Source organism: Pseudomonas sp. TE9122 (assembly GCF_056278925.1).
The window spans coordinates 1,426,490-1,541,832 of record NZ_JBWBQI010000001.1; the positions used below are offsets into that span (position 1 = coordinate 1,426,490).

The window sequence follows — 115,343 nt, forward strand, 5'->3', positions numbered from 1 at the left end:
GCCATCGAGCCCGAAAGTGGCGCAGATGCTGGCGATTGCGCCGTCGATCCTGCGCGCGAAAACCCACGGCACCCTGCCGGCGCCGGAGAAGATTCTATGCGCGGCGGTGGAGGGCGCTCAGGTCGATTTCGACACCGCGCACCTGATCGAAACCCGCTACTTCACCGAGCTGACGACCGGGCAGATTTCGAAAAACCTGATCGGCACGTTCTGGTTCCAGTTGAACGAAATCAACGCCGGCGGTTCCAGACCGCAAGGTTTTGCGCCCTGTAAAACCCGGAAAATCGGCGTGCTCGGCGCCGGAATGATGGGCGCGGGCATCGCGTTTGTCAGCGCCTCGGCCGGTATCGAAGTCGTCCTCAAGGACATCAATCTCGCTGCTGCCGAGAAAGGTAAGGCGCATTCCGCGGCGCTGCTGGATAAAAAAGTTGCCCGTGGCCAGCTGACTGTCGAACAGCGCGAGGCGGTGCTGGCGCGCATCGTTGCGAGCGAAAGCGATGGCGATCTGGCCGGTTGCGATCTGATCATCGAAGCGGTGTTCGAGGATCGCCAGCTCAAAGCCAAGGTATCTGCCGACGCGCAACAGGTGGTGGGTGGCGACGCTGTCATCGCCTCCAACACATCGACCCTGCCGATCACCGGCCTGGCGACGGCCGTGCCCGATCAAAGCAAATTCATCGGCCTGCATTTCTTCAGTCCGGTGGAAAAAATGCCGCTGGTGGAAATCATCAAGGGCGCGCAGACCAGCGACGAAACTCTCGCTCGCGGTTTCGACTTCGTTCTGCAAATCAAAAAGACCCCGATCGTGGTCAATGACAGTCGCGGCTTCTTTACCTCGCGGGTTTTCGGCACGTTCACCAACGAGGGCATCGCCATGCTCGGCGAGGGTGTCAGTGCGCCGATGATCGAGACCGAAGCGCGCAAGGCCGGGATGCCGGTCGGGCCTCTGGCAATCTCCGACGAAGTTTCCCTCAGCCTGATGAGCCATATCCGTCAACAGACGGCCAAGGACCTACAGGCTGAAGGGAAACCGCTGATTGAGCACCCGGCCTTCGCCGTGATTGACTTGATGCTCAATGAATTCAAGCGACCGGGCAAAGCTGCCGGAGGCGGTTTTTATGAGTATCCAGCGGGCTCGCAGAAGCATTTGTGGCCGGAGCTGAAAACGCGCTTCGAGAAGGCCGACGGACAGATCTCTGCGAAGGATGTGCGTGATCGTCTGTTGTTCGTGCAGGCCATCGAAACCGTGCGCTGTGTGGAGGAGGGCGTGCTGACCTCGACGGCGGATGCCAACGTCGGCTCGATCTTCGGCATCGGTTTCGCCGCGTGGACCGGCGGTGCGCTGCAGTTCATCAACCAGTATGGCCTGGAGGACTTCATCGCCCGCGCGCAGTATCTGGCCGAGCAATACGGCGAGCGTTTTACCCCGCCAGCGCTGCTGCTGGACAAAGCGGCGAAAGGTGAAATGTTCTAGGGCCGGCGAGCATTTCGGGGCTTGCCTTGGCCGGGTGTTTCAGGGCAGGCTCTGGGGTGTTCATTATTCCCATCACGTGTCAGGTATTTTTTATGTCGCTGCGCATCTGCATTCTCGAAACCGACATCCTGCGGCCCGAATTGATTGACCAATATCAGGGCTATGGGCACATGTTTCAGCGGCTGTTCTCGCAACAACCGATCGCCGCTGATTTCACTGTCTATAACGTGGTGAAGGGTGAGTATCCTAGCGACGACGAGATTTTCGATGCGTATCTGGTCACCGGCAGCAAAGCCGATTCGTTCGGTACGGATCCGTGGATCCAGACCCTCAAGACGTACCTTTTGGATCGCTACGAACGCGGCGACAAACTGCTCGGCGTGTGCTTCGGCCACCAATTGCTGGCGTTGCTGCTTGGCGGCAAGAGCGAGCGGGCCTCCCAGGGTTGGGGCGTCGGTACTCACAATTACAAGCTGGCAGCCAAGGCACCGTGGATGAGCCCGGTGCGCGAAGAGCTGACACTGCTGATCAGTCATCAGGATCAGGTAACCGAGCTTCCGGAAAACGCCACGGTCATCGCCTCCAGCGATTTCTGCCCGTTCGCGGCGTATCACATCAACGATCAAGTGCTGTGCTTCCAGGGTCACCCGGAATTCATTCACGATTACTCGCGGGCGCTGCTCGATCTGCGCCAGGAAGCGCTGGGTTCGCAGATTTACAGCAAAGGCATGGCCAGCCTTGAGCAGGAACATCATGGCGCTACGGTTGCGGAGTGGATGATGCGCTTCGTGGCGCACAAACCAGAAACGGCTCAACGCTAAAAGGCCCTGCTCCCACAATCCCTGTGGGAGCGAGCCTGCTCGCGAATCTCCGGGGCAACGCGGTCCCGGCTACAGCCACCCGGACCGCTTGAAGCTCGCCCACAAACTCACACACCCCACCGCAATAAACCCCAGCACTGCAAAATAACCGTAGTGCCAGGTCAACTCGGGCATGTTCTGGAAATTCATCCCGTAGATCCCCGCTACCGCAGTCGGGAACGCCAGAATCGCCGCCCACGCTGCAAACTTGCGCTGCACCACGCTCTGCCGTGATGCCTCAAGCAACACGCCAATCTCGATGGTCTGGCTGGCAATGTCCGCCAGCGTGGTCAGGTCTTCCATCTGCCGCGTTACATGAATCTGCACATCGCGAAAGTATGGGCGCATGTTCTTGTCGATGAACGGGAAACTGAGCTTTTGCAGCTCCTCGCCGATCTCCACCATCGGTGCCGCGTACCGACGCAAGCGCACCACATCGCGGCGCAGACCGTGCAGCTTCTGGATGTCGCGCTCGTTGAGCGCGCTGCACAGCACATTGCGCTCCAGCTCATCGATCTCGGCGTGGATCGCTTCGCCCACCGGCTGATAGTTTTCGATGACGAAATCGAGCAGCGCATACAGGACGAAATCTTCCCCGTGCTCGAGCAACAGCGGACGCGCCTCACAGCGTTGACGCACATAGGCGTACGACGCGGAATGGCCGTTGCGTGCGGTAATGATGTAACCCCTGCCGGCGAAGATATGCGTTTCGATGAATTGCAAAACGCCGTTTTCGCGAACTGGTGAGTAGGTGACGATAAACAGTGCGTCACCAAAGGTTTCCAGTTTTGGTCGGCTGTGTTTTTCCAGCGCGTCTTCGATGGCCAGTTCATGCAGGTTGAACTGTCGTTGCAGGTTGGATAATTCCTGTGCGTCCGGTTCTTCCAGACCGATCCAGACGAAGTGGCCGGGTTTGGCGGCCCAGGCAGCACCTTCGTCCAGCGAAATATTGGAGACTTTCTTACCCTCGCTGTACACCGCAGCAGCAACAACTCGACCCATGGTGGTGATTCACTTCTTCTTGGCAGATGGCAGGGAAACTAGGCTTCAGCTTAGCCGTGTCGCTGCTTGAGAGTCAGTGAAACTTCTACAGTTCACCCGGCAAAAGAAAACCCGCACGGGGCGGGTTTGGTTTCACGCGGCTTGCAGTTGCCGATCCATCGATTCGATGCACTCGCGCATCTGCTCGCGGCATCGCTCGATCAGCATGGGCATGTCGTCCATGGTCATTCCGACTGTAGGAATCGCCGGCAAGGAACGTATGAGAACGTTGCCGCTGCGCCAGCGATTCAGGCGCATGTGTTTGATATAGCTGCTCACGCACACCGGAACGATCGGTACGCCGGCAGCAATCGCCATCTGAAACGCGCCTTTCTTGAACGGCAACAGATCTTCACCGAGGTTGCGGGTGCCTTCCGGAAACACCCAGATCGAGGTGTCTTCGTTCTGCAAGGTGTGGGTCGTCGTCAGCATCGACTGCCGCGCCTTGTGCGCATTGCCACGGTCGATCAACACATTGCCGGCCAGCCAGAACAACTGGCCGAACAACGGCACCCACTTCAGGCTTTTCTTGCCGATACACACGGTGCGGCGGGGGACGACATTGCCGAACACGAACAGATCGTAGTTAGACTGATGGTTGGCAATGATCACGCAACTGTCGGGCTTGTTCATCAAGCCGTTGACCTCGGACCTGACCCGCAAACGCAAGATACACATCGCCGGCAAAGCGTAGAGGCGGGCGCACAGTCGACTGTTGTCCGGGTTGAACGGGCGGCACAATCCAAGGATCACGCCGAGCACGCCGGCCAGAATAAAGTGCAGGCCCATCAACAACATACGAAACACAAACAGCATTTTTGCAGGCCCACCGGGACAAAAGGTGGCGCAGTGTACGGATGTGCACTGTTTTCGGCAATTGCCGCTATAGAGTCCGGAGATGGCCGATGTTTAAGCGCATGTTTCAGCGTTGCCTGTCAGGCGTGTCCTAGAGCTTTCAGCGAATCTTCAACGCTGAACGTAAGAAAAAGCCCGACCAAGGTCGGGCTATTCTCTTACCGGCAGATTTTGGACGAGTCAGCCCAGATGTTGCTGATCCTGCAGGATCGCGTCGTCGAGGGTTTCCAGCAGTTGCTTGCGCACTTTGAGCTTGGTGTTCTTGTGCGCCAGCATGTTGATCTTCTTCAACTGACGCGCGGCAGCCAGCGCGGCGCCCTGCAATTCTTCGGCAGTGACGACTTTGTCGAGGAAGCCTGCATCAACGGCACTTTGCGGATCGAACATCTCGCCATTGATTACCGAGCGATGGAAAGCCGAACGCCGCAAGCGGTCGCGTGCCAGCTCGATACCGGCATGGTGCATGGTCATGCCGATCTGCACTTCGTTCAGACCGATGCTGAACGGGCCGTCGACACCGATGCGGTAATCGGCGGACAACAGCAGGAAAGCACCCTTGGCCACGGCGTGCCCCGGGCAAGCAACGATCACCGGGAACGGGTGAGAGAGCAGGCGGCGCGCCAGGGTCGAACCGGCCGTCACCAGCGCAACGGCCTCTTTCGGGCCGGCCGTCATCACCTTCAGGTCATAACCACCCGAAAGAATGCCCGGCTGCCCGGTAATGATCACCACGGCGCGATCCGCCACCGCCTGATCCAGCGCCGCGTTAAACGCCGCAATCACATCCGGAGAAATCGCGTTGACCTTGCCATTGTTCAGGGTCAGGGTCGCGATACCGTCTTCGAGGTGGTAGGCAATCAACTCGCTCATGACGCTATTCCTTATTAGAAAGATGGGCAGACGTTACCCACCGCCGCAGGCCAGGTAAAGCGCCGTGACTGACCTGCCAGTCACCGTTTTGCGCTTCGGCCAGCGCTGCGCGCGTGTTGCCTTCTATAAAGGGAGCGCACGGTTTACCCGAGATTGGCAGGTTTGCCATCGTCCGCTCTGGCTGAACGCAACGGCCTCTCTTAAGCGCATGAAAATTCTGAAAAAAAGTTTGCCATCGGAAAAGCTTTCGACTACATTAGCGCGCCTCGACAGACAGAACATGTCTGCAGGGATACGGTGAAGTGTCCGAGTGGCTTAAGGAGCACGCCTGGAAAGTGTGTATACAGGAAACTGTATCGAGAGTTCGAATCTCTCCTTCACCGCCACATTTAGTAAACACAAAACCCCTGATTTTCCTAGAGAAAGTCGGGGGTTTGTGGTTTTTGGTGTCTGGAAAATGGTCATATGGGACCGTTGGTGCTCGGCATCCATGAAATGTGTTTTGGTGATCATTCTCTCTCCAAAGCTATACAAAACCCTGTCACCCGTCGAAATCTCCTACACGCCTCATTGACCCCCCGAACCGTCCCGAGTTTACTGTATGCGCATACAGTAAACTCACTATCAGGTTCGTATCATGAGCGTCACCATCCTCGGCCCTTTGTCAGGCGCGGGCGAACAGCTTGCGCTGTATTCGTTTCGGATTCCCGCCGGTTTTCCTTCGCCGGCGGCTGATCACATTGAAAAGCACATCTCTCTGGACGAGGTTTTTGATATTCGTGCGCCGCACGTTTATCTGGCGAAGATCGAAGGCGAGAGCATGCAGGACGCCGGGATATTTTGCGGTGATCTGGTGATTGTTGATCGCAGCCTGAATGCCGAGCACGGCGATATCGTCATCGCCGGTCTCAACTCCGAACCTGTCTGTAAGCGCCTGCACATGCGCGATAACACGATCATTCTTCTTTCGGCCAACAGCAAATACCCGCCTCGCTACGTGATGGAAGGGGATGAGCTGGTGATCTGGGGTGTGGTGACTTACAGCGTGCGCGACCATGGCAAATCGTGAGCAGGTTTTCGCGCTGATCGATTGCAACAGTTTCTATGCCAGCTGTGAGCGAGTGTTCCGGCCCGATCTGGCGAAGACGCCGATTGTCGTGCTGAGCAATAACGATGGCTGCGTGATCGCGCGCAGCTACGATGCCAAACCTTTTGTGAAAATGGGCGCGCCGTATTTTCAGATTCGTGATGATCTGCGCCGCCACGGCATTCAGGTGTTCAGCAGTAATTACGCGTTGTACGGCGACATGAGCGAACGGGTGATGACGATCATCGAATCCATGGTGCCGGCGGTCGAGGTTTACAGCATTGATGAGGCGTTCGCCGATCTCAGCGGCATTCCTGGGGACCTGACAGGTTTTGGCCGAACCATTCGCTCTGCCGTTTATAAGCGCACCGGCATCCCGGTCGGCGTCGGCATCGCCCCCACGAAAACGCTGGCCAAGCTCGCCAACCACACCGCGAAACGCCTGCAAGCGCATACCGGCGGCGTGGTCGACATCTGCGATCCGTCCAAACGCGACTGGGTGCTGCGCAATACCGATGTCGGTGAAGTGTGGGGCGTCGGTCGGCGGATGAAAGCTCATCTGGAAAGCATGCAGATCAGAAGTGCGATGGACCTGGCGAAGGCCGATCCGTGGACGCTGCGGCGCAAGTTCAGCGTGGTGATCGAGAAGACCGCGCGCGAACTGGGTGGCACATCCTGTCTGGAACTGTCCGAGACGGAACCGCCGAAGCAGGAAATTTGCAGCAGCCGCATGTTTGGCAACCGTTTGACTACCATCGAGCCGATCAAGGAAGCCGTGGCGACTTATGTGCATCGAGCGGCGGAAAAGCTGCGTGCGCAGAATTCGCTGTGCAAAAAGATCCGCGTGAGTATCCGCACCGGTATGTTCAATCCGGAAGAGGCGAAGTACGCCAATGGCGCGCTGATCGAGTTGCCTTATCCGACCAATGATGTGCGATTGCTGAGCAAGCTGGCGAGCGAGGCGGTTGATCGATTGTTCCGGCCGGGCTTCAAGTACAGCAAGGCTGAAGTGTTATTGATGGATCTTCGGCAGCCCGGAGAGTTTACCGAAGACTTGTTTGCCCAGTCGCAACCGCAGACGGCGGAGAAGGTGATGGGCGTGCTGGACCAGATCAATCTGCGCTGGGGGCATGGAACGTTGCGAGCGGGGAGTGTGCCGGCGGATCCGGCCTGGGGCATGCGGCGGGAGATGATGAGTTCGAGTTTTACGACGAAGCTGGATCAATTGTGGGTCGTTAAATCCAATTGAGGCACGGGCCAGATCTGGTGCCGCGTTACAATCGCTGCCTTCACTTATGCAGTAAAGGGACGACTTTCATGATCATTTCCACCACTCATTCCGTCGAGGGGCGGCAGATCACGGCCTATCTGGACATCGTCAGCGCCGAGTCTGTGCAGGGCGTCAACGTGATCCGCGATATGTTCGCCGGCATGCGCGATTTCTTTGGCGGGCGGTCGCAGACGTTGGAGCGGGCTCTTAAAGAAGCACGCATTCAGGCCACCGACGAACTGAAAGATCGAGCGCGGGCATTGCAGGCTGACGCGGTGGTCGGCGTGGACTTCGAGATCAGCATGCCGGCAGGCAAGGGCGGCATGGTCGTGGTGTTCGTCACCGGAACTGCGGTCAAGCTGCGCTGATCATTGTGTTCAAGGCAAAGTCCACTCGCACAACGAATGGGCTTTTTCGCGTCAATCAGCCTTGTGGCTTGAGCAACACAGCGCCTCTTGAGTCATAGGTCAGCGGTGTATCGATGGCAACGAGGGGCGGCGTCCCGTCAGGCTGCGCCGATGGTGCGGGCTCGCTGGGATGGTAGACGACGCCCGGTTGCAGAAGCGGTTTGTCTGGGTATTTGATGGTGATTTCACCCGAGGCGATCTTTTCCTTGCGTTTTTCCGCACCGGCCTTGCCGGCAGCGATCTGCTCGTCCGTGAGTTTTACGACTGGCATGTTCGGGAATCCATTGATCTGCATGATCTCTCCTTGAGATTCATTTGTAGGAGTAAGGGCAGCGGCCGTTCGATGGAAATCTTTAGCGAATGATCGTTCACGACGCTTTTTTCCATTCGTCGGTGATCAGTCTTTCTGAACGGCAAGTCCAGTAGTGACCAGCTAGTCTCAAAAGCGCTGAGGGGCGATATTTTCCAGGCAAAACTGTTTTGTCGGTGTCGACCCAGTTGCGTAGGGGAGAGTCTATGTCAGGTCCATTTATCGAAGATGATGGCGCAGAGTTTTCATTCAACAATTGTGTGCGCTGCGGTCAGTCGGAGTATCAGTCGGGGTTTGGCGAGGATCCGGTGAGCATCGGCAAAATCAAATCCACGGCCCCCAAAGGGCCGAAAGCGAAATTCCTGCCCAAGGTCACGGCAAGGACCAGAAAGTGATTTCATCCTGCACCCCGTCACTGAACGGGGTTTTTTATGTGCGCAAGAATAGGGGTTTGAAATCTCTGGCAAGCATTGACATTAATGTCGGTTTTTTTTCACAAACTTTTCACGTTGGCCAACGTAGTGTGAAGCCATCCGTTAGAAAGCAAGTCTCCAGCCCGTCTCCCCAGCGGGCTTTTTTTTGCCCGGCATAAAACCTTTTCCCTGATCGCGGTCCAAACGACGCTGTCGCCTGCGTCTGGACTTTCCTGGGCCGAGCGCATTAAATCCCGCTCCTTTTCGTCATCCCGTTTATTTGAGGTTTTCGTCATGCGTTTAACACTGCCTGCTCTGGTTCTTGGCCTTCTGGTTGCTCAAGGTGCGATGGCTGCCGGTGATGGCACCGCTGCGCTGGGCGGTGGCCTGGGTGGCGCGCTGGGTAACGTGGTCGGTCAGAAAATGGGCGGCAGCACCGGTGCCGCCATTGGCGCTGGCGTCGCGGGCGCAGCAGGCAGTGCCGTCGCCGCACGCAAGGGCAGCCGCACCAAAGCGGCGATCGGCGGCGGTGTCGGTGCAGCCGGCGGTTCGGTGATCGGCAACAGCCTGGGCGGCCGCAACGGCGCCACCATCGGTGCAGGTCTGGGCGGCGCGGCCGGCGGCGCAGTCGGCAGCAACCTGGGCAAAGGTCACAGGCGCCACTGAGACTGATGGCCTGTCAGAAAAAGCCCGACTCGATGTCGGGCTTTTTCATGGCTGAACGTTTCATGCGAAATCATCTCCAATCTGCATACGCCCCGCTTGGGCGGACTGTCCCGATTCGGGAACTGCGAGGTTCATATGCGATTGTCATTATCTGCACTGTTTTTTGGCTTGGTCGTGGCGCAGGGCGCGATGGCGGCCGGAGACGGCACCGCTGCCGTAGGCGGTGGTCTCGGCGGTGCGCTGGGTAATGTGGTTGGCGGACAACTTGGCGGCAGCACGGGCGCAGCGGTCGGCGCAGGTGTTGGCGGCGCGGCCGGCAGTGCCGTCGGCGCGAACAAACGCAACCGCACCGAAGCCGCGATTGGCGGCGGTCTTGGCGCAGCAGGGGGCTCGGTCGTCGGCAACAGCCTCGGCGGCTCCACCGGCTCCGCCATTGGCGCGGGCCTGGGCGGCGCAGCAGGCGGCGCGGTAGGTAACAATCTTGGCGACGACGACGGCGGATCTCATTCCGGCGGCCACAAGCACAAGAACAAACACAAAAATAAACATCGCTGATTGATCAACGAAAACCCGGCCTGGCGCCGGGTTTTTTGTGTCTGGCCGTCAGGCAGAGGAACGATTGGCGGCAGGGCTTTTCGAACGTGATACATCCCACACGCTCAAGAGGTGCGCCATGACTCCCGAAACCGAAGGCAAAGAAGAGAAGGGCCCGAGTGGTTTGCCGTTTATCAATGATCCGGGGAATGAAGATCCCGGGTCGCTGATGGATGATGCGACGGTGCCGTTGAATGATGCGGATGAGGCGGATATGGAGTATGAGGAGGATGGGGATGAGCAGTGAGGGGAGGAGGGTGGATTGAAAGTTTGGATTTGGTTTTGAGGGCCTGAGTGAGCAGGCCCTTTTTGTGGTGAGGTCTAATCGATTTCTTTTGAGTCGGCTAATACATATAGGTTACTTATGGCTGACAATTTTTTTATTTTTTTTAGATTTATATATTCTTCTAACTCTTTTTCGATAATTTTTTTGTCGCAATATTTTTTATATTTTGATGGTCTCTCGCGAGCGAAGTTGTATAGCCGCCAAACATCAAATCCATTGATTTCACCATTAGGGCCATAGTTAAAATCTACACTTCCGGTCGATAAGTTGATTCGGCACCCAATGCCATGCAATTCATATTTAACGCCTCGAGTGACCCTCCCGCATCGCTTTATTGCCTTGGAGCGCCAAAGCCTTCGAATATCTCGAGTGCCAAATTTTCTCTCAAATACCAGAGTGCTGGACTCAACCATAGCGATAAAATCATTTATCAGGATTTCCAAAGTTTCACTTTGTTCACTCATCTTCTTCTGCGATGCTCCAATCTGTCTAAACCTACGTTGTTTGCTGACTCTAGTACATCCTCAATGCTGTTTAGAGTTTTGTCGTATTTTATGAGATCGGTTATGAGTCTGATTGTCACATTGGTCGAAGTTTGCCGTGCAGCTGCTGCGCGATGGTGTCCGTCCAGAATGTATAAATTCCCGTCATGTTCTACGACGTCGATAGGTTCCACTGAGTCGTATCCGTTACGCATTTGGCTTTTATAGTCCTCGACTGTCTTGGTTGAGGTCTTTCCCTCGATTGTATGTACTCTTTTCAAAATTTGTGGATCTATATCGTGAGCAATGGCCGGTAGATCAGGCTCCCCCTCATCAACCTTAACCCTATCACTCGCCCCCGGCACCTCACACCTAGGCTTATTCGGCGGAGGGCAGTTGGACGTCAACCCCAACGGATCCACCCACCCCGTCGGATTAGGCACGTACTGGTACTGATTCAACCCACCCGCCAGCTTCACCGGGTCCGGCGTTAAATACCGTCCAAGCCTTGGGTCGTAATACCGATGCCGGTTGTAATGCAGCCCACTTTCAACATCGAAATACTGCCCCTGAAAGCGCAGCGGTTGATCCAGGTAGTCTTCGCCGGCGAGGGTGACGGCGGCGACTTTGCCGTAGGCGTCGTATTGCGCGGACCAGACGATTTCGCCGCTGTAGTCGGTGAGTTCCTGCGGGGTGCCGAGGTGGTCGAGTTGGTAGTAGAACGGGCAGGCTTTTTTCGGGCCTTTGCCGTCGAGCATCGCCAACGGGCGGAAGGTGCCGGGTTCGTAGAGGAAGCTGCGGTATTGGCTGGCGCTGCTTTCGGCGACGAGGTGTTCGCCTTGCCAGAAAAATTCGGTGACGGCGCCGTCGATTGTTTTGCGGATGCGCCGGCCGAAGGCGTCGTAGTGATAAGTGGCGGTCTGGCCGTCGGGGCGGGTCAGGCCGATCAGGCGGTGCTGGCAGTCGTAGCGGTATTCGGTGACCAGGGTCTGGCCGTGGCCTCGGCGTTCGCGGATCAGGTTGCCGAAGGCGTCGTAGTCGTAATGGCGGTCGCCTTGCATCAGCAGGCGGTTGCCCTTGATCTGCGCGGGACCGGGGCGGTCCTGCATCAGCAGGTTGCCCGCCGGGTCGTGGGCGAAGGATTCGGGCAGTTCGTCGCGCGAGTGACGGACGCGGATCAACCGGTCGAGGGCGTCGTAGCCGTAGGTGCGCTGGCCGTGGCGGCTGTCGGCGATGTGCTCGAGATTGCCGTTGGCGCTGTAGGCATAATCGCGGCGGTACAGCGAGGCGTGGCGATGGCCTACAGCGTGGGCGAGCAAGCGGCCCTGATCGTCGTAGGAGTATTCGCTGAACAGCAAACCTTGCTGGCGTTGCTGTTCGCGACCGGACTGGTAGACGTGGCGCGTGAGCGGCGTGCCATTAAGGTCGATGGCCGACAGCGCACCGCCCTTGGCGTAGTGGTAATCGAGCTTGCTGTTGTCCGGCAGGCGCAGGCGCTTGAGCTGACCGCAGGCGTCATAGGCGTAGCGCAAGGTGCCCCAGCCCTGATGCTCGGTGATCAGCCGGTCCTGACGGTCGTACTCGAAGGCCAGCGGATGGTTTTGCCCGTCATCGACGCCGATCAACCGACCGAGGCGATCGTAGTCGTAGCGGATCTTGGCGCCATCGGGCAGGGTTTTGACCCGCAAGCGCCCGGCCTTATCGCGCTGGTAGTGGGTGACCAGCGATAAACCCTGCTCGCCAAACTCGGTCTTCTCCAGCAGGTGCCCGTTGAGGTCGTAGGCATACGCCGTGCGCCGCCCATCAAACCCGGTTTCCTGTCGGATCAATCCGGTCGGCGTGTAATCCAGGCAGTATTTTTCCCCTGACTCGTTTTCAATTTCGGTCAGCAGCAACCGCGCATGGTCGTAGCGGTACTGCACGCGGGTGCCGTCGGGATTGATCCGTCGCGAGACCAGGTGCAAATCATCGTCATATTCGTAGCGGGTAATGCGCCCGAGTTCATCGCGCTCAGCGGTGATCTGGCCGTAGGCGCCGTAGCTGTAGGCGCGCGTGCTTCCCGTAGGAGAAGTCGTCAGGATCAGTCGGCCGGCCGCGTCCCACTGCTGACGACTGACGACACCAAATTCGTCCTGGGTGGTAATCCGCCGTCCCAGCGCATCGTAGGAAAAGCGCCGCACGCCACCATCGGGCAGGGTTTCTTCGATGAGCTGGCCGAGCTCGTTCCACACCCAGCGGTGGCGGCTGCTGTCCGGGTAACGCAGCGACAGCAATTGCCCGCGCAGGTTGTAGTAGTAATGGGTGACCTGGCCGTCGGGATCGACCGCTTCGGTAACGGCGCCTTCAGCGTTGCGCCGATAGATCCACACCGCATCACCACGGCAACGCTTGTAGAGAAAGCCGTTGCGGTACTCGTAGGACGTTGGTGCATCGTCCGGCGGAACCAGCGCGATCAGCCGTCCGATTTCGTCATAGCGGTATTCGGTAACCGCGCCCAAAGCATCCTGCTCGGCGATCAATCGCCCCTGCTGGTCATAAGCCTTGAGCTGCTCGCCGCCATCGGCCGCAACCTGGCGCACCAGTCGCGCGCGCTCGTCGTGGACGTAGACTTCTTCGGTGCCGTCGACGTAATGCACGGTCACGCTGGCGTCGTCATCGTTCCAGACGTAACGGGTGTTCATCTGCGAGAACGAAGCCCAGTGCCTCACGCAGCGCGCCGCTTTGCCCTCGCGCTGCCACTCCCAGAAGAAGCTCGCGCCGCCGGTCAGCTGGCGCTGGAGGATGACGTGATGGTCGTCGTAGTCGTAGCGTTCGCTGTCGCCGACCGCGTTGGTCGCGGTCAGCAGGCGTTGCCGGGCATCGAAGCTGTAGGTGGCGAGGGTTTGCTCGGTGGTCCACTCGCCCTGGACGAACACCTGATAATCGATCGCCACCAGTTGCGCGCGGTCATAACGCAACAGCAGCGCACGGCCGGCGCCATTGTCCAGACGCTGAATGCGGTCGGAGCGATCGCGTTGCAGGGTCAGACGATTGCCGTAGACATCGCTGATTGCGGTCAGCCGGCCGGCGCGAAAGTGGTAGAACCGCGCGGTTTCCCCGGCCAGAGCCAGAATCAGTTCTTCCGGCTCATCGCCAAGAAAGATCGCCGCACGCGACAGGCTGTTGTGAATGGCTGGGCGCGCGACGTTGGGCAGGGGAAAACGGGTGCGGCGGTTTTCGTGGTCGATCCAGATCACGCCATCGCCGTCGAAGGCCAGGCGATGGGCCAGCGTGTGGCTCCAGCCGAAACCCAGGCCGATGTCGATCTCGACCGCGCTGCTGCGGTACAAGCGGGTGAACTCGAAGGGCAGCACGCCATCGAGCACCGCGTCGGTCAGGGTCAGCAGTTCCTCGCCGGTGACCATCGACACCGGACAGCCGTTTTTGCAGGTATTGGGGACGCAATCGGCGGCGTCGCCGTTGGGGTTTTTCGCTTGATCGGGGACGTCGTCGTGGGGCTCGTGGCGCTCAAGGCGCGCCATGCCCTGGGATTTTTCCCGCGCGAGCGGCGCCGGATTCGGCACGCGGAGCACCACCGCGTCGGCCTGACGAATGTTCAGCGGAATCGATGGCGTCGGCTTCAGCTCCACTTCGCGCGCATGAAACATCAGCGGCTTCAGCGTGCTCGCGTGCTGCTTGAGTTCCGGTGTCGAAGTCAGCTCAGCCAGACGCAAGGCTGAGGCGGCCAGCCACTCCCGCGCCCTTGGCGACTTGATCTTCGCCAAGACCTTGCCGCTCAAACGCAGCGATACGCCGGCACCGCCCGCCACGCGCATCAACAGGAAGCTGATCAGCAACTCGGTGCGAACTTCGGCCACCACCTCGGCGAGGTATTGCGGCGGCAGCATCTTCAGCCAACTGGTGAACGCGGCCAGATGAATGAACAACAACGGCTCGTCGCTGAGCATCAACAAGGCGTTGGCAATCGCCTCGCTGGAAGCCGCCAGCAGCGCCTCGAGTTCGACTTCGCTCAGGTATTCGAGGAGCTTTGCGCTGTGCTCCTGCAGATCGGCAAGTAGGGCAAACAGCTGCTGAATGTCATCCCAGACGCCATTCAGGGCTTTTTCCAGGCCGCGCCAATCGGCCCGTTGCAACTGCCCGTAACGATCAAGAAAACCGGCGCTGGAAAACTCCGTCCACTGCGGCTGGAAGCCTGTCCATTCGTTGCGCAGCCAGCCTTCAAGACCGGCAATGACCCCTTCATATGAGGCATACAGGGCGCGGACATGGGCGGAGGAAACGTTGGGAAAGAAGGTGACGCGATAGCGCTGGCCGCGCATGCAATCGGTCACCTCGAGGATCCCGCTCGGGCCAATGGTGTAGCGCTTTGGTTCGCCGAAGGTCAGCACGCCGTCGACGTCGCTGAGCAGCGGTTCGAGGGTCACCGGGGTGGCGCCGATCGGTACGAAGCGCGCTGCTTCAAACAGATGCACCAGGGTCAGCGGCCCGCTGGCCGAACACATGACCACCGATGAGCTGACAGGTGCGCGCGAAGTGATCGGCGCGCTCAGTTGTACGTCATTGCCAACCTTGAACACCTGCTCGATGTCCAGCGCGGTCCCGGTCCAGAACTGCTCGGCCCAGGCGTCGTAGTTGTTCAGGCACAGGCGGAACTCATCGATCAGCGCTTCGAAATCTGGCTGCTTCGGATTCAGGGCGGCCACCACCAGCAGTCCGATGCTGTTGTTCAGGGCCAGGAGCTGATCGGGTTGAAACATTCGCAGTCGCTCGCGCATATGAAGAAACGGGAGCGCGGACTTTGCGGGGGATCAAAAAGGAAAGAAGTCGGGGAAGTAGGCAGTGTCTGTAGGAGTTTTCGCTAAATGCGAAAAGGCGTCGATGGCATTGCCCGTTGCTCAATGTCCATCGGCCTCGCTATGCTGCTGAACCCATTAATCAGATCCGCGTTGCGACACGTTGCCTGTCGCCCGGGATGTCTTTGTTAACGGATCCGATGATGAATGCACCGCTGAAGACGTTCGGCCCGATCAAGGCCGTGATTTTCGATATGGACGGTTTGCTGCTCGACACCGAGGGCATTTACACCGAGGTCACCTCGCTGATTGCCGGGCGCTACGGGAAAACCTTCGACTGGAGCGTCAAGCAGAACATCATTGGTCGCGGTGCCAATGATCTGGCCAACTACGTGGTGCAGGCGTTGGAGTTACCGATCACTCCGGAAGAATTTCTGCAGATCCGCGAGCCGCTGATGCGCGAGCGTTTCCCCAAGGCGCAAGCGATGCCGGGGGCCGAAGCGCTGGTGCGTCACCTCAAGGCGCACAACATCCCGATCGCAGTCGGCACCAGTTCGTCGCGCCAGTCGTTCGGGCAGAAAACCACCTTGCACCGTGAGTGGTTTGCGCTGTTCGATTTCATCGTCACGGCGGACGATCCGGAAGTCGGCGCGGCCAAACCGGCGCCGGATATCTTCCTCACCGCCGCCCGGCGCCTGGGCATCGCGCCCGGGGATTGTCTGGTGTTCGAGGATTCGCCGTTCGGCGTCACCGCCGCGAAAGCGGCAGGCATGACCGCAATCGCCATCCCCGACGCAGCGATGGCCGATGAGAAATATGCCCACGCTGACGGCATTATTCGTTCGCTGAAAGCATTTATGCCCAGCGCCTTTGGCTTACCGATGCTGGAGCTGGCTTGACCGTTCACACGAAAACGCCGCCCTTCCTGTAAAGAAGGGCGGCGTTTTTTCTTGCCGGTCTGTCAGGCGCCGAAACCACCGTCGATGGTCAGGCTGGCACCGGTGATGTAACCGGCTTCAGGCCCGGCCAGGTAGGCGACGAAGCTGGCGATTTCATCGGCGGTGCCGTAACGACCGACGGCCATCAGCGGGATCAGGCTGTCGGCGAATTCGCCATGGGCCGGGTTCATGTCGGTGTCGACCGGGCCAGGTTGCACGTTGTTGATGGTGATGCCGCGAGGGCCGAGGTCGCGGGCTAGGCCTTTGGTCAGGCCGACCAGTGCCGATTTGCTCATCGCGTAGACACCGCCACCGCCGAAGGGCATGCGGTCGGCGTTGGTGCTGCCGATGTTGATGATCCGCGAGCCTTCGCCCATGTGTTTCGCTGCTTCCTGGGACGCAATGAACACGCTGCGCACGTTGATGGCCAGGGTCTGATCGAAGTCTTCGAGTTTGAAGTCTTCCAGCGGCGCGATGGCCAGTACGCCGGCGTTGTTGACCAGAATGTCCAGGCGTCCAAACGCTTCGACGGTGGCGTTGACGGCGTGGCGAATCGCGCTGGCATCGGCGCTGTCTGCCTTGATCGCCAAGGCTTTGCCGCCGTTGCCAGTGATGCTGTTCTGCAGTTCTTCAGCTTTGGCGGCGGAGCTGACGTAGGTGAAAGCGACAGCGGCGCCTTCAGCGGCCAGACGTTTGACGATGGCCGCGCCGATGCCGCGCGAACCGCCTTGAATCAGAGCGACCTTGCCGCTGAGGTGTTGAGTGGTCATGTTCGATCTCCAAGTGTTCAAGGCGGAATGCCTTGGTGTTGGTGCCGAGTATCGGCCTGGCATCGACAACCGGGTAGACCATGATTGCTATAGTCTGTGTAAACCAGAAGTTTATAGTGGCGATCATGGAAACGTTCAGCAGTATCGAATGCTTTGTGCGCAGCGCCGAAGTCGGCAGCTTTGCCGAAGCCGCGCGACGCTTGAGCCTGACCCCGGCGGCGGTCGGCAAGAGCGTGGCGAAACTGGAAGCGCGGCTTGGCGTGCGGCTGTTCCAGCGTAGTACACGCAGCCTGACGTTGACCGAAGCGGGGCAGCTGTTTTTGAGTGAAGTCAGCGCCAGCCTGACCACCATCCAGAATGCCGTAGCCAATCTGGCCAGTGCCGGCGGGCAACCGGCCGGCACGCTGAAAGTCAGCATGGGCACGGTGTTCGGTCGTCTGTATATCGTGCCGCTGCTCGGTGAGTTTCTGCGGCGCTATCCGGCAATCAACCCGGACTGGCATTTCGATAACCGCCAGGTCGACCTGATCGGGCAGGGCTTTGACGCGGCGATTGGCGGCGGCTTTGAACTGCCACAAGGCGTGGTTGCGCGCAGGCTGACACCGGCGCATCGGGTGTTGGTGGCATCGGAGGACTATCTGCAAAAACATGCGCCGATCAGCCATCCCGATGACCTCAAGCAACACGACGGCATTCTGATTCGCTCACCGCAGACCGGGCGCGTGCGCTCCTGGCAACTGACTCACCGCGATCAGCAACACAGTCCGCTGACATTGCGGGCGCGGATGACCATGAGTGATTCCGAGGCTGCCTGTGCAACGGCGATGCAAGGTTTGGGCATTGCACTGGTGAGCATGCCGTTTGCGGTGCCGTATCTTCAGGCAGGGACGTTACAGCGAGTGCTGCCGGAATGGTTTGTCGATGACGGCAACATTTCGATCTATTACGCCGAGCACAAATTGTTGCCGGGCAAGACCCGGGCGTTTGTGGATTTCGTGATTGAACAGTTTGCTGAGCAGGGACTGGGGCGTCGGTTTAGTGCTATCTGAGCCAGGCATCAAACCGAGTTGCGGCTATCGCGGGCAAGCCCGCTCCCACAAGTTTTGAGTTGTTCACACATCTTGCAAACAACACAAAACCCTGTGGGAGCGGGCTTGCCCGCGATGAACGATCACTCGGTCTATCGAGCAAAGCGCTCCGCCCAACCAACAATGTTCTTCGGCCGTGGCGTCGCATAAGTGCGCACCTTGGACGTCGACAACTTCAAACGCACCAGCGACTCGGCAATCGTCACCGCCGCTGTCACGCCATCCACCACCGGCACGCCGGTGCGCCGGCGAATCTGCTCGTCCAGCCCGGCCATGCCGCCGCAGCCCAGGCAAATCACCTCGGCCTTGTCCTGGGTCACCGCCAGTTCGGCCTGCTGCACGATCGCTTCCAGCGCGCGCTGCGGTTCGTGTTCAAGCTCCAAAACCGCCAGACCACTGGCGCGCACCGAGGCACAGCGATCCCACAGACCGGACAATTTCAGCCGATCCTCGATTAGCGGCACGGTGCGATCCAGTGTGGTCACCACCGAGTAGGCATGGCCGAGAAACATCGCGGTGCTGGCCGCCGCGTCAGTGATATCCACCACTGGCACGTTGAGCAGTTCCTGCAAGCCTTCGCGGCCATGTTCGCCGTAGCCGGCCTGGATCACCGCATCGAAGGGTTGATCGTAAGACATCACTCGATCCATCACGGCGATGGCGGCCAGGTAACTTTCGAAATTGCCTTCAATCGATTCGGCGCCGAAGTACGGCGTCAGGCCGACGATTTCGGTACCGGGCGAAGCGACGGCCTGCGCCGAGCGGGCGATGGCGTCGGTGATGGATTCGGTGGTGTTGACGTTGACCACGAGAATACGCATGGAAAATCCTTATTGCGGGCAGTGGTGCGGCCCGAAACCGGGCCGCGAAGGGATCAGTGGCTGACGTTATCCACAGCGATGCACTCGCCGCTGACGTCGGCGTAATGCGTGTGGCGTTTGGCGACGATCAGGTAAAGCATGCCGGCGATACCGGCACCGATCAGCCAGGAGAACGGTGAGACGCTGTGGAAACCGGGCACCAGCGCCAGGATGATGGCGATCAGCGCTGCAGGAATAAACGCCGCCACCGCGCGGAAATTGATGCCGCGGCTGTAGTAATAAGCGCCGTTGGGGTCTTCGCTGTAGAGCTGCGGCACGTTGATCCGGCCTTTGCGGATCAGCCAGTAGTCGACCATGATCACCCCGTACAACGGGCCGAGCAGGGCGCCGAGGCCCGACAGGAAATACACGATCACCAGCGGACTGTTGTAGAGGTTCCACGGCAGGATCAGCACGGCGATGGTCGCGCTGATCAACCCGGCGCGGCGGAAGGTCAGGTACTTCGGCGCCAGGTTGCTGAGGACGAACGCCGGGGCAACGAAGTTGGCCATGATGTTCACCGCAACGGTGACAATCAGAAAAGCCAGGCAGCCGAGCACCAGAAAGAACGTGTTGGGGATCGAAGCGATGATCTCGGTCGGGCTTTCGATGATCCGCCCGTTGATCTGGAACTGCGCGCCACACAGCAGTACGGTAATCGCGGCGAATACCAGAATGTTCACCGGCAAGCCCCAGAAATTTCCTACTTTGATGGTTTTGCGGCACGGCGAAGAACGGGCGAAGTCGCAGAAATTGAGGATCAGCGTGCCGTAGATCGCCAGCCACAACGCGCCACCAGCAAAAATGTTGCGCCACATCTCGCCCCCGGTCAGCGGCTCGCGGATCGACCAGGCAATGGTCGCGTTGGCCTGGAAGTACATCCACCCGGCGAGTGCGGCTACGGTCAGCAGAATCACCGGCCCGGCAAATGCCTCGTAACGGCGCACCATCTCCATGCCGTAGGCGAGGATCGCCAGTTGCACCAGCCAGATTGCTACAAAGCACACCCAGCCCAGACTCGACAGGCCCAGAATTGAGTCGTGATCGTATTCGGCAAAGCCGGGATGCACGGCGGTCAGCAGGACGCGGAATACCACCGAGGCGAGGTACGTCTGAATACCGAACCAGGCGATGGCGATAACCGCCCTGATCAATGCAGGAATTTGCGCACCGTGGATGCCAAAACTGATCCGGCTGATCACCGGAAACGGCACCCCGGTTTTCTGCCCCATGTACCCGGACAGGTTCATGAAGAAATACACCAGCGCCGCGCCGATCCCCAGCGACAACAGAATCTGCCAGCCGCCCAGACCCAGTGCATACAAGCCGATGGCGAACGAGTAGTTGGCGATGTTGTGCACGTCATTCGTCCACAGGGCGAAGATGCTGTACCGGCCCCAACGTCGGCCTTCGGCTTTGGTCGGCGCCAGATCGCTGTTGTGCAGACGCGGGCTCAGTTGCAGCGGCTCGCTCAGTCCGTCATCGGGCAACGGTTGATCAAGCGTGGAGGAGGGCAGATTCAGCACGATGTTATTCGAAAGACTTGTACGCATTCCGGCAGGCTCCTGACGTTCACTCCCGCGATGACTGTGCATGAGCGCTCAGGCTCGACAAATCTTCGTCGCGGCGGTGAAAACATCACTGGTTACGGGGCATCTGCAGCCTGTACGGGATAGGGCGCTTCAGGCTTGCGGATCGAAAGTGTGCATGTTTTGCAGTTTTGTATACAAAACATGTATGCGATAAAGCCAGATTTGTGCCAGTTGCCAATCTATAAGCGGCAGGGCTCATTTCGAATAGTTATCGATGCAACATAAGTCGCTGAAAAACCGACGATATAAATTGATCGATCGGGCAGGAATTTTTTCCAGGGGAGGGATTTTGCAGAGTGGCGAGCAGATGGGGATTCTGCTGGGGAGTGTAACTTTTCAGGGCGTCAGGACTGAAAGTGCACACATAAATGGCACCGATGGTGACAACCTTGTGTACACCTTTTGCGTGCCTGGCACATATCAATGTGGGAGCGAGCCTGCTCGCGAATGCGGTGGATCAGGCAACTGAAACGTTGACTGGAACGGCGCTTTCGCGAGCAGGCTCGCTCCCACAGGTCCTTCTATAAATGGGGGATCAAACCTTGCTCTTGCTGATGATATTCCCCGCATGCAGTCCGCATTCCTTCTGCGTGGCTTCTTCCCACCACCAGCGGCCTTCGCGCTCGTGCTGGTTCGGCAGCACCGGGCGGGTGCAGGGTTCGCAACCGATGCTGATGAAGCCGCGCTCGTGCAGGCTGTTGTACGGCAGCTCAAGCATGCGGATGTAACCCCAGATCTCCTCGCTGGTCATCTGCGCCAACGGGTTGAACTTGTACAGCGTGCGTTCCGGTGTCGAGAACGCCGTGTCGATTTCCAGCACCGCCACAGCGCTGCGGGTGCCCGGGCTCTGATCGCGGCGTTGGCCGGTGGCCCAGGCTTTGACGTCGGACAGCTTGCGCCGCAGCGGCTCGATCTTGCGGATGCCGCAGCATTCGCCGTGGCCATCTTTATAGAAGCTGAACAGGCCTTTTTCCTTCACGAACGGTTCGAGTTTCGTGTAGTCCGGCGAGACGATTTCAATATCGATCTTGTAATGCTCGCGCACCTGCTCGATGAAGCGGTAGGTCTCCGGATGCAGGCGGCCGGTGTCGAGGCTGAAGACTTTGACGTTCTTGTTCAGCTTCCACGCCATGTCCACCAACACCACGTCCTCGGCGCCGCTGAAAGATATCCACAAGTCATCGCCGAATTCGGCGAATGCGAGCTTGAGGATGTCCTGGGCGGATTTGTTGGCATAGGTCGTGGCGAGTTCCACGACGTCGAACGTTGGGCTCATCAGGGCGGCTTCCTACAGGTCAATGGCGCTCGGGCGCTCTATAGGGGGCCGATGGTAACAAAAAGCTGCCGCGCCCGGGGCGTCCTCTGCGTTGCGCGCGGCTGGTGCAGACGCTAGAGTTCGGCCTCGCTCGACTCAATAATCACTACAAACGGGAGTGTCTTGTGGAAATTGCTTGCCTGGATCTTGAAGGGGTACTGGTACCGGAAATCTGGATCGCCTTCGCCGAAAAAACCGGAATCGACTCCCTCAAGGCCACCACCCGGGACATTCCCGATTACGACGTATTGATGAAGCAGCGTTTGCGCATCCTCGATGAGCACGGCCTCAAGCTTGCGGACATTCAGGAAGTGATCGCGACACTGAAACCGCTGGACGGCGCGGTGGAGTTCGTCAACTGGCTGCGCGAGCGTTTCCAGGTGGTGATTCTCTCGGACACCTTTTATGAGTTTTCACAGCCACTGATGCGCCAACTGGGCTTCCCGACTCTGCTTTGCCATCGGTTGATCACTGACGAAAGCGGCCGGGTGACCAGCTATCAGTTGCGTCAGAAAGACCCCAAGCGTCAGTCGGTGTTGGCGTTCAAGAGCCTGTATTACCGGGTGATTGCGGCGGGGGATTCATACAACGACACGACCATGCTCGGCGAGGCGGATGCGGGGATTCTGTTTCATGCGCCGGACAACGTGATTCGCGAGTTTCCGCAGTTTCCGGCGGTGCATACGTTTGAAGAGCTGAAGCAGGAATTTCTCAAGGCCTCTAATAGAGAGTTGAGTTTGTAGTTGTCTGGAAGGACGTCTTCGCGAGCAGGCTCGCTCCCACATTTGGAATACATTTCCCTGTGGGAGCGAGCCTGCTCGCGAAGCTTTTAAGTTTTTAGAGGTTTTGCAGGGTATCGAGCAGGATCCGCACTTTGGTCATCGACTCCTGATACTCCGCCTGCCAGTCCGAATCGGCGACGATCCCGCCGCCGCCCCAGCAGCACACCTGGCCATCCTTGACCAACAGACTGCGAATGGCGATGGAGCTGTCCATCTCGCCGCGCACGTCCAGATACAGCAACGAGCCGCAATACAGACCGCGCCGGGTCGGCTCCAGCTCGTCGATGATCTGCATCGCCCGAATCTTCGGTGCGCCGGTGATTGAGCCGCCGGGGAAGCTGCCGGCGATCAGGTCGAGCGCGTCACGATCCGCCGCCAGTTCACCGGTCACGCTGCTGACCAGATGATGCACATTCGGATAGCTCTCCAGACTGAACAACTCCGGCACGCGCACCGAGCCGATGCGGCAGGTGCGCCCGAGGTCGTTGCGCAGCAGGTCGACGATCATCAGGTTTTCCGCGCGATCCTTGGGGCTGGCCAGCAGTTCGGCGGCATTGGCGGCGTCTTCGGCTGGAGTCAGGCCGCGAGGGCGGGTGCCCTTGATCGGACGGGTTTCGACCTGACGCTGGCTGACTCTGACGAAGCGTTCCGGTGAAAGGCTCAGCACCGCGCCGCCGTCGGGCAGGCTCTGGAAACCGGAGAACGGCGTCGGGCAGGCCTGGCGCAATGCGCAATAGGCCAGCCATGGATCGCCCAGACATTCGGCACGGAAGCGTTGCGCAAAGTTGACCTGATAGCAGTCGCCGGCCTGGATATAGTCCTGAATGCGTTCGAACGCCTGACGGTAATCGTCGGCCGAAATATCAGCGGCCATGGGGGCGTTCAGTTTGAATGGCGCCAGCGCGTCAAATTGAGGCTGAGTGAACAGCGCGACCAATCGCTGCCGTTCACTGTCGACAAGCGAAGGATGAAAGACCAGTTGGCTGGTTTGCGCGTGGTGATCACTGATCAGCGCCCAGTCGTACAGGCCAAAACGCGCATCGGGCAGTTGCAGGTCATCCAGCGCCTGACTCGGCAGGTTTTCCAGATGCCGGCCGAAGTCGTAGCTCAAATAGCCGATCAATCCACCGGCGAATGGTAATTCATACCCGGCAGGCAACTGCGCTTCGCCCAAGCGGCTGAGATGGTCACGCAGGCGCTGGAGGAAATGCGCACCGCTTTCCTCCGGCAACACCGCCAGTTGTTCCAGCGGCCAGGCGCTCAACAAGTCATAACGGCCGCGTTCGGCGCTCGGCCGGCCGCTGTCGAGCAGCACGGCGCCGGGGGCATTGCGAATGGCCGCGAAGTAGTCGGCGGGATTGGCGCGGTAGGGCAGTGGGTGTACGGAGCAGGTCAGCATGGGCGGGGCAGATCGGCCGTTGAGGCGGGGTGGGGATTGTAGTCCTCTGCGCTGCCAGATCAAAGTCAAAAGCCTCCCCCTCACCCCAACCCTCTCCCCCAAGGGGGCGAGGGGGAAAGGGAGCAGATCGGGGGCTTTTCAAAACTTGGGTTCGGCTCGATATCTTGGGGGAGGGAGCCGATCTTCATGCTTTTCAAAGCTTGAGTTCGACTCAAGACGTTCAGGTCGGCGTACCTCCAACATCCACCTCGGTCAGTCCCCTCTCCCTTTGGGAGAGGGTTAGGGTGAGGGGCTCTTGAGCTTTTAGCCTTCGACAGCTGGAATATGCCCAAACATCTCCTGGGTAAACGCCACCCGCTCTTCAACCGACTCCGTCACGCCCCGCGCCTTCAGCTCTTCCAGCCGCGCTTCAACCGCGTGGGTACGCAAGGTCAGGCCGCAATCGTTGGCGATCTGAATGTTCAGCCCCGGCCGCGCATTCAGCTCGAGGATCAGCGGGCCTTTTTCCTGATCAAGCACCATGTCCACGCCGATATAACCCAGCCCGCACAGCTCATAGCAGCCGGCGGCGAGTTTCATGAAACCGTCCCAGTAGGGCAGTTGCACGCCATCCACCGCATTGGTGGTGTCGGGGTGTTTGGTGATGATGTTGTTCAGCCATGTGCCGCGCAGCGTAAGGCCGGTGGCCAGATCGACGCCGACGCCAATGGCGCCCTGGTGCAGGTTGGCCTTGCCGCCGGACTGGCGGGTCGGCAGACGCAACATCGCCATCACCGGGTAACCCATCAGCACGATGATGCGGATGTCCGGCACGCCTTCGTAGCTGATGCTTTTGAAGATCTGGTCCGGGGTCACACGGTATTCGATCAGCGCGCGGTCGCGGTGGCCGCCCAGCGAGTACAGGCCGGTGAGGATGCTGGAGATGTGATGTTCCAGCTCCTCGTGGGCGAGGATCTTGCCCGACACCGTGCGATAACGGCCTTCGAAGCGGTCGGCGATGACGATGATGCCGTCGCCACCCGCGCCCTGCGCCGGTTTGATCACGAAGTCGCTGCGCCCGCCGATGATCTCGTCGAGCTTGTCGATTTCCTTCTCGGTGGAGATCACCCCGTACAGCTCCGGCACATGAATGCCGGCGGCGATGGCGCGTTCCTTGGTCAGGATCTTGTCATCGACGATCGGGTACAGGCTGCGCTTGTTGTACTTGAGCACGTAGTCCGCGTTTCGGCGGTTGATGCCCATGATGCCGCGCGCCTCGAGGGCCTTCCAGGTCTTCCAAAAACCGAACATCAGGCGTCAGCCTTCTTCAGGAAGGCCTTGAAACGTACCAGTTCGGTCAGGCGGTAGCCGCGATAGCGACCCATCGCCAGCATGAAACCGACCAGAATCAGCAGGATCGCCGGGAAGGTAAACACGAAGTACACCAGCTCCGGCACGGTCATGATCAGGTGTGCGAGAGAGGCGGCGAACAGCGTGCCGATGGCGACTTTCAGCGCATGGTTGGCGCCGCGTTCTTCCCAGGTGATCGACAGACGTTCGATGGTCATGGTCAGAATCACCATCGGGAACAGCGCCACCGACAAGCCACGCTCAAGCCCCAGCTTGTGGCTGAACAGACTGATCGCCGCAATCAACACCACCACGAACGTCAGCACCACCGACAGGCGCGGCAGCATTTGCAGCTTCAGATGTTCGAGATACGAGCGCAATGACAGGCCCAGCGCCGTGATCACTGTGAACAGCAGGATGCCGAAGCCCAGCTGCGTTTCGCGGAAGGCGAGGGCGATCAGCACCGGGGTGAATGTGCCGAGGGTCTGCAGGCCGACCAGGTTGCGCAGGATCAGGATCACCAGCACACCGATCGGGATCATCACCATGATCATGAAGGTCTGCTGGGTCTGCAGCGGCAAGCCGTACAGCGAGTAATCGAGGAAGTTGGCGTCAGTGTTTTCGTCGGTCAGCTTGGCCAGACGAATCGCGTTCATCTCGCTGTTGTTCAGGCTGAAGGTCACGTTGGCTTTCTTGCCGCCGTCGACGGTGATCAGGTTTTCGTCGCCGGTCCACCACAGCAGGCGATCGGTCGGCAGGCCTTGCTCACCGGTTTCCGGGTTGAAGTACAGCCAGTCGTTGCCGTTGAAGCTGCGCAGCCACAGTTCGGGAGTCTGAGGCTGATCGGCGACGAGGCGGATGGTGTGGACTTTTTCTACCGGAACGTGGGCAATCGACAGCAGCAGTTCGACGATCTTGGCTTTGTGCGAAGTCGACGGATCGCCGGCCAGCAGCAATTTGACGTTGTCGTCGTTGACATTGTTGACGCGCTTGATCGCCTCGCCAATAAAGGTTTCGACGTCGGCCGAATGTTGGCGGATCGGCGCGAGCAGAGCTTCGGCGGCGATTTTTTCCGGGCCTTCGATGACCATGCTGTCACGGAAGGTCGGGCCTTTGACCTTGGATTTTTCCGCGGTGTAGCGCTTGGTCAGCACCAGACGGTAATACAGCGTCTGGTTGCCCTTGGCGCGACGGGCCGACCAGGTCACCTTGCGGTTGCCGTCGATGCGGTTGACCGCGACGCCGTAGTTATTGGAGATGAAGCTTTCGTTGAGGCTCACGTAATCGCGGCTCAACGGCGGCACGAACATCTGGATCTTCACCGGATCTTTGGTGCTGGCGACGAACTCGACCTTGGCGTCGATGTTCCACAGGTCGTCGGTGGCGTCTTCGGTCACCGGGATGCCGAGCACGAAAATCTGATAGGCCGTAACCGAAACGCCCAGCAGCACCAGCACGGCGATCAGGATTTTCAGGTGGAAGGTTAGAGAACGCATGGAAATTACTCGGCGGTGTGAGCGGCGATGGTGCAGGCAGGTTTGCCGGCAGCGTATTTAAGACTGGGGTCGACCAGCGCGTCGAAGCGTTTCAGCGCCTCGGAGCCGATCAAAAGCGGGTATTGGAACGCACTTCGGTCGGTGAGGTTCACTTCGATGCTGCGCATTGCCGAACCCATGCAGATATCCAGCTCGATCACCGGACGGGCGGTGTACTGCTTGCCTTCTTCCGGATCGTAGTCGCCGGCGCGGCGCTTGATCTTGCTGACCCGCGCCAGCGGCCGTTCGATGGGGTGCGAATGCGCGGTGTCGATCGCCAGGTAGAAACGTACCCAGGATTCACCGTTGCGTTTGAAGCGTTTGATGTCGCGGGCACTCAGCGAGGCGGTTTTCGCCCCGGTGTCGAGTTTGGCCGCAACTTCGAGATTGATGCCGTCAAGCGAAGCGTATTCGTTGAGGCCGTACACGGTTTTTTCCCCCGCGGCGGCGAGGCCGGGCAGGCAAAACAGAGCAAAAAAGGTGGGGAAAGGCTTGAGTCTCATAAATCCTGGTGCGCAGCGTTCCGTTATCGGTTCAGGTGCCCGCACAACCGTGCGCAAGCCCCCGCGTGTGCCTGGCAGCTTTTTATGGCAAGCCGTACAAAAGACCCGCAAATGCGGGCGGCATTCTAGCACGGTGGTTTTATGGCGCCAGCGCTTGCGCCGACCCATGAGCTGCAAGGGATGCCACTCTTGTGGGAGCGAGCCTGCTCGCGAAAGCGCTGTGTCATTCGATGCAGAAGCCGGCTGATGTGCCGCCTTCGCGAGCAGGCACGCTCCCACAGTAATAGATGATCGATTGGCTGCGGTTATTAGACGATTGTCGACAATACCTATTTATCCTTTGACTGATGCGGTCTTATTGGCTAGTTTTTGCCGCATTGGATTTGAAGGTGTCGACAATCATGCTGGATCAACTCGATCCCCCGGTCATCAGTGGTGACGACTCCGAGACGCTGTCGGAAAACGTCTTCCGGCGCATCCAGGCCGCAATCGTCAAAGGCGAAATCGCCCCGGGCAGCAAGATTTCCGAGCCGGAACTGGCGCGCACCTATGGCATCAGCCGAGGCCCGCTGCGTGAGGCGATCCATCGTCTGGAAGGCCAGCGCTTGCTGGTGCGCGTGCCGCACGTCGGTGCGCGGGTGGTCTCGCTCAGTCATGCCGAATTGATCGAGCTCTACGAAATCCGTGAATCTCTTGAAGGCATGGCCTGCCGCCTCGCCGCCGAGCGCATGAGCGTCGAGGAAATCGACGAACTGCGCCGGGTCCTGGAAACCCACGAGCGCGATGCGGCGTTTCAGGCCGGCGTCGGTTACTACCAGCAGGAAGGCGACTTCGACTTTCATTACCGGATCATCCAGGGCAGCGGCAATCGCACGCTGACGCAGATGCTCTGCGGCGAGCTGTATCAACTGGTGCGCATGTACCGCATCCAGTTTTCCACCACGCCGAATCGCCCGCATCAGGCCTTCGCCGAACACCACCGCATTCTCGATGCCATCGCCGACCGTGACGGCGAGCTCGCGGAATTGTTGATGCGCCGCCACATCGGCGCCTCGAAACGCAACATCGCCCGTCACTACGAGGACGGCGCCCACAACAAGACAGCCACTGAACGAGGTGATGCATGACTTCCAACCTGAACACGCCGGGCCAGCGCTTCCGCGATGCGGTCGCCAGCGAGCATCCTTTGCAAGTGGTCGGCGCGATCAACGCCAACCACGCGCTGCTGGCCAAACGCGCCGGTTTCAAGGCGATCTACCTGTCCGGCGGCGGCGTGGCCGCAGGTTCTCTGGGCGTGCCGGACCTGGGCATCACCGGGCTGGACGACGTGCTCACCGACGTGCGCCGCATCACCGATGTCTGCGACCTGCCGCTGCTGGTGGATGTCGACACCGGTTTCGGCTCGTCGGCGTTCAACGTCGCGCGTACGGTCAAGTCGATGATCAAGTTCGGCGCGGCGGCGATTCACATCGAGGACCAGGTTGGCGCCAAGCGCTGCGGCCATCGCCCGAATAAAGAAATTGTCAGCCAGCAGGAAATGGTCGATCGCATCAAAGCCGCCGTCGATGCGCGCACCGACGACAGCTTCGTGATCATGGCGCGCACCGATGCGTTGGCGGTGGAAGGTCTGGAATCGGCACTCGATCGTGCGGCGGCGTGCATCGAGGCCGGCGCTGACATGATTTTCCCTGAGGCGATTACCGAGCTGGACATGTACAAGCTGTTCGCCAATCGCGTGAAAGCGCCGATCCTGGCCAATATCACCGAGTTCGGCGCAACGCCGCTGTACACCACCGAACAACTGGCCGGCGCCGACGTTTCTCTGGTGCTGTATCCGCTGTCGGCATTCCGCGCGATGAACAAGGCGGCGGAAAATGTCTACACGGCGATCCGCCGCGATGGCACGCAACAGAATGTCATCGACACCATGCAGACTCGCATGGAGCTCTACGATCGTATCGATTACCACACGTTCGAGCAGAAGCTCGATGCGTTGTTTGCACAGAAGAAAGGCTGAACAAAACCCTGTGGGAGCGAGCCTGCTCGCGAAGACGGACTGACATCCAACATTGATGTCGACTGATCCAGCGCTTTCGCGAGCAGGCTCGCTCCCACAAGTTTCCCCATACAAATTCAAGAAGATTGGAGAACACAATGGCCGAAGCAAAAGTACTCAGTGGCGCCGGGCTCCGTGGCCAGGTTGCCGGGCAAACCGCACTGTCCACCGTGGGCCAGGCCGGAGCCGGGCTGACCTATCGCGGCTACGACGTGCGTGAACTGGCCGCCGACGCGCAATTTGAAGAAGTCGCGTATCTGCTGCTGTACGGCGAACTGCCGACCAAAGCGCAACTGGCCGACTATCAAAGCAAACTGAGCAAGCTGCGCGACCTGCCGCAAGCGCTCAAGGAAGTGCTTGAGCGCATCCCGGCTGACGCGCATCCGATGGACGTCATGCGTACCGGTTGCTCATTCCTCGGCAACATCGAACCGGAGAAGGACTTCGCCGAACAGCGCGACAAGACCGACCGCCTGCTCGCCGCTTTCCCGGCGATCATGTGCTACTGGTATCGCTTCAGCCACGACGGCAAGCGCATCGACTGCGTCAGCGACGAGCCGACCATTGGCGGCCACTTCCTGCATTTGCTGCACGGCAAGAAACCGAGCGAACTGCACGTCAAAGTCATGAACGTGTCGCTGATCCTCTACGCCGAGCACGAATTCAATGCCTCGACCTTCACCGCACGGGTTTGCGCCTCGACCCTTTCCGATCTGTATTCCTGCGTAACAGCGGCAATCGGTTCGCTGCGCGGTCCATTGCACGGCGGCGCCAACGAAGCGGCGATGGAAATGATCGAGCGCTTCTCGTCGCCGGAAGAGGCGATCAAAGGCACCCTCGGCATGCTCGAGCGCAAGGACAAAATCATGGGCTTCGGCCACGCGATCTATAAGGACAGCGACCCGCGCAACGAGGTGATCAAGGGCTGGGCGAAAAAACTCGCGGACGAGGTCGGCGACAAGGTGCTGTTCCCGGTTTCCGAGGCCATCGACAAGACCATGTGGGAGCAGAAGAAACTGTTCCCGAATGCCGACTTCTATCACGCCTCGGCTTACCACTTCATGGGCATCCCGACCAAGCTGTTCACGCCGATCTTCGTCTGCTCGCGCCTGACCGGCTGGGCCGCGCACGTGTTCGAACAACGCGCCAACAACCGCATCATCCGCCCAAGCGCCGAGTACACCGGCGTCGAACAGCGCAAGTTCGTGCCAATCGAACGTCGCTGAAATGGTGGGCTGACCCGGAACCAGAGAACACCGCTAGACCCTGTGGGAGCGAGCCTGCTCGCGAAGACGGACTGACATTCAACATTGATGTCGACTGATATACCGCTTTCGCGAGCAGGCTCGCTCCCACAGTGGACGGTGTGTAACTCAGGTTTCTGGCCCACCCTTTGAAACCACCGTGACCCGAGTCCTGACCCGATGAACACAGAATTCCGCAAGAACCTGCCCGGCACGCCGCTGGATTACTTCGACACCCGCGCGGCGGTCGAGGCGATTGCGCCTGGCAGCTACGACACCCTGCCGTACACCTCCCGCGTGCTGGCGGAAAACCTCGTGCGTCGCTGCGACCCGGCCACGCTTACCGATTCGCTCAAGCAACTGATCGAACGCAAGCGCGATCTCGATTTCCCGTGGTTCCCGGCGCGGGTGGTCTGCCATGACATCCTCGGCCAGACCGCGCTGGTCGACCTCGCCGGTCTGCGTGACGCCATCGCTTTGCAGGGTGGTGACCCGGCGCAGGTCAACCCGGTGGTGCCGACGCAACTGATCGTCGACCACTCGCTGGCCGTCGAGGCGGGCGGTTTCGATGCCCAGGCCTTCGAGAAGAACCGCGCCATCGAAGATCGCCGCAACGAAGACCGTTTCCACTTCATCAACTGGACCAAAAAGGCCTTCAAGAACGTCGATGTGATCCCGCCGGGCAACGGCATCATGCACCAGATCAACCTGGAGAAAATGTCCCCGGTGATTCAGGTGCGCGAAGGCGTGGCGTTCCCCGACACTTGCGTCGGCACCGACAGCCACACGCCGCACGTCGATGCGCTGGGTGTGATTGCCATCGGCGTCGGCGGCCTCGAAGCCGAGAGCGTGATGCTCGGTCGCGCGTCGTGGATGCGTCTGCCGGAAAGCGTTGGCGTCGAACTGACCGGCAAGTTGCAACCGGGCATCACCGCCACCGACATGGTCCTGGCTTTGACCGAATACCTGCGCAAACAGAAAGTCGTCGGCGCATGGCTGGAATTCTTCGGTGAAGGCGCGGCAGCGCTGACCCTCGGCGACCGCGCGACCATTTCCAACATGGCCCCGGAATACGGCGCCACGGCAGCGATGTTCTACATCGATCAGCAGACCATCGATTACCTGAAGCTGACCGGTCGTGAAGACCAGCAAGTGCAACTGGTCGAGCAATACGCCAAGTTGACCGGCCTGTGGGCTGACAGCCTGAAAGGCGCGCAATACGAGCGCGGCCTGACTTTTGATCTGTCCTCGGTGGTGCGCAACATGGCCGGCCCGAGCAACCCGCACGCCCGCGTCGCGGTGTCCGATCTGGCGGCCAAAGGCATCTCCGGCCAGTGGGATGACGTGCCGGGGCAAATGCCCGACGGCGCGGTGATCATCGCCGCCATCACCAGCTGCACCAACACCAGCAACCCACGCAACGTCATTGCCGCTGGCCTGTTGGCGCGCAATGCCAACAAGCTCGGCCTGACCCGCAAGCCATGGGTCAAATCCTCGCTGGCGCCCGGTTCGAAAACCGTAGCGCTGTACCTCGATGAAGCGGGGCTGACCACTGAGCTGGAACAGCTCGGTTTCGGCGTTGTGGCATTTGCCTGCACCACGTGTAATGGCATGTCCGGCGCCCTCGATCCGCTGATCCAGCAAGAGATCATCGACCGCGATCTGTACGCGACCGCGGTGCTTTCCGGCAACCGCAACTTCGACGGCCGCATTCACCCGTACGCCAAACAGGCATTCCTTGCTTCGCCGCCGCTGGTGGTTGCCTACGCGATCGCCGGGACCATCCGTTTCGACATCGAAAAGGATGTGCTGGGCGTGGTCGATGGTCGGGAAATCCGCCTGAAAGACATCTGGCCGAGCGATGAAGAAATCGATGCGGTGGTGAAGTCGTCGGTCAAGCCTGAGCAGTTCCGTCAGGTCTACATTCCGATGTTCGCCGTGCATGAAGACACCGGGCCGAAAGTCGCGCCGTTGTACGACTGGCGCGAGATGAGCACCTACATCCGCCGTCCGCCGTACTGGGAAGGCGCGCTGGCCGGCGCTCGTCCGCTGAAGGGCATGCGCCCATTGGCGGTGCTGCCGGACAACATCACCACTGATCACCTGTCGCCATCGAACGCGATCATGCTCGACAGCGCCGCCGGCGAATACCTGGCAAAAATGGGCCTGCCGGAAGAGGACTTCAACTCCTACGCCACCCACCGTGGCGACCACCTGACCGCCCAGCGCGCGACATTCGCCAACCCGAAGCTGTTCAACGAAATGGTCGTGGAAAACGGCAAGGTCAAGCAGGGTTCGCTGGCGCGTGTCGAGCCGGAAGGCCAGGTCATGCGCATGTGGGAAGCCATCGAAACCTACATGCAGCGCAAGCAGCCGCTGATCATCATCGCTGGCGCTGACTACGGTCAGGGTTCGTCCCGCGACTGGGCGGCGAAAGGCGTGCGCCTGGCCGGTGTCGAGGCGATTGCCGCTGAAGGTTTCGAGCGCATTCACCGCACCAACCTGGTGGGCATGGGCGTGTTGCCGCTGGAATTCAAACCTGGCACCAACCGCCATACCCTGGCCATCGACGGCAGCGAAACCTACGACGTGATCGGCGAACGCAAACCCCGCGCGGATCTGACGCTGGTGATTCATCGCAAGAATGGCGAGCGCGTCGAAGTGCCGGTGACCTGCCGTCTCGATACCGCTGAAGAAGTGTCGATCTACGAGGCCGGCGGCGTGTTGCAGCGCTTCGCGCAGGACTTCCTCGAAGGCTCGGCGGTCGCCGTTTAAATCAACTTGTGGGCATGGGATTTTCAAGTCCCATGCCTTCGGTAAGGAGCACCATGGCTCACGCACCACAAATAAAAATCCCTGCGACTTACATGCGCGGCGGCACCAGCAAAGGCGTGTTCTTCAGCCTCAAGGATCTGCCCGAAGCAGCGCAGGTTCCAGGCCCGGCGCGCGACGCTTTGTTGCTGCGAGTGATCGGCAGCCCCGATCCCTACGACAAGCAAATCGACGGCATGGGCGGGGCGACGTCGAGCACTAGCAAAACCGTGATCCTGTCGAAAAGCACCCGCGCCGATCACGACGTCGATTACCTGTTCGGCCAAGTGTCGATCGACAAGCCGTTCGTCGACTGGAGCGGCAACTGCGGCAACCTCTCGGCTGCGGTCGGTTCGTTCGCCATCAGCAACGGTCTGGTCGACGTCAGCCGCATTCCGCACAACGGCGTGGCGGTGGTGCGCGTGTGGCAGGCCAACATCGGCAAGACCATCATTGCCCACGTCCCGATCACCAACGGCGAAGTGCAGGAAACCGGTGATTTCGAACTCGACGGCGTGACCTTTCCGGCGGCCGAAGTGCAGGTTGAATTCATGGATCCGGCGGCGGAAGAAGAGGGCGGCGGTGGCTCGATGTTCCCCACCGGCAATCTGGTCGATGAGCTTGAGGTCCCGGGTGTCGGCACGTTCAAGGCGACCATGATCAACGCCGGGATCCCGACGATATTCGTCAACGCCGAAGACATTGGCTACACCGGCACCGAACTCCAGGGCGCGATCAACGGCGATCCAAAAGCGCTGCTGATGTTCGAGACGATTCGTGCTTACGGTGCGTTGCGCATGGGCCTGATCGCCAATCTGGAAGAAGCCGCCAAGCGGCAGCACACGCCGAAAGTCGCATTCGTCGCCAAGCCTGCGGATTACGTGGCGTCGAGTGGTAAAGCGATTGCCGCTGGTGATGTGGACCTGCTGGTGCGCGCGTTGTCGATGGGCAAACTGCACCACGCGATGATGGGCACGGCGGCAGTGGCGATCGGCACGGCGGCGGCGATTTCCGGCACGTTGGTGAATCTTGCTGCCGGCGGCGTCGAGCGCAATGCCGTGCGCTTTGGACATCCGTCCGGGACGTTGCGCGTGGGCGCCGAGGCGACGCTGGAGAATGGCGAATGGGTGGTGAAGAAAGCCATCATGAGTCGCAGTGCGCGGGTGCTCATGGAAGGCTATGTCCGCGTGCCCGGCGATTGCTTTTAAGCAACAGCAATATCCTTGTGGGAGCGAGCCTGCTCGCGAAAGCGATGCATCAGACATGCAAATGTTGACTGACGCTCAGCCTTCGCGAGCAGGCTCGCTCCCACAGTGGATTGCATTTCAATCATAAGAAATCGTTAGCCCTGAACCGAGGTCCCATCAACGAACCACTTCACGAGTGAATCGAACATGAGCGCCAACGTCGACCTGAACAACCGTCCCGATTACGACGCAGTCCTGCAGGACATCGCCGACTACGTCCTCACCTTCAAGCCCGAATCCGCCGAGGCGCTGAACACCGCGCGCAACTGCCTGATCGACACGCTGGGCTGCGGTCTGCTGGCCCTGCGTTTCCCTGAATGCACGAAACACCTCGGCCCGATCGTCGAGGGCACGGTGGTGCCGTTCGGCGCACGAGTGCCGGGCACCAGTTATCGCCTCGATCCGGTCAAGGCCGCGTGGGACATCGGCTGTATCGTCCGTTGGCTCGATTACAACGACACCTGGCTTGCCGCCGAATGGGGGCATCCATCGGACAACCTCGGTGCCATCCTCGCCGTAGCCGATCACCTGTCGCAGAAACGCGTCGCCCACGGTGAGGCGCCGCTGACGGTTCGTGATGTGCTGGAAGCGATGATCATGGCCCACGAGATTCAAGGCGTGATCGCTCTGGAAAACTCCTTCAACCGGGTTGGACTCGACCACGTCATTCTGGTGAAAGTCGCCTCGACCGCCGTCAGCGCCAGACTGATGGGTGCCAATCGCGAGCAGATGCTGTCGGCGCTGTCCCATGCCTTCGCCGACGGTCAGGCGCTGCGCACCTATCGTCACGCGCCGAACGCCGGCTCGCGCAAATCCTGGGCGGCGGGGGATGCGGCGAGTCGCGGCGTGCGTCTGGCCGACATCGCCATGCGCGGTGAGATGGGCATTCCCGGCGTTTTGAGCGCGAAGCAGTGGGGCTTCTATGATGTTTCGTTCAGCCACACCAACAACGATCTGGCGCTGAAACCCGCGGACAAACGCGCTTTCAGCTTTTCCCGGCCGTTCGGCAGTTACGTGATGGAAAACGTGCTGTTCAAGATCAGTTTTCCCGCCGAATTCCATGCGCAGACGGCGTGCGAGGCGGCGGTGACCCTGCATCCGCAGGTGCGCAATCGCCTGCATGAGATCGACCGCATCGTCATCACCACCCATGAATCGGCGATCCGCATCATTTCCAAGGTCGGCCCGCTGGCCAATGCCGCCGATCGCGACCACTGCCTGCAATACATGACCGCCGTGCCGTTGGCATTCGGCAATCTGGTGGCGGAGCACTACGAAGACGACTTCCACAAGGCGCATCCGATCATCGATGTGCTGCGCGAAAAAATGGTCATCGTCGAAGAACCACGTTACAGCCGCGAATACCTCGAAGCCGACAAGCGCTCGATTGCCAATGCCGTGCAGGTGTTTTTCAAGGATGGCAGCAGCACCGATAACGTGCTGGTGGAGTACCCGATCGGCCATCGCCGCCGCCGCTCCGAAGGTATTCCGTTGCTGGAGGACAAGTTCAAGGCCAATCTGGCCACGCGTTTCGCCGGCCAGCGTTGCGCGGAGATTTTTGCGCTGTGCAAGGATCAGGCGCGGCTTGAAGCCACTCCGGTCAATCGATTCATCGATCTGTTTGTGCTCTGACAGACCGCGTTATCGTTCTTCGCGGGCTTGCCCGCGATAGCGTCAGATCAGGCACCGCAAACCTACTTGAACCGCCGCTCAACGCCTTTTTCCACCAGAATCTTCGCCGAAATCTCCTCGACGGAAAAATGCGTGGAATTGATGTGCGGAATGTTCTCGCGGCGGAACAGGTTTTCCACTTCGCGCACTTCGAATTCGCACTGGGCGTAGCTCGAATAACGGCTGTTGGGCTTGCGCTCGTTGCGAATCGCAGTCAGGCGGTCCGGGTCGATGGTCAGGCCGAACAGCTTGTGCTGATGGGCGCGCAGGGCCGTCGGCAGGGTCAGGCGCTCCATGTCGTCTTCGGTCAGCGGATAGTTGGCCGCGCGGATGCCGAACTGCATGGCCATGTACAGACACGTCGGCGTTTTGCCGCATCGCGACACGCCCACTAGTATCAGATCGGCTTTGTCGTAATAGTGGGTGCGCGCGCCGTCATCGTTGTCGAGGGCGAAGTTCACCGCCTCGATGCGCTCCATGTAATTGGAGTTGTGCCCGATGGAATGGGACTTGCCGACGGTGTAGGAAGAGTGCTCGGTAAGCTCCTGTTCGAGCGGCGCGAGGAAGGTCGAGAAAATGTCGATCATGAAACCATTGGACGTTGCGAGAATCTCACGGATGTCCTGATTGACGATGGTGTCGAAGATGATCGGCCGAAAGCCGTCGATTTCAGCGGCTTTGTTGATTTGTTGTACCATGGCCCGCGCTTTTTCCACGCTGTCGATGTAGGGCCGCGTGAATTTGCTGAAGGTAATGTTTTCGAACTGCGCCAGCAGGCTTTGACCCAGGGTTTCGGCGGTAATGCCGGTGCCATCGGAGATGAAGAAAGCAGATCGTTTCATTTGCACCTTGGGCCTTAAGCTAGTAACGAATCTTGGATATGATAGGCGCGATTTGCCGGCCGCCATTGGCCCGCATTCTCACTTATTTTCCAGGTCCAGGCCATACAACCGGCCAAGGCTCCCCCGGGCCGCCGGTTTCTGAGCTTTTCCAACACAGTTAGTGGAGAGATCACCTTGGTAGAGTACGTAGTTTCCCTCGATAAGCTCGGCAAACACGATGTTGAGCATGTGGGGGGCAAGAACGCATCCCTGGGCGAGATGATCAGTAACCTGGCAGGCGCCGGTGTTTCGGTCCCCGGCGGCTTCGCCACGACGGCTCAGGCCTATCGTGACTTCCTCGAACTGAGCGGCCTGAACGAGCAGATCCACAAGGCCCTCGACGCGCTCGACGTCGACGACGTCAATGCCCTGGCCAAGACCGGCGCGCAGATCCGCCAATGGATCATGGACGCCGAATTCCCCGAAAAACTGAATGCCGAGATCCGCACCGCGTTCGCCGCGCTGTCGGCGGGCAACCCTGACGTAGCCGTGGCCGTGCGTTCTTCTGCTACCGCCGAAGACCTGCCGGACGCCTCGTTCGCCGGTCAGCAGGAAACCTTCCTGAACATCCGTGGCGTGGAAAACGTAATCCGCGCCGCCAAAGAGGTGTTCGCTTCGCTGTTCAACGACCGTGCGATTTCCTACCGCGTGCACCAGGGCTTCGACCACAAACTGGTCGCCCTGTCGGCTGGCGTGCAGCGCATGGTGCGTTCGGAAACCGGCACCGCCGGCGTGATGTTCACCCTCGATACCGAATCCGGTTTCCGTGACGTGGTGTTCATCACCGGCGCTTACGGCCTGGGTGAAACCGTCGTACAAGGCGCGGTCAACCCGGATGAGTTCTACGTACACAAAGGCACGCTGGAGGCCGGTCGTCCGGCGATCCTGCGTCGCAATCTGGGCAGCAAAGCCATCAAGATGATCTACGGCGACGAGGCCAAGGCCGGTCGTTCGGTCAAGACTGTCGATGTCGACAAGGCCGAGCGCGCGCGTTTCTGCCTGACCGACGCCGAAGTCAGCGAGCTGGCCAAGCAGGCGATGATCATCGAGAAGCACTACGGCTGCCCGATGGACATCGAGTGGGCCAAGGACGGTGACGACGGCAAGCTGTACATCGTCCAGGCGCGTCCGGAAACCGTGAAAAGCCGCACCCAGGCCAACGTCATGGAACGTTACCTGCTGAAAGAAACCGGCACCGTGCTGGTGGAAGGCCGGGCGATCGGCCAGCGCATCGGCGCCGGCAAAGTACGGATCATCAAAGACGTCTCGGAAATGGACAAGGTCCAGCCGGGCGACGTGCTGGTTTCCGACATGACCGACCCGGACTGGGAACCAGTGATGAAGCGCGCCAGCGCCATCGTCACCAACCGTGGCGGGCGTACCTGCCACGCGGCGATCATCGCCCGTGAGCTGGGCATTCCGGCGGTGGTCGGTTGCGGTAACGCCACCCAGTTGCTGAAGGATGGCCAGGGCGTGACCGTATCCTGCGCCGAAGGCGACACCGGCTACATTTTCGAAGGCGAACTGGGCTTCGACATCAAGAAGAACTCCGTCGATGCCATGCCGGAGCTGCCGTTCAAGATCATGATGAACGTCGGCAATCCGGATCGCGCCTTCGACTTCGCCCAATTGCCGAACGCCGGCGTTGGTCTGGCGCGTCTGGAATTCATTATCAACCGCATGATCGGCGTGCACCCGAAAGCGCTGTTGAACTACGACGGCCTGCCGCAGGAAATCAAGGACAGCGTCGACAAGCGTATTGCCGGTTACAGCGACCCTGTCGACTTCTACGTCGACAAACTGGTGGAAGGCATCAGCACCCTGGCTGCAGCGTTCACGCCGAAAAAAGTCATCGTGCGTCTGTCGGACTTCAAGTCCAACGAATACGCCAACCTGATCGGCGGCAAGCTCTACGAGCCGGAAGAAGAAAACCCGATGCTGGGTTTCCGTGGTGCTTCGCGTTACATCAGCGAATCGTTCCGCGACTGCTTCGAGCTCGAATGCCGCGCGCTGAAACGCGTGCGCAACGAGATGGGCCTGACCAACGTGGAAATCATGGTGCCTTTCGTCCGTACGCTCGGTGAAGCCAGCCAGGTGGTCGATCTGCTCGCCGAGAACGGCTTGAAGCGCGGCGAGAACGGTCTGCGCGTGATCATGATGTGCGAACTGCCATCGAACGCGATTCTGGCCGAGGAATTCCTCGAATTCTTCGACGGTTTCTCGATCGGCTCCAACGACCTGACCCAACTGACTTTGGGTCTGGACCGTGACTCCGGGATCATCGCGCACCTGTTCGACGAGCGGAATCCAGCGGTGAAGAAGCTGTTGGCCAACGCCATTCAGGCGTGCAACAAGGCCGGCAAGTACATCGGCATCTGCGGTCAGGGTCCTTCGGACCACCCGGATCTGGCCAAGTGGCTGATGGAACAGGGCATCGAGAGCGTGTCGCTGAACCCGGACACCGTGCTGGAAACCTGGTTCTTCCTCGCCGAAGGTCAGGCGCAGGCTTGATCAACATGTGAACGGGCCGCGCCCCCTGTAGGAGCGAGCCTGCTCGCGAAGACGGAGCAACATTCACCATGGATGTTGATTGATACACCGCTTTCGCGAGCAGGCCCGCTCCCACATGGGCCGGGCCTTGAGATTGAAGTAGGGCGGGCTCCATCGGATGCCGCCCTTTTTTGTGCAAGAGCATTATGCAAAGCAGCAGCAACCTGTTTCCTGTCGCGCTGATCAGCGCCGAGCGGCGCGGCGATCTGAGCGAAGACGTCTATCGATTGAAACCCGGCAACAGCCCGGACTGGTCCGTGGAGATCGCCGTCACCCGCCTGGGCATGGCCGATGACACGGCGCCACGCGGCGTGCCGGTGATTCTGTTGCACGGCAGCTTTTCCAATCGGCGCTTCTGGTTTTCTCCCAAAGGCCTCGGGCTCGGCGCGTATCTGACGCGGCTGGGCTTCGACGTGTGGATTCCGGAAATGCGCGGTCACGGCCTGTCCCAGCGCAACGAAGACTATCGGCGCAACCGCGTGGCCGATTACGCCCGTTACGATCTGCCGGCGATTGCCGCGTTCGTGCGTGAGCAGAGCGGACAGATCCCGCACTGGATCGGCCATTCGCTGGGCGGCATCACCCTGGCAGCAGCGCTCGGCGGCGAGTATCTCGGCGAACCGGCCGTGGCCTCGGCGGCGTTTTTCGGCACCCAGGTCAGCCGCACCTATTGGCCTTTGAAAATCCCACCGGTGGAGTGGGGCGGGCGCTTTATTCTCAAGCGTTTCGCGCAGTTGTCCGGCTCACGCCTCAAACGCGGCCCGGAAGACGAACCGATCGGCCTGGCCATCGAAAGCATGCGCTGGTACGGCTTGTTCGGTCGCTTCGGCGACAAGGACAAGGACTGGTGGGCCGGACTTGCCGAGGTTCAGGTACCGGTACTTGCGGTGACGGCAGCGGGCGATCATCAGGATCCGGCGTGGGCTTGCCGCAAGCTGTTCGAGCAGATCGGCGCCGAGCACAAGCAGTTCATCAACCTGGGCCGCGAGCAGGGTTTCTCGGACAATTTCGGCCATGTCGAAATGTTGGTGAGCAAAGCAGCGCAGGCTGAAGTGTGGCCGCTGGTGGCGCGCTGGTTGAACGATCAGCAGACGCCGTTGCTGGCGCAGACGACGGATCTGGCCGCTGCGGTGTGAGGGGCGTTCCGTTCAGCCTGGCTTGCGGCTAAGATATGACGCATTGTGCGGTTCTGGTCATATTTCGTGACTGTTTAGCTATTACGTTTCAGGGTTTGTTCAGGTTGCGTCAGCGACCATGGCATGGACTAAGGTAAACAGCGACCGCCGGAACTCGTCTCATCAGAATGCGGCATCCTTGATCGTCTTCCTTGTTACAGGAGTTTTTCGATGGAACATTACCTTACGCCTGATCTGTGCGACGCCTACCCGGAGCTGGTGCAGGTGCTGGAACCGATGTTCAGCAATTTCGGTGGCCGGGATTCCTTCGGCGGCGAAATCGTGACCATCAAATGCTTCGAAGACAATTCGCTGGTCAAGGAGCAGGCCGAACTCAACGGCAAAGGCAAAGTGCTGGTGGTTGATGGCGGCGGTTCGCTGCGCCGCGCCCTGCTGGGCGACATGATCGCCGCCAAGGCCGCGCAGAACGGTTGGGAAGGGTTGGTGATCTACGGTTGCATCCGTGACGTCGACGTCATCGCCCAGACCGATCTCGGCGTGCAGGCGCTGGCCAGTCACCCGATGAAAACCGACAAGCGCGGCATCGGCGACCTCAACGTCCCGGTGACTTTCGCCGGCGTGACGTTCCACCCAGGTCAATACATTTATGCGGACAACAACGGCGTGATCGTATCGCCGAGCCCGCTGAAAATGCCTGAATAAGATTTTCAACAAGGGATGCGGATGTTCGAGGAAGAAAACGCGCAATGGGGGCTGGTGCATGCCCTGGTGCTGGACGGCAAGGGCGGTGCGCGTTCGATAGCCCGGACTGAGCTCGACGATTTGCAGCTGCAGGCCCATGAAAGCCTGTGGCTGCACTGGGATCGCAGCCATCCGCAGACCCAAACCTGGCTGCGCAAGTCCAGCGGGCTCAACGAATTCACCTGCGATCTGCTGCTGGAAGAGAACACCCGCCCGCGTCTGTTGCCATTGCCCGACTCCGAGCTGCTGCTGTTTCTGCGCGGGGTCAATCTCAACCCCGGGGCCGAACCGGAAGACATGGTCTCGGTGCGGATTTTTGCCTCCGCTCAGCGCGTGATTTCCCTGCGTTTGCGCCCGTTGCGGGCTACGGATGAGTTGCTGGCGCTGCTGGGGGAGGGCAAAGGGCCGAAAACGTCTTCTGAATTGATGCTGTATCTGGCGCAGTTCCTCACCAATAAAGTGCAGGATCTGGTCACGTGCCTGTCGGAAGTGGTCGATGAAGAGGAAGAAAAACTCGACGCCGACGAACGGTATACGCCCGAGCACGGGGCGATTTTGCACATCCGCCGTAGAGCGGCCGGGCTGAAGCGTTTTCTTGCGCCACAGCGGGATATTTTCGGACAGCTGACGCGGATAAAATTGCCGTGGTTCGTCGAAGACGACGCCGACTACTGGAACGAATTGAACAACAGCCTGACCCGTTATCTGGAAGAGCTCGAATTGACTCGAGAGCGTGTGGGGCTTGTGCTGGAGGCCGAAGATCGGCGTTTGAGCGTGCACATGAATCGCACCATGTACCGCTTCGGCATCATTACCTGCATCTTTTTGCCGATGAGTTTCATCACCGGTCTGCTGGGCATCAATGTCGGCGGTATTCCGTTTGCCGAAAGCCCGTATGGTTTCCTGATTGCCTGCCTGACGGTACTCGCCCTGGCGTTCGGTCAGTGGTGGTTGTTCCGTCGATTGCGCTGGGTGTGAACATGGCGCATGTGACCCGAGTAAAACTGCCCGCGTCTTTCACAGACATCACGAGAGGTGCGTATGCACGATCCGTTTGAACAGTCTTTGCGCGACATGCTCAACGCTTCGCCGTCCAGCCGCGACGACGATGCCTGCCTGGGCCGCGTACTCAAAACCGCCAACCGCCAGGTTGGCGCCGGTGATCTGTTCAGCCTGCTGGGCCGCTGGCTGCCCGCGCTGATGATCGCCCTGAACAATGGCTCGGCGCATGTCTCGCCGGTTTCCCGTCTTCGTAAAACCACTGCTCGCACTGCTGATAAGGCTGATTGAATATGGAACTTGATCTCTGGACTCAGAGCCTCGTCACTGCAATGACTGCGTTGTGGACCAAAGTCGCTAATTTCATTCCGAACCTGTTCGGCGCACTGGTTGTGCTGCTGTTGGGTTTCGTCGTGGCCAAGCTGCTCGACACCTTACTCTCCAAGTTGCTCGCAAAACTGGGCCTTGATCGCCTGATGGGCGGTACCGGGCTGACCAAGCTGATGTCGCGCGCCGGGCTGCAAGTGCCGATCTCGACGCTGATCGGTAAAATCGTCTACTGGTTCGTTCTGCTGATTTTTCTGGTTTCCGCAGCAGAATCCCTTGGCCTTGAGCGAGTTTCAGCTACGCTGGACATGCTGGCGTTGTATCTGCCGAAAGTATTCGGCGCCGCGCTGGTGTTGCTGGTCGGTGTCCTGCTGGCGCAACTGGCTAACGGGCTGGTGCGCGGCGCAGCAGAAGGCGTAGGCCTGGACTACGCTTCCGGGTTGGGACGGATCGCGCAGGGGCTGGTGATCATCATCAGCATCTCGGTGGCGATCAGCCAGCTCGAGGTCAAGACCGACCTGCTGAACCATGTAATTGTCATCGTTTTGATTACCGTTGGTCTGGCAGTTGCGCTGGCCATGGGTTTGGGAAGCCGGGAAATCGCCGGTCAGATTCTTGCGGGAATCTATGTGCGTGAGCTGTACGAGGTTGGGCAACAAGTGCGTGTTGGCGAGGTCGAAGGCCAGATCGAAGAGATCGGCACGGTTAAAACCACATTGCTGACCGATGAGGGTGAGCTAGTCTCTCTCTCCAATCGGATCCTGCTGGAACAGCATGTGAGTAGCCGCTAAACCGGCAAACCCTGCTAATGTATGCCGCCGCAAAATGCCAGCCGAGGCTGGTTGTGGCGGACATTGACCTGACTGTCGGCACGACTTGTTTTGAATAAAGCCCAACCGCTATCCACGCGCTACGACCCCCGCGAGCTCTCTGATGAGGAGTTGGTCGCGCGCTCGCATACCGAGCTGTTTCACGTAACGCGCGCCTACGAAGAGTTGATGCGGCGTTACCAGCGAACATTATTTAACGTCTGCGCGAGATATCTTGGGAACGATCGCGACGCAGACGATGTCTGTCAGGAAGTGATGCTGAAGGTGCTGTACGGCCTGAAGAACTTCGAGGGGAAATCGAAGTTCAAAACCTGGCTTTACAGCATCACTTACAACGAATGCATCACGCAGTATCGGAAGGAACGGCGTAAGCGTCGCTTGATGGACGCTCTCAGTCTGGACCCTCTTGAAGAAGCGTCTGAAGAAAAGGCGCCGAAGCCGGAGGAGAAGGGTGGGCTTGATCGCTGGCTGGTGTATGTGAATCCGATTGACCGCGAAATTCTGGTGCTACGATTTGTCGCAGAGCTGGAATTTCAGGAGATCGCAGACATCATGCACATGGGTTTGAGTGCGACAAAAATGCGTTACAAACGCGCTCTAGATAAATTGCGTGAGAAATTTGCAGGCATTGCTGAAACTTAGTTCAGCGCAAATATCTCTTACGTGTAGGCAAGTTCTGATAGACTTGCCGCCGAGTTGTCCCCCGGTTTGCGGGACTGCTTCACAATCACCAGATGGGGATTTAACGGATGAAACTGAAAAACACCTTGGGCTTGGCCATTGGTTCTCTGATTGCCGCCACTTCGTTCGGCGCTCTGGCACAAGGCCAAGGCGCAGTTGAAATCGAAGGCTTCGCTAAGAAAGAACAATTCGACAGCGCTCGTAACTTCAAGAACAACGGCAACCTGTTCGGCGGTTCGATCGGTTACTTCCTGACCGACGACGTTGAACTGCGTCTGGGCTACGACGAAGTGCACAACGTACGTGCCGACGATGGCAAGAACGTCAAAGGCGCTAACACCGCTCTGGACGCTCTGTACCACTTCAACAACCCAGGCGACATGATTCGTCCATACGTTTCGGCCGGTTTCTCTGACCAGAGCATCGACCAGAACGGTTCGAACGGTCGTAACCGTTCCACCTTCGCCAACGTTGGCGGCGGTGCCAAGCTGTACTTCACCGAGAACTTCTACGCCCGTGCCGGCGTTGAAGCTCAGTACAACATCGACCAGGGCGACACCGAGTGGGCTCCTAGCGTCGGTATCGGTGTGAACTTCGGTGGCGGCTCCAAGCCAGCTGCTGCTCCAGTTCCAGCACCTGCTGAAGTCTGCTCCGACAGCGACAACGATGGCGTTTGCGACAACGTTGACAAGTGCCCGGACACCCCAGCCAACGTAACCGTTGACGCTGATGGCTGCCCAGCAGTTGCTGAAGTTGTTCGTGTTGAGCTGGACGTGAAATTCGACTTCGACAAGTCGGTAGTCAAGCCTAACAGCTACGGCGACATCAAAAACCTGGCTGACTTCATGAAGCAGTACCCATCCACCACCACTACTGTTGAAGGTCACACTGACTCCGTCGGTCCTGACGCTTACAACCAGAAACTGTCCGAGCGTCGTGCAAACGCCGTTAAGCAAGTTCTGACCAACCAGTACGGTGTTGAATCGTCCCGCGTTCAGTCTGTTGGCTACGGCGAATCCCGCCCAGTTGCTGACAACAAAACTGAAGCTGGCCGCGCTGTAAACCGTCGCGTAGAAGCGCAGGTTGAAGCTCAAGCTAAGTAATTAGCTGCCGCTGATGGAAAAGCCCGGCTCAGGCCGGGCTTTTCTTTGTCTGCGATTTGGCTTTGAGTCTTGAAAGATCGCAGCCTGCGGCAGCTCCTACATTCAGATCATATGTGTCCTGTAGGAGCTGCCGAAGGCTGCGATCTTTTGCTCTTCCACGACACCAGCCACCGCACCAATCACCAGAATCGCCGGACTTTTCAACTCAAACGCCGAGGCATCCTCAGCCATCGCAGTCAGATCACTGCGACATTCACGCTGATGCGCCAAAGAGGCGTTTTCGATCATCGCCACTGGCGTATGCGCCGCCATCCCTCCGGCGAGCAGCTGATCACGAATCTCGCCCAGCTTGGCCACGCCCATGTAAACCACCAGCGTCGTCCCGCCTTGCGCCAACGCCTGCCAGTTCAACTGGCTGTCATCCTGCGTGTGCGCAGTCACCAACGTTACCCCGCGCGCCACGCCACGCAACGTCAGCGGAATATCGCACTGCGTCGCTCCGGCCAGCCCGGCGGTAATGCCATTGACCAGTTCCACTTCAACCCCGCGCTCGCGCAACCACTGCGCTTCTTCGCCACCGCGGCCGAAAATGCACGGATCGCCGCCCTTCAGGCGCACCACGCATTTGCCCTGGCGCGCATAACGCAGCATCAGGCGATGAATGAATGCCTGCGGCGTCGAACGGCAGCCGCCGCGCTTGCCGACGGGAATAACCCGCGCAGCCGGGCAGTGCTCCAGCACCGCGTCGTTGACCAGATCATCGATCATCACCACATCGGCCTCGCGCAACGCGCGCACCGCTTTGAGCGTCAGCAACTCCGGATCGCCAGGGCCTGCGCCCACCAGCCAGACTTTCGCATTCATGGTGTTGTCCTCGTTAAATGACCGCGACCGGCCGCGCTTCGGCAGCCAGCAGACGCTTGATTTCCGGCACGCAGGAACCGCATTGCGTGCCGCATCGGAGATTGTTTTTCAGGCCTTGCAGATCCAGTCCCTGGCGAATGCCGGCGCAGACTGCGTTGAGGCTGACGTTTTCGCAATTGCACAAGGTCTTGTCGGTGGCGATCGCTCCGACAGCGCCCGGCGGCGCGCTCATCGGCGCGAGCAGCCAGCGCCGCAGTTGTTGGTCGGCGCGGCCCTCCAGCCACAGGCTCTGCAACCAGTGTTGCGCAAGGGTTTCGCCGGCCAGACGAATCGCAGTGATACGGCCGTTCTCGATGCGCACCCGCTTGCCAATGGCGCGACGCGGATCGTCGTAGGCCAGAACCGGGCCATCCAGCAAGGACAGGCATTGGTCGATCTCGCCCAGCAGCTGTGGATCCGGCGCCTGGCCGTGTGCAGCGCGTATCAGCAACGCTGGCCGCTCACGCCCGACAAGGCTGAGGCTGACGTAGGAAAACGCCTCGCACAGCGGTCGTAGCGTCTCGAAATGCCGCTGAACATCACCCTCGATCAAAGCGAACAGTTGCCACGGCAGGTTGACTGCCTCCAGACGCACGCCGCTGTGCTTGAGCTCCGGTTGCTTGGACAGCGGATCAAACGCCGGCAAGGTCAGCGTGTTGACGCCGCCCTTGAGATAGCGATCGCCCCAGTGCATCGGCAGGAACGCCTGGCCCGGACGCACGCTGTCGTCGCTGCCGACCGCAACAATCACCGCGCCACGGCGGCTTTTCAGATTGACCAGATCACCGGGCTGCAAGCGGTGCCGACGCATTTCGTCAGGGTGCAGGCTCAGTACGGCTTCGCTGACGTGGCCGAACAATTGCGCGGCGGTGCCGGTGCGGCTCATGCCGTGCCACTGGTCACGCAGGCGACCGGTGATCAAAGTCAGCGGGAAGCGCGCGTCGCGTTGTTCCTTGGCGGCGCGGTACGGATCGGCAATGAATTGCGCGCGGCCGCTAGCCGTAGGAAAGACGCCGTCTTCGTAGAGTCTTGTAGTGCCTTGCCGGGCGCCGGCAGGGAAGGGCCATTGCTGCGGACCGATCTCGTCGATCAAGGCATGACTGATTCCGCACAGATCCAGGTCTCGCCCTTGGGTCAGCAGTTTGAATTCATCAAACAACTGCGCAGGTTGATCGAAAGCGAACAGGCTCGGCTGCCTGGGGCGCAGACGTTTCTCCAGACGCTGTGCGAAATCCACCGTGATTGCCCAGTCCGGCCGCGCTTCGCCCGGTGCGACAACCGCTTTGCGCACGTGGGAAATACGCCGCTCGGAGTTGGTCACCGAACCTTCTTTCTCGCCCCAACTGGCGGCGGGTAACAGCAGGTCCGCAAACGCAGCGGTTTCGGTGGTGCGAAAGGCTTCCTGCAACACTACAAAAGGGCAGGCCTCAAGCGCTGCGCGGACTGCGCTCTGATCAGGCATCGATTGCGCCGGGTTGGTACAGGCGATCCACAGCGCTTTGATCTTGCCGCTGCGCAGGCTTTCGAACAGCTCGATGGCGCTCAGGCCCGGCGCCTCGGGCAAGCTCTCGACGCCCCAGTACGCCGCCACCTCGGCGCGATGTTCCGCATTGCCGGCATCGCGATGGCCCGGTAGCAGATTGGACAGACTGCCGGTTTCCCGCCCGCCCATGGCATTTGGCTGACCCGTCAGGGAGAAAGGTCCAGCACCGGGCCGGCCAATTTGCCCGGTGGCCAGGTGCAGATTGATCAGCGCACTGTTTTTTGCGCTGCCGGCGGTGGACTGATTCAGGCCCATGCACCACAGCGACAGGAAGCTCGGCGCAGTGCCGACCCATTCTGCGCATTGCTGCAGTTGCTCGATGCTGATGCCGCACAGTTGCGAAACCATTTGCGGGGTGTAATCGCGCACAAGGGTTTTGAGTTCGGCGAGGCCTTCGGTGTGCGCCTTGATGAAATCGCGATCAATCCAGTCTTCCCACAACAGCAGATGCAAAATCCCATGGAACAAAGCGACATCGGTGCCCGGAAGAATCGCCAGATGCAGGTCAGCCAAATCGCAGGTATCGGTGCGACGCGGGTCGATCACGATGACTTTCATCTGCGGGCGACGGGATTTGGCTTCCTCCAGTCGACGGAAAAGTACCGGATGGGCGTAGGCCATGTTACTGCCGACGATCATCACGCAGTCGCTGAGCTCCAGGTCTTCGTAACTGCACGGCGGCGCGTCGGCGCCGAGGCTGCGTTTGTAGCCGACCACCGCCGAGGACATGCACAGCCGCGAATTGCTGTCGATGTTGTTGGTGCCGACCAGCGCCCGCGCCAGTTTGTTGAAGGCGTAATAGTCCTCGGTGAGCAACTGTCCGGAGATGTAGAACGCCACGCTGTCCGGGCCGTACTCGGCGATGGTTTCGGCGAACACGTTGGTCGCGTGGTCGAGGGCGGTATCCCAGTCAGTACGGCTGCGCGCCAGGCCTTTGCCCAGGCGCAGTTCCGGGTACAAGGCGCGGGCGGCGAGGTCGCCGGTCAGGTGCAGCGTCGAGCCTTTGCTGCACAGTTTGCCGAAGTTGGCCGGGTGCGCCGGATCGCCGCTGACGCCGAGGATGCGCTCGCCGTCATGCTCGATCAGTACGCCGCAGCCGACCCCGCAGTAACAGCAGGTCGAGGCGGTCGTCTGGCGGTTCATCAGATGGCGTCCCGCAGGGCCAGTTGCACCCGGCCATTCTCGACCCGCGCCGGATGATGGTGCGCACAGCCGATGTCCGGCGCCTGGGCTTCGCCGGTTTCGAGGTCGATCTGCCAGTTATGCAGCGGGCAGGCCACGCGCTTGCCATAGATCAGGCCCTGCGACAGCGGCCCGCCCTTGTGCGGGCAGCGGTCATCGAGTGCGAAAACCTCGTCGTCGCTTGTACGAAAAATCGCGATGTCACCTTTCGGCCCGGCAATGATCCGCGAACCGAGGGCGTTGATCTCTTCCAGCGCACAGATATCGAGCCAGTTCATGCCGGCACCTCCAGGTTTTTCACGGGGATCACGTCGAATTCTTTCTTCAGTTGCGGCTGCGCCAGGCGCTCCTTCCACGGGTCCTGTTCGAACGACAGGGAGAATTGCAGCCGCTCGTTCAGGGCCTTGCGCCGCTCGGCGTCTTCGAGCACGTTCTTCTTGATGTGCTCCATGCCGACCCGTTGCAGGTAATGCACGGTGCGTTCGAGGTAGAAGGCTTCTTCGCGGTAGAGCTGCAGGAACGCGCCGTTGTATTCGCGGACTTCTTCGGCAGTCTTGAGCTTGACGAAGAACTCGGCGACTTCGGTCTTGATCCCGCCGTTGCCACCGATGTACATCTCCCAGCCGGAGTCGACGCCGATAATTCCTACGTCCTTGATGCCGGCTTCCGAGCAGTTGCGTGGGCAACCGGACACTGCCAGCTTCACTTTGTGCGGCGACCACATATTGAACAGGTCGTGTTCGAGCTCGATGCCCAGTTGCGTCGAGTTCTGCGTGCCGAAGCGGCAGAACTCGCTGCCAACGCAGGTTTTCACCGTGCGGATGGATTTGCCGTAGGCGTGGCCGGACGGCATGTCGAGGTCTCTCCAGACGCCGGGCAGATCCTGTTTCTTGATCCCCAGCAAGTCGATGCGCTGACCGCCGGTGACCTTGACCATCGGCACGTTGTACTTGTCGGCCACATCGGCGATTCGGCGCAGTTCTGATGGGTTGGTGACGCCGCCCCACATGCGCGGCACCACCGAATAGGTGCCGTCCTTCTGGATGTTGGCGTGGGCGCGTTCGTTGATCAGGCGCGATTGCGGATCGTCCTTGGCCTCGCCCGGCCAGGTGGAAATCAGGTAGTAGTTGAGCGCCGGGCGACAGGTCGCGCAGCCATTCGGTGTGCGCCAGTTCAGGTAACTCATGGTCTCGGCGATGGTCAGCAGGTGTTCCTGACGGATCGCCTGACGAATCTGCCCGTGGTTGAGGTCGCTGCAACCGCAGATGGCTTTTTCGCTTTTCGGTTTGACGTCCGCCGCGCCGCCCACGGTATTGATCAGAATTTGCTCGACCAGACCGGCGCAGGAACCGCAGGAGCTGGCAGCCTTGGTGTGTTTCTTCACTTCATCGACGCTGAACAGGCCGTGTTCCTGAATCGCCTTGACGATGGTGCCCTTGCAGACACCGTTGCAGCCGCAGACTTCGGCGCTGTCGGCCATGACCATGGCTTTGTCCTGGCCCTGATGTCCTACGTCGCCTAAGGCGTTTTCGCCGAACATGAGGTGATCGCGGATTTCGCCGATGGCGTGATTCTCACGAATCTGCCGGAAATACCAACCGCCATCTGCCGTATCGCCGTACAGACAGGCGCCGACCAGCACGTCATCCTTGATCACCAGTTTTTTGTACACACCGCCGATCGGGTCGGAGAGGGTGATGGTTTCGGTGCCTTCGCCGCCCATGAAGTCGCCGGCGGAGAACAGGTCGATGCCGGTGACTTTCAATTTGGTCGAGGTCACTGAACCCTGATAGCGAGCGAAACCCAGTTGTGCGAGGTGATTGGCGCAGACCTTGGCTTGTTCGAACAGCGGTGCAACCAGACCGTAGGCAATGCCGCGATGGCTGGCGCATTCGCCGATTGCGTAGATGCGCGGGTCGTAGGTTTGCAGGGTGTCATTGACCAGAATCCCGCGATTGCACGGGATGCCGGCCTTTTCTGCCAGTTCAGTGTTGGGACGGATGCCGGCGGCCATCACCACCAGATCGGCAGGGATGATGTCGCCGTTCTTGAACTGCACCGAGCCGACCCGGCCATTGCCGGCATCGTGCAAGGCTTGGGTCTGTTCGCACAGGCGGAAATGCAGGCCACGGGATTCCAGCGCCGATTGCAGAAGCTGGCCGCTGGTCTTGTCCAGTTGCCGCTCCAGCAGCCATTCGCCGAGGTGCACCACGGTCACGTGCATGCCGCGCAGCATCAGGCCGTTGGCCGCTTCGAGGCCGAGCAGACCGCCGCCGATGACCACGGCGTGCTTGTGGGTCCTGGCGGTGTCGATCATGGCCTGGGTGTCGGCGATGTCGCGGTAACCGATCACGCCCTGCAAGGTGTTGCCGGGGATTGGCAGGATGAACGGGGTCGAGCCGGTGGCGATCAGCAGACGGTCGTACTCGGCTTCGGTGCCGTCCTCGGCAATCACTCGGCGTTTGACCCGGTCGATCTCCACCACTTTGCGGTTGAGCAGCAGCTTGATGTTGTTTTCCAGGTACCAGTCGAGGTCGTTGAGCACGATCTCTTCGAAGGTCTGCTCACCGGCCAGCACCGGCGACAACAGGATGCGGTTGTAGTTGGTGTGCGGTTCGGCGCCGAAGACGGTGATGTCGTAGAGCTCGTCGCTCAGTTTGAGCAGTTCTTCCAGGGTACGCACCCCGGCCATGCCATTGCCGATCATCACCAGTTTGAGTTTCTTCATCAGGTTCTCCGGGAGCTGCGGCTGGCCTCTGGTGGGCCGTCGGGCCTTGCTCGACAAATTTTGCGCAAACAAAAAAAGGCGTCCCGCTAGTTGCCTAGCGAGGACGCCTTTGTCCTGGTCCCGTTCTCTCGGGAAGCGCAGCCTTCGTCGTTGAAGGATGGGCTTTATGTATGGTGAAAAGGGTAATGCAGTGGTTGTGCCAACTAGGATGGACGCGGATTCATTGGGGATTCGGGTTGTGAGAAAAGGTTTTTTTGCACCGAATCGAGGCGTGTTGCTCGTTCGTGGCGCGTTAATTCTTGGGGTTATGCGGTGTGACGCCGAATGCCTTCGCGAGCAGGCTCGCTCCCACAAGGTGTCTGCGAACGACACAAATTCGCTGTGGGAGCGAGCCTGCTCGCGAATGGCGCGGCGCGGTTCAACTGTGAAACAACAAAACCAGCAGCACCACATTACCCAGCAATGCCAGAAGCGCCATGGTCCGCCAGACCTTCAACGGCTCCCGCTCCAACAAAGGCCGGGGCCGCACACTCAAACTTTGCCGCTCACCCTGTTCCAGCACTAGCAGCCACTCTTCAGCGGTTTCGAAGCGTTGCTGCGGATCGGCGGCGACGCCGCGTTCCAGACTTTGCGCCAGCCAGTCCGGCAGGTCCGGGCGATAGCGACTGGCATTCACCGGCACGCCGAATCGGGGCCGCTGAAACGCTTCGATCTCGCCATAGGGGAAATGCCCGGTGAGCAGGTAATAGAGAGTGACGCCGACTGAATACAAATCCTGCTGAGCATTCGGTGGTTCGCCACGAAACGCTTCGGGGGCGATAAAGCTTGGCGTTCCCGGCAGCGTCGCCGGCGCGTCTTGCGACAGCCCAGGGCAGTAAGCCAGACCGAAATCCAGCAGGCGCAGCTCGCCGTCGTCACCTGACAGCAGGTTTTCCGGTTTGATGTCGCGATGCAGAATCTGCCGCCGATGCAGCAGCCCGACCGCGCGCAATAGCCGTTCGGCGATGTCCTGCCACTGCGCCAAAGGCAACGGGCCGCTGTGTTGAAACACGTCGGCCAGCGTCGTCCCGGCGTATTCGCACATGACGTAATACAAATGCTGACGCTGAGTGCAGGCATGGATTTGCGGAAAATGCCGGCCGGCCACGCGCTTGAGAAACCATTCCTCGGACAGCAGCGCCTGCCCGGCTTGCGGGTCGTCGGCCAAGCGCGTCGGCAAGGTCTTCAACAGCCAAGGCTGGCCCTGACTATCGAGCACGCGATACAGCAATGATTGCTGGCTCTGGCCGATGATGCCTTGCACCTGCCAGCCTTCAAACGCTTGCCCGGGTTTCAGCGTTGGCGGCAGTGGCCATTGCTGCAATTGCACCAGCGCATCGCCGATGCTCGCTTCGCCCAGCGCATCGACGCGCACCAGCAGGGCACTGGCGTTGTCCTGACTGCCGGCCAGATGCGCGGCGTTGACCAAGGTTTGCGCCGCGCTGTGCAGGTCCGGTTGATCACGCAGAATCGCCGCGATCGCGGTATCGCCCAAGGTCGACCAGACGCCGTCGCTGAGCAGCACGAAGCTTTCGCCCTCACGCAGTTCGCCGTCGAGGAAATCCAGGACCAGATGCTGATCGAGCCCGAGCGCACGTTTGAGCACGTGTTGCATGCCCGGTTGCTCCCAGACGTGATCCTCGCTGATGCGCTGCAAGCGCTCGGCGTGCCAGCGATAGACCCGGCAATCGCCGACGTGGGCGAGGGTGAAGCGCCGACCGCGCATCACCAGCGCGCTGACCGTGGTCAGCAGCGGTTGCCCGCCGCCGTTGGCCTGCAGCCAGCGATTTTGCGCGAGCAGCAGGCGATCCAGCGCCTGGGCCACGCTCCAGGTTTCCGGCGTGGCGTAGTAGTCCAGCGCCAGGGCCTGCAAGGTCGAACGCGCGGCGAGGCCGCCATCGGCGCACTGGCTGACGCCGTCGGCGATGGCGAACAGATAACCCTTGCTCACCGCCAGTGCCGGCGCCGGTGTCACTGAACGCAGGGCGTCCTGATTCTCCGCGCGCGGGCCGGTGGCGCTGGCTTCGGCGAAACTCAGTTGCAGGGCCATTCGAGCCTCAGACCCGCGCCGCTGTCACCGCCGCCGAGCCCCAGGTGGTTCTCCAGCGACGCTTGACGCCGTGCAGGCCAAACCATGCCAGCACGCCGAGGCTGGCGAACAACCACAGCGCCAATTGATAGCTGCCGGTGCTTTGCTTGATCGCGCCCATGCCGGCCGCCAGGGCGAAGCCGCCAATTCCGCCGGCCATGCCGATCAGCCCGGTCATCACGCCGATCTCCAGACGAAAACGCTGCGGTACCAGTTGGAAAACCGCACCGTTGCCGGCGCCCAAGCCGAGCATGGTGCAGACGAAAAGCGCCAGCGCCGCGTAGGAACTTGGCAGATTGAAGCCCACCGCTGCGATGCAGATGGCAGCGACGGTGTACATCGCCAGCAAGGTGCGGATGCCGCCGAAGCGATCGGCCAGCGCGCCACCCAGTGGCCGCATCAGGCTGCCGCCGAACACGCAGGCAGCGGTGTAGTAGCCGGCGGTCACCGGGCTCAGACCGTATTGATCGTTGAAGTAACCGGGCAGGGCGCTGGCCAGGCCGATGAAGCCGCCGAAGGTGACGCTGTAGAAAAACATGAACCACCAGCTGTCGCGATCACCGAGGGCCTTGAAGTAGTCGGCCATGGCTTTCGGTTTTGGCCGCTGCGGGGCGTTTTTTGCCAACAGGGCGAACAGCACCAAAGTCAGGACCAGCGGGATCAGGGCAAACCCGAAGACATTGCTCCAGCCGAACGCGGCGGCAATCACTGGCGCCAGCAGCGCGGCGAACACGGTGCCGGAGTTGCCCGCACCGGCGATGCCCATGGCTTTGCCTTGGTGCTCTGGCGGGTACCACTGCGAGGCCAGCGGCAGGGCCACGGCGAACGACGCGCCGGCCATACCGAGGAACAGGCCGAGGATCAGCGCCTGTTCATAACTGTGGATGCCCAGTTTCCAGGCACCGAACAGCGCGCAGATGACGATGACCTGGCCGATCAGCCCGGCGGTCTTGGGCGACAAGCGATCAGCGAGCATGCCCATGGCGAAGCGCAACACCGCGCCGGCCAGAATCGGCGTGGCGACGACGAGGCCGCGTTGCTGGGTGGTCAGGTGCAGGTCGGCGGCAATCTGCACCGCCAGCGGGCCGAGCAGGTACCAGACCATGAAGCTCAGGTCGAAATACAGGAAGGCCGCGAACAGGGTCGGGGTATGGCCGGATTTCCAGAAGCTTGAATTCATCGCGCACCTCGGCTGAAAAGAGTCTCGAAAGGAGTCATGCACAGCAGGTGGAGCGCCTCACGGCCGCACCACCGGCCCCGTTCTGTGGGGCCAAAACGCAAAAACGCCGCTACCTGATTCGCCGGGGGGCGAACGGGGTGAGCGACGTCTTTGTCGTAGGTGGGGCAACCGCCGTTGGTTACCTGTGCGGTTTACTTAGCGAGATTTGTGCCAACAGCTGAAAAGCAAAAGCCCCTCACCCTAGCCCTCTCCCAGAGGGAGAGGGAACCGAGCGGGGGATGGCCGAATCATTTGCCGATCTGAACGATTTCGAGTGAATCCATAATCGACTCGGTCGTTCAGGTCGGCGGACAGCGCCAGACAACGCGGTCGGTCCCCTCTCCCTCCGGGAGAGGGAACCGAGCGGGGGATGGCCGAATCATTTGCCGATCTGAACGATTTCGAGTGAATCCATAATCGACTCGGTCGTTCAGGTCGGCGGACAGCGCAAGACAACGCGGTCGGTCCCCTCTCCCTCCGGGAGAGGGCTAGGGTGAGGGGCCCTTGATTTGCAGCGAAAATTTCAGCCCAGCAACTCACTCATGGCAATGATCTGCTCCGCCACCTGAATCAGCTTCTGCTGGCGGCTCATCGCCTGGCGGCGCATCAGCGTATAGGCCTCTTCCTCGTTGCAGTCCTTCATCTTCATCAGCAAACCCTTGGCCAGTTCAATGCGCTTGCGCTCGGCCAGTTGCTGATCGCGCGCCTGCAATTGCGCGCGCAAGGCCTGGTCACTCTCGAAGCGCGCCATCGCCACGTCGAGAATCGGCTGCAACCGTTGTGCGTGAATGCCTTCGACGATGTAGGCACTGACCCCGGACTTGATCGCCTGACGCATCACCCCCGGGTCATGTTCGTCGGTAAACATCACGATCGGCCGGGGCTGGTCGCGGCTGACCAGTACCACTTGCTCCATCACATCGCGGCTCGGTGACTCGGTATCGATCAGGATCACGTCCGGGCGCACCGTTTCGACGCGCGCCGGCAGGTCGATGGTCAGGCCGGACTCGTCGATTACCTCGAAGCCGGCCTCGGTCAGCGCCGCTTTCAGGCGTCCGACTTTTTTCGCGGTGTCGTTGATCAGCAGAATGCGCAACATGTTCGCGGTCTCCTGTCAGCGCTGGGCGAGAAGGGGGGCGGTGTCGCTCAGGGCATGCAGCTTGAAACTGCGCGCATAGCCCGCCGGGTCGCTGCCGTCCCAGACCTTGCCGTCGAGCAACTGGCTGCTGCGCAGGTCTGCGTACGAAGTCGCAACGCCGACCGCGCTGGCGGCCTCGCGATACAGATCCAGACGCTGAACCTGACGGGCGACGGCCAGATAATCCGGATCCTCGCGCAACAGACCCCAGCGACGAAACTGGGTCATGAACCACATGCCGTCGGACAGGTAGGGCAGATTGACCTCGCCATCGCCATGAAAACGCAGCGCATGCGGATCCTGCCAGCGATTACCGAGGCCATCGGCGTAGTCGCCCATAAAACGCGGCTCGATGCACGCGGCGGGGGTGTCGAGGTATTCGGTGGCGCTGAGTAATTGCGCGGTACTGCGGCGGTTTTCCGGGCCTTCTTCGATGAATCGGCTGGCCTCAAGAATGGCCATGACCAGCGCCCGCGCGGTGTTGGGGTATTGCTCGACAAATTCGCGGGTGCAGCCGAGGACTTTTTCCGGGTGATCGGGCCAGATGCTCTGGCTGGTCGCCAGGGTGAAACCGAGATTCTGCTGCACGGCGCTGGCCGCCCACGGTTCGCCGACGCAAAAGCCGTCGATGCGCCCGGCTTGCAGGTGCGCGACCATTTGCGGCGGCGGCACTACCACGCTGTCGACGTCCTGCAACGGATGAATGCCCTGGCTCGCCAGCCAGTAATAAAGCCACATCGCATGGGTGCCGGTGGGGAAGGTCTGGGCGAAGGTCAGTTTTGCGCGGCTTTGGTGCACGTGCCGATCGAGCGCTTCAGGACTGTTCACGCCAGCCTGTTGCAAACCATGGGACAGGTTCAGGCTCTGGCCATTCTGGTTCAGGCCCATCAGCACTGCCATGTCGGTCGGGGCGACGCCGCCGATGCCCAGGTGCACCGCATAAATCAGCCCGTACAGACTGTGCGCGGCATCCAGTTCGCCGCTGACCAGTTTGTCGCGCAGGTTGGCCCATGAGGCCTGACGTTTGAGGTTCAGCGTCAGGCCGTAGGGTTGGGCGAAGCCCTGGGTGGCGGCGACCACCACCGAGGCGCAGTCGCTCAGCGCCATGAATCCGAGATTGATCGCGCTCTTTTCCGGCGCATCGCTGCCATTGACCCAGGCCAGAGGCCCCAAGGACGTTTCGTTCATACCCTACCTCAAAAAAAACGTCGTCCCGGATTCTGCGCAGGCAAAACCCGGGGACGACGCCATTGTCCTGGCCTGCGCGCCGTCATTGGTCGGCAGACTGATGAGCGGGGTGGTGCAAGGCATATGCCAGTCGCCTGATTCGCGCAGGCGCCTCGCGCCGGGGGACGATGCCCGGCTATAATCGCCGCCTCTTTTCGCCGCCCGAGTCATTGCCGCCCATGTACACCCTGGCCCGTCAGCTGTTGTTCAAACTTTCCCCGGAAACCTCCCACGATCTGTCGCTGGATCTGATCGGCGCGGGTGGACGTTTGGGCCTCAACGGCTTGCTGTGCAAGGCACCGGCGAAAATGCCGGTGACCGTCATGGGGCTCGAATTCCCGAACCCGGTAGGGCTGGCGGCAGGTCTGGACAAGAACGGCGCGGCCATCGATGGCTTTGCGCAACTGGGTTTCGGTTTTGTCGAAATCGGCACCGTGACCCCGCGTCCGCAGCCGGGTAACCCGAAACCACGAATCTTCCGCCTGCCGGAAGCCGAGGCGATCATCAACCGCATGGGTTTCAACAACCTTGGCGTGGATAACCTGCTGGCGCGGGTCGCTGCGGCGAAATACCAAGGCGTGCTGGGCATCAACATCGGCAAGAACTTCGATACCCCGGTCGAGCGCGCGGTGGATGATTACCTGATCTGCCTGGACAAGGTCTACGCCCACGCCAGTTACATCACGGTCAACGTCAGCTCGCCGAATACCCCGGGCCTGCGCAGCCTGCAGTTCGGCGACTCGCTCAAACAATTGCTCGCGGACCTGGCCACGCGCCGCGCCGAACTGGCCCTGCGTCACGGCAAGCATGTGCCGCTGGCGATCAAGATCGCGCCGGACATGACCGACGAAGAAACTGCGCAGGTCGCCCAGGCGTTGATCGAAACCGGCATGGATGCGGTGATCGCCACCAATACGACTTTGAGCCGTGTCGGCGTCGAAGGCATGGAGCATGGCGACGAGGCGGGCGGTCTGTCGGGTGCGCCGGTGCGTGAAAAGAGCACCCATACCGTGAAAGTGCTGGCGGGCGAATTGGCCGGGCGTTTGCCGATCATTGCTGCGGGCGGGATTACCGAGGGCAAGCACGCGGCGGAGAAGATCACGGCCGGTGCAAGCCTGGTGCAGATCTATTCGGGCTTCATCTACAAAGGCCCGGCGCTGATTCGTGAATCGGTAGACGCCATCGCCGCGTTGCGCTGAGGATTGCCGAGGCCTTGGGGAGCCTTTGTGGCGAGGGGATTTATCCCCGCTGGGCTGCTCAGCAGCCCCAAACCTTCCACAGTGATATGCCAGGTAGATTGAAGTTCGGACTTCGCGACTGCTGCGCAGCCGAGCGGGGATAAATCCCCTCGCCACGTGGATCCCGGTTAACCCTTTTTGCAGGCATAAAAAAGGGCTCCTCGAAGGAGCCCCTGGGCCGTAGCCCGCCGTCCGGGAGGGACGTGCGTGGTTAATTCAGTGCAGATTCAGATTGTCGTGTCGGAATAAATGCCCTGTGTCAGCCGACGGCGTGAAGTTCGTTGAGTCTGTGGATTCCCGCAGTGCCGGTCATACCGTCCCAGTTGTCGCCGCGTCCTTCTCGCCAGCCGTTGATCCAGGCTTGACGTACCGACGGTAGAGTAAATGGGCAAAGCTCACGGGATTTGCCACCAACGCCATATTGATATCCGCGCAAAAATGCTCTTTCCAACGGATCACGCTTAAGTCTTCTCATAGGGTGTTTCCCTCACTTGTTGACTGTAGTGTCGCGTTGACCTCAATTGAGGTCTGGCAGAAAAAACCTGCCATCGTGCGGCTCGCTGCCGGCGTGGCGAGCCAAGGTGTTGACGCCGTTGCGACGTCAACCTGTGCTCAGTTCTAACCAATGAGTCACACCGAGGGAATGATCGTTTTGTCATAAGCACGTAACGTAAAGGATGCTATGGCGATAAGTAACCGCGTATTTATTCAACGTTCATTGCGCAAACCCCGGTATGATCGGCGCCCCGCTGACTCAGGGGGTTAATCCTTTAGTGAGAATGACCCACGTTTGCGCTTGGGTAATATTCGACGAAGGGTCGCTTTCAGTCTTTTTGTTTCACCAACTTTTTTATCTGTCCCGGCATCTAAGCTCTTTTAACCCGAGCAGCGGGGATGGAACGGCACACCTTCGTGCCACGCGGGCGCTCTTTCAGAAAAGCGCCTGATTGAAAACCGGGTCGGCAATGCGTTGCCGGCCCACTAGCCAAAGGCTCTGGAATTACCATGTCCGATCGTTTCGAACTCTTCCTCACTTGCCCCAAAGGCCTTGAAGGCCTGCTCATCGAGGAAGCCGTCGGGCTTGGCCTTGAAGAAGCGCGCGAGCACACCTCCGCCGTGCGTGGCATGGCGACCATGGAAACCGCTTATCGCCTGTGCCTCTGGTCGCGTCTGGCCAACCGTGTGTTGCTGGTGCTCAAGCGTTTCCCGATGAAGGACGCCGAAGACCTCTACCACGGCGTGCTCGACATCGACTGGCAGGATCACATGCTCAGCGACGGCACCCTGGCCGTCGAATTCAGCGGCCACGGCTCGGGCATCGACAACACCCACTTCGGCGCGCTGAAAGTCAAAGATGCCATCGTCGACAAACTGCGCACGCCACAGGGTGATCGTCCATCCATCGACAAGCTCAACCCGGACCTGCGCATTCACCTGCGTCTGGATCGCGGCGAAGCGATTCTCTCCCTCGACCTCTCCGGCCACAGCCTGCACCAGCGCGGCTATCGCTTGCAGCAGGGCGCGGCGCCGCTGAAGGAAAACCTCGCGGCGGCAATCCTCATCCGTTCCGGCTGGCCGCGAATTGCCGCCGAAGGTGGCGCACTGGCTGACCCGATGTGCGGTGTCGGTACGTTTCTCGTCGAAGCGGGGATGATTGCCGCCGACATGGCGCCGAACCTGCGTCGCGAGCAGTGGGGCTTTACCGCGTGGCTCGGTCATGTGCCGGCACTGTGGAAAAAACTCCACGAAGAAGCCGTCGAGCGTGCTGCCGCCGGTCTGGCCAAACCGCCGCTGTGGATTCGCGGTTACGAAGCCGATCCACGACTGATTCAGCCAGGCCGCAATAACGTTGAGCGCGCCGGCCTCAGCGAGTGGATCAAGATCTACCAGGGCGAAGTGGCGACCTTCGAGCCGCGCCCGGATCAGAACCAGAAAGGTCTGGTCATCTGCAACCCGCCGTACGGCGAGCGTCTCGGTGACGAAGCCAGCCTGCTGTATCTCTACCAGAACCTCGGCGAGCGTCTGCGTCAGGCCTGCCTGAACTGGGAAGCGGCGGTGTTCACCGGCGCCCCGGATCTGGGCAAGCGCATGGGCATTCGCAGCCATAAACAGTATTCGTTCTGGAACGGCGCGCTGCCGTGCAAGCTGCTGCTGATCAAGGTCCTGCCCGATCAGTTCGTCACTGGCGAACGCCGCACTCCGGAACAGCGTCAGGCCGAGCGCGAGCAAGCGGCTTACGACCAGACCCCCGACGAGCCGCAAGAGCGCAAGTTCAACAAGAACGGCAACCCGATCAAGCCGACGCCAGCCCCGGCGCCAGTGATCGAACAACCGCGCCTGAGCGAAGGCGGGCAGATGTTTGCCAACCGCTTGCAGAAAAATCTCAAGGCGATGGGCAAGTGGGTCAAGCGCGAAGGCATCGATTGCTACCGCGTCTATGATGCCGACATGCCTGAATACGCAATGGCCATCGACCTGTACCACGACTGGGTGCACGTTCAGGAATACGCCGCGCCGAAATCCATCGACCCGGAAAAAGCCTCGGCGCGCATGTTCGATGCGCTGGCGGCCATACCGCAGGCGTTGAACGTCGACAAGAACCGCGTGGTGGTCAAGCGCCGCGAGCGGCAGAGCGGCACCAAGCAGTACGAGCGTCAGGCTGCGCAGGGCAAGTTCGTCGAGGTCAATGAAGGTGGCGTGAAGCTGCTGGTCAACCTCACCGATTACCTCGACACCGGCCTGTTCCTCGATCACCGGCCGATGCGCATGCGTATCCAGAAAGAGGCGGCCGGCAAACGCTTCCTCAATCTGTTCTGCTACACCGCGACCGCCAGCGTGCACGCGGCCAAGGGCGGCGCGCGCAGCACCACCAGCGTCGACCTGTCGAAAACCTATCTGGACTGGGCGCGACGCAACCTGTCGCTGAACGGCTTCTCGGACAAGAACCGTCTGGAGCAGGGTGATGTGATGGCGTGGCTGGAAAGCAGCCGCGACGAATACGACCTGATCTTCATCGACCCGCCGACGTTCTCCAACTCCAAGCGCATGGAAGGCATCTTCGACGTACAGCGCGATCAGGTGCAGTTGATCGACTTGGCGATGGCGCGGCTGGCACCGGGTGGCGTGCTGTATTTCTCCAACAACTTCCGCAAGTTCCAGTTGGAGGAAAACCTCGCCGAGCGTTATGCGGTCGAGGAAATCAGCGCGCAGACCATTGATCCGGATTTCGCCCGCAATACCAAGATCCACCGCGCCTGGAAAATCACGGCTCGTTGACGCTTTCACTGGTTGGATCCACAGAGCCTTGATTTTTAACGGCTCGGTGGATCCAGCGGTGCTGGCTAAATTAGTGGCTAATAGCTATAACTCACACACCGCCAATGGGGTTTTCCCGTGAATCTGGCGGAGTGAGTCGTGCTTATGCCGTTGCACCCCGTGCGCCCGAAAATCCTCGGTTTCATCAGTGAAGACGTCTCAGCCTGGCTGGTCGCTTTGCTGGTGTTGCTTGCCGGCGGGATTCTCACCGGGCTGCTCGCGTGGGGCACCTTCAACCAGTTTCAGCAACAATCGCGTCAGCGCTTTCAACTGCTGGCCAACGAACGCTACAGCCGTATCGCCGAACGTTTTCAGGACCAGGAGCAACGTCTCGATAGTCTGCGCCGGTTCTTCGCCAACTCCGAATCGGTGTCCCGCGCCGAATTCGACGGCTACTCCCGCCCTTTATTGCTGCGCACCCAAGCCTATACCTATGCCCCGAGAGTCAGTGGTGCCGAACGCGCCGCGTTCGAACAGCAGGTGCGTGACGAAGGCCTGAGCAACTTCACCATTCGCGAGCTCGACGCCAATGGCGAGCTGCAACTGGCGGCAGCGCGCGACGCATATGTGCCGGTGCTGTACACCCAGACCCAAAGCCGATTGGCGCCACCACTGGGTTATGACTTGCTCGCCCAACCCATGCGCCGCGAAACCCTGCAACGCGCCGACCAGCTCGGCAGCATGGCGGTGTCGCAACCGATGCATCTTGTCGGGATTGAGCCGTCCTACGCGCGTGGGGTGTTGCTACTGGCGCCGGTCAGTCGCGCCGGAGAATCGCAGCCGTTCGGCTATGTGATGGCGGTGATCAGCATGCGCCAGTTGCTCGCCGACGGTTTGCCCGATGCCCTGCACGATTACCTGTCGGTGCGCATTCTCGACCTGTCGACCCAGGATCAGCACGAGGCGCTGTTCGAATCGAGCAACGAGGCGGTGCCCGGCGATCTGGCGGCGACGCGCTTGCTGCGCATGGCCGACCACGACTATCAGGTCGATATCCTTCCGAGCGAGGCGTTCATGCAGGCCAACCATTCGTCGGTGGGCAGCGTGATCATTCTTGGCGGCTTGCTCAGCGCATTGCTCAGCGCCTTGCTTTACGTGCTGGTCAGCCAGCGCCAGCGCGCGGTGCGGCTGGTCGAGGTGCGCACCCAGGAATTGCACGAGCGCGAGCAGGAACTGCGCGGCACCCACGGTCAGTTGCGCGGCGTGCTGAATGCCGCCACTCAGGTCGCGATCATTGCCACCGACCTGCGCGGGGTGATCAACACTTTCAATCCCGGCGCCGAGCAAATGCTCGGCTACAGCAGCGCCGAAGTGGTCGGGCGCATGACCCTGGAGAACCTGCATTTGCCACGGGAACTGGCGGCGCGTTCGGCCGAGTTGAGTGCGCGCTACGGCAAAAGTATTCCGACTTGCCACGCGATGCTGGTCGAGGGCGGCGAAGTCGGCGGCCATGAAGCGCGCGAGTGGACACTGGTGCGCAGCGATGGCAGTCACCTGCCGGTGAACATGCTCGCCACCCCGGTGCTTGACGAGCAAGGCCTGTGGGTCGGTCATCTGGCGATCTGCATCGACATCACCGAGCGCAAACGCGTGCACGAAGTGCTGGCAGCACGCGACACGTTGCTGAAGAAGCTCAGCGCCCATGTTCCGGGCGGCATTTACCAATTCAAAATGGAATTCGACGGACGCTTCAGCGTGATCTACGCCAGCGATGGCATCCGCGAAATCTACGAGTTGGAGCCGGATGTGCTGCTGCTCGACTCCGAGGCGATTTTCAGTCGCATTCACCCGCAGGACGCGATTCGCGTGCGCTCATCCATCCGCGAATCGGCGGAAAATCTCAGCCCGTGGCGCGAGGAATACCGCGTGCAACTGCCTGAACGCGGCCTGCGCTGGGTGCGCGGCGAGGCGACACCGGAAGAGCTGCCGGGCGGCGGGGTGCTGTGGCACGGCTACATCTCGGATATCTCCGATCTCAAGCGCGTGGAAGAAGAATTGCGCGCGTTGTCGATCACCGATTCGCTGACCGGCATACACAACCGCCGCTATTTCCAGGAACGCCTGACCACCGAAATGGCCCGGGTCGAGCGTGGCGGCGGTGAGTTGTCGGTGATCATGCTCGACATCGACCACTTCAAACGCATCAACGATCAGTTCGGCCACGCTGTCGGCGACCGCGTGCTGCAAGCAGTTTGCGAACGGATCGGCCATCGCTTGCGCCGCACCGACGTGTTCTGCCGTCTGGGCGGTGAAGAGTTCATGGTGCTGTGCCCGGACATCGACGGTGAACACGCCTACATGCTGGCGATGGAGTTGTGGGAAGGTTTGCGTAGCGCGCCGGTGGATGTGGTCGGCTTGGTCACCGCGAGTTTCGGCATCGCCAGCTGGCGCCCGGGGGAGGGCGCAGATGCCTTGTTGCTGCGCGCTGACTCAGGGGTCTACGCGGCGAAGCAGAATGGCCGGGATCGGGTTGAGCGGGAGATGTGCTGATTCGAACCTGACACCTGACCCTGTGGGGCAGAGGGGACCTGGCGCTGATTTTCTGTGGGAGCGAGCCTGCTCGCGAAAGCGGTGTGACAGTCACTGAACATGCTTACTGAACCGACGCCTTCGCGAGCAGGCTCGCTCCCACAATTGCACCTGCTGCGCTTACAGCACCGAAGCGGTCTGCGGCAGTTTCGGCTGTTTGTACAGATCCAGCAGCACCTGATCGAGCACCGACGAGGCGCCGAACGGGGCCTTGTCGTTGAGGATCGCTACCACCGCCCAGGTATTGCCGTTCACGTCACGGCTGAAGCCAGCGATCGCGCGCACGGTGTTCAGGGTACCGGTCTTGACGTGGGCTTCACCGCGCATCGCCGTGGTTTTCAGGCGTTTGCGCATGGTGCCGTCGGTGCCGGCAATCGGCAGCGAGCTGATGTACTCGGCGGCGTACGGGCTGTGCCAGGCGGCCTGCAGCATGTTGGCCATTTCCCGCGCACTGACCCGCTCGGCCCGCGACAGACCAGAACCATTCTCCATCACCAGATGCGGCGCGGTGATGCCTTTCTTCGCCAGCCACTGCCGCACTACGCGCTGCGCAGCCCGGGCGTCATCACCGTCGGCATCGTTGCGGAAACGCTGGCCAAGGCTGAGGAACAGCTGCTGGGCCATGGTGTTGTTACTGTATTTGTTGATGTCGCGGATGATCTCGGCCAGATCTGGCGAGTACGCGCGGGCGAGCAGTTTGGCGCTGCTCGGCGTCGGTGCCAGACGATCCTTGCCCTGGATGCTGCCACCCAGTTCCTTCCAGATCGCGCGGACGGCGCCAGCGGTGTAGGTCGCGTGGTCGAGCAGCGACAGGTAAGTCTGCGAGCTGCAGCCTTCACCCAACTGGCCGCCGACGGTTACGGTCACGCTGCCATCGGCCTGCGGCACCGGGTTATAGCGCACGCCGCCGGTGCATTGCTTGGACGGCAGCGCCTTGACGGTGTTTTCGATGCGGATGCTGGCAATCGGCGGCTCAACCGAAATCAGTACGCGGCCACCGTCATTGCGCGCAACAAAGCGCAGGGCCTTGAGGTTGACCAGCAATGAGTCGGGTTTGACCAGGAACGGCTTGTTGTCGTCGTTGCCGTCATCGTTGAATTCCGGCAATTGCGGCTGCACGAAGAAGTTGCGGTCGAGGATCAGGTCGCCGGTGATCTGGGTCACGCCGTTGGCGCGCAGGTCACGCATCAGCAGCCAGAGTTTTTCCATGTTCAGCTTCGGGTCACCGCCGCCCTTGAGGTAAAGGTTGCCGTTGAGAATGCCGCCGCTCAGGGTGCCATCGGTGTAGAACTCGGTCTTCCACTGATGGTTGGGGCCGAGCATTTCCAGCGCCGCGTAAGTGGTGACCAGTTTCATCGTCGAGGCCGGATTGACCGAGACGTCGGCGTTGAACACGGTCGGCGTGCCCGGACCGTCGAGCGGCACCATCACCAGCGACAGCGCAGTGGGCTGCAGCTTGCTGGCCTTGAGGGCTTTTTCGACGTTCGGGGTGAGGGAAGTGTTGATGGTGGCAGCGGAGACAGACAGGGCCAGAGGCAGAAGAAGGCCGGCGAGAAACAGTGGACGCAACGATTTGATCATATGCAATAAAACCCTGCAAAAGAGGGGAAAAAAGACGAGGACATGGATGAAAAGGCCCTCAGTGGTCATGAAAGTGTCGGCATTATGCCCCAAGCTGTAACAGCTTGTGCCGTGTCGCGACCGGCCAATCGCTTATTTTTTTACAGGCGGTCGGCCGCAGCGACCAGAGAGTCGGGCAATCGCTGGCTTAAACTGGTAAAGTGCCGGCCGTTATTACTTAAGAGGATTGTTCCAATGGCGACTAACCGTTCCCAGCGTCTGCGCAAAAAACTGTGCGTAGATGAATTTCAAGAGCTGGGTTTCGAACTGAACCTGGACTTCAAAGAAGACTTGTCCGAAGAAGCCATTGACGCTTTCCTCGAAGCATTCATCAAAGAAGCCATGGAAGCCAACGGTCTGGGTTATGTTGGCGGCGACGACTTCGGTCTGGTGTGCCTGCAGAAGCGTGGCTCGGTCAACGAAGAGCAGCGCGCTGCCGTTGAAGCCTGGCTGAAAAACCGCTCCGAGCTGACCAAGTACGAAGTCAGCCCGCTGCTGGATGTGTGGTATCCGGAAAAGCCGATCAACGCGGCTAAGTGATACTGAAAAAAACGGCGACCTGAGGGTCGCCGTTTTTTTTCGTCTGGTGTTTAGGTGATACGGCTTGGATTTGATGGTGGACTCGCCCCTCACCCCAGCCCTCTCCCGAGGGAGAGGGAGCCGATCTGTGGGCTTTTCGGGATGTGAGTTCGACTTGATATCCCTCGTCGGCGTATATCTTCCGAGCACCTTGGTCAGTCCCCTCTCCCTTTGGGAGAGGGTTAGGGTGAGGGGCTTTTGATCTTAAGCTCTGCGCCAATTCAAAATCACCAGCGTCAAAACCCCCGCCACAATCCCCCAAAACGCCGAACCAATGGAAAACAGCGTCAGCCCGGACGCCGTGACCATGAAGGTGATCAACGCCGCTTCCCGTTCTTTCACCTCGCTCATGGCAATGCTCAAGCCATTGATGATCGAGCCGAACAGCGCCAGCGCCGCAATCGACAGCACCAGTTCTTTCGGCAACGCGGCAAACAACGCCGCCAACGTGGCACCGAACACCCCGGCAATCCCGTAGAACACCCCGCACCACACCGCTGCGGTGTAACGCTTGTTGCGATCTTCATGAGCATGCGGACCGGTGCAGATCGCCGCGCTGATCGCCGCGAGGTTAATACCGTGTGAGCCGAACGGCGCCAGCAACAGGGAGGCAATGCCGGTGGTGGTGATCAGTGGCGAGGCCGGGACGTTATAGCCATCGGCGCGCAGCACGGCGATGCCGGGCATGTTCTGCGAGGTCATCGCCACCACGAACAGCGGAATGCCGATGCTGATGGTAGCGGCCAGGGAGAAGTGCGGCGTGGTCCACACCGGGGTGGCCACTTCCAGGTGAAAGCCGCTGAAATCCAGCAGCCCCATGAAGCCCGACAGCGCGGTGCCGATCAGCAGCGCCGCGAGCACCGCATAGCGCGGCGACAGGCGCTTGACCAGCAGATAAGTGAAGAACATCCCCAACACCAGACCGGTACGGTGTTGCGCGGCGACGAAGATTTCGCTGCCGATCTTGAACAGAATCCCTGCCAGCAGAGCTGCCGCCAAAGAGGCCGGGATCTTTTTTACCAGCCGTTCGAAGCTGCCGGTCAGGCCGCAGATCGTCACCAGCACCGCGCACGTGACATAGGCGCCGATTGCCTCGCCATAACTGACACCGCCCAGGCTGGTGATCAGCAACGCCGCGCCGGGTGTCGACCAGGCGATGGTGATCGGTGTGCGATAGCGCAGCGACAGGCCGATCGAACACACCGCCATGCCGATCGAAATCGCCCAGATCCACGAAGAAATCTGCCCGCTGCTCAGGCCGGCGGCTTGCCCGGCCTGAAACATCAGCACCAGCGAACTGGTGTAACCGGTCATCATCGCGATGAAACCGGCAACGATGGCGGAAGGCGAAGTGTCGGCCAGAGGGCGCAGGCGGGCGTGGGTGGCGTCGGTCATGACGGCGGTGTTCCTTATAGCAATGGAGATGTCCGCCACAACACAGAACCTCTGTGGGAGCGAGCCTGCTCGCGAAAGCGCTATGTCAGTCAACATTCATAGTGAATGTGAAATGGCTTTCGCGAGCAGGCTCGCTCCCACGGGGGATTGCGGTCATGCAGCGGATTCTGCGATCAAGCCTAAACTCAAACCTGACAAACCGTTGCAATACAGCCGCAGGCGCAAACAGCCGTACAGTCGTGTTGCCACCATTCATTGTGTACAATCGCGCTGTTTTTTACGCGATACTTGCCAGCGACCTACTGTGCCGTATTACAGTCACGGTCTATTCGCCGCAGTTTTCCCGACTCGAGTGCCCATGAACGAACAGTTGCAACCCCTCAAGAAACAACCGCGAGCAGGCAAAGCCGGCCGCAGCGGAACCCAGGACGATATTGTCTACGCGCATATCTTCGAGGCCATCCTCGAACAGCGTCTGGCGCCCGGTACCAAGTTGAGCGAAGAGGCGCTGGGGGAAATCTTCGGGGTCAGCCGCACCATCATTCGCCGCGCGCTGTCGCGTCTGGCCCATGAAGGCGTGGTGCTGTTGCGGCCGAATCGTGGCGCCGTGGTCGCCAGCCCGAGCGTTGAAGAGGCGCGACAGGTGTTCCTCGCCCGCCGTCTGGTCGAGCGTGCGATCACTGAATTGGCCGTGCAGCACGCCACGGCCGAGCAGATCGCCGAATTGCGGCAGATGGTCAACGATGAGCGCGACAGCTTCTCGCGCGGCGATCGCGGTGCCGGTATTCGTCTGTCAGGCGAATTCCACCTGAAACTGGCGGAAGCGGCGATGAACGCACCGTTGATCAGCTTCCAGCGCAGCCTGGTTTCGCAGACCTCGCTGATCATCGCCCAGTATGAAAGCGGCAACCGCTCGCACTGCTCGTACGACGAACACACGCAGTTGATCGACGCCATTGAAAAGCGCGACGGCGAACTGGCGGTGAATCTGATGATGCATCACATGGATCACATCGACAGCAAGCTCAACCTCGACGAGGAAGGCGCGTCGGATGATCTGCATGCGGTGTTCTCGCACTTGTTGCAGACCAAGAAGCCGGGGCGTCCAGCGGCCAAGCTCTAAGCTGAAACCGAGTCGCGGCTTTCGCGAGCAGGCTCGCTCCCACAGGGGAATGCATTTCAAAGGTGGGAGCGAGCCTGCTCGCGAAGACAACCTGACCGGCAACAAAAATCCTCCGTGGTAAACACCACCGGGGATGATCGTTCCCACGCTCTGCGTGGGAACGCCTCTAGGGACGCTCCGCGTCCAGTGACGCGGAGCGTCACGGGCTGCATTCCCACGCAGAGCGTGGGAACGATCAGTGCGAAGAGGTTAGCGCTGATGCACCAGCGCCCCCGCCGCATACGTCTGCGCCACCGTGCGGTCATCCCCCAGCGTCATCAGTACAAACAACGTCTCGGCAATGTTATTCGACTGCTTCAAGCGATAACTCAGCAGCGGCGTGGCGTTGTAATCCAGTACCAGGAAGTCGGCATCGGAGCCCGGTTGCAGATTGCCGATCCTGTCTTCCAGACGCAGCGCCCGCGCGCCACCCAGGGTTGCCAGATACAGCGACTTGAACGGACTCAGCCGCGCGCCCTGCAGTTGCATGACCTTGTAGGCTTCGTTGAGGGTTTGCAGCAGGGAGAAACTGGTGCCGCCGCCGACGTCGGTGCCAAGGCCGACATTGAGCTTGTGTTTCTCGGCCATCGGCAGGTTGAACAGGCCGCTGCCGAGGAACAGGTTCGAGGTCGGGCAGAACGAGATCGCCGAGCCGGTTTCCGCCAGTCGCGCGCATTCTTCGTCACACAGGTGCACGCCGTGGGCGAATACCGAGCGTTCGCCGAGCAACTGGTAATGATCGTAGACGTCGAGGTAGCCCTTGCGCTCCGGGAACAGCTCTTTGACCCACTCGATTTCCTTGAGGTTTTCGCTGATGTGGGTCTGCATGTACAGATCCGGATATTCCGTCAGCAATTGCCCGGCCAGGGTCAGTTGTTCCGGAGTGCTGGTCGGCGCAAAACGCGGCGTCACCGCATAGTGCAAGCGGCCCTTGCCGTGCCAGCGCTCGATCAGCGCCTTGCTGTCGACGTAGCTGGATTCGGCGGTATCGACCAGATAGTCCGGGGCATTGCGGTCCATCATCACCTTGCCGGCGATCATGCGCAGATCAAGCTTTTCCGCCGCTTCAAAAAACGAATTGACTGACTGCGGGTGCACGCTGCCGAACACCAGCGCGGTGGTGGTGCCGTTGCGCAGCAGTTCCTTGATGAAAATGTCCGCCACTTCGTCGGCGTGAGCCTTATCACCAAACTGGCTTTCGCAGGGAAAGGTGTAGGTGTTCAGCCAGTCGAGCAGTTGCTCGCCGTAGGAGCCGACCATGCCGGTCTGCGGCAGGTGAATGTGCGTGTCGATAAAGCCGGGGGTGATCAGCGCATCCTGATAATGGTTGATCTCGATATCCGCCGGCAGGGTTGGCAGCAGTTCGCTGGCGTGGCCGAGGGCGCTGATCTTGCCGTCGTCGATCACCAGCAGGCCATCCTCGAAATATTCATAGGAGGCTTCGATGCCGACTTCGGCAGGGTCGGCGATGCTGTGCAGGATGGCGGCGCGGTAGGCTTTGCGAGTCAGAGGCATGAGGGTTCTCTAATCAGTTTGAGGCTTTGAGTTTGGCGGCCTGACTGCGGCGCGAGGCGGGCAGCAGTCGGGCAATCGGTTCGGCGCGGGCGCTGTGCTGGCCGAAATTGGCGTTGTAAGTGGCGATGATTTCGCCGGCGATGGAGATGGCGATTTCCACAGGCAGTTTGCCTTTGACTTCGCCGATGCCCATCGGGCAGCGCATGCGCTGCACCACGCTCGGGTCGAAACCACGATCACGCAGACGGTGTTCGAATTTGGCGCGTTTGGTTTTCGAGCCGATCAGGCCGAACCAGGTGAAATCGTTGCGCTTGAGAATCGCCGCAGTCAGTTCCAGATCGAGCTGATGGTTGTGGGTCATGACGATGCAGTAGCTGCCGGCAGGCAGATCATCGACTTCGTCCACCGGCTCTTCGCTGACGATTTTACGCACGCCGTGGGGAATGTGTTCGGGGAACTCCGCCTCGCGCGAATCGATCCAGCGCACCCGGCAGGGCAGGCTGGCCAGCAGCGGCACGAGGGCGCGACCGACATGGCCGGCACCGAACACGGCAATCTGCGCCTGCACCTGGCCCATCGGTTCGAACAGCAACACCGTAGCGCCACCGCAGCACTGGCCGAGACTGGCACCGAGGCTGAAGCGCTCCAGATGGGTGTCCTGCTTGCCGCTGGCGAGCATCGCGCGGGCGATCTGCATGGCTTTGAATTCCAGATGCCCGCCACCGATGGTGTCGAACAGGCGGTCGGCACTGACGACCATTTTCGAGCCGGCGTTGCGTGGCGTCGAGCCAAGTTCTTCGATGATCGTCACCAGCACACAGGGCTCGCCCTGATTCTGCAGGTCGGCGAGGGCGTCGATCCAGTTGTACATGTTCACCTCGACATCTTCGTTGTCTGTGCCGGCCTCTTCGCGAGCAGGCTCGCTCCCACATTGGCAATGCATTCCAAATGTGGGAGCGAGCCTGCTCGCGAATGGCCGCGCCTCGGTCCTAGAGCGGAGCCAGCTCGGTTTCAGCTTCGACAGCCTTCACCGCTTTGAGCTGACGCATCTGCTCGCAACCCCACAACACCCGCTCCGGCGTGGCCGGGGCGTCGATTTTCGGCTGATGCTGATAATCACCGAGGCTCGCCACCGCATCCTTGATTGCGCACCACGCGGCGATCCCGAGCATGAACGGCGGTTCACCGACGGCTTTGGAGTGGAACACCGTGTCTTCCGGGTTCTTGCGGTTTTCCACCAGTTTCACCCGCAGATCCAGCGGCATGTCGGCCACCGCCGGGATCTTGTAGCTGGCCGGGCCGTTGGTCATCAGCTTGCCCTTGTTGTTCCATACCAGCTCTTCCATGGTCAGCCAGCCCATGCCTTGCACGAAACCACCCTCGACCTGACCGATGTCGATCGACGGGTTCAGCGAGGCGCCGACGTCATGCAGGATGTCGGTGCGCAGCATCTTGTACTCGCCGGTCAGGGTGTCGACGATCACTTCGCAGCAGGCTGCGCCAAAGGCGAAGTAATAGAACGGACGGCCCCGCGCCTGACTGCGGTCGTAGTAGATTTTCGGGGTCTTGTAGAAGCCGGTGCTGGACAGCGAAACCTGATTGAAATACGCCTGCTGGATCAGCGCTTCGAACGTCAGGATCTGCTCGCGCACCCGCACGTGGCCGTTGCGGAATTCGACGTCTTCTTCGCTGACTTTGTAGTGCCGCGCGGCGAATTCGACCAGGCGTTGCTTGATGGTCTGTGCTGCGTTCTGCGCGGCTTTGCCGTTCAGGTCGGCGCCGCTGGAAGCAGCGGTCGGAGAGGTGTTCGGCACTTTGTCGGTGTTGGTCGCAGTGATCTGCACACGATCGATTTCGACCTGGAACACTTCCGCCACGACCTGGGCGACTTTGGTATTCAGGCCCTGACCCATTTCCGTACCGCCGTGGTTCAGGTGGATGCTGCCGTCGGTGTAGATGTGGATCAGCGCACCGGCCTGGTTCAAGAAGCTCGCAGTGAAGGAAATGCCGAATTTCACCGGAGTCAGCGCCAGGCCTTTTTTCAGGATCGGGCTGTTGGCGTTGTAGCGACGGATCGCTTCGCGGCGCTCGGCGTACTGGCTGCTTTCTTCCAGCTCGGCGGTCATCTCTTCGAGCATGTTGTGCTCGACGGTCTGGTAGTAGTGGGTGACGTTGCGCTCGGTCTTGCCGTAGTAGTTGGCCTTGCGCACCGCCAGCGGGTCGAGCTTCAGGTGCCGGGCAATCGCGTCCATCACTTCCTCGATGGCGACCATGCCTTGCGGGCCGCCGAAGCCGCGATAAGCGGTGTTCGACGCTGTGTTGGTTTTGCAACGGTGACCGTTGATGGTTGCATCGCCGAGATAGTAAGAGTTGTCCGAGTGGAACATCGCCCGGTCAACGATCGAGGCGGACAGGTCCGGCGAGCAGCCGCAGTTGCCGGCCAGCTCCATGTTGATCCCGTGCAGACGGCCGCTGCTGTCGAAGCCGACGTCGTATTCAACGTAGAACGGGTGGCGCTTGCCCGTCATCAGCATGTCTTCGACACGCGGCAGGCGCATCTTGGTCGGTTGGCCGGTGAGGTGCGCGACCACTGCGCACAGGCACGCCGGGCTCGCGGCCTGGGTTTCCTTGCCGCCGAAACCACCGCCCATGCGGCGCATGTCGACGACGATTTTGTTCATCGACACGTCGAGCACTTCGGCGACCAGTTTCTGCACTTCGGTCGGGTTCTGCGTCGAGCAGTAGACGATCATCCCGCCGTCTTCAGTAGGCATCACCGAGGAGATCTGTGTCTCCAGATAGAAGTGCTCCTGGCCGCCGATGTGCAGCGTGCCCTGAATACGGTGTTCAGCCGTGGCCAGCGCCGAAGCCGAGTCGCCGCGCTGATGGGTGTGGCTGTCGAGCACGAAATGGCGCTTGCGCAGGGCTTCGACGACGTCGAGCACCGGTTCCAGATCTTCGTATTCGATGATCGCCGCCATCGCTGCCTTGCGCGCGGTTTCCAGATCTTTCGCCGCGACTGCCAGCACTGGCTGGCCGACGAACTGCACGTCATCGATGGCCAGCAGCGGGTCACCCGGCATCAGCGGGCCGATGTCCTTCAGGCCCGGCACGTCTTCGTGGGTGATGACGATGCGCACGCCTTCGAAGGCGTAGCACGGCGACGTGTCGATGCTGAGGATTTTCGCGTGGGCACGGTCCGACAGGCGCGCATACAGGTGCAATTGGTTGGGGAATTCCAGCCGATCATCGATGTACTGCGCTTCACCGGACACATGCTTGGCGGCGCTGTCGTGCTTGACGCTGCGGCCGACACCGGTGGTCAGATCCTTGGCGAACAGTTCGGCCAATTCAGCTTGAGTCTTCTCTACGGCGTGATGGTTAGACATAAGCGGTCACCCGAGTCTCGATGTGCGGTGTTTGCAGTTCGATGAAGTATTTGCGCAGCAGATTCTGCGCGCTGAGCAGGCGATATTCCTTGCTGGCGCGGAAGTCCGAGAGTGGCGTGAAGTCTTCGGCCAGCGCGGCGCAGGCGCGTTCGATCACGGCGTTATTGAACGGCTGACCAAGCAGCACGGCTTCGCAATGCGCAGCGCGTTTGGGGATTGCCGCCATGCCGCCGAAGGCCACCCGGGCGTCGCTGATCACGCCATTTTCCACGCGCAGATTGAACGCAGCACAGACGGCGGAGATGTCGTCGTCCAGTCGCTTCGACACTTTATAGGCGCGGAACAACTGCTCGGCGCTGGCGCGCGGGACGATGATTTTTTCAATGAACTCGCTTTCCTGCCGCGCGGTGACGCGGTAGTCGATGAAGTAATCTTCCAGGTTCAAGGTGCGGCGGGTTTCGCCTTTGCACAGCACGATCTGCGCGCCAAGGGCGATCAGCAGCGGTGGCGAGTCACCGATCGGCGAGGCGTTGCCGATGTTGCCGCCGAGGGTGCCTTGATTGCGGATCTGCAACGAGGCGAAGCGGTGCAGCAGTTCGCCGAAGTCCGGGTACTCGGCATTCAACGCCCCGTAGCAGTCGGAGAGGGCAGTGGCGGCGCCGATTTCGATGCGGTCATCGAAGGTTTCGATGCGCTTCATCTCGGCGACGTTGCCGACATAGATCATCACCGGCAGAGTGCGGTGGAACTGGGTGACTTCCAGCGCCAGATCGGTGCCGCCGGCGAGCAGCCGCGCTTGTGGATAAGCGTCGTAGAGATCGGCCAAGTCAGCGACGGTCAGCGGCACCAGGCAGCGTTTGTCACCGCTGTTGAGTTCACCGATATCGGTCGGTGCGATGGCCTTGAGGCGGGCAATGGTTTCGGCTTCGCGGGCGTCGAACTGATCCGCTGGTTTGGCGCAGCAGGATTGTTCGGCAGCGGCCAGAATAGGGCGGTAGCCGGTGCAGCGGCAGAGGTTGCCGGCCAGCGCTTCGTGGGCCTTGGCCTGATCCGGCGCATCGCTGTTCTTTTGCAGGGCGAACAACGACATGACGAAACCGGGGGTGCAGAAGCCGCACTGCGAACCGTGGCACTCGACCATGGCTTTCTGCACGCTGTGCAGTTCGCCCTTGTGCTTGAGGTCTTCGACGCTGATCAGTTGTTTGCCGTGCAACGACGAAACGAAGGTCAGGCACGAGTTGAGGCTGCGATAGCGAATATGCTCACGCCCGCTGTCATCGGTCTGCAACTCGCCAACCACCACGGTGCAGGCTCCGCAGTCACCGCTGGCGCAACCTTCTTTAGTGCCGGGCCTGCCCACGTGTTCGCGCAGGTAATTGAGCACAGTCAGATTCGGGTCCAGGGCGTGCTCGCTACGGAGTTCCTGGTTAAGTAAAAACTGGATCACGGAAGGCCTCGCAGACTCATTATTGTTGTTAACCGACGTGAACCGAATTTAGCAGGTCTGACTTTTCGGTCAATGGTTTTCTGACTTAAAGGTCAGGAAAATCCGTTTCGTCGATCAACAGCGTGTCTATTCAGTATTGACCTTCATCGGTCACCGCGCTTTTTTGCGGGATTCGTGCCAAAAACCGCTGAGTGGGCACTCCGCCATGACCGTGCATTTGCGCTACACTGCGCCGCTTGTGCAGATCGATAGAGTTTGAAGGACAACCATGACGTTCAAGGCGCCGGACAGCCTCGCCGAGCAAATCGCTCACCACCTCGCCGAACGCATCATTCGTGGCGAAATGAAGCCGGGAGAGCGCATCCAGGAACAGAAGGTCACGCTGGCGCTCAACGTCAGCCGCGGTTCGGTCCGCGAAGCCTTGCTGATCCTCGAGCGCCGTCACCTGATCGCGATCCTGCCGCGTCGTGGCGCCCACGTTACCGAGCTGACGCCGCACAAGGTGCAGAGCCTGTGCACGCTGATGAGCGAGCTGTACATCCTGCTTGGCAATTCGGTGGCCAATGGCTGGCAAGTGCAGTCGGACATGGCGCCGTTCGTGCAGATCCAGCAGCGCCTGACCGCCAATTACGAACGCGGCGATATCCGCAGCTTCGTCGATGACAGCTTCGCGGTGATGCGCGCCGCCTATCCGTTTGCCAACAATCCGTACCTGCAAGAAACCGTCGAGAACCTCCAGCCGGCGATGAGCCGCGCGTATTTCCTCGCCCTCGAACAGCGCAAGGCGGAAATGAGCGAATTCCTCGAACTGTTCGAACGCTTGCTCGCCGCCGTACTCGCCCGTGATTTGCCGCAGATCCGCATCGTGCTCACGGCGTATGCCCAGCGCAGCTGCGATCTGGTGGTGTCTGCGCTGACGGTTGCCTGAGCGTGAGGCTGAAGTGCATCAAACTGGCGGGGTTCAAATCCTTCGTCGACCCGACCACGGTGAACTTCCCCAGTAACATGGCGGCGGTCGTCGGGCCGAACGGTTGCGGCAAGTCGAACATCATCGACGCCGTGCGCTGGGTGATGGGCGAAAGTTCGGCGAAGAACCTCCGTGGCGAGTCGATGACCGATGTCATTTTCAACGGCTCGACCAGCCGCAAACCGGTGAGCCAGGCCAGTATCGAACTGGTGTTCGACAACTCCGACGGCACGCTGCTCGGCGAATACGCCGCCTACGCGGAAATTTCCATCCGCCGCAAAGTCACCCGCGACAGCCAGACCACGTATTACCTCAACGGCACCAAATGCCGTCGGCGCGACATCACCGATATTTTCCTCGGCACCGGCCTCGGTCCGCGCAGCTACTCGATCATCGAACAGGGGATGATCTCCAAGCTGATCGAATCCAAGCCCGAAGACCTGCGTAACTTCATCGAGGAAGCCGCCGGCATCTCGAAATATAAAGAGCGCCGCCGCGAGACCGAGAACCGCATCCGCCGCACCCACGAAAACCTCGCCCGCCTCACCGACCTGCGCGAAGAACTGGAGCGCCAGCTCGAACGTCTGCACCGTCAGGCCGAGGCGGCGAAAAAGTATCAGGAACTCAAGGCCGAAGAGCGTCAGCTCAAGGCGCAACTGTCGGCGCTGCGCTGGCAGGATCTTAACGAGCAGGTCGGCCAGCGCGAGTCGATCATCGGCAACCAGGAAGTCAGCTTCGAAGCGCTGGTCGCTGAACAGCGTAACGCTGACGCCGCCATCGAACGCCTGCGTGACGGTCACCACGACCTGTCCGAACGCTTCAATCTGGTGCAGGGCCGCTTCTATTCGGTCGGCGGCGACATCGCCCGGGTCGAGCAGAGCATCCAGCACGGCCAGCAGCGTTTGCGTCAGTTGCAGGACGATCTGAAAGAAGCCGAGCGCGCGCGTCTGGAAACCGAATCGCACCTTGGCCACGACCGCACGTTGCTGCTGACCCTCGGCGAAGAACTGGACATGCTCACCCCCGAGCAGGAAGTCACCAGCGCCGCCGCCGAGGAAGCCGCCGCTGCGCTTGAAGAAGCCGAAACCACCATGCACGGCTGGCAGGAGCAGTGGGACGCGTTCAACCTGACCGCTGCCGAGCCGCGCCGTCAGGCTGAAGTCCAGCAATCGCGGATCCAGCAGTTGGAAAACAGCATGGAGCGTCTGGCTGACCGACAGAAGCGCCTCGCTGAAGAGCGCGCGTTGCTATCCGCCGACCCGGAAGACGCGGCGATCATGGCGCTCAATGAGCAGCTCGCCGAGTCTGAAGCGACCCTGGAAGATTTACAGACCAGCGAAGAAGCGCAGGTCGAAAAGCTCGAACAACTGCGTCAGGAGTTGCAGCAGGCGTTGACCGCGCAGCAGCAGGCGCAGGGCGATCTGCAGCGGCTCAACGGTCGTTTGGCGTCGCTGGAAGCCTTGCAACAGGCCGCGCTCGACCCGGGCACCGGCACCGCCGAATGGTTGAAGGAACACAATCTCGCCGAGCGTCCGCGCCTGGCCGAAGGCCTTAAGGTCGAGGCCGGTTGGGAGCTGGCGGTGGAAACCGTGCTCGGCGCCGATCTGCAAGCGGTGCTGGTCGACGATTTCAGCGGTTTTGATCTGTCCGGTTTCACCCAAGGCGATTTGCGCCTGCTCAGCCCGGCCAGTGATGGCGTGCGGGTGGCGGGCAGCCTGCTGGACAAAGTCGAGGCGCAGATCGATCTGTCGCCGTGGCTTGGTCAGGTCAAACCGGTCGACAGCCTTGAACAGGCGCTGGCGTTGCGCGGTCAGTTGAGCGCCGGGCAAAGCCTGATCAGCCGCGACGGCTATTGGGTCGGACGACACTTTTTACGCGTACGTCGCGCCAGCGAAGCGGAAAGCGGCATGCTCGCCCGTGGCCAGGAAATCGAAGACTTGCAGCTTGAACGCGAAGAGCGCGAAGCCACCGTCGAGGCCATGGAAACCCGCCTGCAAACCTTGCGCGCGCAACAGCGCCAGCAGGAAAACGGCCGCGAACATCTGCGCCGCTTGCTGCAGGACGAAGCGCGCCAGCAAGGCGAACTGAAAGCGCAGTTGTCCGCCGGTAAGGCCAAAGCCGAACAGCTGACATTGCGCCGCACCCGTCTCGATGAAGAACTGGTCGAACTCGCCGAACAGCGCGAGCTTGAGCACGAACAGGTCGGCGAAGCGCGCATGCAATTGCAGGAAGCGCTGGACGCCATGGCACTGGATACCGAGCAGCGCGAGTTGCTGCTGGCCCAGCGCGACAGCCTGCGCGAACGCCTCGATCGCGTGCGTCAGGAAGCGCGGCAGCACAAGGATCACGCCCATCAATTGGCCGTGCGTCTCGGCTCGCTGCGTGCCCAGCACGATTCCACCCGGCAGGCGCTGGAGCGTCTGGAAATGCAGGCCGAGCGTCTGACTGAAAAGCGCGAACAGTTGAGTCTGAATCTGGAGGAGGGCGAGGCGCCGCTGGAAGAGCTGCGCCTCAAGCTCGAAGAGTTGCTCGACAAGCGCATGACCGTCGATGAAGAACTCAAGACTGCGCAGATCGCCCTGGAAGACGCCGATCGTGAATTGCGCGACGCGGAAAAACGCCGCACCCAGGCCGAGCAGCAATCGCAGTTGATTCGCGGCCAGCTCGAACAACAGCGCATGGAATGGCAGGCGCTGACCGTACGGCGCAAGGCTTTGCAGGATCAACTGCTCGAAGATGGCTACGATCTCAACGGCGTGCTCGCCACATTGACCGCACAAGCCAGTGAACGCGAAGCCGAAGAAGAACTCGAACGCATCAACGCGCGGATTCAGCGCCTGGGTGCGATCAACCTCGCGGCCATCGACGAATACACGCAACAATCGGAGCGTAAACGTTATCTGGATGCGCAGGACGCCGATCTGGTCGAGGCGCTGGAGACCCTGGAAAACGTCATCCGCAAGATCGACAAGGAAACCCGCAACCGTTTCAAAGATACCTTTGATCAGATCAACGGCGGTTTGCAGGCACTTTTCCCGAAAGTTTTCGGTGGCGGGCGCGCGTATTTGGAACTGACGGGCGAAGATCTACTCGATACAGGGGTGACGATCATGGCGCAGCCGCCCGGGAAGAAGAACAGCACCATCCATTTGCTCTCCGGCGGCGAAAAGGCCCTGACTGCACTGGCCCTGGTTTTTGCCATCTTCAAGTTGAACCCGGCGCCGTTCTGCATGCTCGATGAGGTTGACGCGCCACTGGATGACGCTAACGTTGGACGCTACGCACGCCTGGTCAAAGAGATGTCGCAGACCGTGCAGTTCATCTACATCACCCACAACAAGATCGCCATGGAAATGGCCGAGCAGTTGATGGGTGTGACGATGCATGAACCGGGCTGCTCGCGACTGGTGGCGGTGGATGTCGAGGAGGCGATGGCGATGGTGGATGCCTGAGTCGGTGTGGTGTCGGAATAGTTTTGGAGGTCTGTAGGACTTTTTACTGACATCGGCGGGATGGCCAATCGACATATTCGCGCAAGCCAAATGAGACAGACGGTGTAAAGTTGTCTTTGGTCGTGCTAGTTTAATGTCAATTTTTCGTATACGTGGGCAAAACGCCTGTCAGAACATAGAGTTGGCGCCACGTTTTAAAGCGGTTTACGCAGTGTAAACCCCTTATTTTTCAGCATTTTTTATAGAGGCACGGGATTACATGGAAATCGGTCTGCGCGAGTGGCTGATCGTCATCGGCATCATTGTGATAGCCGGTATTCTTTTCGATGGCTGGCGCCGTATGCGCGGCGGCAAGGGAAAGCTGAAATTCCGTCTCGACCGGAGCCTGTCCAATCTGCCGGACGAGGACACCAGCGCCGAACTGTTGGGCCCGGCCCGCGTCCTGGACACGCACAAAGAGCCGCAACTGGACGAGCACGATCTGCCATCGGTGAGCATGCCCAACCGCGAAGCCCGCGAGCCGCGTGAATCCGGTTCGAAACGTGGCAAGCGCGGCAGCAACGGCCCGGCGCAGGGCGACTTGAACCTCGACCTCGATCTGGACGGCGGCCCGAGCTTCAGCAGCCGTGACGACGATTTCGCCGAAGACAGCAAGCCTGCAGCGGCCGTGGCGGAAAAAGATCAGCCGCAAGCCGAAGAAGTCCTGGTGATCAGCGTGATCTGCCGCGACCCGGCCGGCTTCAAAGGCCCTGCGCTGCTGCAGAACATTCTCGAAAGCGGCCTGCGTTTCGGCGAGATGGACATTTTCCACCGCCACGAAAGCATGGCCGGCAACGGTGAAGTGCTGTTCTCCATGGCCAACGCGGTCAAGCCGGGTATCTTCGATCTGGACGACATCGACCACTTCAGCACCCCGGCGGTGAGCTTCTTCCTCGGTCTGCCAGGCCCGCGTCATCCAAAGCAGGCCTTCGACGTGATGGTCGCGGCAGCCCGCAAGCTGTCCCAGGAATTGAACGGTGAGTTGAAAGATGACCAGCGCAGCGTACTGACCGCGCAGACGATTGAGCATTACCGTCAGCGCATCGTCGAATTCGAACGCCGCGCATTGACCCAGAAGCGCTAAGTCCAGATCAAAAGATCGCAGCCTTCGGCAGCTCCTACAGAGGATCGCGATACTGTAGGAGCTGACGAGTGCAACGAGGCTGCGATCTTCTGGCCCCGCCGCCGATAATGGAATAAAACTGGAGCAGCCTCGGCTGCTCTTTTGCTTTATGAGAGAACACCCATGACCGCCGCCAAAACCCGCATTCTAGAGCTGCGCGCTGAGCTGGATCAGCACAACTATCGCTATCACGTTCTCGACGAGCCGAGCATTCCCGATGCCGAGTACGATCGCTTGTTCCACGAGCTCAAGGCACTGGAGGCGGCCAACCCGGAACTGATCACCAGCGATTCGCCGACCCAGCGCGTCGGCAGCATGGCGTTGACCGCGTTCACTCAGGTGCGTCACGAAATTCCGATGCTCAGCCTCGGCAACGCCTTCGAAGAATCCGACATGCGCGAGTTCGATCGCCGCGTCAACGAAGGCCTCGACGTGCCGGCCGGCGATCTGTTTGGTGGCGGCGCGGCGGTGGAATACAGCTGCGAGCCGAAGCTCGATGGCCTGGCGGTCAGCCTGCTGTATCAGGATGGTCTGCTGGTGCGCGGCGCCACCCGGGGCGATGGCACTACGGGCGAAGACATCAGCGTCAACGTGCGCACTGTGCGCAATATTCCGCTGAAGCTGCATGGCGAAGGCTGGCCGGCGACGCTGGAAGTGCGCGGTGAAGTGTTCATGTCCAAGGCCGGTTTCGAGCGCCTCAATGCCTCGCAGCTGGAAATCGGCGGCAAGACCTTCGCCAACCCGCGCAACGCGGCAGCAGGCAGCCTGCGCCAGCTCGATTCGAAGATCACCGCCAACCGGCCGCTGGAATTCTGCTGCTATGGCATCGGCCAGGTGTCTCACGATATCGCCGACACCCACATCGGTAACCTCAAGCAGTTGCAGAAGTGGGGCATGCCGATCAGTCACGAACTGAAGCTGGCCAAGGGCATCGACGAGTGCCTGGAGTATTACCGCGACATCGGCGAGCGCCGTAACTCGCTGGCCTATGAAATCGATGGCGTGGTGTTCAAGGTCAACAGCATTGCCGACCAGCGGGAACTGGGCTTCCGCGCCCGCGAGCCGCGCTGGGCGATCGCGCACAAATTCCCGGCGATGGAAGAACTCACCGAGCTGCTCGACGTGGAATTCCAGGTCGGCCGCACCGGTGCGGTAACTCCCGTGGCGCGCCTGAAACCGGTGAAAGTCGCCGGCGTCACCGTGGCCAACGCCACATTGCACAACATGGACGAAGTCGCGCGTCTGGGCCTGATGATCGGCGACACGGTGATCATTCGCCGCGCCGGCGATGTGATTCCGCAAGTGGTGCAAGTGATCACCGAGCGTCGCCCCGATGACGCGCGCCCGGTGGCCATTCCTCAGAGCTGCCCGGTGTGCGGCTCCCACGTTGAACGCACGCAACTGGTCAAGCGCAGCAAGGGCAAGGAAACCTTCAGCGAAGGTGCGGTGTATCGCTGCGTCGGCCGACTGGCCTGTGGTGCGCAATTGAAGCAGGCGATCATCCACTTCGTCTCGCGCCGGGCCATGGACATCGAAGGCTTGGGCGACAAGAGCGTCGAGCAACTGGTCGACGAAGGTCTGGTCAGTTCGCCGGCCGATCTGTATGCGTTGAAGTTCGACGACATCGTCGATCTGGAAGGCTTCGCCGAGGTATCGAGCAACAAGCTTCTCAAAGCCATTGAAGACAGCAAGCAACCGAGCCTGGCACGTTTCATCTACGCCCTCGGCATTCCCGATGTCGGTGAAGAAACGGCGAAAGTGCTGGCGCGTTCGCTGGGTTCGCTGGAACGCGTGCAACAGGCCTTGCCCCATGTGCTGACCTACCTGCCGGATGTCGGCCTGGAAGTGGCGCACGAGATTCACAGTTTCTTTGAGGATGCGCACAACCAGCAGGTCATCAGCGAATTGCTCGGCCATGGTTTGCAGATTCAGGATCAGGGCGAGTTGGGCGCCGAATTCGCCGCCAGTACCACGCTGGGCGGCTTGCTCGACAAACTGCACATTCCTTTCGTCGGCCCCGGTGGTGCGCAAAAACTCGCCGACCGCTTTGGCTCGCTGGAAGCGGTGATGAACGCTGACTGGCTGGATATGCGCCAGGCATTGCCAGAGAAGCAGGCCAACTCCGTGCGCGAGTTCTTCGCCTCGCCTGAGCATCGGCAACTGGCCGAGCGGGCCGAGCAGCAGTTGCGCGATTTCGGCATGCATTGGCAGAGCGAGAAAAAAGTCGTCGAAGGTCTGCCGCTGTCCGGGGAAACCTGGGTGCTGACCGGCAAGGTCGAACTGATGAGCCGGGATGTGGCCAAGGATCATCTGGAAAGCCTGGGTGCCAAGGTCGCCGGTTCGGTGTCGGCGAAAACCCATTGCGTGGTCGCAGGCCCGGGTGCCGGCTCGAAACTGACCAAGGCCAACGAGTTGGGTGTGAAAGTCATGGACGAAGAAGCGTTTATCGCCTTCCTCAAAACCCACGGCGTCGCCGTCTGACCGGATGAACCCCTGTGGTGAGGGGATTTATCCCTGTCCGGATGGACACCTGTGGCGAGGGGATTTACCCCTCTCCGGATGGACACCTGTGGCGAGGGGATTTATCCCCGCTGGGTTGCGCAGCGACCCCAAAACCCTGCAGCCGATCATTTTATCTGTATCGCGTGTACGGTTTTTTGCGACTGCTGCGCAGTCGAGCGAGGATAAATCCCCTCGCCACAATGGTGCTATCACCCGGCTGCGCGGTTATGGGTGGGAACGATGTTGTCTTCAGAATGATCTAGTCTTGGCCAGTCCCAGGGAGAGATCGCCATGCACCGCTTTTTCGAGCAGCTCAGTTCCCGCATCATCGCGCCGTTCGTGGCCGGATCCTCGCGCAACAGCAAAGTCTGGCCGTGCCGTTGCGGCCAGTCGCTGTTCTTTCGCAACAGTCAGTGCCTGGCCTGTAACGCCTTGCTTGGTTATCAACCTGAACAAAGTCGCCTGACCTCGCTGCAGCCGGGGCCGGAAGAGGGCACCTGGACGCTCGACGTCGATCCCGACGCCGGTCTGTTCCGCCGCTGCGCCAACCTCGACATGCCCGCCGCGTGCAACTGGCTGCTGCCGGCCAACGATCACGACACCTTGTGCATCGCTTGCAGCCTTAACCGCACCATCCCTGATCTCTCCGTCGCGGAAAATCCCGAACGCTGGCGCAAGGTCGAAGTCGCCAAGCGTCGACTGGTCGCGCAACTGATCACCCTCGGCTTGCCGGTCATCCCGAAAACCACGGATGAAGAAACCGGGCTGGCGTTCGACTTCATCGGTGTTGACCTGGAAGGCAACGCGCCGATGACCGGCCACGCCAATGGCCTGATCACCCTCGATATCAAAGAGGCCGACGACGCTCACCGTGAACAGGTCAGGGCCGCGATGCACGAACCTTACCGCACGCTGCTCGGGCATTTTCGCCATGAGGTCGGCCACTACTACTGGGATCGCCTCATCGCCAACGGCCCTTGGCTGGAGGCGTTCCGTAACCTGTTCGGCGACGAGCGCGCCAGTTACGCCGACGCGCTGGACCGGCATTACCAGCAAGGCGCACCGCTGGACTGGCCGCAGCACTACGTCAGTGCCTACGCGACCATGCATCCGTGGGAAGACTGGGCGGAAACCTGGGCGCATTACCTGCACATGATGGATGCGGTCGACACGGCGCTGGGCTTCGGCATGAGCGCGCGGGAAATGGACTTCGACTATCAGCCGTTTCCGACCAGCACCCTGTACGACCCCGAGCATCCCGGCGGTGGCGCTTTCCTGTCATTCGTCAATGCGTGGATCGAGCTGGCGGGGATGCTCAACGAACTGTCGCGCAGCATGGGCCAGCCGGATTTCTATCCGTTCGTACTGCCGGCAGCGGCGATCGCCAAGCTGCACTTCATTCATCTGGTGATCCAGGATGCGGGCGGTCGCGCAGACGAAGTCCTGGCCCTGTAGAAGCTGGCGCAGGCTGCGATCTTTTGGCGTCACCGCATGTCCTTGAACCTGTTGATATTTTTTATCTGCAACCAACGGTTGTAACTTCATCTCAGACAGGTACAATGGCGCGGCTCGCCGACAGGCAAGCGTCGTTATGGTGACCCCATCGGTCCCCCCGCAACGATTACCCGTGAACCTGGTCAGATCCGGAAGGAAGCAGCCACAGCGGGAACATTGTGTGCCGGGGTGTGGCTGGTGGGGGCACCACCTTAACGAACCTACCGAGAATTCAGAGAACTGCATGGGTTTGCCCACTGCGGTTTTTTTATGCCTGCGATTTGGCTAGTGGCGTTGATCCGCCAGCAAAAATGCTCGGATCAGCCGGGCAGCTTCCAGTGCCCTTGCGGCTGTCGACAGCGAACAGTGGCATACTCCCCCGCCTGGCAACGAGAGGTAAGGCAAGTGGGTGAAATTGACGATCTGACCCGGGAAAAGCTGCGCGAATGGCAGTTACGTCGTCTGGAAGTCAAAACACAGATGCAGGATCAGCCCGAGCGCACGCTGGAGCTGTCGCGAGTGCTCGACCTGATGGATGAAGAACACGCTGCGATTCTGGCGGCATCTGCTGTTTTCAACGCGGCAGACGAGCCTGAACAGTCGGTCCCGGTCGAGGCACAATCGGCGATCGTCGAGCACGCATCAGCCTCGCCGACCGCAAAGTACGACCTGCAACTGCACGCCACCGCTCAAAACCCTGAACACCTGCGCAAACTGCTCGAAATGGCCCTCTACGAAGTGCAGGCGCAGATCGATGCGGCGGCGGTGGCCAGCGGCACTGAACGACGCGGCATGTCCGGCACGCTCGGCGACTACTCCTTCGAGCTGCGGATCAACCCCGAGGCCGGCAGTGAAGGAAACTTGCCGCAGTCCCATGAAATGCCCGACGAGAATGACCAGGACTGATCTGGTGTTGTATTAAGGCCCAGGCGGCGAGGTTGTATGCACCCGGAACATTTTGATTTGGCCACCCCGGTATTTCTGCCCATCACCCATGATGCGTGTACGGCGCTGTTGCAGCCCGAGGGTGACGCGGCACTGGCCAACCTGAGCGACCCGGAACTGGCGGCGGTGCTGGTCATCCAGAACCTTGCCCAGGCCACGGAAAAGGACCTGAGCGCCAGCGCAGCGGAGAAAATTCTCGCCAGACTCATTGACTGGTCTGTCACCTCCCGGCGCTCCGGATCGGCGGGACTGCTTGCAGAGGCGCGGCGTCTGTTCGATTCGCGCAAATTGTATTTCGGCCTCAATGCGCTCAAAGGCCTGAACCTGCGCTTTCTCATGGCCGATGAAGTCACAGCGCAGGAATACCTGTTGCCCGGCGGGCAGTGGGATGTGGACTACAAAATTCGCCATCAGCAACAGAACAATCCGTTCAGCCAGCAAATGGTCACGCCACGCGAGCGCGAGCACTGGTTGAGCGCGGCGCAGGACAAGCTGCTGCGAACCTTTCGCGCCAACCTCGACGAAGACCTGCACGTGCAGGGTTATGCGGGCATCGGCAAGAGTTACATGCTCAGCGCGCTGATCGAATGCCTGCGCTCGAAACGCACCCTGGTGCTGGCGCGCACCCCGGCGAAACTGGCGACGTTGCGCAAGCACATCGTGCAAGTGCACGACACGGAAATTGGCCAGACCTTCTACGATTTTGCCCAGGCCCAGTTGCTTGGCCCCCGATCGCACATGGCCAGGACGCCAGCGCGTATCCCGAGCAGGCAGGCGCTGGCGCAGGAACTGAATATGTTCGGCTTTCGCCACCACGATGGGCAGGGCACTCTGGAGGTTTGTCTGCGCGTGCTGGAGCTGTATTGCGCCTCAAGAGATCACACGCTGTCCGCCAGGCACCTGCCGCATTTTCAGCAGCCCTTGACCGGCGCAGACTCGCAAGCGCTGCTGGAATACTCCAGTCGCCTGTGGGTGTATCTGGAGGCCAACCCGGCCTGGGCCAGCCAGAGCGGTTTTCCGACGTTGCTCATGATCAAGCGCGCCAGTCTCGCCGGTTGCCGCGTCCCGCCGCGCTACACCCACGTGATCATCGACGAAAGCCAAGATGTGCCGGCGTCGTTGCTGCAAATCATCGAGCGCGGGCAGCAGGTGCTGATCACCCTCGGCGATGAGTATCAGCAGGCCACGGGCGAGGCGCCCAAGCGCAAGCGTGAAGTTCGTCAGAGCGATATCTGCTATTCGGTGCGTTCGGGGCGCAATGTCGAGCGCCTGGTCAATCCGCTGATCTCGCGCCACACGCACAAGAGCAAAGTGCCGTTCGAAGGCGCTCGTCACGCCGACGTCGATATCGAGTACTACCCGCAAGCCTTCGTGCCGCCCGAAGGTTGCGTGGTGCTGACCGCTTCACCCTGGGACACGATGATGTGGGCCATCCATCTGCACGATTCCAATTGCGCCTTCAGTTTCCCCGACCGGGAAGCGCAGGACGACATCAAGCATTTCATGACCACCGCCATCGAGCTGTTCCGCCGCGATTTCTACAACGCCGGGTCCAGCGAGAAAGGACCGCACCCGTATTTCAGCGACATGGCTGATTGGCAGCAGGTGCGTGAGGCCAACCGTTTCGACGAGGCGTTTTTGTGGATCGAAGCGCAACTGCAAAACGGCTTCATGATTGCCGACCTGACTCGCCTGAGCCAAAAGATCATCGAGCCGGGCAAAGCCTGTCTGTTGATGATGGCCGAGCAGGCCGGCGGCATGGAATTCAGGCGCGTGCTGTTGACGCGAGCATTGCTCAGTAACGAGAAATTCAAGGATGCCTACGAGTTCGATCAGCGCATCTGCGCCGTGTACATCGCCGTGTCCCGTGCCCGGCAGCAGCTTTATCTGCCTTACGACGTGGTCGAGTGGATCGATTATCACCACAGCCGCGAGCCAAAATTCCGCGAGTCGCACGGTTATTGACCCGGCCAACCCTGTGGGAGCTAGGGTGTGGTTGAAGAGGCGCCGGTGTACAACCTGATTATGTCGTCGATCTCGCCGGACATTTTCATGCGCAGCAACGTTCGTAAAATCCGCTGCACCGGCACGTTCGGGTCGTTCCTCACATAGCAGCCGATATTCTGTTCCTGCAGCACCGCGACCCCCTGCAACTGCTGCTCCGGCAGCAGGCGTTGATTGATCCAGTCCAGGGTCCACTGATTGCTCACCGCATAGCGGTATCGCCCGGCCAGCAGCTTTTCCAGTACCTGTTCCTGATTGCGCGCGTCTTCTCGTTGCAACTGGTCGGCGTCGAACAGCGGTTGCAGGGTAGGGTAGCTGTAACCGAGGACGGTGCCGATGGCCTGGCGCGGCAGCCGGGCGGGATTGATCTGCGCCGGTTGTTCCTTGCGGCTGATCAGCAGGTCGCGCTGAAACCACAACGGCACGCTCCAGATGTAATCGCCGGACTGATTCGGCAGCCACGACTGTGCGGCATAGCAGCGCACATCGATGTCGCCGTGTTCCATGGCGCTCTGTACCCGCGCGCGCGGCAGGACGACGAATTGCGCTGGCGCGCCGACCTGGGTCGCCAGGCTGAGCAGGACGTCATGCAGGATGCCCTGGGTCGGTCTGCCGCCTTGCAGTTGCACCATCGGCATCGCCCAACTGTCCGGCACGGCGAAGCGCAACGGCGCTTGCGCTGCCATCGCGTTGAGGCTGATACCCAGCAATGCCGCCACGGCCCACCGCATAGACGCTCCGGTAATTCCCCATCCCGAGCTGATAAAAGCCTCTGCTGATGCAGCTTAGCCATATTAGACGAGGACACCGGATGCAATTTTGCCCTTGCTCCGCTAGCATTAGCCGCTTCTGCTTCCTTCGCTGCGACGGTTTTCGATGAGTTATCAGGTTCTTGCACGTAAATGGCGTCCACGCTCGTTCCGCGAAATGGTCGGCCAGACCCATGTGCTCAAGGCTCTGATCAATGCCTTGGACAGCCAACGGCTGCACCACGCCTACCTGTTCACCGGGACGCGCGGGGTCGGCAAGACCACCATCGCGCGGATTATTGCCAAGTGCCTGAACTGCGAGACAGGTATCACCTCCAGCCCCTGCGGCGAGTGCTCCGTGTGCCGCGAGATCGATGAAGGTCGTTTTGTCGACCTGATCGAGATCGACGCCGCCAGCCGCACCAAGGTCGAAGACACCCGCGAACTGCTCGATAACGTGCAGTACGCGCCAAGCCGTGGGCGCTTCAAGGTCTACCTGATCGACGAAGTGCACATGCTATCCAGCCATTCCTTCAATGCGCTGTTGAAAACCCTCGAAGAGCCGCCGCCCTACGTCAAGTTCATCCTGGCGACCACCGATCCGCAGAAACTTCCGGCAACGATTCTTTCGCGCTGCCTGCAGTTCTCCCTGAAGAACATGACGCCCGAGCGTGTGGTCGAGCATTTGACCCACGTGCTGACCGCAGAAAACGTACCGTTCGAAGACGACGCACTGTGGCTGCTTGGTCGCGCTGCTGACGGCTCGATGCGTGACGCCATGAGCCTGACCGATCAGGCCATCGCGTTCGGTGAAGGCAAAGTGCTCGCTACCGACGTGCGGGCCATGCTCGGCACGCTGGATCACGGTCAGGTCTATGACGTGCTGCATTCGCTGATCGAGGGCGATGCCAAGGCGCTGCTCGAAGCCGTGCGGCATCTGGCCGAGCAAGGCCCGGACTGGAACGGCGTGCTCTCGGAAATTCTCAACGTGCTGCACCGCGTGGCCATCGCTCAGGCGTTGCCGGAAGGCGTCGACAATGGCCACGGCGACCGTGATCGCGTATTGGCCCTGGCCCAGGCACTGCCGGCCGAAGACGTGCAGTTCTATTACCAGATGGGCCTGATCGGTCGCCGCGACTTGCCGCTCGCGCCGGACCCGCGCGGCGGTTTCGAAATGGTCTTGCTGCGCATGCTCGCGTTCCGCCCGGCGGATACGGCGGACGCGCCGAGGCAACCGCTAAAGCCAGTGGGGATCAGCCAGGCCACAGTTGATTCCGCAAACTCAGTGGCTGCCGCGCCGAAGCCTGCGCCGGTGGTCGCTGCGGCTGCGGCTGCTGCGGCTGCTGCGCCAGCACCCGCGCCCGCTGCCGAGCCAGAACCGGTTGTGCCGGTTGTCGAAGCGCACCCGCAGCCTGAGCCAGTCGCCGTCGAAACCGTGGTCGATCTGCCGTGGAACGACCCGGTGGAAGCCGAGGCCGAGCCTGCGCCCGTTCAACAACCCGCCGTCGAGCCGGTATTGGAAACCGCTGGCGAGCAGCCCGAGCTGCCGCCGATGCCGCTGCCGACCCCGGACAGCGTGGTGCCGGATGCGCCGGAGTGGGCCGCTGCGCCAATTCCCGAGCCGTCCGTCGCCGAGGTCGATGCCGCTACGCCGGGCATGGACATGGACGACGAACCGCCGCTGGATGAAGACTACATCGAGCCGGACATGGATTCGGCCTACAGCTACCTCGACGAACTGGCCAGCGAACACGCCGCCGATCCCGAGCCTGAGCCTGAGCCGGAACCTGCCGCCGCGCCGGCCACCGGCCTGGCCCTGCAATGGCTGGAGCTGTTCCCGAAGCTGCCGATTTCCGGCATGACCGGCAGCATCGCCGCCAACTGCACGTTGATTGCGGTCGACGGCGATCATTGGTTGATGCACCTCGATCCGGCCCACAGCGCGCTGTTCAACGCCACGCAACAGCGTCGTCTCAACGACGCGTTGAACCAGTTCCACGGGCGCACGCTGACGCTGACCATCGAGCTGATCAAGCCCGAGCAGGAAACCCCGGCCCAGGCCGCCTCCCGCCGCCGCGCCAATCGCCAGCGCGAGGCCGAGGAATCGATCCATGGTGATCCGTTCATCCAGCAGATGGTTCAGCAGTTCGGCGCGGTGGTGCGAAGCGATACTATTGAACCTGTCGACGCCTTGGTCACCCAAGGCTAATAACTGAAGGTGCTCGGCCAAGATGGCCGGGCGCTGTTTTATCCAAGTACGTTTGAGGTGATTCCCATGATGAAAGGTGGCATGGCCGGCCTGATGAAGCAGGCGCAGCAGATGCAGGAAAAAATGGCCAAGATGCAGGAAGAACTGGCCAACGCCGAAGTCACCGGCAAGGCCGGCGGCGACATGGTCACCGTGGTGATGACCGGTCGTCACGACGTTAAAAGCGTGAGCATCGACCCAAGCCTGGTCGAAGGCCTGAGCGAAGACGACAAAGAGATGCTGGAAGCCGTGGTCGCTGCCGCCGTCAACGACGCCGTGCGCAAGATCGAAGCCAACAGCCAGGAAAAAATGGGCAGCATGACCGCCGGCATGAACCTGCCGGCGGGTATGAAACTGCCGTTCTGATTCGCCATTGCGCGGCAGATGAGCTACACAAAATGCCAGGCATTGTGCCTGGCATTTTTGTTTCTGCCTGATGGGCATGTGCCGCAGACTGACGCTTTCGCGAGCAGGCTCGCTCCCACAGGGATTGCATTTCCAAGTGTGGGAGCGAGCCTGCTCGCGAATGAAGTCACCTCGGCACAACTGAAGAAACATCGAACACACCACCGCTACCAAGGTCTGCTCCCTATACACCGAATTCCCCATTCACAGGAGACGCTGACATGTCCGACCCTCTCACCCTCAATCAACGCTTCGTCCTCGCCTCGCGCCCGAGCGGCGCGCCGACCCCGGAGAACTTCCGTCTGGAGCGCGAGGCGCTGCCGGATCTGCAGGACGGTCAAGTCCTGCTGAAAACCCTGTACCTGTCACTCGACCCGTACATGCGCGGGCGCATGAGCGACGCTCCGTCCTACGCTGCGCCAGTGCAAATCGGCGAAGTCATGACCGGTGGTGCGGTCAGCCGGGTCGAGCAGTCCAATCATCCGAAATTCCACGTAGGTGATCTGGTGGTTGGCGCCACCGGTTGGCAGAGCCACAGCATCAGCGACGGCCGCAACATCATGCCGATCCCGGCCGGCCTGCCGAGCCCGTCGATGGCCCTCGGCGTACTGGGCATGCCGGGCATGACCGCGTACATGGGCCTGATGGACATCGGCCAGCCGAAAGAGGGCGAAACCCTGGTGGTGGCTGCAGCGTCCGGCGCCGTCGGCTCGGTGGTCGGGCAAGTGGCGAAGATCAAAGGCCTGCGCGCGGTCGGCGTGGCCGGTGGTGCCGAGAAGTGCAAATACGTGGTCGAGGAGCTGGGTTTTGATGCCTGCATCGACCACAAGGCCGATGACTTTGCCGAGCAACTGGCCAAAGCCTGTCCCAACGGCATCGACATCTATTACGAGAACGTCGGCGGCCATGTCTTCGACGCGGTCTTGCCGTTGCTCAACCCCAAGGCGCGCATCCCGTTGTGCGGCCTGATCGCCGGCTACAACGCCGCCGAGGCGCCGACCGGCCCGGATCGTTTGCCGATGCTGCAACGCACTTTGCTCACCAAGCGTGTGCGGATTCAGGGCTTCATCGTCTTCGACGATTACGGTGATCGTCAGCCGGAATTCATCAGCCACATGGTGCCGTGGGTTCGCGACGGCAAAGTGAAATTCCGTGAGGACGTGGTCGAAGGCCTGGAGCAGGCGCCCGAGGCGTTCATCGGTCTGCTGGAAGGGCGCAACTTCGGCAAACTGGTGGTCCGGGTCGCCCAGGACTGAGGATTTGACGCTGGCCAGAGGCGCGGGTATAAACCGCGTCTCGTTGTTTAGTCGGACTGTTTACCCATGAGCTTCAGCCCTTTGATTCGCCAACTGATCGACGCTCTGCGCACCTTGCCGGGCGTGGGTCAGAAAACCGCTCAGCGCATGGCGTTGCAGTTGCTCGAACGTGATCGCAGCGGCGGTACGCGTCTGGCCCAGGCCTTGAGCCAGGCCATGGAAGGCGTTGGCCATTGCCGCCAGTGCCGCACGCTGACCGAAGACGACCTCTGCCCGCAATGCGCCGACCCGCGCCGCGATGACACGCTGCTCTGCGTGGTCGAAGGGCCGATGGACGTTTATGCGGTGGAGCAGACCGGCTTCCGTGGCCGCTATTTCGTGCTCAAGGGGCACTTGTCGCCGCTGGATGGCCTGGGGCCGGAAGCGATCGGCATTCCGCAACTGATGGCGCGGATTGAAGAGGCGGGGACCTTTACTGAAGTCATCCTCGCCACCAACCCGACGGTGGAAGGCGAAGCGACGGCGCACTACATCGCGCAGTTGCTCAACAACAAAGGCCTGGTCGCCTCGCGGATTGCCCACGGCGTGCCGCTGGGCGGTGAGCTGGAGCTGGTCGACGGCGGCACGCTGGCGCATTCGTTTGCCGGGCGTAAACCGATTTCCCTCTGAATTTGCGGCGTCTGAACTGACGCCTTCGCGAGCAGGCTCGCTCCCACATTGGTTTTGTGTCGTTCACAAATCCCCTGTGGGAGCGAGCCTGCTCGCGAATGGCGCACCACGGTCCATCTGATTCACACAATTTCATTGGTAACCAAGCAAGCGCTCGGTTAACGTCGGCGAACCCTTCCGTGGAGCTCGCCCATGCCTGCCTTTCAGGAATACTTCGACCCCAGCCACCAATTGGTCCGTGACAGCGTCAGACGTTTCGTCGAACGCGAGATCCTGCCGGACATCGATCAGTGGGAAGAAGCCGAAAGCTTTCCCCGTGAGCTGTACCTCAAGGCCGGTGCGGCGGGCATTCTCGGTATCGGCTATCCCGAGGCGCTCGGCGGCAGCCATGAAGGCGATCTGTTCGCCAAGGTCGCCGCCAGTGAAGAGTTGATGCGCTGTGGCTCAGGCGGGCTGGTGGCGGGGCTGGGTTCGCTGGATATCGGTTTGCCGCCGATCGTCAAATGGGCGCGGCCTGAAGTGCGAGAGCGGGTCGTCCCCCAAGTGCTCAGCGGCGAGAAAATCAGCGCCCTGGCGGTGACCGAGCCCGGTGGCGGTTCCGACGTCGCCAACCTGCAAACCCGCGCCGTGCGTGACGGCGATTTCTACCGGGTCAGCGGCAGCAAGACCTTTATCACCAGCGGCGTGCGCGCGGATTTCTACACCGTCGCGGTGCGCACCGGTGCGCCGGGGTTTGGCGGCATCAGTTTGTTGCTGATCGAGAAGGGCACGCCGGGGTTCAGTGTCGGTAGGCAGTTGAAGAAAATGGGCTGGTGGGCGTCGGACACGGCTGAATTGTTCTTCGACGATTGCCGCGTGCCTGTAGGAAACCTCATCGGCGCCGAGAACATGGGCTTCGCCTGCATCATGGGCAATTTCCAGAGCGAACGCCTGGCGCTGGCGCTGATGGCCAACATGACGGCGCAATTGGCGCTGGAGGAGAGCCTGAAGTGGGCGCGCGAGCGTGAGGCGTTCGGCAAACCCATCGGCAAGTTTCAGGTGATCAAACATCGCCTCGCCGAAATGGCCACGGCGCTGGAAGTGTCGCGGGAGTTCACTTACCGGCAAGCAGCGAAAATGGCGGCGGGGCGGAGCGTGATCAAGGAGATTTCCATGGCGAAGAACTTCGCCACCGACACCTCGGACCGGATCACCACCGAAGCGGTGCAGATTCTTGGCGGGCTCGGTTACATGCGTGAAAGCCTGGTGGAGCGGCTGTATCGGGATAACCGCATTCTGTCGATTGGCGGCGGAACGCGGGAAGTGATGAACGAAATCATCAGCAAGCAGATGGGGCTTTAAGCCCTGCGGTGTAGCTGCCGGCCCCTTCGCGAGCAGGCTCGCTCCCACTGTTGAAATACATTTCCCTGTGGGAGCGAGCCTGCTCGCGAAAGCGGCCGGTCAGACGCTGTTTATTTATCGGTCAAAGCAAACTGCGTCAGGCAAAAGGTAGGAATGCCCATGTCCTGCAAGCGCTGCGAACCTTGCAGCTCTGGCAGGTCGATGATCGCCGCCGCTTCATGCACTCGCGCGCCCATGCGGCGAATCAGGTTGGCTGCTGCGATCAGCGTGCCGCCGGTAGCGATCAGGTCATCGAACATCACCACCGAATCGCCTTCACACAGGCTGTCGGCGTGCACTTCCAGAAACGCTTCGCCGTACTCGGTCGCATAACCTTCGGCCAGTACGTCCGCCGGCAGTTTGCCTTGCTTGCGGAACAGCACCAGCGGCTTGTTCAACTGATAGGCCAGTACCGAACCGATCAGAAAACCACGGGCATCCATGGCGCCGATGTGGGTGAAGTCGGCTTCGACGTAGCGATGGGCGAAGCTGTCCATCACCAGGCGCAGGGCCGTCGGCGACTGGAACAGCGGGGTGATGTCGCGAAAGATCACGCCCGGTTTCGGGAAGTCGATCACGGGGCGGATCAGGGATTTGATGTCGAAGGAGTCGAAGACCATCGGGGTGTCCTGGCAGGGCTGCAAACGGCGCAGTATACCCGCGGCTGAAACGATTCGCTCAACCGCGGGTCGTGATCAGCCTTCGATCGAACCGCCGGCCAGCGCGCACAGCTGAATCGGGTCGAGGATATGGATCTCCTTGCCCTCGGCGGCAATCAGCTCGTTCTGCTGGAAACGGGTGAACACCCGCGACACGGTTTCCACCGCCAGGCCCAGGTAGTTACCGATTTCATTGCGCGACATGCTCAGGCGGAACTGGTTGGCCGAGAAGCCGCGAGCGCGGAAGCGTGCCGACAGGTTGACCAGGAAAGTGGCGATGCGCTCGTCAGCGGTTTTCTTCGACAGCAGCAGCATCATTTGCTGGTCGTCACGAATCTCGCGGCTCATCACCCGCATCAACTGGCGGCGCAGTTGTGGCAATTGCAGCGCGAGTTCATCAAGGCGCTCGAAGGGGATTTCGCAAACCGAAGTGGTTTCCAGCGCCTGGGCCGAGACCGGGTGTTTTTCGGTGTCCATGCCCGACAGTCCTACCAGTTCGCTCGGCAGGTGGAAACCGGTCAGCTGTTCTTCGCCGGCATCGCTCAGGCTGAAAGTCTTCAGGGCACCAGAGCGGACTGCATAAACGGAATCAAAGGTGTCGCCCTGGCGGAACAGGAATTCGCCTTTCTTCAGCGGGCGGCCGCGTTTAACGATTTCGTCGAGCGCATCCATGTCTTCCAGATTCAGAGAAAGTGGCAGGCAGAGCGGGGCCAGGCTGCAATCCTTGCAGTGGGCCTGGTTGTGAGCGCGCAGTTTGACTGGCTCGGACATTTCTTCAATCCTTGTGGGAAAACACACATAAGCCGTAAGGGTAACCCACGGGAGGACATTCAGGCCAGCACGTGGCGGCGTTGTCCTACAGACATAAAGCCGCAGCACCGGCGGCCGATAACCCGCTATCAGCACTCAACCAAGGAAGGCCCCGATGACCGCCATTGGTACGCTAAGCCCCGGCAGCAGCGGCGTTGCTGCTTCGCCGGAGATGACCAGCACCGACGCTGCAATCGATCGCGATGAAGACTTGTCGCACACGGCAACCCCGACCTTGGTCGAGGGCGTCAAAGTGTCGCTGTCCGGCGCGGCCATCGCCAAATCCGCCGCTGTCGGCGGCGAAAACAGTGACATCGACAACAGTGGCTTACCGGAGAACATCCAACAGTTGCTGAAGATGATTCGCAAGATTCAAAAAGAAATCATCGAGAAAAAAGCGCGCATGGCGGCGGTCATGTCAGACAGAACCCTCTCCAACGAGGAAAAGATCAACAAGCTCGCCGCACTGCGGGGCGCCATCGCCGCCCTCAACAGTGGCCTGATCACCGCCAACCTCGCCCTGTCGAAAGTCATGAACCAGTCGGCGCTCAACCCTGACCAGAACCTCAAAGTCGGCTCGTTGCTGACCAAGCCTTAAATCACCCGCGAGAAACGCTGGCGGTTCTGCTGCTCCAGGTACGCATCGAAAACCATGCACACCGAGCGCACCAGCAATCGGCCCGCTGGCAACACCTCGATGCGCTCGCGCTCGAGTCTGATCAGGCCATCCTCGGCCATGCCTTGCAACTGCGGCCAGAGCGCGCCGAAATAGCCTTGAAAATCGATGTTGAACTGCTGCTCGATCTCGGCGAATTCGAGTTTGAAATTGCAGATCAGCTGCTGAATCACTGCGCGGCGCAAGCGGTCGTCGGCGTTACACACCAGACCGCGACTGGTCGCCAGTTGTGTGCTGGCGAGGCTGTTCTGATACGCGTTGAGGTCGCTGCTGTTCTGGCAGTACAGATCGCCGATCTGGCTGATCGCCGACACGCCCAGGCCAATCAGGTCGCAATGGCCATGGGTGGTGTAACCCTGGAAGTTGCGTTGCAGGGTGTGCTCTTCCTGGGCAATCGCCAGTTCGTCATCAGGCAGGGCGAAGTGGTCCATGCCGATGTAGCGGTAGCCGGCAGCGGTCAGTTGCTCGATGGTGCGCTGGAGCATTTCCAGCTTGTGCGCCGGGCTCGGCAGTTCGCTGCTGTTGATTCGCCGCTGGGGCATGAAGCGTTCCGGCAGGTGCGCATAGTTGAACACCGACAGGCGATCCGGTTGCAGGCTGATCACTTCCTCGACGGTGCGAGCGAAATTGTCGGGCGTCTGCTTGGGCAGGCCATAAATCAGATCGATGTTGATCGAGCGAAATTGCAGGGTTCGCGCCGCATCGATCACCGCGCGGGTTTCTTCCAGGCTTTGCAGGCGATTGACCGCGCGCTGCACCGCCGGGTCAAGATCCTGCAGGCCAATGCTGACCCGGTTGAAACCCAATTCACGCAACAGGCCCATGGTCGACCAGTCGGCTTCGCGCGGGTCGATTTCAATGCCGTAATCGCCCGAGTCATCGTTGAGCAAATTGAAATGCTTGCGCAGGTGCGCCATCAGCTGGCGCAATTCGTCGTGGCTGAGAAAAGTCGGCGTGCCGCCACCGAAATGCAGCTGCTCGACGGTTTGCGCCGGGTCGAGGTGGCAGGCAATCAACTGGATTTCCTGCTCGAGCCGTTGCAGATACGGCTGCGCGCGACCGCGATCCTTGGTGATGACCTTATTGCAGGCGCAGTAGTAGCAAATGTTCGCGCAGAACGGCACATGCACGTACAGCGACAACGGCCGCTGCGCCTTGCGGCTGTCGCGCAGGGCGTGGAACAGGTCGAAAGTGCCGACCTGACCGTGAAATTGCACGGCAGTCGGGTACGAGGTGTAGCGTGGCCCCGCCAGATCGTAGCGGCGGATCAGATCAGAGTCCCAACGAATGGCGTCGAGCATGCGGGCATTCCCCCGGATAGGCTGGCAGTGTGGCGAGTCTAGGGGAGTGCGTTACAGGGCATCTTGATTTGCATCAACGGCGAGGATTTGTGTTGTTCGTGCGGGCGTCTTCGCGAGCAGGCTCGCTCCCACATTGGATTTGCAGCGTACTCAAGACCTGTGGGAGCGAGCCTGCTCGCGAAGGCCGCGCCACACATTTAATGGCCCATAAGCCAATGCTGATGCGGGCCGGGAAGGGTCCACAGGCCAAACAGGATCACCAGCAAGCCACCCGCCATGCGCACGCTGCGTTTGCGCAAGATCGCGGTCACCCGTTCAGCCGCCAGCCCGGTGGCCAGCAGCACCGGCCAGGTGCCGAGGCCGAAAGCGAGCATCAGCAATGCACTGTCCAGCGCATTGCCCTGACTCGCGCTCCACAGCAAGGTGCTGTAAACCAGCCCGCACGGCAGCCACCCCCACAGCGCACCGAGCAGCAAGGCACGCGGCAGGCTGGAAACCGGCAGCAAGCGATTCGCCACCGGTTGAATAAAGCGCCATAAGCCACGCCCGAGCGCTTCGATACGGGTGAGCCCGCTCCACCAGCCGGCCAGGTACAAACCCATCGCGATCAGCAGCAACCCGGCCAGTACGCGCATGAACAGCGCCGCCGGGCTGTTGGCGACTGCCCAGCCGGCCAGGCCGATGAGCAGTCCCGCCGTGGCATAACTGAGAATCCGCCCGAGGTTATACGCCAGCAACAGACGAAAGCGCCGGCTGCGCTGCTCCTTGGGGATCGCCAGGGTCAGCGCGCCCATCAGACCGCCGCACATGCCCAGACAGTGGCCGCCACCGAGCAGGCCGAGGATCAGCGCCGAGACCAGCAGGGGCGCCAGTTCAAGCATGGGGTGGCGCCTTGTCGTCCGGTTTGCCGGCGTTGGCTTCGTCCACCGCAGCGGTGTGGTTGGGGTCCTGATCGTCAAAAAGGATGCTGTGTGCCGGGCCGTCGAGGTCGTCGTACTGACCGCTGTCCACCGCCCAGAAGAAGATGTACACGGCGATGGCGACGATGAGCAAGGCAGCGGGAATCATCACATAGAGAGCTGGCATCGGTAACTCCAGGCCCGCGCGGCTCAGGCCGGCAGCGGGCGGGTTGCTGTTGCGGTGCTGGCGGCCGGTGCGCTCGGCAGACGAGTCAGGCGCAGGGCGTTGAGCACCACGGTCAGCGAACTGATCGACATGCCGACCGCCGCCCACACCGGAGTGATCCAGCCGAGGGCGGCGAACGGCAACATGAGGCCATTGTACAGCGCCGCCCACAGCAGGTTTTCGATGATTACCCGGCGCGTGCGTCGCGCCAGCGTGAAGGCTTGCACCAGAGCGTCAAGGCGATTGGACAGCAACACTGCATCGGCGCTGGTTTTCGCCAGATCGGTGGCCGAGCCCATGGCCACGCTGATATCGGCCGCAGCCAGCACCGGCACGTCGTTGACGCCGTCACCGAGCATCAACACTTTGCGACCTTCGCGATGAAGTTGCTGCAGCACTTGCAGTTTGTCATCGGGGCGCAAGCCGCCACGGGCCTCGTCGATGCCCAGTTCGGCGGCGACACTGGCGACCATCGGCGAACTGTCGCCGGACAACAGCAAGGTGCGCCAGCCCCGCGCTTTGCAGGCCGCGAGCAGGGCGGGGGCATCGTCACGCAGGCGATCGTCGAGGACGAACCATGCCAGCGGCCCCTGAGTGTCGGCGAGCAGCAACCATTGTCCGGCTTCATCAGGCATTGACGGCAGTGCCGCGCCGCTCAGGGCACAGGCGAACGGCGCCTGACCGATGCGCAAGCGTTGCTCACCGACCACGCCTTCAAGGCCCAGACCGGGTGTGCTGTGCACGTCCTCGGCGGCCAGCGGCGCGCGACCGAAAGCGCGGGCGATCGGGTGTTCCGAGCGGTTTTCCAGCGCAGCGGCAAGGCTCAGGCATTGTTCGCTGTCGAGCGCGCCGAGCGGGCGAATCGAGCGCAGCACCAAGCGGCCTTCGGTGAGCGTACCGGTCTTGTCGAAAATCACCGTGTCGATCTGGTTCAAGCCTTCCAGCACATGGCCGCGTGTCAGCAGCAGGCCGAGTTTGTGCAGGGTGCCGGTGGCGGCGGTGAGGGCGGTCGGCGTCGCCAGCGACAGCGCGCACGGGCAGGTCGCCACCAGCATGGCGAGGACGATCCAGAACGCCCGTGAAGAATCCAGTTGCCACCACAGCACGCCGATCACTGCTGCAGCAATCAGCGACAGCAGCAGGAACCATTGCGCGGCGCGGTCGGCGATTTCGGCCAGACGCGGTTTCTCCGCCTGAGCGCGATCAAGCAGGCGCACGATCGCGGAGAGACGCGTGTCCTGTCCCAGCGCCTGCACTTGCACGGTCAATGCGCCTTCGACATTGAGCGTGCCCGCAGTAACAGCATCGCCGAGCGTGCGTGGCTGCGGCAGGTATTCGCCAGTCAGCAGCGATTCGTCGATGCTCGACTGACCGTCGATGATCTTGCCGTCAGCCGGCAGAATCGAGCCCGGCTGCACCAGAATCCGCTCGCCGACCTGCAATTCGCTGAGCAGGATGCGTTCGCTCTGGCCATTCGCATCCAGGCGCAGGCACGAGGCGGGCAACAGGTTGACCAGTTGCGCAGTGGCGGCAGCGGTGCGTTCGCGGGCGCGGCGTTCCAGATAGCGTCCGGCAAGCAGAAACAGCGCGAACATGCCGACAGCATCGAAGTACAGCTCGCCGACCCCGGTGATCGATGTCCAGATCCCGGCGATGTAAGCGCTGCCGATCGCCAGTGAAACAGAAACGTCCATGGTCAGGTGGCGCGTACGCAAATCGCGCATCGCGCCTTTGAAGAACGGCGCGCAGCTGTAGAACACGATGGGTGTGGTCAGAAACAGCGCGACCCAGCGCAGGATCGTGTGCAGCTCGGGACTGAGGTCGATGTTGAATTCCGGCCAGGTGGCCATGGTCGCCATCATCGCCTGAAACCACAGCAACCCGGCGACGCCGAGCTGGCGCAGGGCCAGGCGATTCTCGCTGGCCAGCTGTTCGCTGGCGCGGTCGGCCTGGTACGGGTGGGCGGCGTAACCGATGTGGCGCAGCTCGGCGAGGATCTGGCTCAGCGGCAATTGTGCGTCGGCCCAACGCACGTGCAGGCGATGGTTGGACAGGTTCAACCGCGCTTCGGCGACGGCGGGCAGGGTGCGCAGGTGTTTCTCGATCAACCAGCCGCAGGCGGCGCAACTGATGCCTTCCATCAACAGCGTGGTTTCAGCCAGATCGCCTTCGTGGCGCACGAAGGGCTGCTGCACGTCGGCGCGGTCGTACAGCGCCAGTTCATCGCTCAGTTGCACCGGCAGCGCTTCGGGATTGGCCGACGCTTCGCTGCGATGCTGGTAATAGCTTTCCAGACCACCGGCGACGATGGCTTCGGCTACCGCCTGACAGCCCGGGCAGCAGAACTCGCGGGCCTGCCCGAGGACGACGGCGGTGAAGCGGCTGCCGGACGGGACGGGCAGGGCGCAGTGGTAGCAGGGAACTGGGGTGGTCATGGCATTGATGAGGGTATGAGCCCTTGCATTGGGGGTGTTCGCTTGCCCTCACCCCAGCCCTCTCCCGGAGGGAGAGGGAGCCGATCGGTGTAAGCCTGAAGAGCGGCTTCAGTCGCCGACATTGTCACTGTCATACGCCCCGCTTCCAAGCAACCGAGATCAGTCCCCTCGCCCTCCGGGAGAGGGCTAGGGTGAGGGGCTCTTGATTTTGATTCACTTCTTCAGGTCTTCCGCACCCTGCAGTGGCTCATCCCCCAGCAGCAGTTCCTTGTCATGGCTGACCAGCTCTTCTTCAAACATGCGCCACACGTGCTCGTCCTGGCTGCCGAGCAACTCGACAAAGCGCCGCCCTTCGACCTTGTCGCTCAACTGGCCGATGTAGCGCCCGCTCTCGCTGCCACTGCGGGTCAGAACGATCTTGCGATCCTTTTCCGGCTGGGTCGGCGAGATCAGGTTCAGCTCCAGCGTTTGCGGCTGGCTGTCACCGTTCAAGCGCAAGTCGACTTCCCCGGTCACATCATCCAGATGCACCGCTGCACGCAGCTTCAGGGTTTGCGCCAGCAGCTCGCGATCCAGTGAACGGTTGATGCCTTTGCCTGCTTCGTAATAGTTGTCGTTGACCAGATTGTCCGGGTTGTTCACCGCGATGGTCACCATCGACAGGGTCAAGGCCACCGAGCAGGCCAGAATCGCGATGATGATCCACGGCCAGAGGTGCTTGTACCAGGGACTTGCGGCGTTTGCAGCGGGCATGTTCAAAATTCTCTCAACGGATTTGTGGGCCGATGAATCGGCTCTTGGCTTCAACGTGGACGCTGTCGTCATCGGCGTCCTTGAGGATGAATTTCACCTCGTTGGTGCTCGATGGCAGTTGTTCCGGTGCGCTCGACAACTCGACCGGCATGCTGACGATATCCCCGGCGGCAACCTTGATCTCGCGCTTGCCTTGCAGGCGCAGGTCCGGCAGACCCTCGGCTTGCAGCAGGTAAGTGTGGTCGCGCTGATCCTTGTTCATGATCTTCAGGCTGTAGACGTTTTCGATCCGGCCTTCAGCGTTTTCGCGGTACAGCACGCGGTCTTTGCTGACGTCGAAGCCGACCAGTGAACGCATGAAGAACGCGGCGACCAACAGGCTGATCATCGCCAGCAGCACCACGGCGTAACCGATCAGGCGCGGTCGCAGTTTATGGGTTTTCTGCCCGGAGAGGTTGTGTTCGGTGGTGTAACTGATCAGGCCGCGCGGGTAATCCATCTTGTCCATGATGCTGTCGCAAGCGTCGATGCACGCCGCGCAGCCGATGCATTCGATCTGCAGGCCATCGCGGATGTCGATGCCGGTCGGGCAGACCTGCACGCACATCGTGCAGTCGATGCAATCGCCCAGCCCCAGCGCCTTGTAGTCGATGCCTTTCTTGCGCGGCCCACGGCTTTCGCCACGGCGCGGGTCGTAGGAAACGATCAGCGTGTCCTTGTCGAACATCACGCTCTGGAAGCGCGCATACGGGCACATGTAGATGCACACCTGCTCACGTAACCAACCGGCGTTGCCGTACGTGGCAAGGGTGAAAAAACCGACCCAGAAATACGACCAGCCATCGGCCTGGCCGGTGAAGAACTCGATGACCAGTTCGCGGATCGGCGAGAAGTAGCCGACAAAGGTCATGCCGGTGACAAAACCGATCAACAGCCACAGCGAGTGCTTGGCCAGTTTGCGCAGGAATTTGTTGGCGCTCATCGGCGCCTTGTCGAGCTTGATGCGCTGGTTGCGGTCGCCTTCGGTGACCTTTTCGCACCACATGAAAATCCACGTCCACACGCTCTGCGGGCAGGTATAACCGCACCAGACACGCCCGGCATAGACAGTGATGAAGAACAGGCCGAACGCGGCAATGATCAACAGGCCCGAGAGCAGGATGAAATCCTGTGGCCAGAAAGTCGCGCCGAAGATGAAGAACTTGCGCTCCGGCAGGTTCCACCACACCGCCTGATGACCGCCCCAGTTCAGCCACACCGTGCCGAAATACAGTAGAAACAACGCCGCACCGCCAAGCATCCGCAGATTGCGGAACAAGCCGGTGAAGGCACGGGTGTAGATTTTTTCTCGCGAGGCATAAAGGTCGACGCTGTTGTTCGCGTTCTTGCTCGGCGGCGTGACGTCGTGTACCGGAATCTGATTGCTCATCATTGCATCCCACGGCAGTGGAAAAATGCCTCGGTCGATACGTGCCAACCAAGGTCAAAAAGGGTTGTTGCAGTAGCGCGATGATACGCCTGCAGCTCTGGCTCAAGGGTGCGACCTTTGGTCGCGTTGGGTAAAAAATGCGGATGGTGTAGCGATTGCGCAAAAGCCTGACGCAGATCAATTGACTTGTTGAGTATGGACGCTTTTGCCGAAGTGGCTAGTTATCCTTTCAATTGTTTGGTCACGCCATTGCCGTTGATTTCGCAAGTTGAATAACACCCGTGATTGTTTTCATTCAGGCGACAAGTCAGGCCGGACGCTACGGGTTTCTATTGATTCGTATATTGTAAGTTGTTGGGTCTGAAATATATTCACTCGATTGTTGTTGGTGAAGGCTTTGAAGTTTTCGCTGTATTCGAATAAGTTCTGTTCGCGCGAAACTTCTTTTGCGTATCGAAAATTAATTGAAATGGAATTTCAAGCATGGCTTTGAATAAATTCATGAGCACCTTTATGGGTGCTTGTCTGGTAGCTTCGGCTATTACCGCTCAGGCTACAACTGGCATGCCGAAACATATGGTCTTTGCTTCGGATACTCAATATCCGTGGACAGACAAGACCGATATCCGCGAACCCGAGTCGGATTCAGAATTCACGGCGCGCTCGAAATGGCTGATTGAAACCCAACTTGCAAGCATTGCCGAATTCAGAAATCTACACGGCTCCCAAGCGCAGGTTCCTTTGATGATCAATGGCGATATAACCGCTTTTGGTCATGGCTGGCAGCGCTCGTTCATGAAGGATTCGCTGAACAGGCACTTCAAGGGTGAATATCTTTACGGCTTGGGTAATCACGACTATGAAAACAATGTTGATGATTGCTTTACCAATAACTGTGCTGCAGGAAGTATTGTCGAGTTCAAAGAGCATCATGAAGGTAAAGTCGATAACTTTGATCTGAAAATCACTGACGGTTTTCTGAGCAGGACGTATTCCGGTAGCCTCGCCTATTCGAAAAATATCGGCGAAGTGCATATGGTTCAGCTCAATAATGAGCCGACCTATACCGCCCGGATTGCTCATCCGTTGAACCCGACGACGTTCGAAATCAACGACGCACTGGACTGGCTCGAGACCGATCTGCGACTGGCGCGAGCGTCGGGCTACGCCATCATTATCAATATGCATAAACCCTTGCGGCACCAGGGCAGCCCCGAGCAGAAGAAGCGTTTCCATGACATGGTCAACAAGTACCAGGTGACGGCCATTTTCGCCGGCCACCTGCATACCGAGGGAGGAAGTTCCTACTGGGAAGGCAGCGTCCCCATGTATCTCAGCGGAAGCACCTCTCAGCAAACCTACCTGACTGCGAATTTCACCGAGGATCGCAAGCATTTGCAGATCTATCTGGTGAAGAACAACCAGTGGCGTGAGCGGACGCTGATCGATACCACGGTTGTGCATTCAATCTTTGCCCAACGCCCATGAAAAAAGCCCCGCCGGTGATAGGGCGGGGTGTTCAGCAGTCAGTTATTGGCAGCGATCCATGGGTTGATCAGATTGACGCCGCTGAGTTGAAAGTCCGCAATGTTGCGAGTTACCAGCGTAAGCCCGTGCACAAGCGCGGTGGCGGCGATCAAGGCGTCGCATTCACTGCTGCGGTCGGGAACATGCAATCGTGCGCACCGGGTGGCGACGCTGGTATCGACAGGCAGGATTCTTCCAGAGAACGCCGGTTTGACGTGATGTTCCAGCCAGTTGCGCAGCAGCTGGCCTTGTGAAGGGCCACGACGTTCGATACGCAGGACGCCCGTTTCCAGTTCCAGCACAGTCATTGCAGATAGATACAGGCTGGCTGGGGAAACGCTGTTTGCCCATTTCACCACATGCCTGTCGGCTTGTTTTTTGCGCAGCTCGGAAACTACATTGGTATCCAGTAGGAACATCAGGAAAGGTCCACGCTGCGAGGAGTGATTACAGCGCGCTCGGGTCCGAATTCGATTTCAAGCGCATTCGGCATCGCCAGCAGCTCAACGATGCTGGTCTCGCAACCGGTCAGTTTCTGGTACTCCTCAATGCTGAGCAATACGTGGGCAGGCCTGCCTCGGTCAGTAATGATTACTGGACCTTGACGCGTGGCTTTTTTGGCTGCACTGGTGTCCTGATTGAACTCGGGGCTGGAAATGGTGGTGATGGCCATCATGTTTGGCCTCCAGAAATTCTGATGTAGGAACGTTTCTATTTTGAGGTTTTCACCGCAATCGGAAAGGCAGGTCGGGGTCGATCGGTTTGTCAATTTCATAAGGGCACCGGCGAAGGCGCCTCCCGCCAAGGCGTGAGGCACTGGATACAGGGCGTAAATTCGGTGTTTTTGCTGCCCTTGTCAGAGCAATCTACCGCCCCCGAGGCCGTCGAGTCCGCCACCGTTACCGGGGCTGTTAATGGTTTGCTGCGACACCACGAGTAACGGTTTCACAGATGTTGGTTCGAACCCTGCCCTATGGGTAGAGCCGGGTTGAGGCTGATTTTGCAGTGTGCTTTGGTGATCTTTCGACATTGGGGCTTCATCCTTGAAGTAGTCCCGATATGGCTTATCGGGGCGAAAAAACCTACCTTGCATCGCAGCTCAGGTCCATTGAGCAAGCGTTTCGAATCATGAATGCCAGCATGAAAAAAGGCCCCGCCAATTCTCATTGGCGGGGCCTTTTTTGCTTCAAGCGTTGGCCTTACTCAGCCTTCGCCTCCGGTGTTTTTTCACCATGGGACAAACTGTAAACATACGCCGCCAGCAGGTGCACCTTGTCATTGCCCTGCAGTTGTTCCTGCGCAGGCATCTGGCCCTGACGACCGTAACGGATGGTCTGCTGCAGTTGCGCGAAGCTCGAGCCGTAGATGAATGCGCCCGGATGGGTCAGGTCAGGCGCACCCATGGCCGGCGTGCCTTTGCCGGCAGGGCCGTGGCAAGCCACGCAGTTGGCGGCGAAGAGTTTCTGGCCGTTGGCCGGGTCGGCCTTGGTGCCTTCCGGCAATTTACGGCCGTCGAGATTGGTCACCACGTAAGCAGCCACATCGGCCACGCCTTGCTCACCGATCACTTCCGCCCACGCCGGCATCACCGCGTGGCGGCCGCCCATGATGGTGGTCTTGATGGTTTCCGGCTCACCGCCCCAGCGCCAGTCGGCGTCGGTCAGGTTGGGGAAGCCATAGGCGCCCTTGGCGTCGGAACCGTGGCACACCGAGCAGTTGGACGCGAACAGACGGCCGCCCATTTTCAGTGCTTGCGGATCCTTGGCGACTTCTTCGATCGGCATCGCCGCGAACTTGGCGAAAATCGGACCGAAGCGCGCGTCCGAACGGGCCATTTCCTTTTCCCACTCGTGGACGCCGGTCCAGCCGGTCTGGCCGTTGGCGAACGCGGTCTGTTTCTCGGTATCCAGATAGTTGTAGCCCGGCAGCAGACCTTTCCAGTTGCCCAGACCCGGGTACAGCACCAGATAACCCAGGGCAAAAATGATGGTGCCGACGAACAGCATGAACCACCATTTCGGCAGCGGGTTGTCGTACTCCTCGATCCCGTCGAAGGAGTGGCCGACCGTCTCGTCCGTCTGTTCGCTGCGCTGGCCCTTGCGGGTCGACAGCAGCAGCCAGGTCAGGGCGAAGATCGTACCGAGACTGAGGACTGTGACGTACAGACTCCAGAATGTAGTCATTCTTTGTTACTCCTAGAAGCTTGCTCGACGTGCTTGATGGCTTCGGGATCATCGGCAAAAGGCAGCATGGTCGCATCGTCGAATTCCGACTTGCGCTTGGGGCTGAACACCCACAAGGCCAGACCGATGAAGGCCACCATCACGACAACGGTGCCCAGGCCTCGAATCATCCCGATATCCATCAGATTCACCGTTTGCTTTTGATGATGGTGCCCAGGCCTTGCAGATAGGCCACCAGCGCGTCCATTTCGGTTTTGCCCTTCACGGCATCCTGTGCACCGGCGATGTCTTCGTCGGTGTAAGGCACGCCGAGGGTGCGCAAGACTTCCATTTTTTTCGCGGTTTCCTTGCCGTCGAGCTTGTTTTCCACGAGGAACGGGTAAGCCGGCATTTTCGACTCGGGGACCACGTTGCGCGGGTTGTACAAGTGCGCACGTTGCCAGTCATCGGAGTAACGACCGCCCACACGGGCCAGATCCGGGCCGGTACGTTTGGAGCCCCACAGGAACGGGTGGTCCCAGACGCTTTCACCGGCGACCGAATAGTGGCCATAGCGTTCGGTTTCAGCGCGGAACGGGCGGATCATCTGCGAGTGGCAGCCGACACAACCGTTGGCGATGTAGACGTCGCGGCCTTCCAGTTCCAGCGCCGAACGTGGCTTCATGCCCTCGACCGGCTTGTTGGTGACGTCCTGGAAGAACAGCGGAACAATTTGGGTCAGACCACCGACGCTGACGGCGATGACCATGAAGAAGGCCAGCAGGCCAATATTCTTCTCGACAGCTTCATGCTTCATCAGTGAGCTCCAACGACGGCAATCTTGGCGGCGGCTTCGGCTTCAACCGGATCCGACGCACGGACAGTGCGGTACACGTTGTAAGCCATCAGCAGCATGCCGCTGGCAAAGAAAGCACCGCCCAGCGCGCGGACGATGAAGCCCGGGTGGCTGGCCTGCAGCGCTTCGACGAACGAGTAGGTGAGGGTGCCGTCATCGTTGATTGCACGCCACATCAGGCCCTGGGTGATGCCGTTGACCCACATCGACGCGATGTAGAGCACGGTACCGATGGTCGCAAGCCAGAAGTGCGCATTGATCAGCCCGGTGCTGTGCATCTGCGCGCGGCCGAACAGTTTCGGGATCATGTGGTAGATCGCGCCGATCGAGATCATTGCTACCCAACCGAGGGCGCCGGCGTGGACGTGGCCGATGGTCCAGTCGGTGTAGTGCGAGAGCGAGTTGACGGTTTTGATCGCCATCATCGGCCCTTCGAAGGTCGACATGCCGTAGAACGCCAGCGATACCACGAGGAAGCGCAGGATCGGGTCGGTGCGCAACTTATGCCAGGCGCCCGACAGGGTCATCATGCCGTTGATCATGCCGCCCCAGCTTGGCGCCAGGAGGATGATCGACATCGCCATGCCCAGCGATTGTGCCCAGTCCGGCAGGGCGGTGTAGTGCAGGTGGTGCGGGCCGGCCCAGATGTACAGGGTGATCAGCGCCCAGAAGTGCACGATCGACAGACGATAGGAGTAGATCGGGCGTTCGGCCTGTTTCGGCACAAAGTAGTACATCATCCCGAGGAAACCGGTGGTCAGGAAGAAGCCCACCGCGTTGTGGCCGTACCACCACTGGATCATCGCGTCAGTGGCGCCGGAGTAGGCCGAATACGACTTGAACAGGCTGACCGGCAGCGACATGTGGTTGACGATGTGCAGCATCGCGGTGACCACGATGAACGCCCCGTAGAACCAGTTGCCGACATAGATGTGCTTGGTTTTGCGCTTGGTGATGGTGCCGAAGAACACCAGACCGTAGGTGACCCAGACAATGGCCAGCAAAATGGCGATCGGCCATTCCAGCTCGGCGTATTCCTTGGTGGTGGTGTAACCCAGCGGCAAGGTAATGATTGCGCCGACGATGACCGCTTGCCAGCCCCAGAAGGTGAAGGCTGCGAGGCTGTCGGAAATCAGTCGCGTCTGGCAGGTTCGCTGCACGACATAGTAGGAAGTGGCAAACAGTGCACAACCGCCGAAGGCGAAAATCACCAGGTTTGTGTGCAACGGGCGCAGGCGTCCAAAGCTCGTCCACGGCAGACCGAAGTTCAGCTCCGGCCAGACCAGTTGCGAGGCAATGAAGACACCGAGCCCCATGCCAAGGATCCCCCAGACCACCGTCATGATGGCGAACTGGCGGACTACCTTATAGTTATAAGCAGTCGGACTGATTGCTGTGCTCATTCTAAGGTTCCACGGTTTGGGTATTTTTATAGGGATAAAATCGGCCGCAAGTATGTATAAAGCAGGGGGTCATTGCAACGCGCCATGACCTGGGTCAATGCTTTCCAACGCTGATTCTGCGGCCTTTCCATGCGCCGCGTAGGGTCAAAAATGGCCTCTGACAAAATGTCGCAGTGCGCGTAAAAAGCTCGCAATCCCGATCACCGTCAATGGTGCCCGTTCACAGGTCGTGATCGGGAAATTGCGGGCGATCGGCGCAACAGCCGTTATCTACCTGCGTTTGCGGCGAATCCATCAACCGGTTCACGGTGCGCATCGTTCGGGATTGATCTGGAAACCGACTTCAGCCGGTCCGCTTCGATGAAGCGTAGACCCGAATCCGGGGTTCCGAAAGGAGATGATCCAAGGGGTGCGACAATGCGTCGCAAAGGGGCGGGAAACTGCCGCAGCGAGAAAGCTGCGGCAGTGGTGTACGCAATTGCTATTTCTTGTTGTCTTCAGTTATCAGTTTTTCTGTGTTCAATCCGTGGCTCAGGCTGTACACATAAGCGGCGAGCAATTGCACTTTGTCGTTGCCCAACATCTCGTTCTGCGCTGGCATATGCCCCTGACGACCATGGCGGATGGTCTGTTCCAGTTGGGTCAGGCTGGTGCCATAAATGAAGCCGGCCGGGTGGGTAAGATTCGGTGCGCCCATGGCAGGGGTGCCTTGGCCAGTTGCGCCGTGGCAAGCCACGCACGTGGTGCTGAACGCCTGCTGCCCGGCTTGCAGGTCTGCCTTGCTGTCGGCAGGTAGCGGCAGGCCGGCGAGTTCGTGGCGCACGTAGGCGGCAACGTTTTTCACCCCGGCCTCACCGAGCACTTCGCCCCAGGCCGGCATGGCCGCCATGCGGCCGCCCATGATGGTGGTCTTGATCGTCTCGGCATCGCCGCCCCAGCGCCAGTCGCTGTCGGCGAGGTTAGGGAAGCCGAACGCACCCTTGGCATCCGAGCCGTGGCACACCGAGCAATTGGACGCGAACAGACGACCGCCCATTTTCAGCGCCTGCGGATCCTTGGCCACTTCTTCCAGCGGCATCGCCGCGAATTTGGCGAAGATCGGACCGAACCGGGCGTCCGCCTTGTTCATTTCCTTTTCCCATTCGTGCACGCCGGTCCAGCCATCCTCATAGCCGGGCAGGATGCCTTTCCAGTTGCCCAGGCCCGGATAGAGAATCAGATAACCCACCGAGAACACCAGCGTGCCGGCGAACAGCATGAACCACCACTGCGGCAGCGGGTTGTCGTACTCCTCGATGCCGTCGAAGCTGTGGCCCATGGTCTGGTCGACACTGCCCTTGGTCTCGCCCCGGCGGGTGCCGATCAGCAGCCAGGTCAGGCCGATCAGGCTGCCAATGGTCAGTACGCAGATCCACGTACTCCAGAAGGTGGTCATGGCCGGGTACTCCTTGTTTCAGGGGCTGAAATTGTTTCGGGTAGTGGCTCGTCGGCGAACGGCAGCAGGCGTGCTTCGGCGAATTCCGGGGTGCGCTTGCGGTTGAACACCCACAAGGTCAAACCGATGAAGGCGACGAACACCACGACCGTGCCGAGGCCGCGGATCAGGCCTGCACTCATTTCAATGACCATGGCTCACCTCTTGCTCTTGATCGCAGTGCCGAGCACTTGCAGGTAGGAAACGAGGGCGTCCATTTCGGTCTTGCCCTTGAGGCTGGCGACTGCGCCGCTGATGTCGTCATCGGTATACGGCACGCCGAGGGTGCGCATGGTTTTCAGCTTGGTTTCAGTGTGGCTGCTGTCGACCGCCTGGGTGACCAGCCACGGATAGGCCGGCATCTTCGACTCCGGCACGACGTTGCGCGGGTTGTACAAGTGCGCGCGGTGCCAGTCATCCGAGTAGCGCGCGCCAACGCGGGCGAGGTCCGGCCCGGTACGTTTCGAACCCCACAGGAACGGGTGATCCCAGACGCTTTCGCCGGCCACCGAATAGTGCCCGTAGCGTTCGGTTTCGGCGCGGAACGGACGGATCATCTGCGAGTGGCAACCGACGCAGCCTTCGCGGATGTAGATGTCGCGACCTTCCAGTTGCAGCGCGGTGTATGGCTTCATGCCCTCCACCGGTTTGTTGGTGACGTCCTGGAAGAACAGCGGGACGATCTGGGTCAGGCCGCCGATGCTCACGGCGAACACCATCAACAGCATCAGCAGGCCGACGTTCTTTTCAATCGTTTCGTGTTTCATGGCGGACTCCTCAGGCCATCTGCGCGGCAGCGACGACGTCGGCAGGCTGCGAGGCCCGCACGGTGCGCCAGGTGTTGTAAGCCATCAGCAACATGCCGCTTAAGAAAATCGCCCCGCCGATCAGCCGCACGACAAAGCCCGGATGGCTGGCCACCAGGGTTTCGACGAAGGAGTAAGTCAGCGTGCCGTCCTCGTTGACCGCGCGCCACATCAGGCCCTGGGCGATGCCGTTGACCCACATCGAGGCGATGTAGAGCACGGTGCCGATGGTCGCCAGCCAGAAGTGCGCGTTGATCAGGCCGACGCTGTGCATCTGCGCTTTGCCGAAGATTTTCGGGATCATGTGGTACAGCGCGCCGATCGAGATCATCGCCACCCAGCCGAGTGCGCCGGCGTGTACGTGGCCGATGGTCCAGTCGGTGTAGTGGGAGAGGGCGTTGACAGTCTTGATGGCCATCATCGGACCTTCGAAGGTCGACATGCCGTAGAACGCCAGCGACACCACGAGGAAGCGCAGGATCGGGTCGCTGCGCAACTTATGCCAGGCGCCGGAGAGGGTCATCATGCCGTTGATCATGCCGCCCCAGCTCGGTGCCAGCAGGATCAGCGACATCACCATGCCCAGTGACTGTGCCCAGTCCGGCAGCGCGGTGTAGTGCAAGTGGTGCGGGCCGGCCCAGATGTACAGGGTGATCAAGGCCCAGAAGTGTACGATCGACAGGCGATACGAATACACCGGACGTTCGGCCTGTTTCGGCACGAAGTAATACATCATCCCGAGGAAACCGGCGGTGAGGAAAAAGCCCACGGCGTTGTGGCCGTACCACCACTGCACCATGGCGTCGGTTGCACCTGCGTACACCGAGTAGGACTTGGTGAAACTCACCGGCAACTCAAGGTTGTTGACGATGTGGAGGATCGCCACGGTGATGATGAACGCGCCGAAGAACCAGTTGCCCACATAGATGTGCTTGGTCTTGCGCTGCATGATCGTGCCGAAGAACACGATCGCGTAGGCGACCCAGACGATGGTGATCAGGATGTCGATCGGCCATTCCAGCTCGGCGTATTCCTTGGAGCTGGTGTAACCCAGCGGCAGGCTGATCGCCGCCAGCAGGATCACCAGTTGCCAGCCCCAGAAGCAGAACGCGGCGATTTGCGGCGCAAACAATTGCGTCTGGCAGGTGCGTTGCACCGAATAGAAAGAGCTGGCGAACAGCGCGCAGCCACCGAAGGCGAAGATCACCGCGTTGGTGTGCAGCGGGCGCAGACGGCCGAAACTGGTCCAGGGCAAATTGAAGTTGAGTTCCGGCCAGACCAATTGCGCCGCGAGAAAAACCCCGAGGCCCATGCCGACGATGCCCCACACCACCGTCATAATGGCGAATTGGCGGACCACCTTGTAGTTGTAGGCGGTACTGATAGAAGTGTTCATGGTTCCCCATCCACGGTTCAGCCGAAGTGAGCGCGCGCAAACGACGCGAATCCTTCGCCTGGAGTTATAGGCAGACTAAAAGCGAGGCAAGCATGGACAAACAGCACAAGGCCAGTATTGACGGGGATCAATGGGCGCAGTGTGTGCTCGATCATGGGTGGCTTTGGGATGCCGCTGTTGGTGAGGCTTCGGCAACCTTGATTCTGGCGCACGGGGCGGGGGCGCCGATGGATAGCGACTGGATGAACGACATGGCTGGGCGCCTTGCCGGGCTTGGGGTCAACGTGTTGCGCTTTGAGTTTCCCTATATGGCGCAGCGGCGGGTGGATGGGGTTAAGCGGCCGCCGAATCCTGCGCCGAAACTGTTGGATTGCTGGCGGGAGGTGTTTGCGGTTGTGCGGCGTCATGTCGCTGGGGTTTTGGCTGTTGGCGGCAAGTCGATGGGTGGGCGGATGGCGAGTCTGGTGGCGGATGAGTTGGGGGTGGATGCGTTGGTGTGTCTGGGGTATCCGTTTTATGCGGTGGGGAAGCCGGAGAAACCGCGGGTTGAGCATTTGGCTGGTTTGAAGACTCGGACGTTGATTGTGCAGGGAGAGCGGGATGCTCTGGGGAATCGCGAGGCGGTTGAGGGGTATTCGTTAGCGCCGGGGATTGAGGTGTTTTGGTTGGTGGCGGGGGATCATGATTTGAAGCCGCTCAAGGCTTCTGGCTTTGCGCATTCCGATCATTTGGCGGGTGCTGCGCAGAAGGTGGCTGAATTTCTCGGTGACTGATTTTGAGCCGGGCCGGGATTTTGCGTTGCATGAAGACCTGCTCCCTTTCCCCCTCGCCCCCTTGGGGGAGAGGGTTGGGGTGAGGGGGCTAGCTTTTGATCTTGCTCTTGGGGGCATATCCGTTGCTTCGGGAGCTGCGGCTGGCGGTTTCGCCTGACGGCGACTTACTTTTTTACAAGCGCCTAAAAAAGTAAGCAAAAAACGCTAGCTCCTGCGTTCGGCCCTCGCAGGCTCGGGTCCCTTCGCTCCGGGATCGATCCGGGCGCAGCGGCTCCGGTTTGCTTCGCTGCACCTCCTTCCGCTGTGTCTGGCTGCGCCAGACGGTCGCTGCGCTCCCACGCCCGGATCAATCCCTCCACTCAGCCTTCCGACGTCGCCGGTGGATCAAGATCAAAAGCACTCGAGCTAACGCTCATTGTTGAGTGGTGCGGCTTCGCCGCGGGCAGCTGCGCTGCCTTGCTTTTCTGTGGGA

96 protein-coding genes, 1 tRNA gene and 1 other RNA gene (1 of these 98 cut by a window edge) are annotated in these 115,343 nt (G+C 60.4%); 49 read left to right on the top strand and 49 right to left on the bottom strand.

Annotated features, from left to right (window positions below):
* Together ACZ9BE_RS06425 and ACZ9BE_RS06430 are read left to right on the top strand one after the other, a co-directional pair.
* A protein-coding gene (locus ACZ9BE_RS06425) for a 3-hydroxyacyl-CoA dehydrogenase NAD-binding domain-containing protein (protein ID WP_476249069.1) crosses the window boundary here: on the top strand, positions 1-1,474 show its 3' portion. It extends 671 nt beyond the left edge of the window; the window shows 1,474 of its 2,145 coding nt (coding positions 672-2,145); its start codon lies off the left edge, out of view; the stop codon is at positions 1,472-1,474.
* Positions 1,475-1,566: 92 nt separating this feature from the next.
* Positions 1,567-2,295 (top strand): amidotransferase, encoded by a 729-nt coding sequence (locus ACZ9BE_RS06430; protein ID WP_252869065.1) that lies wholly within the window; start codon positions 1,567-1,569, stop codon positions 2,293-2,295.
* Between the two features lie 69 nt (positions 2,296-2,364).
* Here ACZ9BE_RS06430 and ACZ9BE_RS06435 read toward each other — a convergent pair whose 3' ends face one another.
* From ACZ9BE_RS06435 to ACZ9BE_RS06445, 3 genes are all read right to left on the bottom strand, one after another.
* Entirely contained in the window at positions 2,365-3,336 is a 972-nt protein-coding gene (locus ACZ9BE_RS06435; RefSeq protein WP_041479369.1) for a magnesium and cobalt transport protein CorA, read from the bottom strand.
* 132 nt (positions 3,337-3,468) lie between these two features.
* Positions 3,469-4,191 carry a 1-acylglycerol-3-phosphate O-acyltransferase gene (locus ACZ9BE_RS06440; protein ID WP_252869066.1) on the bottom strand — a complete coding sequence of 241 codons (723 nt, stop codon included), beginning with the start codon at positions 4,189-4,191 and terminating at the stop codon, positions 3,469-3,471.
* Between the two features lie 219 nt (positions 4,192-4,410).
* Positions 4,411-5,100, bottom strand: a complete 690-nt coding sequence (locus tag ACZ9BE_RS06445) for a crotonase/enoyl-CoA hydratase family protein (RefSeq protein WP_076566844.1) — start codon at positions 5,098-5,100, stop codon at positions 4,411-4,413.
* Between the two features lie 64 nt (positions 5,101-5,164).
* On the opposite strand from ACZ9BE_RS06445, the gene ACZ9BE_RS06450 reads away from it, so the two are divergent.
* The 5 genes from ACZ9BE_RS06450 to ACZ9BE_RS06470 all read left to right on the top strand — a co-directional run bounded on the left by ACZ9BE_RS06450 (position 5,165) and on the right by ACZ9BE_RS06470 (position 7,825).
* The gene (locus tag ACZ9BE_RS06450) at positions 5,165-5,401 is read left to right on the top strand and encodes a hypothetical protein (protein WP_476249070.1); all 237 of its coding nucleotides are present in this window, start codon (positions 5,165-5,167) and stop codon (positions 5,399-5,401) included.
* Positions 5,397-5,486 (top strand) — tRNA-Ser (locus ACZ9BE_RS06455). The genes ACZ9BE_RS06450 and ACZ9BE_RS06455 overlap by 5 nt, the downstream gene beginning before the upstream one ends.
* A gap of 251 nt (positions 5,487-5,737) precedes the next feature.
* Positions 5,738-6,169 carry a LexA family protein gene (locus tag ACZ9BE_RS06460; protein WP_041479371.1) on the top strand — a complete coding sequence of 144 codons (432 nt, stop codon included), beginning with the start codon at positions 5,738-5,740 and terminating at the stop codon, positions 6,167-6,169.
* Positions 6,156-7,436: a Y-family DNA polymerase gene (locus ACZ9BE_RS06465; RefSeq protein WP_476249071.1), complete on the top strand. Its 1,281-nt coding sequence runs from the start codon at positions 6,156-6,158 to the stop codon at positions 7,434-7,436. Before ACZ9BE_RS06460 ends, ACZ9BE_RS06465 begins: the two co-directional genes overlap by 14 nt.
* A 68-nt stretch (positions 7,437-7,504) precedes the next feature.
* Positions 7,505-7,825 (top strand): YbjQ family protein, encoded by a 321-nt coding sequence (locus ACZ9BE_RS06470; RefSeq protein WP_016773801.1) that lies wholly within the window; start codon positions 7,505-7,507, stop codon positions 7,823-7,825.
* 55 nt (positions 7,826-7,880) lie between these two features.
* Here ACZ9BE_RS06470 and ACZ9BE_RS06475 read toward each other — a convergent pair whose 3' ends face one another.
* The gene (locus ACZ9BE_RS06475) at positions 7,881-8,159 is read right to left on the bottom strand and encodes a hypothetical protein (protein ID WP_476249072.1); all 279 of its coding nucleotides are present in this window, start codon (positions 8,157-8,159) and stop codon (positions 7,881-7,883) included.
* 221 nt (positions 8,160-8,380) lie between these two features.
* On the opposite strand from ACZ9BE_RS06475, the gene ACZ9BE_RS06480 reads away from it, so the two are divergent.
* The 4 genes from ACZ9BE_RS06480 to ACZ9BE_RS06495 all read left to right on the top strand — a co-directional run bounded on the left by ACZ9BE_RS06480 (position 8,381) and on the right by ACZ9BE_RS06495 (position 10,094).
* Positions 8,381-8,569 (top strand): hypothetical protein, encoded by a 189-nt coding sequence (locus tag ACZ9BE_RS06480; protein ID WP_024012286.1) that lies wholly within the window; start codon positions 8,381-8,383, stop codon positions 8,567-8,569.
* A gap of 312 nt (positions 8,570-8,881) precedes the next feature.
* Positions 8,882-9,253, top strand: a complete 372-nt coding sequence (locus tag ACZ9BE_RS06485; RefSeq protein ID WP_252869068.1) for a bacteriocin — start codon at positions 8,882-8,884, stop codon at positions 9,251-9,253.
* Positions 9,254-9,388: 135 nt separating this feature from the next.
* Positions 9,389-9,808, top strand: a complete 420-nt coding sequence (locus ACZ9BE_RS06490) for a YMGG-like glycine zipper-containing protein (protein ID WP_024012287.1) — start codon at positions 9,389-9,391, stop codon at positions 9,806-9,808.
* A 118-nt stretch (positions 9,809-9,926) separates the two neighbouring features.
* Positions 9,927-10,094, top strand: a complete 168-nt coding sequence (locus ACZ9BE_RS06495; protein ID WP_016773805.1) for a hypothetical protein — start codon at positions 9,927-9,929, stop codon at positions 10,092-10,094.
* A 74-nt stretch (positions 10,095-10,168) separates the two neighbouring features.
* On the opposite strand, the gene ACZ9BE_RS06500 is transcribed toward ACZ9BE_RS06495, so the two are convergent.
* Complete coding sequence (locus ACZ9BE_RS06500; protein ID WP_252869069.1) at positions 10,169-10,597, bottom strand: DUF6896 domain-containing protein; 429 nt, start codon at positions 10,595-10,597, stop codon at positions 10,169-10,171.
* On the bottom strand, positions 10,594-15,372 hold the full coding sequence (locus tag ACZ9BE_RS06505; RefSeq protein ID WP_476249073.1) for an RHS repeat-associated core domain-containing protein: 4,779 nt from the start codon (positions 15,370-15,372) through the stop codon (positions 10,594-10,596). The genes ACZ9BE_RS06500 and ACZ9BE_RS06505 overlap by 4 nt, the downstream gene beginning before the upstream one ends.
* A gap of 239 nt (positions 15,373-15,611) precedes the next feature.
* On the opposite strand from ACZ9BE_RS06505, the gene ACZ9BE_RS06510 reads away from it, so the two are divergent.
* Positions 15,612-16,307 (top strand): HAD-IA family hydrolase, encoded by a 696-nt coding sequence (locus tag ACZ9BE_RS06510; RefSeq protein ID WP_150635880.1) that lies wholly within the window; start codon positions 15,612-15,614, stop codon positions 16,305-16,307.
* A gap of 62 nt (positions 16,308-16,369) precedes the next feature.
* On the opposite strand, the gene ACZ9BE_RS06515 is transcribed toward ACZ9BE_RS06510, so the two are convergent.
* Positions 16,370-17,116, bottom strand: coding sequence for a 3-oxoacyl-ACP reductase family protein (locus ACZ9BE_RS06515; RefSeq protein ID WP_150635878.1), 747 nt, complete (start codon positions 17,114-17,116; stop codon positions 16,370-16,372).
* 125 nt (positions 17,117-17,241) lie between these two features.
* On the opposite strand from ACZ9BE_RS06515, the gene ACZ9BE_RS06520 reads away from it, so the two are divergent.
* A complete protein-coding gene (locus ACZ9BE_RS06520) occupies positions 17,242-18,165 on the top strand; it encodes a LysR family transcriptional regulator (RefSeq protein ID WP_476249074.1) in 924 nt (307 codons plus the stop codon).
* A gap of 131 nt (positions 18,166-18,296) precedes the next feature.
* Here the strand turns inward: ACZ9BE_RS06520 and ACZ9BE_RS06525 are convergent, their stop codons facing one another.
* From ACZ9BE_RS06525 to ACZ9BE_RS06535, 3 genes are all read right to left on the bottom strand, one after another.
* Positions 18,297-19,025 carry an aspartate/glutamate racemase family protein gene (locus ACZ9BE_RS06525; RefSeq protein ID WP_041479158.1) on the bottom strand — a complete coding sequence of 243 codons (729 nt, stop codon included), beginning with the start codon at positions 19,023-19,025 and terminating at the stop codon, positions 18,297-18,299.
* Between the two features lie 53 nt (positions 19,026-19,078).
* Positions 19,079-20,617 carry an NCS1 family nucleobase:cation symporter-1 gene (locus tag ACZ9BE_RS06530; RefSeq protein ID WP_460142930.1) on the bottom strand — a complete coding sequence of 513 codons (1,539 nt, stop codon included), beginning with the start codon at positions 20,615-20,617 and terminating at the stop codon, positions 19,079-19,081.
* Between the two features lie 574 nt (positions 20,618-21,191).
* Positions 21,192-21,932 carry a phosphoadenylyl-sulfate reductase gene (locus ACZ9BE_RS06535; RefSeq protein WP_041479156.1) on the bottom strand — a complete coding sequence of 247 codons (741 nt, stop codon included), beginning with the start codon at positions 21,930-21,932 and terminating at the stop codon, positions 21,192-21,194.
* 164 nt (positions 21,933-22,096) lie between these two features.
* Here ACZ9BE_RS06535 and thrH point away from each other — a divergent pair, with 164 nt between their 5' ends.
* A complete protein-coding gene (thrH, locus tag ACZ9BE_RS06540; protein ID WP_460093870.1) occupies positions 22,097-22,714 on the top strand; it encodes a bifunctional phosphoserine phosphatase/homoserine phosphotransferase ThrH in 618 nt (205 codons plus the stop codon).
* 94 nt (positions 22,715-22,808) lie between these two features.
* Here the strand turns inward: thrH and pabB are convergent, their stop codons facing one another.
* The 4 genes from pabB to rloA form a co-directional block, all read right to left on the bottom strand.
* Positions 22,809-24,152, bottom strand: a complete 1,344-nt coding sequence (gene pabB, locus ACZ9BE_RS06545; RefSeq protein WP_476249075.1) for an aminodeoxychorismate synthase component I — start codon at positions 24,150-24,152, stop codon at positions 22,809-22,811.
* Between the two features lie 303 nt (positions 24,153-24,455).
* On the bottom strand, positions 24,456-25,442 hold the full coding sequence (locus ACZ9BE_RS06550) for an alpha-L-glutamate ligase-like protein (protein WP_056784132.1): 987 nt from the start codon (positions 25,440-25,442) through the stop codon (positions 24,456-24,458).
* Positions 25,442-26,977 carry an osmotic stress tolerance membrane protein RloB gene (gene rloB, locus ACZ9BE_RS06555; RefSeq protein ID WP_024012295.1) on the bottom strand — a complete coding sequence of 512 codons (1,536 nt, stop codon included), beginning with the start codon at positions 26,975-26,977 and terminating at the stop codon, positions 25,442-25,444. Before rloB ends, ACZ9BE_RS06550 begins: the two co-directional genes overlap by 1 nt.
* 5 nt (positions 26,978-26,982) lie before the next feature.
* Complete coding sequence (gene rloA / locus ACZ9BE_RS06560; RefSeq protein WP_016773819.1) at positions 26,983-27,519, bottom strand: retropepsin-like aspartic peptidase RloA; 537 nt, start codon at positions 27,517-27,519, stop codon at positions 26,983-26,985.
* Between the two features lie 404 nt (positions 27,520-27,923).
* On the opposite strand from rloA, the gene ACZ9BE_RS06565 reads away from it, so the two are divergent.
* From ACZ9BE_RS06565 to prpD, 6 genes are all read left to right on the top strand, one after another.
* On the top strand, positions 27,924-28,646 hold the full coding sequence (locus tag ACZ9BE_RS06565) for a GntR family transcriptional regulator (protein ID WP_177180867.1): 723 nt from the start codon (positions 27,924-27,926) through the stop codon (positions 28,644-28,646).
* Entirely contained in the window at positions 28,643-29,536 is an 894-nt protein-coding gene (prpB, locus tag ACZ9BE_RS06570; protein WP_024012298.1) for a methylisocitrate lyase, read from the top strand. The genes ACZ9BE_RS06565 and prpB overlap by 4 nt, the downstream gene beginning before the upstream one ends.
* A 137-nt stretch (positions 29,537-29,673) precedes the next feature.
* Complete coding sequence (gene prpC, locus ACZ9BE_RS06575) at positions 29,674-30,801, top strand: bifunctional 2-methylcitrate synthase/citrate synthase (protein WP_252869074.1); 1,128 nt, start codon at positions 29,674-29,676, stop codon at positions 30,799-30,801.
* A gap of 198 nt (positions 30,802-30,999) precedes the next feature.
* Positions 31,000-33,594: a Fe/S-dependent 2-methylisocitrate dehydratase AcnD gene (gene acnD, locus ACZ9BE_RS06580; protein WP_110646903.1), complete on the top strand. Its 2,595-nt coding sequence runs from the start codon at positions 31,000-31,002 to the stop codon at positions 33,592-33,594.
* Between the two features lie 53 nt (positions 33,595-33,647).
* Positions 33,648-34,838 carry a 2-methylaconitate cis-trans isomerase PrpF gene (prpF, locus tag ACZ9BE_RS06585; protein WP_323621452.1) on the top strand — a complete coding sequence of 397 codons (1,191 nt, stop codon included), beginning with the start codon at positions 33,648-33,650 and terminating at the stop codon, positions 34,836-34,838.
* A 186-nt stretch (positions 34,839-35,024) separates the two neighbouring features.
* Positions 35,025-36,509 carry a 2-methylcitrate dehydratase gene (gene prpD / locus ACZ9BE_RS06590; RefSeq protein ID WP_476249076.1) on the top strand — a complete coding sequence of 495 codons (1,485 nt, stop codon included), beginning with the start codon at positions 35,025-35,027 and terminating at the stop codon, positions 36,507-36,509.
* A gap of 62 nt (positions 36,510-36,571) precedes the next feature.
* Here the strand turns inward: prpD and ppsR are convergent, their stop codons facing one another.
* Positions 36,572-37,390, bottom strand: a complete 819-nt coding sequence (gene ppsR, locus ACZ9BE_RS06595) for a posphoenolpyruvate synthetase regulatory kinase/phosphorylase PpsR (RefSeq protein ID WP_476249077.1) — start codon at positions 37,388-37,390, stop codon at positions 36,572-36,574.
* Positions 37,391-37,564: 174 nt separating this feature from the next.
* Between ppsR and ppsA the strand changes: the two genes are divergently transcribed.
* The 8 genes from ppsA to ACZ9BE_RS06635 all read left to right on the top strand — a co-directional run bounded on the left by ppsA (position 37,565) and on the right by ACZ9BE_RS06635 (position 45,796).
* Complete coding sequence (gene ppsA / locus ACZ9BE_RS06600) at positions 37,565-39,940, top strand: phosphoenolpyruvate synthase (protein WP_041479139.1); 2,376 nt, start codon at positions 37,565-37,567, stop codon at positions 39,938-39,940.
* A 185-nt stretch (positions 39,941-40,125) separates the two neighbouring features.
* Complete coding sequence (locus tag ACZ9BE_RS06605) at positions 40,126-41,115, top strand: alpha/beta fold hydrolase (protein WP_236169158.1); 990 nt, start codon at positions 40,126-40,128, stop codon at positions 41,113-41,115.
* Between the two features lie 210 nt (positions 41,116-41,325).
* The gene (gene rraA / locus ACZ9BE_RS06610) at positions 41,326-41,817 is read left to right on the top strand and encodes a ribonuclease E activity regulator RraA (protein WP_016773829.1); all 492 of its coding nucleotides are present in this window, start codon (positions 41,326-41,328) and stop codon (positions 41,815-41,817) included.
* 21 nt (positions 41,818-41,838) lie between these two features.
* Complete coding sequence (locus ACZ9BE_RS06615) at positions 41,839-42,834, top strand: zinc transporter ZntB (RefSeq protein ID WP_016773830.1); 996 nt, start codon at positions 41,839-41,841, stop codon at positions 42,832-42,834.
* A gap of 63 nt (positions 42,835-42,897) precedes the next feature.
* Entirely contained in the window at positions 42,898-43,146 is a 249-nt protein-coding gene (locus ACZ9BE_RS06620; protein WP_003223293.1) for a hypothetical protein, read from the top strand.
* Positions 43,147-43,148: 2 nt separating this feature from the next.
* Complete coding sequence (locus ACZ9BE_RS06625) at positions 43,149-43,973, top strand: mechanosensitive ion channel family protein (protein WP_016773831.1); 825 nt, start codon at positions 43,149-43,151, stop codon at positions 43,971-43,973.
* Positions 43,974-44,063: 90 nt separating this feature from the next.
* Positions 44,064-44,654, top strand: coding sequence for an RNA polymerase sigma factor SigX (gene sigX / locus ACZ9BE_RS06630; RefSeq protein WP_016773832.1), 591 nt, complete (start codon positions 44,064-44,066; stop codon positions 44,652-44,654).
* 107 nt (positions 44,655-44,761) lie between these two features.
* On the top strand, positions 44,762-45,796 hold the full coding sequence (locus ACZ9BE_RS06635; protein WP_039762998.1) for an OmpA family protein: 1,035 nt from the start codon (positions 44,762-44,764) through the stop codon (positions 45,794-45,796).
* 102 nt (positions 45,797-45,898) lie between these two features.
* Here ACZ9BE_RS06635 and cobA read toward each other — a convergent pair whose 3' ends face one another.
* The 8 genes from cobA to ACZ9BE_RS06675 form a co-directional block, all read right to left on the bottom strand.
* Positions 45,899-46,660 (bottom strand): uroporphyrinogen-III C-methyltransferase, encoded by a 762-nt coding sequence (cobA, locus tag ACZ9BE_RS06640; protein ID WP_476249078.1) that lies wholly within the window; start codon positions 46,658-46,660, stop codon positions 45,899-45,901.
* A 13-nt stretch (positions 46,661-46,673) separates the two neighbouring features.
* Positions 46,674-49,385: a nitrate reductase gene (locus ACZ9BE_RS06645; protein ID WP_476249079.1), complete on the bottom strand. Its 2,712-nt coding sequence runs from the start codon at positions 49,383-49,385 to the stop codon at positions 46,674-46,676.
* Entirely contained in the window at positions 49,385-49,702 is a 318-nt protein-coding gene (gene nirD, locus ACZ9BE_RS06650) for a nitrite reductase small subunit NirD (RefSeq protein ID WP_016773836.1), read from the bottom strand. The genes ACZ9BE_RS06645 and nirD overlap by 1 nt, the downstream gene beginning before the upstream one ends.
* Positions 49,699-52,152: a nitrite reductase large subunit NirB gene (nirB, locus tag ACZ9BE_RS06655; protein ID WP_056784156.1), complete on the bottom strand. Its 2,454-nt coding sequence runs from the start codon at positions 52,150-52,152 to the stop codon at positions 49,699-49,701. The genes nirD and nirB overlap by 4 nt, the downstream gene beginning before the upstream one ends.
* Before the next feature lie 418 nt (positions 52,153-52,570).
* Positions 52,571-54,241 (bottom strand): bifunctional protein-serine/threonine kinase/phosphatase, encoded by a 1,671-nt coding sequence (locus tag ACZ9BE_RS06660; RefSeq protein WP_476249080.1) that lies wholly within the window; start codon positions 54,239-54,241, stop codon positions 52,571-52,573.
* 7 nt (positions 54,242-54,248) lie between these two features.
* Positions 54,249-55,460, bottom strand: coding sequence for a nitrate/nitrite transporter (locus tag ACZ9BE_RS06665; RefSeq protein WP_016773839.1), 1,212 nt, complete (start codon positions 55,458-55,460; stop codon positions 54,249-54,251).
* 562 nt (positions 55,461-56,022) lie between these two features.
* Positions 56,023-56,598, bottom strand: coding sequence for an ANTAR domain-containing response regulator (locus tag ACZ9BE_RS06670; protein ID WP_007916390.1), 576 nt, complete (start codon positions 56,596-56,598; stop codon positions 56,023-56,025).
* Between the two features lie 15 nt (positions 56,599-56,613).
* The gene (locus ACZ9BE_RS06675) at positions 56,614-57,825 is read right to left on the bottom strand and encodes a CmpA/NrtA family ABC transporter substrate-binding protein (protein WP_476249081.1); all 1,212 of its coding nucleotides are present in this window, start codon (positions 57,823-57,825) and stop codon (positions 56,614-56,616) included.
* Between the two features lie 218 nt (positions 57,826-58,043).
* On the opposite strand from ACZ9BE_RS06675, the gene ACZ9BE_RS06680 reads away from it, so the two are divergent.
* Positions 58,044-59,063, top strand: a complete 1,020-nt coding sequence (locus ACZ9BE_RS06680) for a quinone-dependent dihydroorotate dehydrogenase (RefSeq protein WP_476249082.1) — start codon at positions 58,044-58,046, stop codon at positions 59,061-59,063.
* A 298-nt stretch (positions 59,064-59,361) separates the two neighbouring features.
* Here the strand turns inward: ACZ9BE_RS06680 and rmf are convergent, their stop codons facing one another.
* Positions 59,362-59,577 (bottom strand): ribosome modulation factor, encoded by a 216-nt coding sequence (gene rmf, locus ACZ9BE_RS06685; RefSeq protein ID WP_003223300.1) that lies wholly within the window; start codon positions 59,575-59,577, stop codon positions 59,362-59,364.
* Between the two features lie 530 nt (positions 59,578-60,107).
* Between rmf and rlmKL the strand changes: the two genes are divergently transcribed.
* Together rlmKL and ACZ9BE_RS06695 are read left to right on the top strand one after the other, a co-directional pair.
* Positions 60,108-62,378, top strand: coding sequence for a bifunctional 23S rRNA (guanine(2069)-N(7))-methyltransferase RlmK/23S rRNA (guanine(2445)-N(2))-methyltransferase RlmL (gene rlmKL / locus ACZ9BE_RS06690; RefSeq protein ID WP_024012311.1), 2,271 nt, complete (start codon positions 60,108-60,110; stop codon positions 62,376-62,378).
* Between the two features lie 144 nt (positions 62,379-62,522).
* Positions 62,523-64,907 carry a sensor domain-containing diguanylate cyclase gene (locus tag ACZ9BE_RS06695; protein ID WP_476249083.1) on the top strand — a complete coding sequence of 795 codons (2,385 nt, stop codon included), beginning with the start codon at positions 62,523-62,525 and terminating at the stop codon, positions 64,905-64,907.
* Between the two features lie 159 nt (positions 64,908-65,066).
* Here ACZ9BE_RS06695 and dacB read toward each other — a convergent pair whose 3' ends face one another.
* On the bottom strand, positions 65,067-66,527 hold the full coding sequence (gene dacB / locus ACZ9BE_RS06700; protein ID WP_476249084.1) for a D-alanyl-D-alanine carboxypeptidase/D-alanyl-D-alanine endopeptidase: 1,461 nt from the start codon (positions 66,525-66,527) through the stop codon (positions 65,067-65,069).
* A gap of 234 nt (positions 66,528-66,761) precedes the next feature.
* Here dacB and ACZ9BE_RS06705 point away from each other — a divergent pair, with 234 nt between their 5' ends.
* Entirely contained in the window at positions 66,762-67,106 is a 345-nt protein-coding gene (locus tag ACZ9BE_RS06705; protein WP_016773843.1) for a YggL family protein, read from the top strand.
* Positions 67,107-67,349: 243 nt separating this feature from the next.
* Here ACZ9BE_RS06705 and ACZ9BE_RS06710 read toward each other — a convergent pair whose 3' ends face one another.
* A complete protein-coding gene (locus ACZ9BE_RS06710) occupies positions 67,350-68,540 on the bottom strand; it encodes a benzoate/H(+) symporter BenE family transporter (protein ID WP_323164964.1) in 1,191 nt (396 codons plus the stop codon).
* 358 nt (positions 68,541-68,898) lie between these two features.
* Between ACZ9BE_RS06710 and ACZ9BE_RS06715 the strand changes: the two genes are divergently transcribed.
* Positions 68,899-69,663: a GntR family transcriptional regulator gene (locus ACZ9BE_RS06715; RefSeq protein WP_007918375.1), complete on the top strand. Its 765-nt coding sequence runs from the start codon at positions 68,899-68,901 to the stop codon at positions 69,661-69,663.
* Positions 69,664-69,912: 249 nt separating this feature from the next.
* On the opposite strand, the gene guaD is transcribed toward ACZ9BE_RS06715, so the two are convergent.
* From guaD to xdhA, 4 genes are all read right to left on the bottom strand, one after another.
* Positions 69,913-71,217, bottom strand: a complete 1,305-nt coding sequence (gene guaD / locus ACZ9BE_RS06720; RefSeq protein ID WP_236169149.1) for a guanine deaminase — start codon at positions 71,215-71,217, stop codon at positions 69,913-69,915.
* A 13-nt stretch (positions 71,218-71,230) separates the two neighbouring features.
* Positions 71,231-72,088, bottom strand: a complete 858-nt coding sequence (xdhC, locus tag ACZ9BE_RS06725) for a xanthine dehydrogenase accessory protein XdhC (protein ID WP_476249085.1) — start codon at positions 72,086-72,088, stop codon at positions 71,231-71,233.
* A gap of 118 nt (positions 72,089-72,206) precedes the next feature.
* Positions 72,207-74,606: a xanthine dehydrogenase molybdopterin binding subunit gene (gene xdhB / locus ACZ9BE_RS06730; protein ID WP_122692165.1), complete on the bottom strand. Its 2,400-nt coding sequence runs from the start codon at positions 74,604-74,606 to the stop codon at positions 72,207-72,209.
* Entirely contained in the window at positions 74,599-76,053 is a 1,455-nt protein-coding gene (gene xdhA, locus ACZ9BE_RS06735) for a xanthine dehydrogenase small subunit (protein WP_476249086.1), read from the bottom strand. Before xdhA ends, xdhB begins: the two co-directional genes overlap by 8 nt.
* 268 nt (positions 76,054-76,321) lie before the next feature.
* Here xdhA and ACZ9BE_RS06740 point away from each other — a divergent pair, with 268 nt between their 5' ends.
* The 8 genes from ACZ9BE_RS06740 to ACZ9BE_RS06775 all read left to right on the top strand — a co-directional run bounded on the left by ACZ9BE_RS06740 (position 76,322) and on the right by ACZ9BE_RS06775 (position 88,540).
* On the top strand, positions 76,322-76,981 hold the full coding sequence (locus ACZ9BE_RS06740; RefSeq protein WP_039763015.1) for a GntR family transcriptional regulator: 660 nt from the start codon (positions 76,322-76,324) through the stop codon (positions 76,979-76,981).
* Between the two features lie 2 nt (positions 76,982-76,983).
* Positions 76,984-80,472, top strand: a complete 3,489-nt coding sequence (gene smc / locus ACZ9BE_RS06745) for a chromosome segregation protein SMC (RefSeq protein WP_252883462.1) — start codon at positions 76,984-76,986, stop codon at positions 80,470-80,472.
* 259 nt (positions 80,473-80,731) lie between these two features.
* Positions 80,732-81,595, top strand: a complete 864-nt coding sequence (zipA, locus tag ACZ9BE_RS06750; RefSeq protein WP_016773851.1) for a cell division protein ZipA — start codon at positions 80,732-80,734, stop codon at positions 81,593-81,595.
* Between the two features lie 162 nt (positions 81,596-81,757).
* Complete coding sequence (gene ligA, locus ACZ9BE_RS06755) at positions 81,758-84,115, top strand: NAD-dependent DNA ligase LigA (protein WP_476249087.1); 2,358 nt, start codon at positions 81,758-81,760, stop codon at positions 84,113-84,115.
* A 312-nt stretch (positions 84,116-84,427) separates the two neighbouring features.
* Complete coding sequence (locus tag ACZ9BE_RS06760; RefSeq protein WP_476249088.1) at positions 84,428-85,591, top strand: zinc-binding metallopeptidase family protein; 1,164 nt, start codon at positions 84,428-84,430, stop codon at positions 85,589-85,591.
* Between the two features lie 146 nt (positions 85,592-85,737).
* Positions 85,738-85,834, top strand: an RNA gene (ffs, locus tag ACZ9BE_RS06765) — signal recognition particle sRNA small type.
* Positions 85,835-86,035: 201 nt separating this feature from the next.
* Positions 86,036-86,536: a hypothetical protein gene (locus tag ACZ9BE_RS06770; RefSeq protein WP_476249089.1), complete on the top strand. Its 501-nt coding sequence runs from the start codon at positions 86,036-86,038 to the stop codon at positions 86,534-86,536.
* A 36-nt stretch (positions 86,537-86,572) separates the two neighbouring features.
* Positions 86,573-88,540, top strand: coding sequence for a hypothetical protein (locus ACZ9BE_RS06775; protein WP_236169141.1), 1,968 nt, complete (start codon positions 86,573-86,575; stop codon positions 88,538-88,540).
* Between the two features lie 20 nt (positions 88,541-88,560).
* Here the strand turns inward: ACZ9BE_RS06775 and ACZ9BE_RS06780 are convergent, their stop codons facing one another.
* Complete coding sequence (locus ACZ9BE_RS06780) at positions 88,561-89,310, bottom strand: substrate-binding periplasmic protein (protein ID WP_122747108.1); 750 nt, start codon at positions 89,308-89,310, stop codon at positions 88,561-88,563.
* Between the two features lie 145 nt (positions 89,311-89,455).
* On the opposite strand from ACZ9BE_RS06780, the gene dnaX reads away from it, so the two are divergent.
* From dnaX to ACZ9BE_RS06805, 5 genes are all read left to right on the top strand, one after another.
* Positions 89,456-91,537, top strand: a complete 2,082-nt coding sequence (dnaX, locus tag ACZ9BE_RS06785) for a DNA polymerase III subunit gamma/tau (RefSeq protein ID WP_476249090.1) — start codon at positions 89,456-89,458, stop codon at positions 91,535-91,537.
* Positions 91,538-91,603: 66 nt separating this feature from the next.
* The gene (locus tag ACZ9BE_RS06790; RefSeq protein WP_003223337.1) at positions 91,604-91,942 is read left to right on the top strand and encodes a YbaB/EbfC family nucleoid-associated protein; all 339 of its coding nucleotides are present in this window, start codon (positions 91,604-91,606) and stop codon (positions 91,940-91,942) included.
* Positions 91,943-92,202: 260 nt separating this feature from the next.
* The gene (locus ACZ9BE_RS06795) at positions 92,203-93,237 is read left to right on the top strand and encodes an NADP-dependent oxidoreductase (protein WP_041479097.1); all 1,035 of its coding nucleotides are present in this window, start codon (positions 92,203-92,205) and stop codon (positions 93,235-93,237) included.
* 66 nt (positions 93,238-93,303) lie between these two features.
* Positions 93,304-93,906: a recombination mediator RecR gene (gene recR / locus ACZ9BE_RS06800; RefSeq protein WP_016773861.1), complete on the top strand. Its 603-nt coding sequence runs from the start codon at positions 93,304-93,306 to the stop codon at positions 93,904-93,906.
* 192 nt (positions 93,907-94,098) lie between these two features.
* Complete coding sequence (locus tag ACZ9BE_RS06805; RefSeq protein ID WP_476249091.1) at positions 94,099-95,247, top strand: acyl-CoA dehydrogenase family protein; 1,149 nt, start codon at positions 94,099-94,101, stop codon at positions 95,245-95,247.
* 110 nt (positions 95,248-95,357) lie between these two features.
* On the opposite strand, the gene ACZ9BE_RS06810 is transcribed toward ACZ9BE_RS06805, so the two are convergent.
* Positions 95,358-95,906, bottom strand: a complete 549-nt coding sequence (locus ACZ9BE_RS06810; protein WP_024012326.1) for an adenine phosphoribosyltransferase — start codon at positions 95,904-95,906, stop codon at positions 95,358-95,360.
* A gap of 75 nt (positions 95,907-95,981) precedes the next feature.
* Positions 95,982-96,716: a fumarate/nitrate reduction transcriptional regulator Fnr gene (gene fnr / locus ACZ9BE_RS06815; protein WP_016773865.1), complete on the bottom strand. Its 735-nt coding sequence runs from the start codon at positions 96,714-96,716 to the stop codon at positions 95,982-95,984.
* A 154-nt stretch (positions 96,717-96,870) separates the two neighbouring features.
* On the opposite strand from fnr, the gene ACZ9BE_RS06820 reads away from it, so the two are divergent.
* The gene (locus ACZ9BE_RS06820) at positions 96,871-97,353 is read left to right on the top strand and encodes a hypothetical protein (RefSeq protein WP_076566956.1); all 483 of its coding nucleotides are present in this window, start codon (positions 96,871-96,873) and stop codon (positions 97,351-97,353) included.
* On the opposite strand, the gene hemN is transcribed toward ACZ9BE_RS06820, so the two are convergent.
* The 6 genes from hemN to ccoG all read right to left on the bottom strand — a co-directional run bounded on the left by hemN (position 97,350) and on the right by ccoG (position 104,474).
* Positions 97,350-98,732: an oxygen-independent coproporphyrinogen III oxidase gene (gene hemN, locus ACZ9BE_RS06825; protein ID WP_476249092.1), complete on the bottom strand. Its 1,383-nt coding sequence runs from the start codon at positions 98,730-98,732 to the stop codon at positions 97,350-97,352. The genes ACZ9BE_RS06820 and hemN overlap by 4 nt on opposite strands.
* Positions 98,733-98,929: 197 nt before the next feature.
* Positions 98,930-99,613, bottom strand: coding sequence for a sulfite exporter TauE/SafE family protein (locus tag ACZ9BE_RS06830; protein ID WP_041479091.1), 684 nt, complete (start codon positions 99,611-99,613; stop codon positions 98,930-98,932).
* A complete protein-coding gene (ccoS, locus tag ACZ9BE_RS06835) occupies positions 99,606-99,818 on the bottom strand; it encodes a cbb3-type cytochrome oxidase assembly protein CcoS (RefSeq protein ID WP_039763029.1) in 213 nt (70 codons plus the stop codon). The genes ACZ9BE_RS06830 and ccoS overlap by 8 nt, the downstream gene beginning before the upstream one ends.
* 23 nt (positions 99,819-99,841) lie before the next feature.
* Positions 99,842-102,292 (bottom strand): heavy metal translocating P-type ATPase, encoded by a 2,451-nt coding sequence (locus ACZ9BE_RS06840; protein WP_460093830.1) that lies wholly within the window; start codon positions 102,290-102,292, stop codon positions 99,842-99,844.
* A 213-nt stretch (positions 102,293-102,505) separates the two neighbouring features.
* Positions 102,506-103,045, bottom strand: coding sequence for a FixH family protein (locus ACZ9BE_RS06845; protein ID WP_056784237.1), 540 nt, complete (start codon positions 103,043-103,045; stop codon positions 102,506-102,508).
* Between the two features lie 13 nt (positions 103,046-103,058).
* On the bottom strand, positions 103,059-104,474 hold the full coding sequence (gene ccoG, locus ACZ9BE_RS06850) for a cytochrome c oxidase accessory protein CcoG (protein WP_073474016.1): 1,416 nt from the start codon (positions 104,472-104,474) through the stop codon (positions 103,059-103,061).
* A gap of 483 nt (positions 104,475-104,957) precedes the next feature.
* Between ccoG and ACZ9BE_RS06855 the strand changes: the two genes are divergently transcribed.
* A complete protein-coding gene (locus ACZ9BE_RS06855) occupies positions 104,958-105,962 on the top strand; it encodes a metallophosphoesterase family protein (RefSeq protein ID WP_476249093.1) in 1,005 nt (334 codons plus the stop codon).
* A gap of 38 nt (positions 105,963-106,000) precedes the next feature.
* Here ACZ9BE_RS06855 and ACZ9BE_RS06860 read toward each other — a convergent pair whose 3' ends face one another.
* From ACZ9BE_RS06860 to ccoN (ACZ9BE_RS06905), 10 genes are all read right to left on the bottom strand, one after another.
* On the bottom strand, positions 106,001-106,420 hold the full coding sequence (locus tag ACZ9BE_RS06860; RefSeq protein WP_150635814.1) for a type II toxin-antitoxin system VapC family toxin: 420 nt from the start codon (positions 106,418-106,420) through the stop codon (positions 106,001-106,003).
* Positions 106,420-106,674, bottom strand: coding sequence for a type II toxin-antitoxin system Phd/YefM family antitoxin (locus tag ACZ9BE_RS06865; RefSeq protein ID WP_476250125.1), 255 nt, complete (start codon positions 106,672-106,674; stop codon positions 106,420-106,422). The genes ACZ9BE_RS06860 and ACZ9BE_RS06865 overlap by 1 nt, the downstream gene beginning before the upstream one ends.
* 526 nt (positions 106,675-107,200) lie before the next feature.
* Positions 107,201-108,184, bottom strand: coding sequence for a cytochrome-c oxidase, cbb3-type subunit III (ccoP, locus tag ACZ9BE_RS06870; protein WP_150741399.1), 984 nt, complete (start codon positions 108,182-108,184; stop codon positions 107,201-107,203).
* Positions 108,181-108,366, bottom strand: a complete 186-nt coding sequence (locus ACZ9BE_RS06875) for a CcoQ/FixQ family Cbb3-type cytochrome c oxidase assembly chaperone (protein WP_016775513.1) — start codon at positions 108,364-108,366, stop codon at positions 108,181-108,183. The genes ccoP (ACZ9BE_RS06870) and ACZ9BE_RS06875 overlap by 4 nt, the downstream gene beginning before the upstream one ends.
* A 5-nt stretch (positions 108,367-108,371) precedes the next feature.
* A complete protein-coding gene (ccoO, locus tag ACZ9BE_RS06880) occupies positions 108,372-108,980 on the bottom strand; it encodes a cytochrome-c oxidase, cbb3-type subunit II (protein ID WP_007917161.1) in 609 nt (202 codons plus the stop codon).
* Entirely contained in the window at positions 108,980-110,422 is a 1,443-nt protein-coding gene (ccoN, locus tag ACZ9BE_RS06885; RefSeq protein WP_024012334.1) for a cytochrome-c oxidase, cbb3-type subunit I, read from the bottom strand. The genes ccoO (ACZ9BE_RS06880) and ccoN (ACZ9BE_RS06885) overlap by 1 nt, the downstream gene beginning before the upstream one ends.
* Before the next feature lie 481 nt (positions 110,423-110,903).
* A complete protein-coding gene (gene ccoP / locus ACZ9BE_RS06890) occupies positions 110,904-111,857 on the bottom strand; it encodes a cytochrome-c oxidase, cbb3-type subunit III (protein ID WP_476249094.1) in 954 nt (317 codons plus the stop codon).
* Positions 111,854-112,051: a cbb3-type cytochrome oxidase subunit 3 gene (locus ACZ9BE_RS06895; RefSeq protein WP_024012336.1), complete on the bottom strand. Its 198-nt coding sequence runs from the start codon at positions 112,049-112,051 to the stop codon at positions 111,854-111,856. The genes ccoP (ACZ9BE_RS06890) and ACZ9BE_RS06895 overlap by 4 nt, the downstream gene beginning before the upstream one ends.
* Positions 112,052-112,054: 3 nt before the next feature.
* Positions 112,055-112,663 carry a cytochrome-c oxidase, cbb3-type subunit II gene (gene ccoO, locus ACZ9BE_RS06900; protein ID WP_003223389.1) on the bottom strand — a complete coding sequence of 203 codons (609 nt, stop codon included), beginning with the start codon at positions 112,661-112,663 and terminating at the stop codon, positions 112,055-112,057.
* Positions 112,664-112,673: 10 nt separating this feature from the next.
* Positions 112,674-114,098: a cytochrome-c oxidase, cbb3-type subunit I gene (gene ccoN, locus ACZ9BE_RS06905; RefSeq protein ID WP_024012337.1), complete on the bottom strand. Its 1,425-nt coding sequence runs from the start codon at positions 114,096-114,098 to the stop codon at positions 112,674-112,676.
* A gap of 92 nt (positions 114,099-114,190) precedes the next feature.
* On the opposite strand from ccoN (ACZ9BE_RS06905), the gene ACZ9BE_RS06910 reads away from it, so the two are divergent.
* A complete protein-coding gene (locus ACZ9BE_RS06910; RefSeq protein WP_150741401.1) occupies positions 114,191-114,871 on the top strand; it encodes an alpha/beta family hydrolase in 681 nt (226 codons plus the stop codon).
* Positions 114,872-115,343: the final 472 nt, after the last annotated feature.

Excerpts from the sequence above, each read along its gene's own strand:
- prpB (WP_024012298.1), top strand. The coding sequence starts at position 28,643 with ATGACTTCCAACCTGAACACGCCGGGCCAGCGCTTCCGCGATGCGGTC.
- ACZ9BE_RS06665 (WP_016773839.1), bottom strand. The coding sequence starts at position 55,460 with ATGAATTCAAGCTTCTGGAAATCCGGCCATACCCCGACCCTGTTCGCG.
- ACZ9BE_RS06775 (WP_236169141.1), top strand. The coding sequence starts at position 86,573 with ATGCACCCGGAACATTTTGATTTGGCCACCCCGGTATTTCTGCCCATC.
- rloA (WP_016773819.1), bottom strand. The coding sequence starts at position 27,519 with ATGAGACTCAAGCCTTTCCCCACCTTTTTTGCTCTGTTTTGCCTGCCC.
- ACZ9BE_RS06670 (WP_007916390.1), bottom strand. The coding sequence starts at position 56,598 with ATGTTGCGCATTCTGCTGATCAACGACACCGCGAAAAAAGTCGGACGC.
- prpC (WP_252869074.1), top strand. The coding sequence starts at position 29,674 with ATGGCCGAAGCAAAAGTACTCAGTGGCGCCGGGCTCCGTGGCCAGGTT.
- recR (WP_016773861.1), top strand. The coding sequence starts at position 93,304 with ATGAGCTTCAGCCCTTTGATTCGCCAACTGATCGACGCTCTGCGCACC.
- ACZ9BE_RS06500 (WP_252869069.1), bottom strand. The coding sequence starts at position 10,597 with ATGAGTGAACAAAGTGAAACTTTGGAAATCCTGATAAATGATTTTATC.
- ACZ9BE_RS06620 (WP_003223293.1), top strand. The coding sequence starts at position 42,898 with ATGCACGATCCGTTTGAACAGTCTTTGCGCGACATGCTCAACGCTTCG.
- ACZ9BE_RS06515 (WP_150635878.1), bottom strand. The coding sequence starts at position 17,116 with ATGACCACTCAACACCTCAGCGGCAAGGTCGCTCTGATTCAAGGCGGT.
- ACZ9BE_RS06875 (WP_016775513.1), bottom strand. The coding sequence starts at position 108,366 with ATGGATATCGGGATGATTCGAGGCCTGGGCACCGTTGTCGTGATGGTG.
- ligA (WP_476249087.1), top strand. The coding sequence starts at position 81,758 with ATGACCGCCGCCAAAACCCGCATTCTAGAGCTGCGCGCTGAGCTGGAT.
- ccoG (WP_073474016.1), bottom strand. The coding sequence starts at position 104,474 with ATGAGCAATCAGATTCCGGTACACGACGTCACGCCGCCGAGCAAGAAC.
- ACZ9BE_RS06705 (WP_016773843.1), top strand. The coding sequence starts at position 66,762 with ATGGCGACTAACCGTTCCCAGCGTCTGCGCAAAAAACTGTGCGTAGAT.
- ACZ9BE_RS06430 (WP_252869065.1), top strand. The coding sequence starts at position 1,567 with ATGTCGCTGCGCATCTGCATTCTCGAAACCGACATCCTGCGGCCCGAA.
- ACZ9BE_RS06495 (WP_016773805.1), top strand. The coding sequence starts at position 9,927 with ATGACTCCCGAAACCGAAGGCAAAGAAGAGAAGGGCCCGAGTGGTTTG.
- acnD (WP_110646903.1), top strand. The coding sequence starts at position 31,000 with ATGAACACAGAATTCCGCAAGAACCTGCCCGGCACGCCGCTGGATTAC.
- ACZ9BE_RS06615 (WP_016773830.1), top strand. The coding sequence starts at position 41,839 with ATGTTCGAGGAAGAAAACGCGCAATGGGGGCTGGTGCATGCCCTGGTG.
- cobA (WP_476249078.1), bottom strand. The coding sequence starts at position 46,660 with ATGAATGCGAAAGTCTGGCTGGTGGGCGCAGGCCCTGGCGATCCGGAG.
- ACZ9BE_RS06855 (WP_476249093.1), top strand. The coding sequence starts at position 104,958 with ATGGCTTTGAATAAATTCATGAGCACCTTTATGGGTGCTTGTCTGGTA.
- ACZ9BE_RS06435 (WP_041479369.1), bottom strand. The coding sequence starts at position 3,336 with ATGGGTCGAGTTGTTGCTGCTGCGGTGTACAGCGAGGGTAAGAAAGTC.
- ACZ9BE_RS06715 (WP_007918375.1), top strand. The coding sequence starts at position 68,899 with ATGAACGAACAGTTGCAACCCCTCAAGAAACAACCGCGAGCAGGCAAA.
- ACZ9BE_RS06790 (WP_003223337.1), top strand. The coding sequence starts at position 91,604 with ATGATGAAAGGTGGCATGGCCGGCCTGATGAAGCAGGCGCAGCAGATG.
- xdhC (WP_476249085.1), bottom strand. The coding sequence starts at position 72,088 with ATGTACAACTGGATCGACGCCCTCGCCGACCTGCAGAATCAGGGCGAG.
- ACZ9BE_RS06910 (WP_150741401.1), top strand. The coding sequence starts at position 114,191 with ATGGACAAACAGCACAAGGCCAGTATTGACGGGGATCAATGGGCGCAG.
- ACZ9BE_RS06860 (WP_150635814.1), bottom strand. The coding sequence starts at position 106,420 with ATGTTCCTACTGGATACCAATGTAGTTTCCGAGCTGCGCAAAAAACAA.
- ppsR (WP_476249077.1), bottom strand. The coding sequence starts at position 37,390 with ATGAAACGATCTGCTTTCTTCATCTCCGATGGCACCGGCATTACCGCC.
- ACZ9BE_RS06675 (WP_476249081.1), bottom strand. The coding sequence starts at position 57,825 with ATGAACGAAACGTCCTTGGGGCCTCTGGCCTGGGTCAATGGCAGCGAT.
- pabB (WP_476249075.1), bottom strand. The coding sequence starts at position 24,152 with ATGCTGACCTGCTCCGTACACCCACTGCCCTACCGCGCCAATCCCGCC.
- ACZ9BE_RS06740 (WP_039763015.1), top strand. The coding sequence starts at position 76,322 with ATGACGTTCAAGGCGCCGGACAGCCTCGCCGAGCAAATCGCTCACCAC.
- ACZ9BE_RS06645 (WP_476249079.1), bottom strand. The coding sequence starts at position 49,385 with ATGAACCGCCAGACGACCGCCTCGACCTGCTGTTACTGCGGGGTCGGC.
- ACZ9BE_RS06440 (WP_252869066.1), bottom strand. The coding sequence starts at position 4,191 with ATGCTGTTTGTGTTTCGTATGTTGTTGATGGGCCTGCACTTTATTCTG.
- ACZ9BE_RS06710 (WP_323164964.1), bottom strand. The coding sequence starts at position 68,540 with ATGACCGACGCCACCCACGCCCGCCTGCGCCCTCTGGCCGACACTTCG.
- ACZ9BE_RS06760 (WP_476249088.1), top strand. The coding sequence starts at position 84,428 with ATGCACCGCTTTTTCGAGCAGCTCAGTTCCCGCATCATCGCGCCGTTC.
- rloB (WP_024012295.1), bottom strand. The coding sequence starts at position 26,977 with ATGCGTTCTCTAACCTTCCACCTGAAAATCCTGATCGCCGTGCTGGTG.
- ACZ9BE_RS06840 (WP_460093830.1), bottom strand. The coding sequence starts at position 102,292 with ATGACCACCCCAGTTCCCTGCTACCACTGCGCCCTGCCCGTCCCGTCC.
- ACZ9BE_RS06625 (WP_016773831.1), top strand. The coding sequence starts at position 43,149 with ATGGAACTTGATCTCTGGACTCAGAGCCTCGTCACTGCAATGACTGCG.
- ACZ9BE_RS06805 (WP_476249091.1), top strand. The coding sequence starts at position 94,099 with ATGCCTGCCTTTCAGGAATACTTCGACCCCAGCCACCAATTGGTCCGT.
- ccoN (WP_024012334.1), bottom strand. The coding sequence starts at position 110,422 with ATGAGCACAGCAATCAGTCCGACTGCTTATAACTATAAGGTAGTCCGC.
- fnr (WP_016773865.1), bottom strand. The coding sequence starts at position 96,716 with ATGTCCGAGCCAGTCAAACTGCGCGCTCACAACCAGGCCCACTGCAAG.
- ACZ9BE_RS06525 (WP_041479158.1), bottom strand. The coding sequence starts at position 19,025 with ATGCGTATTCTCGTGGTCAACGTCAACACCACCGAATCCATCACCGAC.
- ACZ9BE_RS06680 (WP_476249082.1), top strand. The coding sequence starts at position 58,044 with ATGTACACCCTGGCCCGTCAGCTGTTGTTCAAACTTTCCCCGGAAACC.
- ccoP (WP_476249094.1), bottom strand. The coding sequence starts at position 111,857 with ATGACCACCTTCTGGAGTACGTGGATCTGCGTACTGACCATTGGCAGC.
- ACZ9BE_RS06635 (WP_039762998.1), top strand. The coding sequence starts at position 44,762 with ATGAAACTGAAAAACACCTTGGGCTTGGCCATTGGTTCTCTGATTGCC.
- ACZ9BE_RS06810 (WP_024012326.1), bottom strand. The coding sequence starts at position 95,906 with ATGGTCTTCGACTCCTTCGACATCAAATCCCTGATCCGCCCCGTGATC.
- nirB (WP_056784156.1), bottom strand. The coding sequence starts at position 52,152 with ATGAAGAAACTCAAACTGGTGATGATCGGCAATGGCATGGCCGGGGTG.
- ACZ9BE_RS06490 (WP_024012287.1), top strand. The coding sequence starts at position 9,389 with ATGCGATTGTCATTATCTGCACTGTTTTTTGGCTTGGTCGTGGCGCAG.
- ACZ9BE_RS06480 (WP_024012286.1), top strand. The coding sequence starts at position 8,381 with ATGTCAGGTCCATTTATCGAAGATGATGGCGCAGAGTTTTCATTCAAC.
- ACZ9BE_RS06470 (WP_016773801.1), top strand. The coding sequence starts at position 7,505 with ATGATCATTTCCACCACTCATTCCGTCGAGGGGCGGCAGATCACGGCC.
- ACZ9BE_RS06895 (WP_024012336.1), bottom strand. The coding sequence starts at position 112,051 with ATGGTCATTGAAATGAGTGCAGGCCTGATCCGCGGCCTCGGCACGGTC.
- ACZ9BE_RS06830 (WP_041479091.1), bottom strand. The coding sequence starts at position 99,613 with ATGCTTGAACTGGCGCCCCTGCTGGTCTCGGCGCTGATCCTCGGCCTG.
- ACZ9BE_RS06465 (WP_476249071.1), top strand. The coding sequence starts at position 6,156 with ATGGCAAATCGTGAGCAGGTTTTCGCGCTGATCGATTGCAACAGTTTC.
- nirD (WP_016773836.1), bottom strand. The coding sequence starts at position 49,702 with ATGAACTGGCTCGATATCTGTGCGCTGGAAGAGATCAACGCCCTCGGT.
- xdhB (WP_122692165.1), bottom strand. The coding sequence starts at position 74,606 with ATGTCTAACCATCACGCCGTAGAGAAGACTCAAGCTGAATTGGCCGAA.
- ACZ9BE_RS06865 (WP_476250125.1), bottom strand. The coding sequence starts at position 106,674 with ATGGCCATCACCACCATTTCCAGCCCCGAGTTCAATCAGGACACCAGT.
- ACZ9BE_RS06505 (WP_476249073.1), bottom strand. The coding sequence starts at position 15,372 with ATGTTTCAACCCGATCAGCTCCTGGCCCTGAACAACAGCATCGGACTG.
- ACZ9BE_RS06780 (WP_122747108.1), bottom strand. The coding sequence starts at position 89,310 with ATGCGGTGGGCCGTGGCGGCATTGCTGGGTATCAGCCTCAACGCGATG.
- prpD (WP_476249076.1), top strand. The coding sequence starts at position 35,025 with ATGAGCGCCAACGTCGACCTGAACAACCGTCCCGATTACGACGCAGTC.
- ACZ9BE_RS06695 (WP_476249083.1), top strand. The coding sequence starts at position 62,523 with ATGCCGTTGCACCCCGTGCGCCCGAAAATCCTCGGTTTCATCAGTGAA.
- ACZ9BE_RS06485 (WP_252869068.1), top strand. The coding sequence starts at position 8,882 with ATGCGTTTAACACTGCCTGCTCTGGTTCTTGGCCTTCTGGTTGCTCAA.
- ACZ9BE_RS06510 (WP_150635880.1), top strand. The coding sequence starts at position 15,612 with ATGAATGCACCGCTGAAGACGTTCGGCCCGATCAAGGCCGTGATTTTC.
- ACZ9BE_RS06530 (WP_460142930.1), bottom strand. The coding sequence starts at position 20,617 with ATGCGTACAAGTCTTTCGAATAACATCGTGCTGAATCTGCCCTCCTCC.
- hemN (WP_476249092.1), bottom strand. The coding sequence starts at position 98,732 with ATGCTCGACGCCATTCGTTGGGACTCTGATCTGATCCGCCGCTACGAT.
- prpF (WP_323621452.1), top strand. The coding sequence starts at position 33,648 with ATGGCTCACGCACCACAAATAAAAATCCCTGCGACTTACATGCGCGGC.
- ACZ9BE_RS06460 (WP_041479371.1), top strand. The coding sequence starts at position 5,738 with ATGAGCGTCACCATCCTCGGCCCTTTGTCAGGCGCGGGCGAACAGCTT.
- ccoO (WP_007917161.1), bottom strand. The coding sequence starts at position 108,980 with ATGAAGCATGAAGCTGTCGAGAAGAATATTGGCCTGCTGGCCTTCTTC.
- ACZ9BE_RS06660 (WP_476249080.1), bottom strand. The coding sequence starts at position 54,241 with ATGGCCCTGCAACTGAGTTTCGCCGAAGCCAGCGCCACCGGCCCGCGC.
- ACZ9BE_RS06820 (WP_076566956.1), top strand. The coding sequence starts at position 96,871 with ATGACCGCCATTGGTACGCTAAGCCCCGGCAGCAGCGGCGTTGCTGCT.
- zipA (WP_016773851.1), top strand. The coding sequence starts at position 80,732 with ATGGAAATCGGTCTGCGCGAGTGGCTGATCGTCATCGGCATCATTGTG.
- ccoN (WP_024012337.1), bottom strand. The coding sequence starts at position 114,098 with ATGAACACTTCTATCAGTACCGCCTACAACTACAAGGTGGTCCGCCAA.
- guaD (WP_236169149.1), bottom strand. The coding sequence starts at position 71,217 with ATGCCTCTGACTCGCAAAGCCTACCGCGCCGCCATCCTGCACAGCATC.
- ACZ9BE_RS06795 (WP_041479097.1), top strand. The coding sequence starts at position 92,203 with ATGTCCGACCCTCTCACCCTCAATCAACGCTTCGTCCTCGCCTCGCGC.
- rraA (WP_016773829.1), top strand. The coding sequence starts at position 41,326 with ATGGAACATTACCTTACGCCTGATCTGTGCGACGCCTACCCGGAGCTG.
- ACZ9BE_RS06605 (WP_236169158.1), top strand. The coding sequence starts at position 40,126 with ATGCAAAGCAGCAGCAACCTGTTTCCTGTCGCGCTGATCAGCGCCGAG.
- dnaX (WP_476249090.1), top strand. The coding sequence starts at position 89,456 with ATGAGTTATCAGGTTCTTGCACGTAAATGGCGTCCACGCTCGTTCCGC.
- ACZ9BE_RS06550 (WP_056784132.1), bottom strand. The coding sequence starts at position 25,442 with ATGTTCGGTTTTTGGAAGACCTGGAAGGCCCTCGAGGCGCGCGGCATC.
- ACZ9BE_RS06475 (WP_476249072.1), bottom strand. The coding sequence starts at position 8,159 with ATGCAGATCAATGGATTCCCGAACATGCCAGTCGTAAAACTCACGGAC.
- ACZ9BE_RS06445 (WP_076566844.1), bottom strand. The coding sequence starts at position 5,100 with ATGAGCGAGTTGATTGCCTACCACCTCGAAGACGGTATCGCGACCCTG.
- rlmKL (WP_024012311.1), top strand. The coding sequence starts at position 60,108 with ATGTCCGATCGTTTCGAACTCTTCCTCACTTGCCCCAAAGGCCTTGAA.
- ccoO (WP_003223389.1), bottom strand. The coding sequence starts at position 112,663 with ATGAAACACGAAACGATTGAAAAGAACGTCGGCCTGCTGATGCTGTTG.
- dacB (WP_476249084.1), bottom strand. The coding sequence starts at position 66,527 with ATGATCAAATCGTTGCGTCCACTGTTTCTCGCCGGCCTTCTTCTGCCT.
- ACZ9BE_RS06845 (WP_056784237.1), bottom strand. The coding sequence starts at position 103,045 with ATGCCCGCTGCAAACGCCGCAAGTCCCTGGTACAAGCACCTCTGGCCG.
- ccoS (WP_039763029.1), bottom strand. The coding sequence starts at position 99,818 with ATGCCAGCTCTCTATGTGATGATTCCCGCTGCCTTGCTCATCGTCGCC.
- rmf (WP_003223300.1), bottom strand. The coding sequence starts at position 59,577 with ATGAGAAGACTTAAGCGTGATCCGTTGGAAAGAGCATTTTTGCGCGGA.
- ACZ9BE_RS06535 (WP_041479156.1), bottom strand. The coding sequence starts at position 21,932 with ATGAGCCCAACGTTCGACGTCGTGGAACTCGCCACGACCTATGCCAAC.
- ccoP (WP_150741399.1), bottom strand. The coding sequence starts at position 108,184 with ATGACTACATTCTGGAGTCTGTACGTCACAGTCCTCAGTCTCGGTACG.
- ACZ9BE_RS06520 (WP_476249074.1), top strand. The coding sequence starts at position 17,242 with ATGGAAACGTTCAGCAGTATCGAATGCTTTGTGCGCAGCGCCGAAGTC.